Here is a 115,343-nt window from a genome sequence, read left to right on the forward strand (position 1 = left end):
TCGTGTCGACCAGCCCGTGCTCTTTGAGCTTGCGAATGATGAACGGCTGGAACAGCTCAAGAGCGATCTTCTTGGGAAGACCACACTGGTGCAGCTTGAGTTCGGGGCCGACAACGATCACCGATCGAGCCGAATAGTCAACACGCTTGCCGAGAAGGTTCTCGCGGAAACGCCCCTGCTTGCCCTTGATCATGTCCGTCAGCGACTTGAGCGGACGGTTCGACGAGCCCAGCACCGGGCGGCGGCATCGACCGTTGTCGAACAGTGCATCGACCGACTGCTGGAGCATCCGCTTCTCGTTACGGATGATGACCTCGGGTGCATTGAGGTCCATCAGCTTCTTGAGACGGTTGTTCCGATTGATGATCCGCCGATAAAGATCGTTGAGGTCCGAGGTCGCGAAGTTGCCCGAATCCAGCAGCACCAGCGGGCGCAGGTCCGGCGGGATCACAGGCGTCACGTCCATCACCATCCAGCTCGGATCGTTCTCCGAGTGCCGGATCTGCTCAACGATCTTGAGCCGCTTGGACAGGTCCTTGATCTTCTGCTTCGACTTGGTCGCGTCAAGGTCTTCACGCAGCTGCGCCGCCAGCGGGGCCAGCTCCAAACGAGCCAGCAGCTCCTTGACCGCCTCAGCACCCATCATCGCCGTGAAGCCACGGCCATACTCGGAGATCGCGTGCCGGTAATCGTCCTCGGTGAGGATCTGCTTGTCCTTCAGGGGCGTGTCGCCGGGATCGACAACCACATAGTCCTGAAAGTAGATGACCTTCTCGAGATCGGAGGTCTTCATGCCCAGCAGGTTGCCAAGATGCGAAGGGATCGCCTTGAAAAACCAGATGTGGACGATCGGAGCCGCGAGGTTGATGTGGCCCATCCGCTTGCGCCGAACGCGCGAGTGCGTCACCTTCACGCCGCAGCGATCACAGATGATGCCCTTGAACTTCGTGCCCTTGTACTTGCCGCAGGCACATTCGTAGTCACGCTCGGGTCCGAAGATCCGCTCGCAGAACAAGCCGTCCTTCTCAGGACGGTAGGTACGGTAGTTGATCGTCTCGGGCTTCTTCACCTCGCCGAAAGACCACGACCGGATGTCGTTGGGCGATGCGAGGGTGATCTTGACTTTGGTGAAGTCGTTGACGCGATCGAAGATCTGCTCAGCCATGGTGGTTGCTATTCCTGCTTGGCGTCGGTCGTTCGGGTTGAGGGGGCTGCCCGGCCTCGAAGCCGGGGCCCGCCGGGATCGTTACGGCGATCAGAGAATGGAACTGATGCCGTCGATGTCGCTCTTCTCAAGAGTAATGTTTAGGCCCAGGCCCTTGATCTCGTTACACAGCACATCGAAGGCAACGGGCATGCCCGCCTCGAGGGTGTTGGTCCCCTTGACCATCGACTCGTAGATCTTGGTCCGGCCCTCAACGTCATCACTCTTGACGGTGAGAAGTTCCTGGAGAATGTACGCAGCGCCATACGCCTCGAGCGCCCAGACCTCCATCTCACCGAATCGCTGCCCGCCGGTGCGAGCCTTACCGCCGAGAGGCTGCTGAGTAATGAGTGAGTAAGGCCCAGTCGCACGAGCGTGGATCTTGTCGTCCACCAGGTGATGGAGCTTGATCAGGTACATATAGCCCGCAGTCGTCCGCTGATCGAACGGATCACCCGTCCGACCGTCGTAGAGCTGAACCTTGTAGTTAGGCGGCATCTTGGCCAGAAGCTCACGGTCGCTCGGATGCTTCTTATCCACCTCCAGCGCCCGGGTCCGGTCATCAACGTGCTTATTGGCTTCCTCGATCGCCGCAGCGATCTCATCCTCGGTCGCACCGTCAAACACAGGCGTCACTGCTTGGAAACCCAGGACGGCACAAGCCCACCCAAGGTGCGTTTCCAGGATCTGCCCGACGTTCATGCGCTTGCCGACACCCAGCGGGTTCAGCAGCACATCCACAGGCGTGCCATCCTCAAGGAACGGCATGTCCTCGACCGGCACGATCCGCGAGATAACACCCTTGTTGCCGTGACGTCCAGCCATCTTGTCGCCAACGGACAACGCCCGCTTAGTCGCAAGATAAATCTTGACCATCTCCAGCACGCCGGACTGCAACTCATCGCCACGCTTCATGTGAGCGAGCCGACGCTGCTTCTCCTTTTCAATCGCCTGGATTCGCGGCCAGAAAGCCTCGTAAATCGCGACGCCTTCTTCACGAACTTCTTTCGCGCCCTTGATCCACTTGGTATCAAAGTCGTTGATCTGCTCAATAAGGACTTCCGTGATGTCCGAAGCGCCAACCTTCTGTCGAGTCGACGGATCGACCATTGCCGTGCCGATCGTCTCGTTGATCTGCTCGACCATCTGCCGGAAAAGCTCCGCCGCTCGGGCGTCCATCTCGGCCTCGTACTCACGCATGTCCCTGCGGAGCTGCTTCTTCTGATCCTCATTAAGGTGCATCCGCCGGCTAAACCGCTTAGCACCGATCACGATACCTTCGGTGCCCGCAGGCACTTCAAGCGAATCATTCTTCACGTCTTCACCAGCACGACCGAAGATCGCGTGCAGGAGCTTCTCTTCGGGGGTCAGCTCACTCTTGCTCTTAGGCGAGACCTTGCCGACAAGAATGTCGCCCGGCGTGACATACGCCCCAATACGAATCGCGCCGTTCTCATCGAGCTTGGCGAGCATCTTCTCAGAGACGTTGGGGATGTCACGAGTGAACTCTTCACGCCCAAGCTTGGTCTCACGAATCTCGACATCAAACTCCTCGATATGAATCGAGGTGAAGGTGTCCTCGGTCACCAGCCGCTCGGAGATGACAATCGCGTCCTCAAAGTTGTAGCCATCAAACGTGTTGAAGGCGACCAGGACATTTTTACCCAGAGCCAACTGGCCCTGCTGGGTCGCCGCACCGTCGGCGATGATCTGGTCCTTCTCCACACGCTGACCGATGCGAACGATCGGCTTCTGGTTCTGACAGGTCCGCTCGTTGAGACCAGCGAACTTGCGCAGCACATACTCATCAGCATTGTCTACAACAATCCGCTCGGCATCGACGTAGGTGATCGTCCCCGCGTTCTTCGCCCGGACCACCATGCCCGAGTACTTGGGAATCTCCATCTCCATGCCGGTCCCGACACAAGGCGGCTCCACCTTGATCAAAGGCACAGCCTGCCGCTGCATGTTCGAGCCCATCAACGCACGGTTCGCGTCGTCGTGCTCGAGGAACGGAATCATCGCCGCCGAGACACCGACGATCTGCTTGGGACTGATGTCGATGTAGTCAAGCTGCGACGAATCGACCTGAGCCAGGTCGCCATCCACACGAGCCAGCACCGCACCCTTCTTGACCTTGCCGTCCAGCCCAAGCGCGTCGGCCGGACCAAGGGTCAGCTTCATCTCCTCGTCTGCCCGGAGCGATACCACACCTTCGACCACATCACCCTTGACCACCTTCCGGTAAGGCGTCAGCAGGAAGCCATACTCATCGATCTGCGAGTAGATACCCAACGAGCAGATCAGGCCGATGTTCGTGCCTTCAGGCGTCTCGATCGGGCACACACGCCCATAGTGCGAAATATGTACGTCACGGACCTCAAAGCCCGCCCGCTTACGATTGAGACCGCCAGGCCCGAGCGCCGAAAGACGACGCTCGTGCGTGAGCTGCGACAACGGGTTCGTCTGGTCAACGACCTGAGACAGCTCACCACGACCAAAGAAGTGCTCGATCGCCGAGCTGATCGACTTGGTGTTGATTAGGTCCGCAACCTTCGCCAACTCATCCGGGTCCTTGACGCTCATACGCTCCTGGACAGTCCGGCGAAGCTTAAGGAACCCCTTGCGAAGCTCCTCGATCGCCAGCTCATCCAGGGTACGCAGACGACGATTACCCAGGTGGTCGATGTCGTCGATGTGAGCCTTGTTGCGGTTCGACCGCAGGTCCAGCATGTAACCGATGACCTTCAGGAAGTCCTCGGCACGCAGCGCCATCTCGGTCTCTGGCACATCCAGATCAAACTTACGATTAATGCGGAAACGCCCCACTTTGCCCAGCCGGTAACGGTTCTCGTCGAAGAACTTCTCCGCGAACAACTGGCGAGCCTTGTCCACCTGAGGCGGGTTACCAGGACGCAGACGCGCATAGAGCGCGAGCAACGAGGCCTCGTGCTCCGAGACCTTCATGCCTTCGAGATCAATCTGCTTCTCGTCAGCAATCGTATTAAGAATCAGCATGTCGCCGGGATTCGGGATCGCCAACACAACCTTCAAGGGCGAACCCATGATCCGATCGACGTTCTCGCCGATCTGGGCACCGATCGCCACCAACTCTTCACCGGTGTCGGTATCCACAATCGGAGCCGCAGCGTAATGCTCAGCCCGCAGATCAGTGACCTTTACCTCGTGCACGTCATAGAACAGCCGCAGCAGCGTCTCCGTCGCCGAGTAGTCCTCGTCAATAGCACGCAGGAACGTCGTCGCCGGAATCTTGGTCGACTGATCGATCCGCATCTGGAGAACGTCCTTCTTGGACACCTCCAGCTCGATCCACGAGCCCCGCTCGGGGATGATGCGGGCCGAGTGCAACGGCCTGTCGCCCTCCGCCGAGGCGATCGAGAAATCAACACCCGGCGAACGGTGAAGCTGGTTCACAATGACGCGCTCGGCACCATTGATAATGAACTCGCCCCCGCCCATCAGCACAGGCACCTCGCCCAGGTAGATCTCCTCCTCAGGGATCTCCGGGACGTCCTTGCGGACCAGCCGGACACCCACACGGAACGGCAGGCCGTAAGTCAGCCGGAGTTCCTTACATTCCTGCGGGGTGTACCGAGGCTCGTCGAGCTTGTAGTACAAGTACTCAAGTTGCATGTTCCCGTCGTACGAGACGATGGGGAACACCTCACGGAGCAGCGACTCGAGACCAATCTCGACATTCCGCTGATCGTAGACCTTCTCGAGCTGTATAAACCGCTCGTAAGCCTTGAGTTGCACCTCGACGAGGTGGGGGACGGGAAGCGCGTCACCGCGCTTGGCGAAGTTGCGCACAGAGTTCATCTGAAGCATCGAGGCCCTCGATCTTCGGGTATGGAGATATAGGATGGATAGGGTTGCAGCTGGCTCGCGATCATAGCCCTTCCACGCCGAACAAAACACTGTAGCGGACTTGAAGAAAGGTTGCAAGTCCACCAAGGTCCACTTCCCGAAATCTCCGAGAAGCGGTCAATCAGAGCCTATATTAAGACCATCAAGGCTATTGATTGGGCCGCACCCGATGACTCCGCCCTCCAACCCTAGGCCCCCAATCGACCAAGGCCCCAGCACAACCCGCTTGCAAAACCTATCCGCCTCTAACCCGCGCCCGCCCGGTCCACCACCCGATCACCAACCCACCCCTCGTCAACTTAGATACTCACCTACGACCAACCTCAGGAAACTGAGGCTTCAGACATCGACTTCGCTCATCTCAAACGAAAACTGTTAGCCCCGCGCACAGCAACGCAGACACAACACCCTCGGAGCGGTACGATACAGGCTTATCCATACACAGCATGGAAGCGAGCAACACCATGGAACGCAGACGGTTCCGTCTCAATAGACCGCAGACCCAAGCCCCCGAGCGACCGGACAGGCCCGCCCTGCCCCGATACCCCATGCTCCTCGGCGAGCCATCACCCTCACTAGCCAAAATCCGCAGGATGACCATCCCCGAACTGCAGAAGAAAATCTCCAGCCTCGGCGCCGATCAACCCCCCCTGCTCACCAAACTCGAAAAACTCCGCGCCAAGGACCCCATCCCCGCTGAGGACGTCAAAGAAACCGAGACACACCTCAAGCGATTGCAAGTCCTCGAATCACTGGCAAAAGAGCAACTCGAAAAACTCCTCGCCGACCGCGAAGTCAGACGCTAAGCGTCCCCAGTCTGATCTGTCCGCCTGACGCATTGAGCACCACCCAACTCAAGGCTGCGCGTCGTTTCACCTGCCGATACACACCGCATCAACCCCACGATGCCAAAACACCATCCTCACCGACGCCGAAGCACCAGCAGCCCCATCCCCACCATCACCCCCGTCGCCGGGCTCGGCACCGCAGCGGTCTGCCCAAAGTTCGTCGCCAATAGCGACAGATCAGCCAGGGTTACCTGACCCGATCCATCGAAGTCACCCTGTGACCAGCCGATTGACGGCCCAAACGCTCCGAAGTTACCCGCCAGCAGCGACAGATCGACCAATCCCACCGTGCCATCCAAATCAGCGTCGCCCATGAACGTCCCGATCAGGTCCTCAACCAGAACAGTGAGATCGCTCAGCCCCGCAACCCCTCCATCCCCAGCCACATCAAACTCCGCATCAGCCGACCCATAGTTCGCCACGAGCAGTTCAAGGTCTGCCAGATCGATCAGCGCATCAGCATTGAAATCACCAAGAATCGGCATCGTCCAGATCGCAACACCCGAGCCGCCTTCGAGCAGGTTGTAGTCAAAAATAAACTGTCCTCGATCATTCAGCTCAAGGGTGGATGAGAACAAATCGATCGTGCTTCCAAGGAAGCCCTGACCGTTGCGAACCGCCTCGATCAAGCCCAGTTGCGGGTCGTAGAAAAAGATACCCGGGCCTGAGTTCAGCCCATTGATGAAACTGGTAAACACAGCCTGACCGACATCGTTGATGGCCACACGCTCGATACTCCCGAATACACCGTCACCCCCGGGGATCGTCTCTCCCGCTCCGACGATCTTCTGGATCGGGTTGACACCGTCACCGATGTACAGCCCACCAATCCCATTAGGCACCTGCCCCAGCTCAACAACCTCCGCCGTAAAGGCCACCTGACCGCTATTGTTGAACGCAAGATCACTCTGAAAGACATTGAAGTTGAAGCCGGTGAACTGACCGCCACCCTCAGCGACCGTTCCATCCCGAACCACCTCGCGCAGCGTCCCATTCCCATCAATCGTAAAAATGCCACGCTGAAAACCGCCTCCATTGTTGACCAGTTGAATCTCGGCCAGAAAGACAAGCCCACCTGACTCATTCGCCGTTAACGGACTGATCGTGCCGTCTGGAACACGAATCGTTCCAATACCCGGAGGTGTTGGCGTCCCACTCTCAACCAAAACATTCAGTCCACCACCGCTACCTCTGAGAATCACGCCTGTGTTCGGATCAGAGTTCTCTGGATCAAACGCACGGTTCGCCAAAAAACTCACATCACCACCGCCGCTCAGCCCAAGCCCTGAAAAGTTGGGAAAGTCAGACAAAGGCTGGCCGCTCGAAAGTGCCTGCCCAGCCTCGGCGATGACAACAGAAGGCTGCCCAACCGCTCCACGCAACACCACCTCCCGGAGCAGAACGAACTCACCGAAGACCTGATTGCCTCTAAAGGCTACCTGACCCGAGTTGTTCAGCCGCATCCGACTGAACCCGACGTCCATCAGATTCAGCTCAAGCCCGCCAGCCACATCCCCGTCCACCGCGACCGTCCCCAGCGGGCCGCCATCACCCAGAAACACACCGTATCCAAACTCGGTGAAATCCTGGTTCTCAAAACTGGAACTAAAGGCCACCTGACCCAGATCATTCAGCAACGTGGGCCGAGTCCCCGCCGAACCAAAAAAGCCCGAAAGATTGAGCCCATTCGTCAGCGTCTGCCCGCCCACCGCGATCGTCACCGGCGACTGATCCAACTCCGTTCGATAAAGCCCACTACCGATCTCAAAATTCCCACTCGCAACATACGCCACCTGCCCCACGTTATTCAGCGCCACATCCGAGATAAACGAGAACGTATCACTCGTACCCGGAATCGGATCACCAGACGAAACCACCGCCCGCAACCGATCCGACGCCGGCTCAGGCAACACCCCCGCCAACACAGCCGAAGGCCCCACAAGACCCATCGCCCCTAGCGTCAAGCACAACAATCCTGTACGCCGACGAAAATGGCTCATCATCTCATCTCCAGACCTGGTGATTTGTACCTTAATCATCACATGCTACACGCACTCGGCTCAAGACCCAGCCCTGATCATCAAAATGGAACTCCAGGCAGTCTGGGCCGAACAGGCGGAAACACACCGATACAACAACTCAGCACGAAGAAAAATGCGAGCAGAATCGCACTATGACACCCGAATATGCGGGGCACACGATCCGTGCCTAAGTCTTCCACCTCTGCACGACAACCCAAGCAGCCCCAGACTCAGAACCGCAGCCGACACCGGCTCAGGAACAGCGACCCCAGGCGTCCAAACAGCAATGCCCTGATGTTCGGCGGTCGTGTAGGAGAAGGCGACTTGGCCTAGGTCATTGAGGTCGAGGCCTTCGGAGCCGAGAAAGATGGCGGGTCCCTGACCATCGAGATCGTTGTTGCTGTTGTAGATCTCGGTGAGGCCTGTGTCGGGGTCCCAGAGGAGGATGGCTTCGCGCTCGTTGGTGTAAGCCAACAGGTCATCGACAATGTAGGCACTAAAAATAACCTGACCGAGGTTATTCAGGCGTCCTTGAGAGAAGTAGCTGATAAGACCGCCATCGGGCGCAATGTCGCCTTCGGCGACGATGATCTCGGCAAGAAATCGGCCGTCCCCGATCAGCAGGCCACTCTGTAAGGTATGACCGTAGGTGTCGGTGAGGTTTGCCGAGAAGAGAGCCTGCCCGAGATCATTGAATGCTATTCTCTGAATGAACGGGTCCACACTCAACTCACGCACGTAGGTGTTCTCATGGAGCCAGAGATTCTCGCGAACCACTTCACGGAGATCGCCATCAGGCTCGACGATGAAGAGACCGCTGCTTTGGCTGTTCCCGACGATCCCGATCTCGCCGAACACCAGCACCTCGTCGAGATTGTTGAGTCGGATCGACAAGGACTCATCGGAGTCGTCCCCGAACATGATCGAGCCAATCTGCTTTGGCGTCGCTACCCCCTCGCGAAGCGTCTCGACGCTGGTGTAACTCGGACCGATCAGGACCGGCCCTGTCGGCGTCAGTTCCACCGGGTCCCCGGCCAGGTAGACCCTGCTCGCCTGGCGACCGGACCGGCCGCCACCGAACTCGATCGAGGTGGATGCGCTAGCGGCATCGAGATCGCTGGGTGGGGGCAGAAGGAATGCGGTGTAGGCGATGCGGCCGTTCTCGTTGATCAGAGCGGTGCGCTCGAAGGAAGTGACGGTGACGCCGGTGTTGTCGCCTGGCGCGGGCATGCCCTCGTAACCGACGACGCCCTTGTAGCCGTTGCGGTCCCCGATAAGAAGCAGGTCCTTGTTGTTGACGACAGCGGGGTAAATGACTTCGCCCCTGTCGTTGAGTGACAGGGGGTATTCCTGGAGGTTCGAGGCCATCCAGAGGTTAAGACCGAGGGGAAGGGCTCGGTTCTGGTCGACGATATCGACGGACTGGCCGTCAGCGAGGAGGATGGCGAAGGTGTCGTGCGCGACGACGAGTTGACCGGCGTTGTTGAAAATTCTGCTCAGGTCGGCGTCGTAGCTGTAGCTGGCGGGAAGGTTCTGGACGACGCCGAGGCCCGGGACCTGGGTGTTCTCGGTGAGCAGCGGGACGATGACACCATGGGCGTTGATGCGGTAGTAGCCGTTGGCGGCACCCGCAGGGGTGCTGGCGTAGAAGGCGAGCTGGCCAGCGTCGTTGAGAGCGAGGTTGGTGAAGAACTGATAGGTGTGGGAAGTATCGACAACAGAGCTGAGGGTACCTGACGCCGCAGAGGCTACGCCTGCGAGAAGCCCGCCGATGATGGCTGCTGCGTGATAAACCCGGAATCCTGACACGGCTCACTCCTCAGTTTTCCCTAGAGAGAAGTATAACCGCCAATCCTCCCCCCCAACTACTCCGATCCCTATTAGGATTAGCCCTCCCTAAATCACCGAATCCCGCTTCCCCAGCCCCAACGCCGGCCGCACATCGACCTGCACCAGCTTCTGCTCCTGCAACTGCTTCGCCGTCTCCGGGTCCACATAGTCCGAGTGACACGACGCCTTGCCCGAATCGTCCGCCGCCTCAACCACCTTCTTGGTCTTCGACGCCAGCTTGTGAATCTGCTCAGGCGACAACACCCCGCGCTGCTCAAGAATCGCCCGCTGCTCCTCCGTCAACGCCGCCGACTGCACAACCTTCTCGCGCTCAAATCCCTCCGCCTTGCCCGACGCCCAGTCCTGAATCTCCTTCGAGATCCGCACCGAACACCAGTCGTGACCGCACATCGCGCAGAAATCCGTATCAACATCCAGATCCTCATCGTGATACGCCCGCGCTGTATCCGGATCGAAGCTCAACTCAAAATGACGCTCCCAGTTCAGCGCCGCCCGCGCCTTGGTCAGCTCATCATCCGCCTGACGCGCACCCGGAATCCCCAGCGCCACGTCCGCCGCATGCGCCGCAATCTTGTACGCAATACAACCCTGCTTCACGTCATCCTTCTTCGGAAGCCCGAGGTGCTCCTTAGGCGTCACATAACACAACATGCTCGCACCATGGAACGCCGCCGCCGTCGCTCCAATACACGACGTGATGTGGTCATATCCCGGAAAAATATCCGTCACCAGCGGGCCCAGCACATAAAACGGCGCACCATGACACAGCCGCCGCTGCGCCTTCATGTTGAACTCAATCTGATCAAACGGCACATGCCCAGGACCCTCCACCATCACCTGCACACCCATCCGCCACGCCCGCTCTGTCAGCTTGCCGATCTCAACCAGCTCCGCCAGCTGCAACGCATCCGTCGCATCCGCCAGCCCCCCCGGCCGACAGCCGTCACCGATCGAGAACGTCACATCATGCTCACGCATGATCCCGCAGACCTTCTCCCACGCCGTGTTCATCGGGTTCTGCTGATTGTGAGTCAGCATCCACTTCGCCAGCAGCGAACCGCCCCGCGACACCAGCCCGATCAGCCGATCCTTCGCCAGCGGCAAATGCTCCTTGAGCACACCCGCGTGCACCGTGAAATAGTCCACCCCCTGCAACGCCTGATGTTCAATCGTCCGCAGAATATCCGACTCATTCAGGTCCTCGATCGTCCGACCAATGATCATCGAATAGATCGGCACCGTGCCAATAGGCGTCGTACTGTTACGAATCAGCGCCTCACGACACGCATCCAGATCCCCACCCGTAGACAAATCCATCACCGTGTCCGCGCCCCAGCGCTCCGCCCACTGCAACTTCTCCACCTCTTCATCTGTACCCGACGACACCGGCGACGCCCCCATGTTCGCGTTGATCTTCGTCTTGCTCGCACGACCAATCGCCATCGGATCAAGCCGATACTTTAAGTGCGTACGGTTTGCCGGGATCACCATCCGCCCCGCCGCCACCTCATCACGAACCTGCTCCGCCGTGAGATGCCCCTCACGCTCAGCCACCCGACGCATTTCCGCCGTGATCGTTCCCAACCGCGCAAACTCAAGCTGCGTGATCGGCTCAAAACCCTCCGGTGCCACACCACGGATGTGCTCGCCCACCGCCGTGTGCTGATGACCAGAGCATCCCGACTGATGATCCGACACCGCCTCGATCGTCCATCCCTCAGGCAGAAAATCCCACGCCGTCTTGTCCGACGGCACCGGCATCCCGACCGTGTCCTGCGATGTGAACGTCCAAGCCGTACCCACCCTCGGCGCCTGCGCGAACGACCCAGGCGTCGTCGCCCTCGGCTCCACGCCAGGGTCGTAACCCACAGGCGGAAGTACGCAATCAGTCCCCTCAAGTCCGGTCGGTTGCTGGGGAGTCGTAGGGTCGTTGCTCGAGCGGATCATGGCATACCTCCAAGAGGTGTTGGGGCCCGCCCAGGCGTCGTCGAGCATCACGATCAGGGCCGGATCAGATCAGAATCACAACGATCATCCGGCGACGTGCGCTTCCCTACGCCGGTACGAACCGGGTCAGGTTCCAAGGGTCTGTCTCAGCCCGCGTTGCTCCGCGAGCACCCCTAGCGTCTCCATAGTCTAGGTCACCCCGACCCCCGATTCAATCAGCACAACCGCGCCAACCCGCCTTCAAACCTCAGCTGCCAAGCCTCCAACTCAACTCCGTCAACCGCAGGACCGAATAACCCACTACGGAGGCAGCCTCGCTATGAGCTACAAAACCACCAACACCCGCGGATTCACCCTCGTCGAAATCCTCATCGTTGTGGTCATCCTCGGCATCCTCGCCGCCATGGTCATCCCACAGATGAGCTCCGCCACCGAGGAAGCCAAAGTCGGCGCCGCGATCGCCACACGAAACGCCATCCACACCGCACTCCTCAACTACTTCAAAGACCACGCCGAATACCCCGAAACCATCGATCAGGAATGGTTCGTCAGTAAAAAACTCCCCCAAAACCCCTTCGCCACCGACTGGACCGGCGACAGCGTTCAGGAGTTCTCCAGCAATGACCTGAGCCGCCGCATCCCCGAATACAAAAAAATCAACCCCAGCCTCAGCTACGGCAAACCCATCTGGTACCACCCCCGCACCGGCGACGTCTACCTCCGCGTCCCCGACCTCGGCGTCGATGCCGACACCCTAAACCTCTTCAACCGCGTCAACGGCCTCGACCTCACCAGTATCACTCAGGACATGCCATAACCGAAAGCCGCTCAGCCAGGCATCGCCTTGATGTTCTCAGCACACTGCTTTGCCGCCTCAAGCTCATCCAGCGTCTCGTGGCCTTCCTGCTCAACAATCAACCACGACGCCTTGGACACTTCCTTCGCCGCCTTGAGCACCGCAGCCCAGTCCGTCCCACCCTTGCCGACAACCGCCTTGCCAAGACCTTCCGGCCCGTTCTCGCCTGGCTTGCCGACATACTCCTTCAGGTGCAGCGTGTGACCGCGACCCGGAAACTGACTCAGCACCTTCACCGGATCCTGCCCGCCAGCCTGGCCATTGCCCGTGTCGTACTGCATGATGAAATCAGCAGGCGTACCCTCCCCGATCATCTGCCAGCACGTCTTGCCATTCGCAAAAGGCGTGAACTCGAACCAGTGGTTGTGGTACCCCGCCCGGCAACCATGCTTCTTCACCGCATCGGCCGCCGCCGCAAGCCGCTCCGCCGTCTTCTTGCACGCATCCTCCGAATCCCGCATCGGCTCATCAATCCAAGGCACCACCAGATTCGTGCAACCCACCGCCAGATGCTCCTCCACCGTCTTCTGAAGCTGATCACCCTCCAGCACATCCAGCCCGACATGACTCCCCGCAACACCAAGCCCTAGATCGTCCAGCAGCTTCTTTAGCTCCGCAGGCGACACGCCGTGGAACCCGGCGAACTCCACCCCCTGATAACCCCACGAAGCCGTCTTACGGATCGCCTCGCAGATGTCCTTCTTGGCCAGGTTTCGGATCGAATAAAGCTGCAGTGCAAAAGGAATCGCAGGCATCGTCAACAGACTCCAACATCAAAAATAGGGGGGAAACCGAATCAAGAGCCGAGGAACGTAACGCAGCACCCCAGCCAGTAAAATCAGGACCTCTCAGGACTCGCCGCAGGCTTAGGCGACCGCGGGATCGTGATCACCGACCAGTCCGCACCCGCCTGCCACCGACACAGCCAAACCAGTTGACCAATGTGGTAGCCGTAGTGCGCCATCTGACGGTAAATCACAGCGACCACCAGATCAGGCTCGTCACGAATCGTAATCGTCTTCGTCAGGTCCTCAGGCTTCAAGCTGTCCAGCGTCCGGAAGAGAATCGACCACCCCGCCTCCCAATCACGCATCAACTCACGCTCATCCTTGTACCGATCAATGAACTCGTCATCACGATCCCGCCAGGGCTTCTCACCGTCCGAGGTCAGAAAGTCCGTCCACCGCGACCGCATCGACCCCGCCAGATGCTTCATGATCACCGCAGCACTGTTGCTCTCGGCATCAGGTGACTGACGTAGCTGATCAAACGTCACCTGCTCGATCGCCCGATCCGCCATCCGCTTCTGCGACCGGAACATCTCGATCGCCGCGTCGATCATCACCCGTCCAAGTTCAGAGCTCGAACCCGCCATCGATGTCCTCCGTGCCGCTCATTCGGCTACGCACTGAGTGTACCGCTTCCTGCGAAACTCGCCTCACAGCCGCCCCGGAACATCCAGCCACGCCAAAAAACGACCCAGCATCCGATCCCAGTAAGGCCACCTATGGTCCTCTCCCTCGTGCTCCTCATACGTCAACCCCAGCCCAACCTCCCGGGCTGTATCCCGAAACCTCAGATTCTGCTGATACAGAAAATCCGCCGTCCCACACGCCTGAAACAACTCCGGCCGCACCCCATCCGACCCCGCCAGCCGCCGCGCCAACGCCTCAGTGTCGTCATCCCCACCCGCAAATCGCTCCAGATCACCGAAAATATGCCCCTGCTCCTGCATCCACTCCGTGGCCCGATCCCCATGGTCCATCTGGCCAGCACGCCCCAACGCACCGGAAAACGACCCCGCCGCCGCAAACCGCTCAGGCGACCGCAACGCCCACTTAAACGACCCGTAACCCCCCATCGACAGCCCCGCCACAAACGTATGCTCCCGCCGCTCCGTCACCGGCAACATCCGTCCCACCACACCCGGCAACTCCTCGCTCAGATGCGTCCAGTACCGATACCCCGCCGCCATATCCGTGTACCACGCCCGATCCGTCGATGGCATCACCACCACCAACGGCTGCTCCTGCACGTGAAACTCCGCCCGGCCATAACGCGTCCAATCCGAATCATCCCCATAGAGCCCATGCAGCAACCACAACACCGGAAAACCCCCCGCAGGCACCTCTCGATGCTCCGGCACCAACGCGTGCAGCGTCCGGCTCATCCCCAGAACCTCCGAGCTGTACCGAATCTCCAGCTTCGCCATTTATAGATCTCCTGATCGTCCCGGTAGAATAACCACGTGCCCGACACCACCGTCACTGCCCTCCGACCCGACCCCCGCAACGAGGACCGCGTCCGCGTCATGGTCGGACCCCGCCGCGTCGCCACCCTCTCACCACGCTCCATCATCGACCTGGGCGTCGCCGTCGGCCGCGAATGGACCGAGGCCATGGCCGACGGGGCCCAAGCCAGCGAGCAAGCCGACCGTGCCGTCCAGAAAGCCCGCGGATACCTCGCCCGCCGACCCCACACCCGCAAACAACTCGACCTCAAACTCGCCAAAGCAAAGTTCGAGCCCCCAGCACGCCGCGAAGCCCTCGACCGACTCGACCACGCCGGTCTCCTCGACGACCTTGCCTTCGCCACCCGCTACGTCGAAGAACTCCGCAGCCGCAAGGGCGCCGGACCACGCCTCATCCAGAACAAACTCCGCGCCGCTGGCGTATCCGACCAGACCATCGCCCAGGTCACCCAGCAGACCGAAGCCGACGAACTCAACGATGCCGCCCGCGCCCTCGAATACGCCCGCAAACAGATGGCCGGACTCGCTCGCCTAGCACCCCAAGTCCGCCAACGCCGCCTCTTCGGCCGCCTCGCCCGCCGCGGATACGACACCGACACCATCCGCGATGTCGTTGACCAACTCACCAAAGACGACAACCCCGACTGACCCCGCACCCAAGCACCGGTATCCTCTACCCATGCCCAAGACGACCCTCCCTCTGCTCCTCATCACCGCCCTGCTCCTCACCGGCTGCGCCCGCCGCACCCTCATCATCACCTCCGAACCCGCCGGGGCCCTAGTCCACCTCAACGACCAGGAAGTCGGCCGCACCCCCATCCAACTCCCCTTCACCTACTACGGCGTCTACGACGTCCGACTCGAAAACGATAACAGCAAACCCCTCTGGACCACCGGCAAAGCCGACCCGCCCTGGTGGGCCTACCCCGGACCCGACTTCTTCGCCGAGTTCATCCCCGGACTACACGACCGCGTCGAATGGCACTACACCCTTGACCCCGCTCCCAACCCCGCCGACGAGAACATCGACGCCGTCAACGACCGCGCCCGACAGATGCGCGCCAACCTCGACCGCCCCATGCCCTGACGATCCCAAGACCATGCCCGACATCACCCCCCGTAGCCTCGACCTCGACAAAGACAAAGGACTCACCATCCGCTGGTCCGATGGCCGCGTCTCCTTCTACCCCGTCAACCTCCTCCGCCGACTCTCGCCCTCCGCCGAAGCCCGCGAGATGCGCAAGGCAATCGCCGCCAACCCCCTCACCGTCCTCCCCTCATCAACCTCATCCTCCGAGCCCCTCCGCGCTGTCGATGCCGAACTCGTCGGCAACTACGCCGTCCGAATCCGCTTCTCCGACGGACACGACACCGGCCTCTACGCCTGGCCCTACCTCCGCTCCATCGACCCCAACCAGCCCCCCGCAGACGCCACCACCCAGCCCGATGAGCCCGATCGCTAACAGAATCGACACATTTCACCTTCGGATATCCTGATACGCATGCGGACCACCACCGCCAACAACCACGCGGAGTCAGGTATGCCCGACCCAAAAAACAGGCATCACCAGGAATCCTCCGACACCTCAATCCTCATCGTCGAAGACGAGCAGGACCTACTCGAACTCCTCGAATACAACCTCGAACGCGAAGGCTTCAACGTCCGTACCGCCGCCACAGGCGAAGCCGGACTCAAAGAAGCCCGCGCCCAACCACCCGACCTCCTCATCCTCGACCTCATGCTCCCAGGCATGGACGGACTCGAAGTCTGCCGAACCCTCAAGTCACGAGACAACACCGCCGACATCGCCATCATCATGCTCACCGCCAAAGGCGAAGAAACCGACATCGTCCGCGGACTCGAACTCGGCGCCGACGATTACGTCACCAAACCCTTCAGCCCCCGCATCCTCATGGCCCGCATCCAGGCCATCCTCCGCCGAGCCTCCGAAGCCGCTTCCAGCGAAGCCGCCAACCCCCGCACCATCGAAGCCGCCGACGTCACCATCGACCTCGACCGCCACGAAGTCCACGCCTCCGGAAACCTCATCGACCTCACCGCCACCGAGTTCAAGCTCCTCACCCTCCTCGCCTCCCGCCGCGGCCGCGTCTACACCAGACAGCAAATCATCGAATCCATCCACGAAGGATTCGCCGCCGTCACCGATCGCTCCGTCGATGTCCAGGTCGTCGCACTCCGAAGAAAACTCGGCGAAACCGGACAACGCATCGAGACCGTCCGTGGCGTCGGCTATCGTTTCCGAGACTAAGCCCCTCCAGGAGGCCGCCCAAGCCCAGGCGGCAGCGCCCCTGTGCTCTATCTATTGGCCCAGAACCTGACCCAAACCCTCTCCGCCACACTCCTTGGCCTCGCTATCGCCCTGCTCATCGCCGTCGCCATCATCCTCTACCAGATCCGACGCGCCCTCCGACAGTTCTGTCGCGCCGCCGTCCGACTCTCCCGCGGAGACCTCTCCCAACCCGTCCGCGCCTCCAAAACCCTACGACTCACAGGTCTCTCCGACACCCTCGACGAAATGGCCGTCCACCTCGAAGGACGACTCTCCGACGTCATCCAGCAACGAAACGAACTCGGCGCCGTCCTCTCCTCCATGCGCGAAGGCGTCCTCGCCATCGACCTCGACGAACGCGTCCTCAGCCTCAACCACGCCGCCGCCGAACTCCTCGGCATCTCGCCCCACACCACCATCGGACGACCCATCCAGGAAGTCATCCGCAACGCCACCCTTCAGGACTTCGTCACCCAGACCCTCAAACGCGCCACCAACGAACAAGCCGAGATGAGCCTCCGCCTCAGCGGGTCCTCCGCCGGACAACGCCGCGACTTCCAGATCCTCTCCGGAACACTCCGCGACGCCCGCAGCGAACACCTCGGCGCCGTCATCGTCCTCCACGACGTCACCCAGCTCCGCCGACTCGAACGCATCCGCCAGGAGTTCGTCGCCAACGTCTCACACGAAGTCAAAACCCCCGTCAGCGCCATCAAGGCCGCCACCGAAACCCTCCTCGACGACCCCGACATCGAACCCGCAGGACGCGACCGCTTCCTACGCATCGTCGCCCGGCAGGCCATCCGCCTCGAAGCCATCGTCGAAGACCTCCTCAGCCTCGCGCGCATCGAACAGGAACAAGGCGAAGTCACCACCAACCTCGAACCACAACCCGTCACCCCCGTCCTCACCGCAGCCCGCGAAACCGTCCAGGCCAAAGCCGATACACGCTCTACACACATCAACATCAACGCACCACTAGATCTCACCGCACAACTCAACCCCGCCCTCCTCGAACAGGCCGTAATCAACCTCCTCGACAACGCCGTCAAATACAGCCCCGAACACAGCACCATCACCATGACCGCCAGAGCCGATCACAACGAAGTCATCATCGAAGTCACCGATCAGGGCCGCGGCATCGAACCCGAACACCTCCCACGAATCTTCGAACGCTTCTACCGCACCGACCGCTCCCGCAGCCGCGATCGAGGCGGAACCGGACTCGGCCTCTCCATCGTCAAACACGTCGCCGAAGCCCATGGCGGAAGAGTCTCCGTCGACTCCAAACCCGGACAAGGCACCACCTTCAGAGTCCACCTACAAGCCTCGGGAAAACCCCTAATTCCCGCAGAATCACTCACTTAAATGCCGAGTCCTCCACAAACTCGCGTATAGTGAAGAGTTAGGCGCGAACGGACTCGCCCCAAATCACTCGGAGACGGACCATGGCCACCCACCTGCAACGACAACTCGACAAACTCAAAAAAAGCCTCCTCTCCCTCGGAACCCTCGTCGAGGAAGCCGTCGATGGCGGAATCCGCGCCGTCCAGACCCGCGACTACGCCATCGCCCAATCTGTCATCGAAGGCGACATCAAAATCGACCAGCTCGAAATCGACGTCGAAGAAGAGTGCCTCCAGACCCTCGCACTCCACCAGCCCGTCGCATTCGACCTCCGATTCGTCATCGCCGTCCTCAAAATCAACAACGACCTCGAACGCATTGGCGACCTCGCCGTCAACGTCGCCCAGCAAGCCCAGTTCCTCGCCTCCTGCGCCGCCGTCGACCGCATCCCCTTCGACCTCGGCCGCATGAGCGCACTCGTCCAGGAAATGCTCACCAAAAGCCTCGACGCCCTGGTCAACCTCGACCCCTCTCTCGCCCGCGAAGTCCGCGAACTCGATGACAACGTCGATGAAATCCACCGCGAAATGTACGACCGCATCACCGAGTCCATGAAAACCAACCCCGAGCAGATCACCCAGATGATCCACCTCACCAACGTCTCAAGACAACTCGAACGCATGGCCGACCACGCCGTCAACATCGCAAAAGACGTCATCTACATGGCCGAAGGCGACATCGTCCGCCACCGACGACTCACCCGGGAACGTGACTCCGCCTGACTCAGCCCGACGGCACGTCCACAACATCACCAGTTAACGTCATCAACAGCCGCCCCGTCACCGCCGCGCGATCAACCCCCAACAACGCCGCCGCCGCCTCGCAGTACCGCCCCACCTGCGCCGCGTGTCGCTCCAACGCCAACGCTCTACCCGCCTCATCATCCGCCACACGATCCGTCTTGTAATCCACCACCTCCGCCCGCTCTACCCCGCCATCAACCTCCCAAACCACCAGACGATCGATCCGCCCCACCACCAGCGTCCCCTCCGCCGGCGTCCGGGCAAACGGCACCTCCGCCATCACCCGCGCCGCCCCACGCCGACTCAGAACCTCACAAACCGAATCCATCCCCATCGCCCGCCGCGCCTCAGCAACCCATTCACTCACGTCATCACCCGACACATCCAACCCACTCGCCTCCAGCAACGCCCAAGCCGCCTCGTCATCACCCACCCACGCCGGCAACTCGTCATCAACAAACCCGACACCCTCCAGCAGCGCATGCACCGCCTCACCACGCGCCCGCGCCGCCACCCCTCGCCCCCGCTCAAACAACTCCATCAACCGCGCACGCCCATGACTCGAAGCCGCCGACACCGACGCCATTCGCCCCTCCTTCACCTTCGCCCGCAGCGCCCGCCGCAACACACGCTCACCAACGTCCCTCCGCTCAACCCGCTCCGCCCAACCCGCTTCACCGAACTCAACCAGCACCTCACCCTCCTCATCCGGCTCCTCCGGCTCCTCCGGCAGCGCCAGCACCTGACGAATCAGCGAAGCCGCCGAACGATCACCCACCCCAGCCTTGCTCACCCCACCCTTCGCCGTCTTCCGCAACGCCGGCAGCATCACATACAACCCGTGAATCGCCCGCGTCATCGCCACATACAACCCGCACAACCGCTCCCCCAGATCGTCCGCCTCACCATCCCGAATCGCCTGCGCAATCAACGGGTAATAATCACGCAGCTTCTTAGGCGGACGATGCGCAATCTGTACAACCTCACCCGTCTGCGCATCACGCCGAATCGCCGGCCCCGCCCGATGAATCCACTTCTGATCCAAATCCGGCAACACCACCGCATCAAACTCCATCCCCTTCGACCGATGCACCGTCATCACCCGCACCGCCGACTGACTCGGCTCCTCAACCCGCTGCCGACGCACCGACGCCACAAAACGCCCCGGCCGAAGCGCCGCCGGCTCCGGCTCCGCACCCATCTCCAGGTCATACCGCTGCGCCATCACCAGCAACTGCTCCAGCCGCCGCCAACGCCCCTCATCACAAGCCCCCACCAGCCCTCCGATCCACCGCTGCAGCACCGCCCCGAAGCCAGAAGCCAGCAGCGCCCCACGAACACCCGCCCCCCAGCCCGCCAACCCATCATCCGACCCGGGAACCTTCACCACCTCACCCAACGGACTGTTCCGAACATGAAACGCCGCCGCCAGATCACCCGGATGATCCGCAAGCGTCAACGCAGACAACACCGCCTCCACCGCCGGGTCACCCGCGATCGGAATCCCACCCTCACCCGACGCCTCCACACCCAACCCCCTCAGCAACAACAGCAACTCGCCCGCCGTCCGATTACGCGACACCAGCACCGCCACCGAACGCCCCGGCAGCCGATCATGCAAAGCCTTCACCCGCTCCGCCACCTGACGAAGATGATCCGCCCCATGCGCACCCAGCGGGGCGTCCACCTCCTCCTCATACTCACCCGCTCCCGCTCCCCATGACCGCTCCTCATCATCCGCTTCACCCCTCAACGGCTCCGTCCGCTCCACACACGCATAACCAACCCGATCCGAGTGCGCTGCCTCGTGCTCAGGAAACGACCCTTGCCAATCCCGCAGCATCCGCACCTGCTCATCGCTCTCCACACCACCCCACGAGGTCAGATTCATAAATACCGCATTCACCAAGTCCAACACCGCCGGCGAACACCGCCACACCTTCGAGAGCTCCCGATTCCCACCGCCCGCATCCTCAATCCGCTTCTCCATCTGATCGAACAACCGCACATCGCCCCCACGCCAACCATAAATCGCCTGCTTCGTATCCCCCACACAAAACACCGACCGACCCGACTCCGCCGCCGGCCCACTCGCCAACACCTCGTCCACAATCGGCGACAACACCGCCCACTGCTGACGACTCGTGTCCTGAAACTCATCCAGCAACAAATGATCCGTCGTCGCGTCCGTCCGAAACCGCAACTCCTCCAGCCAACGCTCATCACCACCCACCACACCCTGCGCGAGCAACCGCGTCATGTCCGAATACAACACCGCCCCCCGACGCGCCGCCATCACCTCCCAGGCCTTGTCGTAATCCGACAAGAACAACGCCGTCGCATGCGTCCGCCAGTCAATCGTCTCCGCGACCTCCGCGATCGCATGCTCCATCACAGGCCGAAGCGCCCCCGACAACGCCTCCGGAATCTCCTTCCGATCAAACGTCTCGCCCGCCCAAACCTTCGGCGAAAGCCCAGCCGTCAATAAAGACTCCCACTCACCCGACTCCGCACAAGCCACCGCCGAAGACAACGCCCTCAGATACGACTTCTGCGTCTCACCCTTCTGAGTCTTAGGCAGCACGTCCCTACACCCGCGCAACCGCTCAACCGCCGCCACAAACGCCTCATCCCCCAACCGCCGACCATGCTTCCCAAAGTGCCACAAACCAGCCACCGGCGTCTCAACCCACACCCCGTGCAACTCCTTCACAATCCGATCAATCTCCTCCGTCACAGACCGCGTCGCCTGGCCCGACGTCAACCGCCGCAACCACGCAATCAACGTCTCCAGCGTCTCCGCCCGCTCACGCTCACTAAGCAGCCGCTCAATACTCCGACCCCGCAAGTCCTCCGCCAACGACGACTGCTCATCCAGCAACGTCGGCCGCTCAGGCAACCCCAACTCAAACGCAAACGCACTCGCCATCCGATGAAACGTACTGTCAATCGTCCCGATCGGCAGCCGCGGCAAAGCCCCCAACACCCCGTCAAACAAAACCCCCACCCGCTCTCGACCAAGCCGCACCCCCACGTTCTCATTGAGCGCCGCCAACCCCGCCGCATCACTCGACCCCTTCACCAGCCAACCCAACACCCGATCTCGAATCTCACCCGCCGCCGCCCGCGTAAACGTCGTCGCCAACACCCGCCCAGGCTCCGCACCCGACTCCAGCAGCCGCAGATAACGCTGCGCCAACGAAAACGTCTTGCCCGACCCCGCCGATGCACGGATCAACTCATGCTCTGGAATCACACCCCGACTCACGCCCCACCCCCCATCAACGCCGTCGTCCGCGCAATCAACCCCGCACGATCCGCCGCACCATCACCACACAAACCCGCCAACCCATCCTCAAACACCGGCAAATCCCCAGGCGGCCAGAACAACCCACCCACAATCCTCCGCACCACCTCATCCCGAACCACCCGCGCCGACGCCAACTCCTCCCCATCCCACCCCGCCAGATGCACATGCCCCCCAACATCCGCCGACGACGCACCCGGCAAAATCCAGTACCCCGCATCCACCGCCTCATCCACACCCACCATCGAATGCCTGACCAGATCCAGATACAACGGCAGCTGCAAATCCGACCACACCAAATCCCGCGTGTGATGACGACCCCGCGCCTCATTCTTCCGCGTGATCTTCCCAAACGTCTTGTAATCCAGCACCTGCCAACCAAACTCCGGGTGACGATCAATCCGATCAATCCGCCCCGAAACCACCACCGCCTCCCCGTCCACCTCCAACGGCAACTCCAGCTTCCGCTCCGCCGCCACAATCTCCCAACCCGCCGCCCACCGCGACACCTGCACCCGCGCCACCGCCGACAGCCGAGCCCGCAGACTCTCCAACTGAATCCGCTGCGCCACCGACCGATCATCTCCAAACCGCTTCGCCGCCTCAGCCTCCAACGCCCCCTCAAGCAACCGCTCCACCCGCAACAAACTCCCCCGCTCCTTCGCATCCACCTCCGCTAACCACTTCAACACATCATGCGTCAGCGTCCCAAACCGCGCAGCCCCCAGCTCATCCCCCTCCTCCTCCACCGCCGTGAGCTTCTCCACATACTTCAGGTAAAACCGGTACGGACACATCAGATAATCTCGAAACGCCGTCACCCCCAACCGCCGCAACACCACCCCCTCACGCCCAGGCGGGATCATCAAAAACCGATGCGCCCCACCCGGCTCACCCAACCGCAACCGCTCCGCCGGATGCTCCCGCTCTTCTAGAAACCGCCGCAGCCGCACCACCCGCGTCTCCCGATCGCCACCCAGCAACACCAGACTCGGCAACAACGGCTCCCGATTCACCGAACGCCCCGCCGCAATCAGCGTCACCTCCCGACGACACCGCACCGCCACCTCCAACGCCCACCGATCCCGCGCCTCGCGCATCTCACCCGCATCCAAACTCAACCGCTTCCTTACCGACATAGGCAGCAACGGCTCCACCCCCGGCCGCGCCGGAAACGACCCCTCATTCAACCCCGCCACCACCAGCACACCCGCCCCATCAAACGCCATCTCCAACACACCCACAATCGGCACCGCCGCCTCATCACCCGCCAAACCCACCGCCGCACCTTCCGCTCCCCCCAGCACCCAATCCACCGCCTCTACAAACCCCACCTCAGGCACACCCTCCGCCAACTGACCCAGACTCGCCACCGCATCCAACTCGTCCAACAACCCCTCCACCTCCTCCGCCAACACCGACCCCACCTCAACCTCACGCGCCCCATACACAGCCCGCAACACCCCGCGCAACACCTCAACCCAACCCTCCAACCGCCTCTCCTCCCCCGCCTCAACCGACACCAACCCCATCACCGCCTCATACAACGCTTTCACCCGCGCAATCACCTCATCATCCCCCACCCACACCGACCCCAAACGCCTATGAAACGCCTCATCCGCATAGATATCCAGCAAACCCGCCCAATCCCCATCACCCCCCACCACCCCCCGCAGATACCCATCCAGATCAGGATGCCGCACCAGCACCGCCAGATCATCAACACCCCGCGTCTCCACAAACCGCGCTAGCTGCCCCAGCAAAACCGCCGGACCACTCGCCGCCAAACCCCGCGACCCCACGATCGCAGCCCGCACCCCCGCCAACGACAACCCCGCCCGGATCGGCTCACTCAAATCACCATCCGCCGCCACCACCGTCACATCATCCGCAGCAACCCCATCGCCCTCCGCCACGCCCTCAATCGCCTCCACCACCGCCAACACCTGATCCTCCGCATCCTCCACAAACCGCAGCCGGCCCTCCTCCACATCCAACCCTCGCTCCGCCCACGCCTCCGGCCGAACCGCACCCAACACATCAAAGGCCTCGCCATCCTCACCCTCATCACCCCACACCAGCGCCACCACCTCATCCTCCACATCACTCAACAACCCCGCCAGCACCGGCCTCGGATCAAGCACCCCCAGCAGCACCACCGTCCGCCACAGCCGCAGCGGACCACCCCGCGCCGCCTCCGCCAAACCATGCCAACCATCCACCAACCCCTCACCCGCCAGCCTCTCGAGATACCGCCCCTCCAACTCGGCCAACGCCTCATACCGCTCCGGCACCGGCACATCCACACCCACCGCCTCCAGCAGCCCCGGCAACGCCCGAAAACTCAAACCATCCAGCACCAGATCACCCGAAGCCTTCGCCAGCCGCCGCGCCAACCGCAAACACGTCACCTCCCGATCCTCACCCGCCCGCTCACGCACCAGCGTCCCCAGCAACCCCGCCTCAGCCCCCCGCAACACCGACCACCACGCCACCACCGACTGCCAAGCCGTCGCCTCACGACCCTCCACCACCGCCAGCTTCCGCAGCAACACCTGCGGCGCCACCAGCTCAGGCGGCATCACCACACAACCCCGCTCCCGCGCACGGCCCGCCAGACGACCCAGCAACTGCCGTCGCGCCCGATCACTCGGCACCACCACCACCAGCCCCGTCAGATCCCACGCCCTCAGCCCACCACCACCCACCGCAACCATCCCCTCCAGCGCATCCACCGCCCCGGCCAACAACGGCTGGTCACGGCCCAAAAAAACCCTGCGAATCGACATGCCCCGCATCCTCACCCCACACACCAAACCCCGCAACCCCCGCATCGACCCGAAGCCCACAAAGCGCTATGCTACCGGCATGAGCAACATCGACGAACGCATCGCCCAGTGGGAACGCATGGCCGCCGAAGCACCCGACGACATGGCCTACCTCAGCCTCGGCAACGCCTACAAAGAAGCCGAACGCCTCCAGGACGCCGTCGTCGCCTACCAGAAGGCCATCGACCTCAACGACGGCATGTCCCGCGCATACCAGCAGTTGGGACATTCCCTCATCAAACTCAACCAAAAAGACCAGGCCGCCACCATCCTCACCAAGGGCTACACCGTCGCCGCCGCCCGGGGCGACGTCATGCCCCAAAAAGCCATCGGCTCACTCCTCGAACAGATCGACGCACCCATCCCACAGGTCGAAGACGCCTCCGCCAAAAAAGCCCAGGTCGAGTCCTCCGGCAAAATGGTTCTCGACCGCCGCGCCGGCCAACCCCAGCCCCGACTCGCCGATCCACCCATGCGCGGGCCCATCGGCCGCTTCATCTTCGACCACTTCGGACAGATCACCTGGAACGAATGGATCGGCCAGGGCACCAAAGTCATCAACGAACTAAGACTCGACTTCTCCAACCCCGCCCACCAGGACCTCTACGAACAACACATGCTCGAATGGCTCCAGGTCTCCCGCGAAGAAATCGACGCCTACAACCAGGAAAACGCCACTTCTGACGCCTGATACCGCGTTTTTTCTTGGCCACCCCGACTTCCAGTGGTAACCTTCATAAGCCGCAAGGCTTATCCGGTTTAACACGCGCAAAAAACACCACTTCTGGAGAAGTCAGAGATGCAGACCGCAGCCCTCCCCACACGCCTCCTCCTGTCCGCCACCCTCACCCTCGGCATCACCTCGCTCGCCCACGCCGAGTTCGAGTCCGAGTTCAACGACGACTTCTTCAACGCACAAAACGTCTCCGAGAACACCATCTTCGGATTCCTTGGCGACGGCGGAGGCTTCTTCGACCCCGTCATGTTCGGCGCTGATGACTTCTACGAAATCGGCACCCTCTCCGGGTTCAACGTCGATACCTGGGCCTACGCAGGCTTCACACCCTTCCGCGACTTCGTCGTCATCATCGATAACGACCCCTACGGATTCAACGGCGAAGGCTACGCCTCACCACCAGCCTCCATCGCCTCCGACACCGACGGCATCGCCGGAACCGGATTCGGCTACGGCGGGTTCGGCCCCGACACCACACTCGGCATCTACGACGGAATCCTCATCGACACCGATGACAACTCCAGCCCCCTTGGCGACGGAAGCGCCTCCGCCATCGTCGGACAGGTCAACGGCGACGGCTCCATCTTCCTCCAGGTCTCCGGATACCCCGATGGACTCCCAGGCGACCCCACACCCTTCGACGGTTTCTTCGAAGACCAGTTCGGCTTCCTCTTCGATCACGACCAGTTCGGCGACTACTACATGTACGTCGTCTTCGACCAGACCAACCCCTTTGACGCCCTCGACGAGTTTATCCCCGCTGAAACCATCGGCGATACCGACTTCTACCGATGGGACCGATTCGACCCCGGCACCCTGCTCCGCGCAGGTACCCTCGCCGACTTCGACCCCATGCTCATCGCCCTCGATGAATCCGAATCCCTCATCACATTCGAAGACGACTTCTACAACCTCAACCCCATCGTCCAGTTCAACGTCCCAGCCTCCGGCGAGTTCACCCTAGGCGTAACCGGATACCCCGACTTCAGCTTCGTCGGTGACCACCCCGAAACCGGCAGCTACGACCTCCTCGTCTTCCTCGTCGGCGATCAGAACTACGACGACCTCATCACACCCACCGACATCGACCTCATCGTCGATAACTTCCAAAACTTCGAAGACCTCGTCTCCGACATCAACCTCGACGGCATCACCGACGCCGCCGACATCGCAGCCCTCCTCGACCTCCTCGGAACCACCTACGGCGACGCAAACCTCGACCTCGTCGTCGACCTCATCGACCTCTCACTCCTCGCTACAAACTTCGGCGAGGAAGAAATGGGCTGGATCGACGGCGACTTCAACCACGATCGCAACGTCGACCTCATCGACCTCTCCATCCTTGCAACAAACTTCGGCTTCAACGGCATCGTCATCCCCGAACCCGCCTCCGCCGCCCTCCTCACCCTCAGCCTCGCCAGCCTCCGAAGACGCTCCGCCTAACCCATAAAACCTCAGTCACACCAACGCACACCAGCGAGCCCGCCCCATGGCGGGCTCGCTTTTTCTTCCCACCTCCCCAGCGATAACATGAACCCATGACGCATCTCCTCTCATCAACAACCGCACTCCTCCTCATCTCACTCACTCTCACCGCCTGCGCGTCCAACAACACCACTCGCGCCCCCGCCAGCACCCGCATCACCTCCGGCTGGTTCTCCGATGTCCTCATCAACGCACCCTCCACCTTCGGCGGGCTCCTCGTCGACCCCAAAGCCCACCGCATCCAGATCATCATCTCAGAAGTTGTCGAACACCCCGACCGACCCGCCACCATCAACCGCCACCGCTTCCGCGTCGATGACGACTACATCTACCCCGCCAGCTCCATCAAGGTCGCCGCCGCCGTCGCCGCCCTCCTCGAAGTCCAACAAATCGCAGAGCAATCCGGCCTCAACATCACCGCCGACACACCCCTCGTCCTCCACCCACGCAAACCAGATAGCGCCGTCCGCACCCGCGACGACTCCAACGTCGCCAACGGCACCATCACCCTCCACCACGAAATCCGCAAAACACTCCTCGTCTCCTCCAACGAAGCCTACAACCGCCTCTACGACTTCGTCGGCCGCGATCAACTCAACCAACGCATGTGGGACGCCGGACTCACCTCCTTCCGCCTCCGCCACCGACTCTCCGACCCAGGCGACCAAACCTACCACCGCTTCACACCACGAACCGACATCATCCTCGACCAGCGCGCACACACAGTCCCACAGCGCACCGCCACCCTCCCGCTCACCGACAACTTCAAAAACCTCGACCTCCGCCTCGGCCAGGCCCACATCAACAACACCGGCGAACGCATCAACACCCCCTTCGACTTCTCCGACAAAAACCACGTCTCACTCGAAGACCTCCAAGACCTCATCATCATGATCGCCCGCCCCGATATCGACCTCGGCAAACCCGGATTCAAACTCTCCGACACCCACCGCGCCCTCATCCTCGACGCCATGTCCATCGACCCCATCGACTCTCCCAACCCCGTCTACCCCCGTTCACGCTACCAACCCGGCTTCGCCGACTCCCCCGTCCTCGACGGCGTCGCCCGCGTCGTCACCCGACCCGCCGTCATGGTCATCGACAAATCCGGCACCGCCTACGGCTTCAAAATCGAAAACGGCTACTTCTTCGACCGCTCCACAGGAACCTCATTCTTCCTCACCGCCACCACCTACACCAACCCCAACCAAACCCTCAACGACAACACCTACGGCTACCAGACCGCCAACGCCTTCATGACCGACCTCGGCGCCGCCATCGCAAAAAAACTCTGGATCGCCACCGAACGACAGTAAGACCCCGCACACAAACCACACATCGCCCTACCCCACCAACAACCCCGTGTGCCGCAAGAGCGCCTCAATCTCCGGCTCACGACCCCGAAACGACTTAAAAACCGCCATCGGATGCTCACCACCCCCGAGCGCCAGCACCGTATCCCGAAACCTTCGCCCCAACTCGGACACCGAATCATCATCCCCCAGACCCGCCTCCTCAAACGCCGCAAACGCATCCGCACTGAGCACCTCAGCCCACTTGTAACTGTAATACCCCGCCGAATAGCCGCCCGCAAAAATGTGACTAAACGAACACAAAAACCGATCATCATCCGTCGCCGGCATAGGCGAAACCGCCCGACTGATCTCACGATAAACCTCCAACGCACTCCGATCACCCACCCCCTCGTGATGCAACGCCAGATCCGTTAAAGCAAACTCCACCTGCCGAAGCGTCATCCACCCCGCCATATACACCCGCGCCGCCACCAGCTTCTCAAACAACTCATCCGGCAACCGCTCGCCCGTCTCCACATGCTCCGTCATCCCCATCAGCGTCGGCTTGTGATAACACCAGTTCTCCATGAACTGACTCGCCAACTCGACCGCATCCCACTCCACACCACTGATCCCCGAAACATCCGCAACGTCCACCGTGGTCAACATCCCCTGCAAACCATGGCCAAACTCATGAAACAACGTCTCAACCTCCCGGAAACTCATCAGCGAAGGCGTCCCGTCCACAGGCGGAGTCCCGTTACAAACGATATGCACCACCGGCAACTGCAACCCGCCCTCCCGCATCATCCTCGGCAGACAACCGCCCATCCACGCACCCCCACGCTTGTCAACAGGCCGCGCATAAGGATCAACATAAAAACCCGCCACTTCCACACCAGCCTCGTCCAGCACTCGGTAATACCGCACGTCCTCATGCCACACCGGCGCAACCCCCTCCGTCTCCTCAAACGTCACCCCAAACAACCGCTCACAAACCGAAAACAACCCCAACAGCACCTTCGGCAACGGGAAATAAGGCCGCAACTCCTCATCCGTAAAACCAAACCGCTCCTCACTCAACCGCTCACGCCAGAACGGCACATCCCAGTGCGCAAACTCACCCTCGTGCCCTCGCGCCACCGCAAAGCCTCGCAGTTCCTCAAGCTCCTTCGACGCCATAGGCTTCGACGCCTCCACCAGCCCCCCAAGCATCTCCCGCACCCCATCCACACTCGGAGCCATCTTCGCGTCCAGGCTGTACTCAGCGTGTGACTTAAATCCCAACAGACCCGCGTTCTCCGCCCTCAACGCCAGAATCCGATCGATCAACGGCGAGTTATCCAGCTTACCGCTCGACGCCTTCGTGCTCGACGCCCGATACACCAACTCACGCTGCGCCCGATTCCGACTGTGCTCCATGAACGGACCCAGAATCGGATAGTCCAGCGTCACCCGCCAAGGACCCGCCTCCGCCGTCGCCTCCGACCCCTCGTTCTTCTCCCGATACGAAGCCGCCGTCAACTGCCGCAGTCCTTTAGGCCATCCCTCCACATCCCCCGCGTCCGTCACGATCAACTCGTAAGCCTTCGTCGCGTCCAAAACATGATTCGAAAAATCTGTCGCCAGCTTCGATAGCTCCTGCGCAATCTCATCAAACCGCGCCTTCGCCTCACCCTCCAGACCCACGCCCGACCGCTCCGCCGCCCGAATCCGCAGCTCAACCGCCCGCTGCTGTGCCCGACTAAGCCCACCCCACTCCGCCCCATCCCGTAGCCCCACCAACGCTTCAAATATCGGCCGACTCTGACCCATCCGCAAACCAAACGCCACCACCTCCGGCTGCACCGCCTCATAAGCCTCTCGAAGCGCCTCCGAGTTCTTCACCGACATCAGATGCGCCACCGTCGACCAGAAATACGCAAACCGAATCTCCAGCCGCTCCAACGGCTCCATCACCCCCGCCCAACTCGCCGTCGCCGACTTCTCGATCGACTCAAACCCCGCCACCACCTCCGCCAACGCACCCCGTACCCCAGGCTCCACATGCCCCACCTCAATCCGATCAAACGCCGGAAGCCCCTCAGTCGCCAGCAACGGATTCTCAACAACCATCATCGTCATCTCAACCTCATATCGACGTGATCACGTCTAAATCAAAAGAACACCAGCAACTACGAGCCCCAGGCGCGAGCCTGGGGTGCCAACATCAAACCACCACCGTCAAGCAAAGTGTATCCCATCACCACCCCATCATGACGCCCCAACAAAAAACCCCCGCCGCTCACACGACGGGGGTTCATCAATCAACCTCAACTCAACCCTTCGCCGCCTTCAACCGCGACTCAAGATCATTCAACTCCGCCGCCAACGCCGCCGGCAGCTTGTCACCAAACGTCGCGAAGTGCTCACGCATCGAGTCCATCTCCGACAACCAGCCATCCACATCCACGCTCATCAGCTCCTCGTAATCCTCATCAGGAAGATCAAGACCACTCAGATCCAGCGATCCCTTAGCCGGCATCTTGCCCAGAGGCGTGTCAATCGCCTCCGCCTTCCCGTCACAACGCTCCGCCACCCACTTCAGCACACGACTGTTATCACCAAAACCGGGCCACAGCCACTTGCCCTCAGGACTCTTGCGGAACCAGTTCACATAGAAAATCCTCGGCATCCCGCCCTCAGGCAAAGACCCGCCTACCTTCGCACCAAGCTCCAGCCAGTGACGCCAGTAGTCCGCCATGTGGTATCCACAGAACGGCAGCATCGCCATCGGATCACGTCGCAGCACACCCACCTTCCCCGCCGCCGCCGCCGTCTTCTCACTGCTCATCACCGAACCAAGGAACGTCCCGTGCTGCCACGAAGATGCCTCCGTAATCAGCGGGACAACCGAAGCACGACGACCACCAAACAAAATCGCATCAATCGGCACACCCTTCGGGTCCTGCCACTCATCAGCGATCACCGGGCACTGCGCCGCCGGTGCCGTAAAACGCGCATTCGGATGCGACGCCGTCTGCTCCGAATATGGACGCCAGTCATTCCCGTGCCAGTCAATCAGATGCGCAGGCGGCTCATCCGTCATCTCTTCCCACCACACATCACCATCATCCGTCAATCCGCAGTTCGTAAACACCGAGTTCTTCTCGATCGAACGCATCGCGTTCGGGTTCGACTGATCCGATGTCCCAGGAGCCACCCCAAAGAAACCAGCCTCAGGATTGATCGCATACAAACGACCCTCCTCCTGACCCTTGCTCGCCTCACCAAACTTCATCCACGCAATGTCGTCGCCGATGCACTCAGCCTTCCAACCCGGAATCGTTGGCGTCAACATCGCCAGATTCGTCTTCCCACACGCCGACGGGAACGCCGCCGCAATGTACTTCTTGATCCCCTTCGGACCCGTCAGCTTCAGAATCAGCATGTGCTCCGCAAGCCATCCCTGCTCCTTCGCCATCACCGACGCAATCCGCAAGGCAAAACACTTCTTGCCCAGCAACGCATTCCCGCCGTAACCCGATCCGAACGACCAGATCTCCTTCGTCTCAGGGAAATGTGTGATGTACTTGTTGTCCGCATTGCACGGCCACGCCACATCATCAATCTTCTTCCCCGCATCATCCACCAAAGGCATCCCCACCGAATGCACGCAAGGCACATACTCACCATCGTCGCCCAGCACATCCAACACCTTCTTGCCCACCCGCGTCATGATGTGCATGTTCGCCACCACATACGCCGAGTCCGTCAACTCCACACCAACATGCGCAATCGGCGAACCCACCGGACCCATGCTAAACGGAATCACATACATCACACGACCACGCATGCAGCCCTCAAACAGCGGACGCAGCTTCTTCTTCATCTCATCCGGATCAGCCCAGTTGTTCGTCGGGCCCGCATCACCCTTGCTCTTCGAACAGATAAACGTCCGGTCCTCCACACGAGCAACATCCGCCGGGTCCGACCGAACCAGAATCGAGTTCGGCCGCTTATCCGGGTTCAGCCACTGAGCCGTCCCGCCCGCCACCATTAGATCCAGCATCCGCTGGTACTCCTCCGGCGACCCGTCACACCACACAACCTCATCAGGCTGTGTCAGTTCGGCAATATCGGCAACCCAGGCATTGAGCTTCGCGTGGCTGGTCATCGTGGTCCCTTCGGTCATCGAGGTAGAAGAAGTCATCAATCTGGCTCCCTGTTGAGGTAGTGGCGGCAGCGGCACCCGACGACACGCCAGGCGATCCCGACCAACGGCTCCCAAGCCTCTCGACTATGAAACCAAAGGTCATCTTCTAAAATACCAATCGGTCTTTTATTCCGCAACCGGGAGCACGAATAGTCCCTCAGATTCTTCAATCGGTCCGTCCCCGCCGCCTGAACCAATCACCCCCCCCAAACCCCCCTCACCCCCGGCATCAACCGACCCACCCGAACCCAACTCAGGCGCAACCCCCTGAAAATCCAAACCTTCCGACGCCCCCTCCCCCTCCTCCACCGGCAACACCCCCGCCAGCATCGCCGCACGCTCCAGCGTCTCAGGTCCCGTCCCGATCGCTGACAAAATCCCCCGCTCATCCACCACCACATAAGCCGGCACCCGCGCCACCCCAGCAGCCTCCAGCGACAACACCTCCTCACCCGACACCCAACCCTGAGCACCATCCCAACCCACCAACTCCGCCGGCCGCACCACGCCACCCACCACCACAACCCGAACCTCAATCGGCAACATCCCCCGCACTGCCCGCAACCGCTCGAGCGCCGCCAACGCCCCCGCATCCAACGCCCGCCCCCAAGGCCAGAACACCGCCGCGTGAACCCGTGACCCATCACTCGGCGTCCGCATCTCCAACGCCCGCCGCAACACCGGCGACGCCGCCTGGTCCAGCCGCGACCGAATCATCACCGCACCCGCCAACGTCGGGTCCGTCGCACCACGCGCAATCAAAGGCCCCGCCAACGCAGCCGCCGCGCGACCATTCCCCTGCTCAAGCTGCAACGCCACCGTGCGCACAAACACCTGCGTTTCAAAGCTGTTTAACACCTGGTTAACTGCGTTCGTGCGCGCCGTATCAACCGATTCCGACAGATAAAGCAGCAACGAGGCCAGCCGATCACCCCTCGGATCACCCGCAGCCTCCGACTCCCCCAACTCCGCCAGCAACCGCCAAACCGACGCCAGATGATCCGCCTCCGCCGTATCCAGCGTCTCCATCCGACCCGCCACACCACGCACCTGAGCCAACCTGAACCCCGCCACCGAAGCCAGATCACGCTCAACCGCCTGACGCGCCAAGCGATAATAGGCCGCCGCACGCAGCGTCTCCGCCATCAAACGATCCTCAGGCTCCCGCAGCACATCCGCCAGGCGCTCCGCACGCCCCGCCAACGCCAGCAGATCCCCAGGCGGGGTCCCCGCCTCACGAAGCCGCGGCAACGCCCCCGCCACCAGGTCACGCAACTCACCCACCCGATCCCGCTCCTCAACAACCTCTTGCGCCTCCTCCGCGACAGTAGGCTCCACAACCTCCAACACCTGCGCCCACACCACCCCGGACATCAATAAACCAAGCAAAACACCAGACAAAACACCACGCATCAGCTCGACCCTCCACCACAGTCCGCTTCCAGATCCAGACAAGCATCCGCCAGCAACAACGCAGGCACCAACGCCCCCGCACCACCCTCAATCGCCAGATGCGTCGTCACATCATGCAACTGCTGCTCACCAAACGTCACCGTCGCCGGCCACCGCAAAAACCACGCCAAACCCCAAGGCTGATACGTCGTGTAGTCCGGCTGCGTGTGACCAACGTGATAAACCGCCACCCGACCCGCCCGCTCCAGTATCCCCCGATCCCCCGTCACCCGACCCAGCGCCACCAACCCATGCAAGCCCAGCAACTCCCGATACGTCCACTCATCCGGCGAGTCATCTGCACCCTGCGCAAACATCGGCTCACCCACCCCGTCAAGGCGTAAATCACCAACCCGCCCAAACGCCCCATCCCGCCACTGCGCCCCCATCGTGCGCACCCACAACCCATGAATCTCCGCCTCCGCACCTGCGCGCACACCACCCGGCGCGCACACCTCGCCAGCCACCAACCCCGCCCGCCGCATCAGGTACCCCGCCAGATACCCATACGCCGGTCGATGATGCCCCAATCCATCCGTCCATCGCGTCACCCCCCCATCACCAACCTCAAACCCCGTCTCCCCCTCAAGACCCAACAACTTCCGCGCCACCGGCAGCAAATCCACCAGCGACCGTACCACTTCACCCGCCCGTGCCCGCGCCGCATGTGGCGAAGCATCAACCGCCATCCCGATCGCACGCTGCGCCAGCCCACGAACCACCGGCAGGTAGCGCGTACACTGCTCCCGCACACCGGGTTGATCAGTTGATGACGTTGTCAGCGGTCGGCTCACACCCTCGATCCTACGGAGGATGACCCCAATGGCCAACTGGACGCCACTCGGACCCGCCAACGACTTCCCCGAAGGCTGCCAGATCGCCGCCCACGCCGGCGACACCCCCGTCTGCGTCTTTCGCGTCGAAGGCAAGCTCATCGCCATCGAAAACACCTGCCCCCACGCCGGACTACCCCTCGACCAGGGCGAACGAAACGGACTCGTCCTCACCTGCCCTTACCACGCCTACACCTTCAACCTCCGTAACGGCGCCAACATCGACGACCCCAACGATGACCCCGTCCGCCTCCTCCAGGTCCGCGATAACAAAGGCGTCATCGAGGTTAATCCCGACCCCTCCAATCAAGACTAACTCAACCAATCTGCTTCCACCCCTCAACCCCTTCCAACCAAGGCAACGACCCAATGATCGACACCGTGCTGACTCAGGCGACTCAAAACCAGGACGACGCCCTTAACCGCCTGATGGACCTCCTCCGCATCCCCTCCGTAAGCACCGACCCTGCTCACGCCCCCGACTGCCGCCGCGCCGCCGACTGGGTCGCCGACCACCTCCGCGGCTCCGGCCTCACCGCCGAAGTCCTCGAAACCGGCGGACACCCCGCCGTCGTCGCCAAAGCCCCCGACGACCTCGTTGCCAAACCCACCGCCCCTCGCGTCATCTTCTACGGCCACTACGACGTCCAGCCACCCGATCCCCTCGACCTCTGGAAGAGCCCCGCCTTCGAACCCGTCATCCGCGATGGCCGCGACGGACCCGCCGTCTTCGCCCGAGGTGCATGCGACGACAAAGGCCAGGTCATGATGTTCCTAGAAGCCCTCCGCGCCTACCACGATGCCGGCCAGAAACTCCCCGGACCCATCACCGTCCTCATCGAAGGCGAAGAAGAGCACGGCAGCAAAAACCTCCCCGCCTTCCTCGAACGCGAAAAAAACCGCCTGGCCGGCGACGTCGTCCTCATCTCCGACACCAGCATGTGGAAGCCCGGACTCCCCGCCATCTGCACCGCCCTCCGCGGACTCGTCTACTTCGACCTCAAACTCCAGGGCCCCAAAGTCGATCTCCACTCCGGCGTCTACGGCGGAACCACCGCCAACCCCGCCAACATCCTCACCCGCGTCCTCGGCCAGCTCTTTGACGACGACAACCGCATCAACATCCCCGGCTTCTACGACGACGTCGCCGAGGTCACCCCCGAGGAAAAAGCCGCCTGGGCTAAGCTCGACTTCAAAGAAGACGACTACTTCGGAGCCATCGGCGGAGCCGCATACGGCGAAAAAGGCCTCGACACCCTCACCCGTCGCTGGGCTCGCCCCAGCTGCGACATCAACGGCCTCAAAAGCGGCTACATCGGCGAGGGCGCTAAGACCGTCCTCCCCGCCGTTGCTGGCGCCAAAGTCAGCTTCCGCATCCCCGCCGCCATGAACCCCGCCAAGGTCGCCCGCCAGTTCGAAGACTGGCTCCGCGCCCGCGATGTCGGCCCCTGCACCTGGGACATCCAGTGCCTGAGCAAAGCCGGCTCCGTCGCGACCCCCACCGACTCACCCTTCATCGAAGCCGCCTCCCGCGCCGTCATCAAAACCACCGGCAACCCACCCGCCCTCGTCCGCGAAGGCGCCACCATCCCCGTCGTCGCCGACTTCAAACGCCTCCTCGGACTCGACGCCGTCCTCCTGGGCTTCGGCCTCGAAACCGACGCCATCCACTCACCCAACGAACACTTCGGCATCAACCGCTTCCGCCTCGGCACCCAAACCCACGCCGCCCTCCTGGCAGAAGTCGCTGGCTGACTATGTGATCCTGATCACCGCCCCGCCGCAGCACGATCCAGAAACCACGTCAGATTCCCCGGCTCACCTTCCAGATGATCCGGCGCAAATCGCTCAGGATCGATCCCCGTGATCGGCAGGTTCCTCCGATCAGTCTCTCCCGTCGCCAGCAGGTCCGCGATCGCCCGCAGCTTCTCCGCCTTGCCCGCACCCACCAGCAGCGGCGCGATCTCCCGCGCCGCGTTGATCAGCGGAAACGTCATCGTCACCCGATCAGGCGGGGTCACCTTCGGCCCCGCATTCACCACGATCCACCGATCATCCGCATCGATCGCCTCGGTCTCCGGAAACAGCGACGCCGTATGCGCATCCCCGCCCATGCCCAGCAGCACAAAGTCCAGCCGCGGGATCGAGTTCGACGGGACGGACCCACCCTTGAGATCAAAAACCTCCGCGAGTTCAGCCTCATAAGCCCCCGCCGGGTCCTGATCCATCACCGGCATCGGGTGCTTCTGCCGCGCCTTCATCGGTACGTGATCCGCCAGCGCCTCGCGGATCATCTTCCAGTTGCTCTTCTCATCATGAAACGGCACCCGCCGCTCATCAACGATCCACAGATGCGTCCGCTCCCACGGCAGCCCGCGAAACAGCGGGTCCGTCATCAACCGCACATAAAACGGCTCAGGCGTCCCCCCGCCGGACAACGCCATGTGAAACACACCACGCTCCTCAACCGCCCGCGTCGCACTGCTCAGCACCGCACGGCCGAGTTGCTCGAACAGGTCTTCAACATCAGGGGCGACACAGATCGAACCGGGCAGAGTCAAGGCGGGGACAGTCACGGGCAACTCCGAACTCAAAGGGGTTATCAGGATTAAAGGTTGTGCCAGTAGCGGCCATCCTTGGCCATCATGATGTCCGCCGCCGACGGCCCCCATGTCCCCGCGTTGTAGTTCGGCAGGTCGTCCTGAGGGTTGTTCTGCCAGTAATCGATCACCGGCTGCACCGCATCCCAGGCACACTCGATCTCATCACGATGCTTAAACAAAGTCTGGTCGCCACGGATGCAGTCGTGCAGCAGCGTTGCATAACCATCAGGCGGGGACGCCTCCCACTGCTTCACGTAGTCGAAATCCATCACCACATCCTTGATCTGCAACCCCAAACCCGGCACTTTGCCCTCAAAACGCAGACGAATTCCCTCATTGGGCTGGATCGAGATCAGGATCTGATTCGCCTTCATCTTCCGCGCCTGCTCACGAAACAGAACATGAGGCGTCGGCTTCAGATAGATCGCGATCTCCGTCTGCTTCCGCGCCATCGCCTTGCCCGAACGCAGGTAGAACGGTACCCCGCCCCAACGCCATGTATCAACATTAAAACGCATCGCCGCGAACGTGTCCGTCTGCGAATCACCCGCGGTCCCCTCCTCGTCACGGTAAGCCGGGATCGGCTTGCCGTTCACAGCGCCCGCCCCGTACTGACCACGCACAGCGAGGTGGGGCACATCACTCTCCTTGGGAACCCGCAGCGCCTTGAAAATCTTGATCTTCTCCGTCCGGATGTCCTCAGCATCCAGCGACACAGGCGGCTCCATCGCCACCACCGACAGCACCTGCAGCAGGTGACTCTGAACCATATCCCGCATCGCCCCACCCGCCGGCGAGTCGTAGTACGACCCACGACCCTCCACGCCAACCGTCTCCGACGCGGTGATCTGCACATGATCGACATACTGCTGGTTCCAGATCGGCTCGAACAGCGAGTTGGCAAACCGCAGCACCAGCATGTTCTGCACCAGCTCTTTGCCCAGGTAATGATCGATCCGGTAGATCACCGACTCATCAAACACCTCCGCCAGCGCCTGATTCAGGCTCGCCGCCGTCTTCGGATCGGAGCCAAACGGCTTCTCGATCACAATCCGCTGCCACGGCTTGTCCGCCCCCAGCGAACAATACCGCCGACCCTCCGCAACAAGACCCGAACGCCCGATGTTCTTGATCACCGGCTCGAAAAACTGCGGGGCCAGCGAGAGATAAAACAGGATGTTGTCGCCTGTGCCGTGCTCCTGAGCCAGCCCGCACAACTGCTTCTCAATGTCAGGCCAGTCTTCACTGCGGGTCGAATCACCCGAGACATAGTGAACGCGCTGCGCAAACTCGTCGTACCTCGCGCGATCGCCGTCATACGCCTTCGGATCAAAGTCGTACAACTCGTCTCGGTAGTCCTGATCGCCGTACTTCGTCCGAGCAATGCCCACGACACCGAAGTTCTCAGGCAGCGTGCCGTTCTTCCACAGCGTGTACAGGGCCGGGATCAGCTTACGCTTCGTGAGGTCGCCAGAGGCACCGAAAATGACGACCAAACATTTCTGACTGGGGAGCTTTGGCATGGGGAAGACTATAGGGTTTCGTGGCCGTTCAGGGTTGCTCAGGACGCCTGACGAGGCGTAGCCCTGGCCAGCGCGACACGCACCAGCATCAGATCCGAAGGATTAACACCCTCGATCCGCGAGGCCTGACCAAGCGTCGCAGGCAGGAACTTATTGAGTGCAAGCGCCGCCTCGGTCCGAAGCCCCGAAACGCCCGTGTAATCAAGGTCCGTCGGCAACTCGCAATGCTCATCAGCACGCAGCCGCTCGACCTCCCGCTGCTGCCGGCTGATGTAACCGTCATACCGCGCCGCGGCCAGCGTGGCCGAGAGAATCGGCCCGTGGGTGAGCATCGGGTCACCATCAACCACCCCGACGCGCTCCGCCGCCTCGGCCTGCGTGACCTGCGGCCGCTTGAACCAGTGCCCAAGCATCACCTCGTCAACCTTCACCGTCGCCGTGAGCTGGTGGAGCCGATCAAGCGCCTCCCGCCGCAGACGCCACACCTCACGATGCGCCCTATCCAGCAGGCCCCACGCCTCCGCGTGCTGGGCCAGTCGATCCCACGCGTTGTCCGCCCGCAGCAGCAACCGGTGCTCCGCCCGCGACGTAAACATCCGGTACGGCTCCCGAGGCGTCTTCGTGACCAGGTCATCCATCAGCACCCCGATGTACGCCTGCTCACGCCCCAGCCGCACCAGGTCATCACCGCGACCAAATCGCACAGCGTTCAACCCCGCCAGCAAGCCCTGGCCCGCCGCCTCCTCGTAACCCGATGTCCCATTGATCTGGCCGGCCAGAAACAACCCCGGCAGACGCTTGGTCATCGTCGTCGCATCAATCTGATGCGGCGGAACCATGTCGTACTCCACCGCATAGCCGTGACGCAGAATCTCCGCCCGCTCACAACCCGGCAGCCCCCGAACCATCAGCTCCTGAACATCCGCCGGCAGCGAGGTCGAAATCCCGTTGCAGTAAATCTCGTCCGTCTCCAGCGACTCCGGCTCCAGAAACACATGATGCGACGACCGGTCAGCAAACCGAACCACCTTGTCCTCGATCGACGGACAGTACCGCGGGCCAGCCGTCTCGATCTGCCCGTTGTACATCGGCGCCCGATCAAGATTCGCACGGATCGCCTCATGAATCGCCGCCGTCGTGTGCGTGATCCAGCAGTCCCGCTGCTCGATCACCGGAAACCGCCCCGCCACTCGCTCATAAGCAGGCTCTCCCGCTAGCCCAAGCCGACCCGCCAGCGGATGCCCCGTCAGCTCCGAAAACGGCTCCGGCGACACATCCCCCGGCTGACGCTCAAGCCCCGAAAAATCAATCGTCGCCCCACGCAACCGAGGCGGGGTCCCCGTCTTCAATCGAGCCAACTCAAAACCCAGCCCCGCCAGCGTCGCCGAGATCCCCACCGCCGGCGCTTCCCCCACCCGTCCGCCCGCCGTCTGACTGTCACCCGTGTGCATCAGCCCCCGCATGAACGTCCCGGTCGTCAGCACCACCGCTTCGGCGCGAAGGTGCCTCGTCTCACCATCACCCGCCAGCCGAACACCAACACACCGCCCATCCTCAACCACCAGTTCCTCAACCGTCCCAACCACCGTCTCAAGATTCGCCCGCGTCCCCAGCAGCCGCTGAACCTCCCGCGCGTAAGCGTACTTGTCCGACTGACACCGCGGACCCCGAACCGCAGGCCCCTTGGACTGATTCAGAACCCGGAACTGGATCCCCGTCGCGTCCGCAGCCAACGGCATCAAGCCGCCCAACGCATCAATCTCCCGAACAATCTGCCCCTTAGCCAACCCACCAATCGCCGGGTTACACGACATCACCCCCGTCTTCGCCGGATCAATCGTCACCAGCGCCACCCGACCCCGCACCCCCGCCGAATCCTCAAACTCACCCCGCAACAGATTCGCCGCCGCCCACGCCGCCTCAGCCCCCGCATGACCACCCCCGATCACAACCACCGCGTAGCCATCAGCATGCTTCGTCATCGTTCAAACATCCTGAAGGCTGCAAACAAACCCCTCGGCCAATGCGGGGGGTGGGGGGGGGTTAGGGTTCGACGGTGAAGGTCTCGCCCGCGTGGAGCAGGTCCCTAAGCGTCGCGTTCGGCCGCTTCGCCTTCGCCATCTCGACTTGCTGCGTCACCAGGTCCTCGTACGTCGCGCACTCGGATTCAAAGAGCACACCCACCGCCTCCGGGAACTCCGGGTAGCTCATCCGCGCCAGCATGAAGGCCAGGTTCCGATCCGTCGGGTCGTGAACCAGCAGATCATCCTCGGTCACCCCATCAACCAGCTCAACGACCTCAAGTTTCGTCCCGCTCATCCGAATCCCACGATCCCGATTCTTGCCAAACACCATCGGCTTCCCCGCCTCGAGTCGCAGCAGGTTCTCTTCCTTCTCCAGTCCCTTGCGCCCCGTCGCATGCGCGAACGCCTCGTGATTAAACACGTTGCAGTCCTGGTAGATCTCCACAAACGACGTCCCGTGATGCTTCGCCGCAGCCGTCAGAACATCCGTGAGATTCTTGTCGATATCCACCGACCGAGCCACAAACGTCGCCTCCGCCGCCAACGCAATCGAAAGCGGGGCCAACGGCCGATCCAGCGAACCCAACGGCGTCGACGGCGTCTTCTTACCCGTCTCCGACGTCGGCGAATACTGACCCTTCGTCAACCCGTAAATCCGGTTGTTAAACAGCATGATGTTGAGATCAAGGTTCCGCCGCAGCACGTGCATCAGGTGATTCCCGCCAATCGACAAACCATCACCATCACCCGTCACCAGCCACACATCCAGTTCGGGGTTCGCGATCTTCACACCCGAAGCGATCGCCGGACCACGCCCATGAATGGTGTGGAACCCGTAGGTACTCATGTAATACGGAAACCGCGACGAGCATCCGATGCCCGCGACAAACACCGTGTTCTCACGACGTGCCGCCAGGTCAGCGAGCACCTTCTGTGTCTGCTTCAAAATGGCGTAGTCCCCGCAACCCGGGCACCAACGCACATCCTGATCGGACGCAAAATCCTTAGCCTTCAGCACAGCAAGCGGCGTGTCTTTGGTATTCGGTGAGATCATCGTAAAGTCGCTTTCAAGGCGTCGAAACTTGAGAGATTAGTCGTTCCAGGGCTCAGGCAGGATCAACTGGCCACCACGCGGCATGTACATCTCCGCGTCACCCCACGAACCATCGAGCATCTTCTCAATGGCCATCGAAACCTCCTGAACCAGGAACGGGCGACCCTGCACCTTGTTGATGCCACGGGCGTCGATCAGGAACTTCGCGCGGATCATCGACCGCAACTGACCCATGTTGATCTCGGGGATCAGCACCCGCGGGTACCGAGACAAAACCGTCGCCAGGTTCCGTGGCATCGGGCTGATATGACGCAGGTGAGCACCCGCCACCTTCCGCCCCTCCGCGCGAGCCCGCTCAACAGCCGTATAAATCGTCCCGCACGGCCCGCCCCAGCCGAGCACCAACAGCTCCGCGTCCGCGTCGCCATACGGCTCCAGTGGCGGAATGTGGTCCGCGATCTTATTGATCTTCTCGTGCCGCAGCAGCGTCATCAGCTGATGATTCTCGTAGTCATACGACACATTCCCCGTGATGTGCTGCTTCTCCAGCCCACCGATCCGATGCTCCGTTCCCGGCGTCCCAGGGATCGCCCACGGCCGAACACTGTCCTCGTTCCGCTCATAAGGCTGGTACGTCTCCGGGTCCGTAGCGTGCTTGACCTCGATCGGCTCGATCGCATCCACATCAGGGATCGGCCACGGCTCCGCACCGTTAGCCAGATAACCATCCGTCAGGATCACCACCGGCGTCATGTGCGTCAGAGCAATCCGCACTGCCTCAATCCCGATCTCAAAACAGTCACCGGGCGTCGAGGGCGCGAGAATCACCACCGGGCAGTCCGAGTTCCGCCCATACATCGCCTGCAGCAGGTCCGCCTGCTCGGTCTTGGTCGGCAACCCCGTCGACGGCCCGCCACGCTGGACGTTAATCACCACCAACGGCAACTCCGTAATCGCCGCCAACCCCATCGCCTCCGCCTTCAGCGCCAGACCGGGACCCGACGTGCCGGTCACTCCAATCCGCCCCGCAAACGAAACACCGATCGCCGCACAACACGCCGCGATCTCGTCCTCCGCCTGAAACGTCTTGATGCCGTAGTGCTTCTGCGCCGAAAGACTGTGCAGAATCGAACTCGCTGGCGTAATCGGATACGAGCAGTAAACAAGCTCCTTGCCCGAGAGCTGCGATGCCGCCACCAACCCCATCGCCAACGCATCGTTCCCCGTGATCTTCCGGTACGTTCCCGGCGCGATCTCCGCCCGAGAAATCTCATACCGCGTCGGGAAAATCTCCGCCGTCTCGCCAAAGTAATAACCAGACTTCAGCGCCGCAATGTTTGCCTGCGCCACCTCCGGCTTGTTCTTTTTCTTGATGAAATAGTTCTCAAGAAACTGAATCGTCGTATCCAGCGGACGACCGTAGAGCCAGTACACAATCCCGAGCGCGTACATGTTCTTGCAGCGGCCAATGTCCTTAGCACCCATCCCCGACTCAGTCAGTGCCTCGCTGTTGAGCCGCGTGATCGGCACACGCAGCAACTGATAACTGGTGTTGATCTGCTCATCGTCCAACGGGTTGTACCCCTCGGGGTACTTCGCCTTGCGCAGACCAACCTTGTCGAACTCCGACTCGTTGACCACCACAAGACCGCCTGGCTCCACATCACAAAGATGCGCCTTGAGCGCCGCCGGATTCATCGCGATCAGCGCGTTGACCGCATCCCCTGGCGTGTGAATGTCCTCAGACGCAAAGTTGATCTGGAAACCCGAGACACCCGCGACCGTCCCCGCAGGAGCACGAATCTCCGCCGGGAAGTCAGGCAGCGTCGCAACATCGTTGCCAAACAACGCGGACGTATCAGTGAACTGGGTTCCCGCAAGCTGCATCCCATCGCCGGAGTCACCGGCGAAGCGGATGACCGCAGAAGTCAGGCGTTCGGAAGGCTTGGCGGCGGGGGCGGCCGCCTGATCAGCGGAACTCATGTCTGGGGGTCTCCCGAGCAGGGCCGAGGCGTTAGGTCGAGGTCACACAATCTATAAGAGCAATATCCTAGTCTTCTGCAGCCGTTTGGGTAAGCCCAACCACGACGAAAATCCATGCAAAAGACGCTCGTGTCCTGACTTAAGCCTGAGACGACGCCAGCAACCGCGCCCCGAGCCACAGCCCGCCAGCCACGCCAGCGACCCCGAGCCCGACGTGAGCCGCAACATGAACCGCCGCCAGCAACGGCCGCTGGTTGACGCCAAGCCCCACCGCCTCGAACGCAAACGTCGAAAACGTCGTGAAAGAACCCAAAAAGCCCACCAGGACCGCATACCTGACCTCAACCGCCCCAGGCCATTTCCCCTCCGTCGCCGCCCAGACCACCCCGAACAACAAACACCCAAGCGTGTTCACCGCCAGCGTCCCCCACACCCAGCCATCAGGCGTCCACGGCCGCAAGACCCAACCCGTCGCGTGCGTCAACCCATACCGCGCCACCGCTCCCGCAGCGCCCGCGCCAGCAATCAGTGTCAGTTTAAGGAGCAGACTCATCTCGGTTCCCAAGGCTGCAAAGCCCGACGCATCCGGGCCGATCAGGGCTATAGTGTCCAACCCTACCTAACCCTCATCGGCCATCCCGGCCACCAGACGCCCGTGAGCCTGAAATACCAACGTGTCAAGCAGCATGATCTCACCCTGCCTACGCCGGTGAGATGGCTCACGCGTGCCTTCAGCTCCATCCGACTCGCCGTCTGCCTCCTCACCCTCGTCGCCCTCTACGGCACCATCGCCTCCGTCCCCGTCGGCTTCCTCGCCCTCGGGGCCGCCTACGCACTCATCGGCCTCGGCGTCTTCGGCGCACTCGGCCTCCCCTGGGCACTCATCCAGGGTCGCATGCCCAAATCAATCGCCGTCCTCGGCTGGATTCTCATCGCCATCGCAGGCACATGGATCACCTACCTCGGCTGCTTCCAGGCCTTCGACTGGGCCACCCATACCGACGCCTGGCGCTACTACGGCAAAGTCATCATCTACCAGCTACCCGGGCTCGAAATGACCGAGCTGCAGTTCTACAGCTGGTGGCCCATGCAGCTCATCCTCATGCTTTTCGTCGTCAACATGATCTGGGCGACCATCCGCAGGATCGAGTTCAAGTTCGAGAACATCGGCGTCCTCACCGTCCACACCGGCATCGTCACCCTCACCCTCGGATCCATCCTCTACAGCACCTTCAAAGTCGAAGGCGACCTCCTCCTGTTCAGGCAAGACATCGAAGACGGCTACGAGAACGTCTTCTACGACGCCGTAAACCCCGCCTTCTACGTCCTCCTCCCCAACCGCGGCCAAGCCATGGTCCCGCTCCCCGAGTTGCCCCGCTACAACGACTACCCCGCAGGCACACTCGACATCCCCATCAGCGATCGCACCAAACTCGAACCCCTCATCCCCGAGGGACTCAGCCTCCGCATCATCGGCTTCCTCCCCGATGCCGAAATCGAAGAAACCTGGGCGCTCGAACCCACCGACGCCCCCGGCGCCGAAATCCTCGCCACCAGCCCCGTCATGCGACTCGCCCTCGCCGGACGTGAGACCCCCAATCAGAACACCCTCCAGCCCGAGCAACTCCTCATGCTCGCAAGCGCAGTGCCCGGCGAACGCTACGTCGAAACCCACCACGCCGACATCGAACTGCTCACCGACCTCTCCGAACAACGTGCATCACAACTCCTCACCGAAGTCCCCGGCGAACACGGCCTGATTGTCGAAGTCCCCGCAACCGGATACCGCCAGGTCTTCCCCATCGAACCCGGCCAAACCATCACCGCAGGATCAACCGGATACCAACTGACCATCGAAGAGATCGGCCCCTACGGTCTGCCCTTCGTCACCCCCGGCTACGAGCAAGCCACCGACACCCGCGCCGTCGTCCGCGTCGAACAAGGCAACGAGATGTTCCGCCGCCTCGCGATGAGCCGCTTCCCCGAACGATCTCAGGACTTCGTCCCACAGCCCGATGACCCCAACGCTGGCCCTCTCGGACAACGCCGTGATCCCGACCCCGCCATCCGCCTGACCTACCTCGACCGCAGCAAACCCCAGTTCCACCTCGTCTGGTCACCCGATCAGCCCGACAAACCCGTCGAGCTGATCGCCAACCTCCCACGCTCCGCCCCCCTCCGCGCTGCCCTCGGCGAAGACCGATTCCCCATCAGCCGCCAACTCTGGGTCCACATGCTCGGAGCCAGCCAGACAGCCGCCAAGGTCCGCCAACCCGCCATCAAACCCCGACCACAACGCGATCCCAAAGACATCGGCGGCTACACCGCATCCCTCATGCTCGTCGAAGTCACCAAGCAAATCGAAGGCGAAGAACCTTGGGAACGCATCGTGATGCTCCATCACATGCGATACCCCCGACATCCCTCCGGCAAGAACCGCCCCGAAACCATCACGGTCCCAGGCATCGGCCCCATCACCATGATCTTCGCCCGCGAACGCCACCGCCTGCCCTTCATCATCGGACTCGCCGAGTTCCAGATGGACCCCTACCCCGACACCTACCCACCCGTCCCCCGCGACTTCTCCTCCGACCTGCTCATCAGCCGACTCCATCCCGAAGACGGCGTCCCCGCCGAAGTCCCCCGGGTCTACCGCCCCAGCCTCAATAACCCCGCCATCGTCCACAGCCCCGGTGCCGGTATCGTCAAAGGCAAACTCAAACTCAGCCAGGTCGGGTGGGACCCCGGCGACCAGACCGACCCCGCCATCGAAGCCCGTGACGAGAACGGACGATTCATCAACCAACAACGCTTCTCCATCATCGGCGTCGGCAACAACGTCGGCATCCAGATCGTCTTCGTCGGCGCCTGCCTCATCGTCGCCGGCGTGCCTTGGGCGTTTTACGTCAAACCTTGGCTGCTCCAGCGACGCAAACGCCAGATCCAACAGGAACTCGCACAGCAGCAAACAAAAAACGACCCCAAGACCGGGGATGTCACGAACCAAAACGAGCCCGAGCTGATCTCAGCGGGAAGCAGTGATCGATGAACCGTGCGCACATCTGGTTGACGATTTTGGTGTCTTGGACGCTTTTGATTGGCGAGTTAGGCGCGCAAGTGCGTCCAAACGTCGATGGAAACGCACTTCCCGACACCATGCCGACGGCCCCGCCAGCCATGCTCGACGCCGACGACCACACCGGCCACGGCCACGATCTAGAAGACTGGCTCGACATGGAACCCCGTTCACGCACCGCCGAAGAACGAAAAGCCTTCTCAGAGGCCCTCAACCTCGATGGCTTCCGCCGACTCGCCGTCTTCGATGGCGGACGCATGAAAATCATCGACACCCTCGCCCGCGAACAACTCGAACGAATCTACGGGAAAACCCGCTATAAACACCCCGAAACCGGCTACGAAGACGCCGTCTTCACGTATCTCGACCTTCTTTTCATGCGCACAACCTACCAGGCGCTCCCACTGGTCCACGTCGAGGTTCTCCCGCTCCGCCGGCAGATGGTCGCCCACCTCCCAGCAGACGACCAGGAATCCTGGCTCAGAAGGGCCCGCCTGTCGCCCGAGTTGATCACCAGCCCACCCGTCATCGCCATCCTCTCCGGCCGCGGCAGCGATCTACGCCTGCAAAAAGGCCTCAGCCAAGTCTGGGACGGACTCTCCGCTCTTGAAGACATCGACGATCGACTCAAGGTCATCAGCCCACTGCCCGCAGACAACAAATGGCACCGCCCCCTCGATGTCCTCGACGCCATGGTCCACGGCGAACAACTCGCCGATGACGCCACCACCGCACGCGCAATGCTCGTCGCCGATCTCTGGCGACAGCTCGGCGACAACTGGCGCATCGGCGACGTCGCGACCGTCAACGAGGTCATCGGCGCACTCACCTACCAGATCCCCCTGGTGCTCCCCGAAACCTACCCCGCCCAGTGGAAGCTCGACGTCGAGTACCTCTACAACGCCACCTCGCGCTTCACCATCGGCTACATCGGCTACCTCCTCGGCGCGGTGATGCTCCTCCTGGCCTTCGCCACCGGCCGCCCCTGGCTGATCGCAGGCGGAGCCGTGCTCGGCGGGATCGGGTTTGTCGTCCACACCCTCGGCATCCTCGCCCGCATCGCCCTGACCGGCCGCTGGCCGATCCACAACCAGTTCGAGTCGTTCATCGCCGTGACCTGGTTCGCCGTCCTCGTCGGCCTGCTGTTTATGTGGTTCAACCGCGCCTGGCTCTTCGGTGCCGCCGCTGCCGCCCTCGGGGCCGCAGCCCTGATGGTCGCCAACACCTTCGATATCCCCTCCGCTGAGCCCGGCAAGGTCGCCGGCATCCTCGCGACCAGTCGGATCCTCTACATCCACGTCAACATCGTCCTCATCAGCTACGGCCTGATCGCCCTGGGCTTCTTCGTCAGCCTCTTCTACCTGGCAGCACACTACCTCAAGGGCGAGGCCTCCCTGCGCATGGCCGCGGCCGGCATCGGCGCCGTCGACATGGCGGGCGGGTCATCCGGGAGCTCTGGCGACGGGACACCGAGCAAGGGCCGGCAAGGACTCCTGCGCGATCTCGATCGTGCCCAGTTGATGGTCCTCCAACTCGCCTTCTGGCTCCTGGGCGTCGGCATCCTCCTGGGGGCCTACTGGGCCGACCACGCTTGGGGCCGCTGGTGGGCGTGGGACCCCAAGGAAACCTGGGCGCTCATCACCTGGATCATCTATCTGATCGCCATCCACGCCCGCTTTGGCGTGAAGGATCGCGGACTGGTCACCGCATGGCTCAGCGTTCTGGGCTTCCTCGTGATGCTCTGGTGCTACTGGGGCGTCAACATGCTCCTCGCCGGCCTGCACAGCTATGCCTAAGCGACTCGGCCGACGGTTCTACCGACGACCCGCAGACGAACTCGCGCGGACCCTCTTGGGATGCCGGATGGTCCGACGCCTCAAAGATGGCACAAGGCTGAGCGGGGTCATCATCGAGGTCGAGGCCTATCTGGGCATTCAAGATCAGGCTGCGCACACCTTCGGCGGGCGCAGAACACCACGCAACGAAGCCATGTGGGGCGACGGCGGGCTGGGTTACGTCTACTTCACCTACGGCATGCACCACTGCTTCAACATCGTCGCCCAGCGAATCGATCAGCCCGAAGCCGTGCTCGTGCGGGCACTGGAACCGAGCAAGGGGTTGGAAGCTATGCGGGAGCGCCGCCCCAAAGCCAAGCGCGACACGGACCTCTGCTCGGGTCCGGCCAAGCTCTGCGCGGCGATGGCAATTGACCGCTCGCTCAACGCCGAAGACCTGGTCACCTCGGATCGTCTCTGGCTCGAAACGGCGCAGAAGGTCACCGACGATCAGGTCGTGCGGACGCCGCGGATCGGGATTGACTACGCTGGAGACTGGGTCGACCGGCCGCTGCGTTTTTGTGTCCGGGGTCACCCTCACCTGAGTCGATCGACGCCATGACCATCCAATGGACAACACGAGCCCTGGGCGAGACAGGCGTAGTGGTGGGCTGGTGCGCCTGGTCTGCTCAGACCCTGCGCCAAGACCCCAGGCTGGTGACGCGATGCCCGAGTCTGGTCGTCTTCGATGAACGGCGCGGCGAGACCCCCGAGTCGGCGGCTGCGCTGGCTGGCGTCATTCAGGATTCACCGGTATTGGTGATCGTGGAGGAGCCCTCCTTCGCGCGGTACCTCTCCGCCGGTCTCGATCGCTGGCGCGAAGCGCTCGGGCGTCAGCGGCTGGACCTGGTGGCCCTGTCCGTGGATGAGATTCGCGACCTCAAAGGCGGGGGGTTGCTCCAGCCGCTGGTTGATGGAAGGGCCGCGGGTAAGATCGGGGCGATCGGGTTTGTCGGCGACACGGCGAACGACACCGAATGGCTGGCGATGAACACCGCAGGCCGCTTTCTCATCACTCGGTTCACGCTGAAGGATCAATCCGCGTGGTATCGGGCCATCCCGACCGCGACGGAGTACGGGATGGCCGTGATCGGCGAGGTGGATGGCGACGAGGGGGAGGATGGGGGTCTGGGGGAAGTTGCATTTGCCTTGGGACGATCTCCCCAAGTTCTGCCAATGCGGGCGACCCCCCTGCCATCGGGTGTCGAACCGATGGACGAAGCCGGACTGGAGCGCGCCTGGGCTGGTTATTCCGCGACGCACGCGGAGCCCGAGAAGCTGCCACGCGGTCGCCCTCCAGCGGGGGGTGAGAGTTAGAAATCTGGATTTATCGTGTCTCGGCTAGCGAGTGTTGGCCGTGACGATTAATCTAGGCGTTTGGGCAACAGGTCCCGGAGACGGTTTGTCAGGAGTGTCTACCCCGTGAACGAGCAGCTCAGCGGCTCGACGCCGGAGAACCCCGAGGATTCCTCGGAGCCGGTGTCGAATCCCATCCCAGAATCCCCCGCAGCGGAGTCGGTCCCGACCGACGCGCCCGATGAGCTAGCGCCTGAGATGGCGGACAGCGACATCGACGCGATGCTCGAGGCCTCGCTGGCTGAGAGTGAAGCCGGCAGCGCGAAGCAGGAGCCGGAGGCGGTGCATCACGAGGTCCGGCGGGGTCGCATCGCCGCGATCCGCGGGGACGACGTGTTCGTCGAGTTGGTCGGCGAGATGGGCAAGATGCAGGGTCTAGTCCCGCTCACGCAGTTCGAGCGCGCCCCGCGACTCGGCTCGGTGATGGACTTCGTCGTGGACCGGGTGGATGAGGCCGAGGGGCTGATCTACCTGTCACGCGAGGGCGCGGTCAGCCGTGCGACTTGGGAGCAACTGGCCAGGGGCTCCGCGGTGGAGGCGCGGGTCACCTCGACCAACAAGGGCGGGCTCGAGCTGGAGATGGTGGGCGGGATCCGCGCATTCATGCCAGCGAGCCAGGTCGATCTTCACCATGTCGACGATCTCGAAACCTTCGTCGGCGAGAAGATCGAAGCGATCGTCCAGGAGATCGATCGCAAGTCGAAGAAGGTGCTGCTAAGCCGTCGGCAGTATCTCCAGCAGAAGCGCGAGGCGGCCAAGCAGAAGCTGCTGGCCGAGCTTGAAGTGGATCAGGTCCGCGAGGGCAAGGTCTCGAACATCGCGCAGTTCGGCGCGTTTGTTGATCTGGGCGGGGTTGATGGCTTGCTGCACGTCTCGGATATGACCTATGGCCATGTGGACAAGCCCAACGAGGTGGTCAAGGTTGGTGACACGGTCAAGGTTAAGGTTCTCAAGATCCAGGACGGCGAGAAGGGGCTGCGGATCAGCCTGGGGCTCAAGCAGATCCAGCCCGATCCGTGGGAGGGGCTCGGCGAGCGGTATCAGGTGGGTGAGCAGGTCACCGGCCGGGTCACGCGCACGGCGAACTTCGGGGCCTTTGTTGAGGTCGAGGAGGGCGTAGAGGCGCTGCTGCCGATCAGCGAGATGAGCTGGAAGCGGGTGCACAACGCGGACGAGGTCGTGCGTGTTGGCGACATGATCAAGCTCTCGGTCATCAGTATCGACCCGGCGCGGCAGCGGATGTCGCTGAGCCTGAAGGCGGCGGGCGGCGACCCGTGGGAAGGGGTGACCCTCAAGTACCCGCAGAACGCGGTCGTCGAGGGCACGGTGCTGAGCACAACCGACTTCGGTGCGTTCGTCGAGCTGGAAGAAGGTATCGAGGGCCTGGTGCACATCTCGGAGCTGTCGGACCGTCGGGTGGGCAGCGTCGAGGATGTGGTTAAGGTCGGCGACAAGCGCCAGTTCCGCGTGATCGAGCTGCACGAGGGCGAGCGTCGGATCAAGCTGTCGATCAAACAGGTCGAGAAGCTCTCGACCAAGGCAGAAGACCAGCACCAGCCTCGCAACCTGGGCAAGGTCAAGAAGCAGCACAGCGGGTCACTCAAGAGCGGGCTGGGTAAGTCAGCGGCGATGGGCATGGGCCTGGGCGACCTGAATCTGGACAAGTTCAAGTAGCCACACGATCGACGGGACTTTCTTGCAGCCGAGGCGCGACCATGATCTGGCGGTGATCGGTGCGGGTGCAGCGGGGCTGATGGCCGCGATCGCGGCGGGACGCACCGGGGACGGGAAGCTCCGCGTGGTTGCGTTGGATGGTGCGAGGAAGCTGGGGGCGAAGATCTTGGTCGCGGGTGGCGGGCGGTGCAATGTCACGCATGACGTGGTGACGACGAAGGACTACGCGGGGGATTCGGCGAACCGGATCGGGAAGGTGCTCAAGTCGTTCACCGTCGAGCAGACGGTTGATTTCTTTCGTGAGTTGGGGGTTGAACTCAAGCGAGAGGAGACCGGCAAGCTGTTCCCGGTCACGGACAAGGCGCAGACGGTGCTTGATGCGCTGCTGGGAGCTTGTTCCGCGTGCGGCGTGGAGATCGTGACCGGGGCGCGGGTCGAGTTGATCCGGCGAGAGGGCGATGTAATGGTGATCTCGACGTCAGAGGGTGAGTACCGGGCGCGGGAGGTCGTGTTGGCGACGGGTGGCAAGAGCCTGCCCAAGACCGGATCGGATGGGAAAGGGTATGAGTTGGTGAAGTCGCTGGGGCACAGCGTGACAGCGACGTGGCCGGCGCTGGTCCCGCTGGTGGTCGAGGAGGGGCACTGGCTGACCGAGTTGTCGGGGCTGACGGTCGATGCGGACGTGCGGATCGAGCGATCGACGGGCAAGATCGTTGAGCGCGAGCACGGGGCGGTGCTGCTGACACACTTCGGGCTCAGCGGGCCGATCCCGATGAACCTCAGCCGTCACCTGACGGCTCATCGGATGGAGGACCCGGCGGCGGTGCTGACGATCAACTTCATGGACGGGGCGGGGTTTGATGAGGCGGACCGGTGGCTGCTTGAGCAGGGGCAGCGGATGCGTTCGCTTAGGCTGACCGGGCTGCTCCGGGGCAGGCTGCCGGAGCGGCTGGCGCGGGCTCTTGTCGAGCGGATGGCGGACGTTCCGATGGCGACCGAGGTGCATCGGCTGACCCGGGAGCACCGGCACGCGCTGGCGCATGCGCTCACGCGGTTGGTGGTGCCGGTGGTGCGTGATCGCGGGTATCTGTTTGCTGAGGTGACGGCGGGCGGGGTTCCGCTGGAGGAAGTGGACCTCAAGTCGATGGCGTCGCGGCGGTGCGGCGGGCTGAGCCTGTGCGGGGAGATCCTGAACGTCGATGGGCGGATCGGGGGGTACAACTTCCAGTGGGCGTGGGCGTCCGGTCGGCTCGCGGGGATGAGCGCGGCGAAGCGTCTGCTGGCGTCGGCGGCGGGATAAGGCGAGGATCAACCGATGAAGCGAGCCGAGATCCCGAACCTGCTGACCGCGATGCGCCTGGTGATGACAGTGGGTGTGCTCGGTTGTCTGGAGCTGGCTGAGCGCCCCTCCCACTCTCTTTGGGTTTGGGTGGCGCTGGGTTTGTTTGTGGTGGCGGCGCTGACTGACGCGCTGGATGGGTATCTGGCGCGGCGGTGGGATGTGGTGAGTCGGTTTGGGCGGATCGTGGACCCGCTGGCGGATAAACTGCTGATCCTGGCGACGGCGGGGTATCTGGCGGCGAGTTCGAGCTATGACACCGGGGTGACGGCGTGGATGCTGGCGGTCCTGCTGATTCGCGAGTTGCTGGTCACGGGGTTGCGGGGTGTGGTGGAATCGAGTGGCGGAGACTTTTCAGCGCGGTGGTCAGGCAAGTGGAAGATGATCCTGCAGTCGGTGGCTATTCCGTGGGCGATGCTGGGGATGGGGCTGGATCCGGAGGGGGTGTCGCCGGGCTGGTTTTTTGTGGTGCGGGATGGCCTGCTGATCGCGATGGCGATCATCACGCTGGTCTCGGGATGGGCTTATGTGTCAGGGGCGGCGCGGATGCTGCGGGCGTCGGATCAGGCGGGCTGAGGCTGGTTGAGATTCACGAGTTGATCTGAGTCGATGAGGCCATCGAGGACGCGGACGATGCGTTGGCATCGCTCGGCGACGGCTTCATCGTGGGTGACCATGACGATGGTGAGGCCCTGGCGGTGGAGGTGATCGAACATGTCGAGGATGGCCTGGCCGGTGGAGGAGTCGAGATTGCCGGTGGGTTCGTCGGCGAGGAGAAGGCTGGGCTCGTTGACCAGGGCTCGAGCGATGGCGACGCGCTGCTGCTGCCCGCCAGAGAGTTCAGTGGGTCGGTGTCCGACGCGGTCGGCGAGGCCGACTCGTTCGAGGGCCTGTTCGGAGCGTTGGCGTCGGAGGGCGGGAGCTACGCCTGAGTAGAAGAGGGGGACCTGGACGTTGTCCTCGATGGTGAGCTGGGTGATGAGGTTGAAGTTCTGGAAGACGAAGCCGAGGCGTTCGCCGCGGACGCGGGAGAGGTCTTCATCGGTGAGACCGGCGACGTTGACGCCATCGATGAAGTAGTCGCCATGGGTGGGCCGGTCGAGGCAGCCGAGGATGTTCATCAGGGTGCTCTTGCCCGATCCCGAGGGGCCCATGATGGCGACGTACTGGCCGCGAGGGATCATGAGGTCGACGCCTCGGAGGGCGCGAACGATCGGGGCGGCGGTGCCCATGTTGTAGAGCTTCTCGACTTTGCGGAACTCGGCGACGGCGTTGTTGGATGGTTCGGCCACGCGGGACTCCTGGGCGTGGTTGAGGGGCAAAGGCTGATTCTAGACGGGTGAGGGGGTGGTCTCCACGATGCGTTGGATCAGTCCTTCGATGGACTCGCCGTCTTCCTCACGGAGTCGCCCGCGGACGACCACGCGGTGGGCGAGGACGGGGATGATGTTGCTGGTGACGTCATCGGGGAGGGCGTAGGTGCGGCCATCGAGGATGGCGGTGGCCTTGGCGGCGTGCATAAGGGCGAGGGCTCCGCGGGTGGAGAGGCCGATCTGGAGTCGGTTGTGCTCTCGGGTGGCGTGGGCGAGTTTGACGATGTAGCGGGCGAGTCGTTCGTCGAAGCGGACCTCATCGGTGAGGCGTTGGAGTCGGACGATCTCTTCGGCGGTCACGACGGGCTTGAGTCGAGCCAGCGCGGTGCGGGTGGGATCGTCGATCAGGACCTGGGTTTCGTCGTCGGCGTTGGGATAGCCGAGGCGGATGCGCATGAGAAAGCGGTCGAGCTGGGATTCGGGGAGGAAGTAGGTGCCCTCGAACTCGTAGGGATTCTGGGTGGCGACGACGAGGAAGGGTTCGAGGAGTTTTCGGGTGTAGCCGTCGACAGAGACCTGATACTCGCTCATGGCCTCGAGGAGGGCGGACTGGGTTCGCGGGGTGGTGCGGTTGATCTCGTCGGCGACGAGGATGTTGCAGAAGATGGGCCCGGGCTTGAAGGTGAACTCGCCTTTGTGCTGATCCCAGAGTGTGACGCCAAGGATGTCGGCGGGGACCATGTCGGGTGTCATCTGGAGGCGGACGATGGTGCCATCGATACTGCGGGCCAGTGCCGTGGCGAGGGTGGTCTTGCCGACGCCTGGGACATCCTCGATGAGGACGTGTCCGCGGGCGAGGAGGCAGACAAGGATGCTGTCGATGGCCTTTGAGTGTCCGAGAAAACACTCGCGGATGTTGCCGCGGAGGCGTTCGAGGGCTGGCATGACGTGATCGGGCAGGTCGGCCATGGGGTGGCGAGTATACCGCTGTGAGGATCGGGCCGGGGTGGCCGGGGTCTGTTCCCCGTCTTCCCCAAATGCCGATAGAATCTGAGGCTACACGATTTCTACCTCTTAGTGGCTGGACTCAAGATGGACCTGGATCTTGGTCTGGACAACCTGCTGCGACGGATCGTCGGCTATCTGGAGACGGAGCCGGTGCAGGTTGTTATTGAGCTGCTGGTGATCGCGTTCGTGGTGACGATGATCCTGCGGTTCCTGCGGGGGACTCGTGGGGCGCGGGTGGTCAAGGGTCTGGCGTTGGTGCTGGTGGTGGGGACGGTGCTGATTCAGTTGCTGGCTGGGGATGAGAACCTGAGTCGGTTGAAGTTGCTGTATGACAGTTTTCTGACGCTGGTGTCGGTGATGCTGGTGGTGGTGTTCGCGCCGGAGCTGAGACGAGCGTTTATGCGTCTGGGGGAGGCGAACTTTTTTACGCAGGGCGGGGTGCGGCGGGCACGGGTGGTGGAGGAGATTGTTGAGTCGATTCAGTACCTGTCTCGGAACAAGATTGGGGCGTTGATCGCGATCGAGCGTCAGGTAGGGTTGCGGGGGATTATCGAGGTCGGGACGCGGCTGGACGCGGAGATTTCGAGCGAGTTACTTAACACGATTTTCTGGCCCGGTTCGGCCTTGCATGATCTCGGAGTGGTGGTTCAGGGTGATCGGCTTGTGGCGGCGGGGGCTCAGTTCCCGCTGGCCGAGCGTGAAGACCTGCCCAAAGAGCTTGGGTCGCGGCACCGGGCGGCGATCGGTTTGTCGGAGGAGGCTGATGCATTGATCCTGGTGGTCTCCGAGGAGACGGGGATCATCTCGGTGGCGGAGCGGGGGGTGCTGAGGCGGAATCTGACGGTTGATGACCTGCGGCCGGAGTTGAATCGTGTGTTTGGTCAGTTGGCGCTAGGCGAGCGGGCTGACTCTGCGGCGGCGGAGGCGGGAGCGACGTCTGACACCACTAAACTGGCTGGTAAGGCTTAGGAGCGGACCGGATCGTGCGTGAGCGTATCGAGACCATTTTGACGGTGATCGTCGTGACGCTGCTCGTCTGGCTTTATGCCGAGGGCCGGGTGGCGACGAGCTACACGGATCAGCGGGTGCTGCTGAACTTCGAGACGCGCTCGGGTGCGCCGATTGATTACCGGGGTCCGGAGCGCGTGAGCGTGAGCTTCAAGGCGTCGCCTTCGATCAAGCGTGAGTTTGATCAGCTGGCGGCTGCGGGCGTGACGGTCGTGGTGGATGATCTGGTGCCGGGCATCCCGGATCAGCGCACGCTGGTGCTAAGTGATATTCTCAATGAGACAGACCTGGGGCGGCGGGGTGTGGCGGTGCTGAGCACGAGCCCGGCCACGGCGGAGGTCCAGATCATCCGGTTGCGGACGGTAACAGTACCAGTGCAGTACCGGACACAGGGTTTCGATCTGGTTCCGCCGCCGGTGATTGATCCTCGTGAGGTGAGCCTGACGTTGCCGGAATCGGTTGATGTGCCCGAAAGTGATCTGTTTGCGTTGCTGAGTCTGGACGCTTCGGACCTTGGCGGGCTGGTCGAGGGTGTTGAGCGGTCACAGTCGGTGCGCTTGCAGCCTTCGCCTGCGGCGGTGTCGAAGTGGACCGCTTTGAGTCCGTCGGATGCCCGGATCACGTACACGGTAAAGCAGACGCGGGATGTGCTGGAGCTGACGACGGTGCCGGTTCGCGTGAACCTGCCGGTGGGTTTGGCGGAGGAGTATGCGATTTCGGTTCCGGAGTCGGAGCGGTTTATTCCTACGCTGGCGATGAGCGGTCCGGTGGACGCGATCCAGCGGGTGCGGAGTGGGGAGCAGGCGGTGTGGGTAGAGTTGCGGCCCAGTCGGGAGCAGCTTGAGGCGGCGGCGGAGGCTATCCCGCCTGAGGTTGAGCTGATGCCGATCCTGGTGGCTCCTGCGGGGCTCACAGCTGAGGTGGGCTTGACCACGGTGACCGTCGAGGTGCAGCGTCGAGCGGCGACCGCCCGGTAAAGGATTTTTCCGGGCGATGGCCTAGAATCGGAGCTGACCCGTTTGTTGCCTGACAGGGGAGCGCCTGCGATGAGCCAGACGAGCACGACCATGACCGATCTCAAAGGCTACTGCGACGATATCTCACAGAGAGCGTTGCGGGCATCGCGAGCGCTGACTCGATTCTCGGGAGCCGATCGTGACCGTGCGTTGCTGGCGATGGCGGAGGCGTTGCTGGACCAGCGTCGGTTGCTACAGAGTGAGAACGCACTGGACCTGGAGGCGGGGCGTGAGGCGGGGTTGGCGGCGGCGATGATCGATCGACTCGCCCTGACGGACAATCGGGTGGAGCTGATCGCAGAGTCGCTTCGGCAGGTGGCGGCGCAGCCTGATCCCGTTGGGCGGATTGAGAGCGGGAAGGTGTTGCCCAACGGGATTCGGCTGCAGAAGCGGCGGGTACCCATCGGGGTGGTGCTGATTATTTTTGAGTCGCGGCCGAATGTGACGTCGGATGCCGCATCGCTGTGTCTCAAGGCTGGGAACGCGGCCATTTTGCGGGGTGGGAAAGAAGCGAAGCATTCGAACGCGGTGATCGCCTCGTGTGTACAGGCTGGTCTCGCGGCGGCGGGGCTGCCCGAGGATGCGGTCCAACTGGTGGAGACGACTGATCGGGCGGCGGTGGGGCATCTGCTGGCGCAGGAAGGCGTCATCGATGTGTGCATCCCCCGGGGCGGGGAGTCGCTGATCCGGGCGGTGGTTGAGCAGGCGAAGATCCCGGTGATCAAGCACTACACGGGCAACTGCCACGTCTATGTGGATGAGTTCGCGGATGCGGCGATGGCGGTCGAGATCTCCCGTAATGCGAAGACGCATCGCACCGGCGTGTGCAATGCCGCTGAGACGATCCTGGTGCATCAGGCTGCAGCGAAGGCGGGTGTGCTCAAGAAGATTGGCGACGCGTTGCTGGCTGAGGGTGTGGAGGTCCGGGGGGATGCTGCGACGCAAGAAGCGATCACCGGCAGCAAAGCTGCTAGCGATGCGGACTGGGGGACGGAGTATCTCGACAAGATTGTGGCGATCAGGGTGGTGGATTCGCTGGGCGAGGCGATCGAGCACATCAATCGTTACGGGTCGCGGCACACCGACGCGATCGTGACGAAGGACCTAGCGGCGGCGGAGCGGTTTACGAACGAGGTGGATACCGCGAACGCGTTTGTGAACTGCTCGACACGGTTTAGTGATGGGTTTCAGTATGGGCTGGGTGCCGAGATCGGCATCTCGACCGACAAGCTGCACGCGCGGGGGCCGATGGGGGCGGATGACCTGACGACGACCAAGTGGGTGGCTTATGGGGATGGACAGGTGCGGTCGTGACTGATGTTGTGGACCCGACGCTGGAGGATTCGGACCTCGATCGGTTCGTGCATGGTCGTTACCTGCTGCGGAAGAAGTTTTTCCGGGTCTTCGGGGACGATTTCTCGATCTTCGATGAGGAGGATCGGCTGGCGTTTTACTGCCGACTCAAGGCGCTGCGGCTGAGGGAGGACATCCGGGTGTTCGCTGATCGGGCGCAGACGCGGGAGCTGCTGGCGATCAAGGCTCGCACGGTGCTGGATTTCGGGACGACGTATGACGTGACGGATTCGGTGTCGGGGGAGCCGGTGGGATCGCTTCGCCGTAAGGGTTTCAAGAGCATGATGCGAGACGAATGGGCAATACTTGGTGCGGAAGGGCAGGAGATGGGGACGATCCGAGAGGACTCACTAGGGAAGGCGATTGCCCGACGGATCATTGGGGATATCAGCTTCTTCATGCCTCAGGCGTATCACGCGACGATCGGCGAAGTGGAGGTTGCGACGTTCCGGCAGCGTTTTAATCCGTTGATCGCCAAGATCGACTTTGATTTTTCGATGGATCATGGGTTGCTGCTGGACCGGCGGTTGGGGGTCGCGGCGGGCTTGCTGCTGGGGGCGATCGAGGGGCGGCAGGATTGAGCCGGGTGTGCGTGTTTCTTTCCTGTCACGGGTGATCGCCCTACGATCAGGGTATGAGTGATGATCGTTTGGATATTGAACTGGAAGCGCCGGCACCCCGAGGTTTGACGGCGGGGAAAGTGGCGGTGCTGGCGACGTTGTCGCTGTTTGTCATCGTCCCGTTGATCACGATCGGGAGTTACCGGTTGATGGAGGGGTCGTGGACGCCTACGGATCAGATGATGCGTGACCTTGAGACAGGCGTGGATGGGCATCCCGCGTTTCTTGAGAAGCTGGAAGTGTGGTACGAGGCGGCTGTGGATGTGAAAGAGACGACGCTCCGGCGAGGGGCGGTGTCGTCGGCGCGGAACGATCAGGTGTTCAAGGAGCTGCCGTTTGATATCTCAGCGGAGGAGGAGGCGCTGGTGCGGGTGACCGCGCGGATTGCGCAGCGGCCCTACCTTGAAGGCCGTGAGGTGATGGATGAGGATCGACAGGCGCTGCGTGCGTTGATGGAGGAGCGAGGCGAGCATTTTTACCCGCTGATGGTGCTGGCGATGTGGGAGCAGACACCAGAAGCGTCGATCAAGGCCCAGGCGGCGATTGATCGTGGAGAGGGATTTAGGGAGGCGTTCTGGGACTTGTACGAGCGTGCTTACGAGAGATCACCATCAGTGATCGCTTTGGCTCAGGGACCTTTGGCAAGGAGCTATCCACCTCAACAGTCCGTACAACCTAAGGCATTCGTGTTCGACCGAGTCCGGCGTGACGTGGTGGATTCGTCGCTGGTGCTGTGGTACCCAAAGGCCCCGCGGATACACTTGTTTGATGTGGCGTACCCGGTGTACAAATCGCTGTTTCGTCTGCGCGACCCGCGCGTTCCGGTGGCGGAGGCGGATGTTTTTGATCCGGAGCGTCCGCCGGCGTGGTTTGTTTATCCGGGGGATGTGGGGCGGATGCCGTATCGGGTGAGCGAGATGAGTCAGGGCTACGGTTGGGATGAGGATCGGTAGCTTGTTATCGAGACAGGCGTTGCTGGTATGTAGCTGATTACTCAACTGCAGTCGCGCGGGGCACGAATCGGACTACGCTGAATCAATCGAGTGACATCGTGATGAGGAACTCGGCGTTGGAGCTGACTTTCTTGAGGCGGCTCTTGAGCAGTTCCATGGCTTCGACGACGTTCATGTCGGCGAGGACTTTGCGGAGGCGGTAGACGAGTTTGAGTTCGTTTTCGTCCATCAGCAGTTCTTCGCGGCGGGTGCCAGATGCGGCGATGTCGATGGCGGGGTAGACGCGTTTTTCGACGAGGCGGCGGTCGAGGTGGAGTTCGGAGTTACCGGTGCCCTTGAACTCCTCGAAGATGATGTCGTCCATCTTCGATCCGGTATCGACCAGCGCGGTGGCGAGGATCGTCAGCGACCCGCCATTTTCGATGGCGCGGGCGGAGCCGAAGAACTTCTTGGGTCGTTGGAGGGCGTTGGAGTCGAGACCGCCGGTGAGGATCTTGCCGGAGTGGGGCATCTCGGCGTTGTAGGCGCGGGCCATGCGGGTGATCGAGTCCATGAGGATGACGACGTGCTCGCCGAACTCGACCATGCGGCGGGCTTTTTCCATCACCATCTCGCAGACCTGAACGTGGCGCGTGGTGTTCTCGTCGAAGGTGGAGGCGATGACCTCGACATCCTTCGGCGTGTTGTTCTTAAAGTCAGTGACTTCCTCGGGTCGCTCGTCGATGAGGAGAACGAAGACGTTGACCTCGGGGAAGTTTTTGATGACGGAGTTGGCCATCTTTTGCAGAAGTACCGTCTTGCCGGTGCGAGGCGGGGCGACGATGAGCCCGCGTTGTCCGCGGCCGACAGGAGCGACGAGATCGACGATTCGCATCTCGATGTTGTCGGGGTTGGAGGGGGTTTCCATCACGAGTCGGTCGAAGGGGTGGAGCGGGGTGAGGTCTTCGTAGGGGACGACATCGTTGAGCTTTTCGGGGGAGAGTCCGTTGATGGCATCGACGCGGAGCAGCGCGAAGTAGCGTTCGGATTCCTTGGGCGGGCGGATGGTGCCCTGAACGATGTGTCCGACCTTGAGTCCGAAGCGTCGGATCTGCGATGGGCTGACGTAGATGTCGTCGGGGCAGGCGAGGTAGGAGTACTCGGGGCTGCGGAGGAAGCCGAAGCCGTCGGGGAGGATTTCGAGGACACCTTCGCCGTACATCAGGCCCTGTCCGGAGATTTTTTTGCGGAGGATCTCGAAGATCAGTTGCTGGCGTGAGAGCTTGCTCTGGTTATCGATTTCTTCGGTTTTGGCGAGGTCATGGAGTTCTTCGGGGGAGAGCGCCTGGAGGTCGGCGATGGTGATGCCGGACTGCTTGGCGTCGTCGTAGCGAGCCTGGGTTTCGGCTTCGAGGATCTCGTCGGTTTTGTGGCCATCGGGGCCCTGGGGGTGTTCGCGTTTGCGGGGCTGGCGTGGCCCGCTGTTCTGTCCGCCGCCTCCGCCCTGCTGTCCACCGGATTTGTTCTTGTTCCTGCGGGCGGTGCGTTTTTTGCGCTGCCCGCCGGGCTGCCCTGAGGCTTTAGGTGCGGTCTGGTCTTCGCTGCTCTGTTTGTTCTGCGCTTTTTCGTCCACGGAAACTTCCTGGCTGGCCATCAGATGCGTCCTCAAGGGGCGTGTCGTGTACGCCTGGGGGTAATCAGTGAATGTCTGAGTTGGTCTTAGATGAAGGGGATAAAACCCGTCGTTGTGGAGGGGAGAGACCCTGCTGGGACCCGGAGACAAGGGGGTCGGAGGATCGTTGAATCCAGCCGAGGCGGGGCATGCTAGCGGCTGGGGGTCTGATGAAGGATCAGGGAAAGGACGCGGCTTGATTGGACCCGGAGTTGATCGGGATCCGCGTCGTTGTTGATGACATAATCGGCACGATCCCGCTTGATGTCAAGCGGCAACTGGCTGGATTCCCTGTCAGCGAGTTCCTCCGGGGACCAGCCGCGGGTCTCGGTGACACGGCGTTCGCGGTGCTCTTTGGGGCTATCGACGAAGACGAGGGTGTCACACTCGGTGTCGAGACCGACTTCGAGGAGCAGCGGGCAGTCTTCGACAATGGCTTTGATGTCGAGGTTGCGCATGTAGTCGGAGCGGAGTCGCCAGCGTTCGGCGTGGACACGTGGGTGGACCAGGGCTTCGAGGCGGGTGCGCTGTGCGGGGTCTTTGAAGACGATCCCGCCTACGGCTTTGCGGTTCACGGTACCGTCGGGATGGATGACGGACCCGCCCCACCAGTTGCGTAGTTGTTGGCGGACTTCGGGGTGTTCGATGGTGTCGCGTGCGATGTGATCGGCATCGACGATGCCGCAGCCTAGTTCGGCGAGGATGGATGCGACCAGACTCTTGCCGGAGCCGGGAGCACCCATGAGACCGATGACGGGTTTGGTGGTGGCTGGCTCTGGGCTGTTCAAGGTTGGAGTCCCTGGATGCCGAGGGAGTTACCCCAGGCCTCGACAAGTCGTACGGGGTCGATGCCGTAGCGTTGATCGAGGCTTTCCTGCCAGGTCAGGCCTTCTTTAATGCCTGCGATGAACGCGCGGTAGCGGGCGCGATCCTGCTCGATCATGAAGGCGGTGAAGCGGTGGGCGACGCCGTATTGCCAGCCGGTGATGGGGACGGCGTCCATCATCCGGCCCATGCTGCGGTAGCGGCGGAGGGTGGGGAAGGTGCTGCGTGCCCAGCGGAGGTCATCGAGTTGGCTGCCTTCGACCAGCTCGGAGGCGATCAGTTCGGCGAGGCCTTCGTTGATCCAGCTTGGGATCATCGCGGGTGACTCGTAGCGGTGGAGGAAGGCGTGGACGGTTTCGTGAACGAGGATGTAGGCGAAGTCGTGCTCGTTGGGTTGTCGGTAGAAGGAGACTTTGGCGAAGCCGTCGCCATAGGTCCTGCAGAGTCCGGCGGTGGGGGTGGCGTCGAAGCCGTAGAGTTGGGCGTGGTAGCGGAAGTAGGTTTGCGGATCGCGGAAGACGATGATGAGACACTTGCCGCGGAAGATGTTGGTGTTGCGATCAACCTCGAAGAGGGTGCAGAGTCGTCGGTACATGCGGTCGAGGAGGCTGGCCCAGCGGCGGGCTTCGGCGGCGGGTAGATCGGAGTAGAAGAGGAACGTGTCAGTTTCCTGGAGAGCGAGGGGGTTGTTGAGCTGGTGGGCGACATCCTGGGCGTAGGCCTTGAGTTCGTCGGTCGAGGCCTGCATGACTTGCAGGGTCTGCTTACCCCAGAACTGGGGCTGGACCCCGCCCAGGAAGACCGGACCCTGGAGGCCTTCTGAGCCAGGGGCTTGGGCGGCGGGGTTGTTGTTTGGGTTATCGGGTGACGGGGGCTGGTAGGGAGCGCCCTCGCGGATGGCTTGAGCGCGGTCGGCGAGGGTGTTGTCCAGTTGAACGGCCCTGCGGAGGGCCGTCTCCATGGCGGGCTCACCCTCGTCGAGTGTGCGGAGCAGAGCGGCGAGTCGGAGCCAGCGCTCGCCATCGGTGTCGCGGAGGAGTCCACGATGAAGGCTCAGGACCTTCTGGGCGGGCAGATCGGACCAGAGGAGGTCGCGGTCGTCGTCGGAGATTTTGATTCTAAAACCGTGCTCGTCGTAGCCGGAGAGACGCCCGCGGAGACGCTCGCCATCGTTGAGTTCGATTGCCAGGGCTCGATGTGGCGTAACCTCGACCCACTGGGCGTGAGACAGTGCCGGAGTCATCAAGAGTACGCCCATGGCGCAGAGGCCGAGTAAGCGGGTGGTTCGTGCGGGTGTCAACATGGCGAAAGTCTCCCGGCTAAACGGTTCCTGATTTTACCCGCACGAGGTGAGAACGGGTCCAATAACGCAGCGAGGTCCGGTCTGGTTGGGGCCATCAGCCTAGCGAGCGCTACAGCGAAGCGTTCGTCTTTATCAATAAATCGTGATGGCAACCGGCGATGAGTCTGTGGCGAAATCAGATGAACTGGCTAGCGCTCCCTAAGTTGGGGGAGATTCCCTCCGACCTTAAACGAACACGGTCTACCCAGATAAGGGTATGCCCTACTGCGGAGGATGCCATGTTTGATCTAGCTGTTGTTGGTGTTGGGTTCGGTGTTGCCTTTGCGATTCTGGCTGCCCTCTGGTGGCAGCAGAAGCGATTGACCATCCGGTTTCGGCTGGTGGTGCTCTGTCTGGTTATCGGCCTGCTCGGCACGAGCATGGTGGGTTATCTGAGCGTGAGCAAGAGCCGTGCGGCCCTGCTCGCGGCGAGCCAGGACAAGCTGGAGACGATCCGGCAGCTGGAGACCAAGAGCGTCACGAGCTACTTCGAGACCATCCGGGATCAGATGATCACCTTCTCGTCGAACGAGATGATCGAGGAAGCCGTCGTCAGTTTTTCAGAGGCGTTCTCGAAAGTCGCGAATGAGACGGGACAACCGGGTGGCGTTGGTAGCCCTGCTTACCAGGCGATCTCGGTCTATTTCGACAACGAGTTCCGGCCACGACTCGAGCAGGCTGGCGTGAAGTATCGGGGCGCTTCGGCATATGTGCCCGCGAGCCCCAATGCTGTGATGCTGCAGGCGATGTATCTGACGAACAATCCGAATCCTGTCGGGAGCAAGCACGGGCTGAATCGTGCACCGGAGCAGACGACCTACAATCAGGTGCACGAGCACTATCACCCAACGGTTCGGAAATATCTCGAATCCTTTGGTTACTACGACATTTTTCTGTTCGACCTGGAGGGGAATCTGGTGTATTCGGTCTTCAAGGAGACAGACTACGCAACCAATTTTCTTAATGGACCGTATAAGGACACGAACTTCGCCAAGGTCTACCGCCAGGCGCTGACGTTAGATGATCCGGATGCGTATGCGTTCGTGGACTTTGCTCCTTACAAGCCGAGCTATGGTGCCCCAGCGAGTTTTATCGCGAGCCCGATCTTCAAGGACGGGCAGAGGGTTGGCGTAGCTGTCTTCCAGATGCCGGTTGAGCGGATCAACTCGATCACTGCATCGGCGGCTGGCCTGGGCGAGACGGGTAAGTCTTATCTCGTCGGCGCGGACGGACTGCTGAGGACGCAGGATCGTCTGGTGGAAGAGAACACGATTCTTGTCGCAAAGGCATCGTGGTCGTTCCTCAGCAGCGCGATCAGCGGGACAATCGCTGCGGCGGTTGAAGAAGACGCTGAGGGCGTCACCAAGTTGATCAGTTATGGGCCCGTTGAGGTGCTCAGCGAGACATGGGTATTGGTGACCGAGATTGAACTCGACGAGGCGCTTGGGCCCGCAAAATCGCTTCAGACCGGGATTCTTCTGACCTCAGCGGGGATCGTCGTGGTGGTGGTGATCGCCGCCTTGGCGTTCGCGTTCCTGATGACGCGGCCGATCAAGCAGCTTGTGGCTCGGCTGCGTGATATCGCTGAGGGTGAGGGAGACCTGACGGTTCGTGTGGATGAATCGGGTGTCGATGAGCTGGCTGAGTTAGGCAAGTGGTTCAACAAGCTGTTTGGTCGGATTCATGGTGTGATCAGTGAGATCGCCGGTGCAAGCCAGGAGGTGGCGTCGTCGGCGACGCAGATCGCTGCGTCGAGTGAAGAGCTGGCGACGGGTTTCAAGAACCAGAACAACCAGGCTACTCAGATCAGTGCGGCAGCGGAGGAGATGTCGGCGTCGATTGACGAGGTGGCTCGCAAGGCGAACGATGCGAGCACCTCATCGAGTGAGGCGGGCAAAGTCGCTGAGAGTGGAGGGACGGTCGTCAATGAGATGGTGCAGGCAATGCGTGAGATCAGCGAGGTCGTTGCCGCGGGGTCGCAGCGTGTCGAGGCATTGGGCCAGCGAGGCCAGCAGATCGGCGAGGTGATCGCGGTGATTAATGACATCGCCGATCAGACCAACCTGCTGGCCCTGAATGCGGCGATCGAGGCGGCACGAGCCGGCGAGCACGGTCGAGGCTTCGCGGTGGTCGCGGACGAGGTGCGGAAACTGGCGGACCGGACCACGAAGGCGACCGAGGAGATCGCGGATTCGATCCGCGCGATCCAGAGCGAGACTCAGGAAGCCGTTCGTGGCATGAACGTCGGTAATGAGCGCGTCGGTCGGGGTGTTGATCAGGCGGAGCAGGCGGGCGACAGCCTCCGGCAGATCGTGGGCAACACATTGCAGGTTGGCACGATGATCCAGTCGATCGCGGCGTCGAGTCGTGAGCAGTCGATCGCCAGTCAGGAGGTCTCGAAGAACGTCGAGCAGATCACGGTGATCGGTCAGGAGTCGTCGGAGGCGGCACAGAGTGCCGCTGAGGTGGCGAGTGTGCTGTCTGGGCGTGCCGAGCAGCTTCAGAAGCTGGTGCGTCAGTTCAAGCTATAGGGTCGAAAAGGGACGAAGGAAGATCCAAGCCCATGCCTATTGCATGGGCTTTTTCTTTGGGCGCTGTGGCTGCTTAACCCGCTGCGGCCAGGGCGGTAACCATCTCGGGGATGGCGGTTCGAAGGGCCGTGGCGGCGGCCTCCTGCGGGGTGCCATCCCACGGGCCGTGCCCGTGACCATCGCGGAGGCGATCAAAGGTCTTGAGGATCTGCTGGATGCGAGCTGGCTCGGGGGCAGCGGTCTGCCAGATTCGGATGCTCGGGTGAGGCGTGGGGGTCATGGCCTCGGAGCGGTATGCGAGTTCTTCGAACAGTTTTTCGCCGGGCCGCGGGCCGGTGATCCTGACTTCGAGGTCCACATCGGGTTCGATCCCCTGCTGTCGGAGGTAGCGGTGGGCCAGGTCGAGGATGCGGATCGGCTGGCCCATATCGAGGAGGAAGACCTCTCCGCCACGGGCGTAGCCAGCGGCCTGGAGGACCAGACCGGCGGCTTCGGGGATGGTCATGAAATAACGGGTCATGTCCTGATGGGTCACGGTGAGCGGCCCGCCCTGGGCAAGCTGCTCGGACCAGATGGGGAGGACGGAGCAGGCCGAACCGAGCACGTTGCCGAAACGGACCATGGCGAGCGTGGTCTTGCTCTGGCGGGCGCGGTGCTGGATGTAGAGCTCAGCGAGTCGCTTGGAGGCACCCATGATCGAGGATGGGTTGACGGCTTTGTCGGTCGAGATCATGACGAGTTGTTTGACGCCTGATTCGATGGCTGCGTCAACCACCCAGCGTGTGCCGTAGAAGTTGTTTTCCAGCGCCGCGGTGGGATGGTCTTCCATGAGCGGGACGTGCTTGTGAGCGGCGGCGTGAAGGACGATCTCGGGGCGAAGGCGGTCAAAGAGTTCCTGGTTGGCGCGCTTTTGGGTGACGTCGTGGATCTGCGCCCTGCGGTTGAGTTCGGGGTGGGTGCGGGCGAGCTCACCGTCGATCTGAAAGAGTCCGTTCTCAGAGCGGTCGGCGAGGATCAGCAGTGCAGGGCGAAAACACGCGGCGATGCGGGCCAGCTCGGAGCCGATCGAGCCTGCGGCTCCGGTGATCAGCACGGTCCGACCGGTGATCGTCTCTGTGAGACCTGCTTCGTCGAGCGGTGTGGGGCTGCGGCCGATGAGTGCTTCGAGATCAATCCGGGGCGAGTTTGACGTGCCGGCCTGGCTGATGATGCCAGCGAGTTGATCGCTCATGGTGGACAGGTAGCGCCAGGTCAAGCCGAGTTGAGTGGCCTCAGCGATGAGGGTGTTGATCGCGGGTTTCATCGCTTGGGGCAGGCAGATGAGCAGACCATCGGGGTCGTGCTTACGCGTGGCGGAGGCGAGGTCGGCCAGCTCGCCAAGGATCGGCACGCTGAGGTCGCGGTGGAGGGCTTTGGGGGAGTCGGCGCGAGTCAGGAGCACGCCGAGGATGGTGGGTGATGCGTCTGGTTCCGATAATCGGAGCGCAGCGAGACTTTGTGCCACCGCCAGGCTTGAGCCAGCCAGGAGCCATCGGCGGGTCTTCATAGGGCTTTGAGGATGCTGGGGTTGGGTCACCGGGGACTTATCGGCACGTTTCGGGCGAACCCTGCACCCGGGGCATGGGGCGTTAAGCAGGTATGCCTGAGGCGTCGATAAGTCCCATGTCGAGATTCGATCCTTTCCACCAGGAGGTCTGCCCGTGTCAGAGCCCAACCAGCAGGAAACTCGCCGGGAACCGCGGTTCTCGATCCCTCCGATGTACACGCTGCTGCGAGCGCGTGAGCGGGGTCACAAGCGGTATCGCTGGACGGGTCATATTTATGACATCAGCCTCTCGGGTATGCGGTTTGAGTTGGATAGTCCGCTGCCGAATGGGCAGAAGGTGGAGATCCGGGGGATGCTTCCGGGCGAGCACCACACGACCTTCCGCGCGACAGGGCACGTCGTTCGGCAGCATGGGGCTGAGGACAACGATCCGGGCCCGTCTCGGATGGCGCTGAGCTTTGAGACATTCGAGAGTCAGATCGACCGGCGGCGGTTGTCTGAGTATCTCGAGCGGGTGGCTGGCTCAAGGGGCCTCAAGGTGGCGGCGTAAGGATTCGGTGAGCGAAAGATATACAGCGACCTGATCCGACAACGATCATCGATAGCGTTATGCTCTGGTCTGTAGGCCGCTTGTTTCTGATCTCTCTGATTGCACACACGACGCCATGGTTTTACTCCCGCCAAGCCACTTCACCGATGTGGAAGGGATGTTCCCCGAAGACGGTCCGAATGCGGCGATGCTGCACGCAACTCTTGAGGGTCGTGTGCCGGGCCGGGTGCTGGTGGATGATGCGCAGCGACCTTCGTGTGCGCTGGTGCAGGCCGACTACTACGGTTTTACTTTTCCCAGTCGTCCCATGCCACCCAGTTTTCTGAAAGAGGGCATCGAGCGTCTGCTGGAGGATGGCCCGGTGCTGCTGGTCTGGCCGAGTGAGAGTGATGTACCAGCCGCGTCTGTGGACCCACCGGTCGCGGGGCTGACGCTTGAACGCGTGATGCTACGCGGTTTTGATGTGTCTTCGATGCCGCTGCACGGGGTTCAAGTGCCAGAGGGCTGCATGCTGTCGCCTATGGACTCGGGTCTGGTGCCACGCTGTGTTTGGCATGACCAGCTAATGCGCGCGATGGGCTCGATTGACCGGTTTTTGACATATGGACTCGGCGTCTGCCTGCTTCGTGACGACACGATTCTTAGTGAGGCCTACATGTGTTTCTGGGGCTCGGGCGTGGCGGAGATCGGCGTTGTCACCCACCCCGACCACCGTCGGCAGGGTTTTGGTGTGCTGACCGCCCGTCATCTGATTGAGTTGTGTGAAGAACGTGGTTTAGATGTCTATACAACTTGTTACGCGGCGAATGAGCCGCTGCGCCGGGTTGCGGTTCAGGTCGGGCTTACCGAGGAAGTTCCCTACCTTCTCCACGTTTACGGCGCGGCCTCTGCGGAAGATTTCGAGACCATCATCGCATCAGAAAAAAGTCAGTCCCCAGACCGGGCATGAGCGTAGACCTGATGGGTCGTACGCCGTTATGATGCTCGCAAGAGGATGGGGACATGATGCAATCACTCAAGGGACAGCTTCTCGTTGCCGTCACGGATCTTCGTGATCCGAACTTTGCGCGCACGATCACGCTGATCGTCGAACACAATGACGAGGGCGCACTGGGACTGACACTCAATCGTCCGACGGACACGACGTTCCAGGAAGTCTGGGATGAGATCAGTGGGACGCCGAGTGTGATCGACGACGTGATCTACCGTGGCGGGCCGTGCGAAGGCCCGTTGATGGTGCTGCACACCGACCCGCGGCAGGCGGATCAGACCGTGATGGATGGCATCTACTTCACGACCGAAGAGGAAGAGGTGATGAGCATCGTTGCTGAGCCTGCGGGGCGTTGCCGCTTTTTTGTCGGTTACGCGGGGTGGAGCGCATCGCAGCTCGAACGCGAACTCGAGGCAGGGTCCTGGCTTTACGCGCCCGCGACAGCCGACCATATTTTTTTAGAGGATGAGCGGCACTGGTTGCGGCTGCATCACCAGATCAGCCTCTCACGCAGCGGGGTCACGCGCATCCCTGTGGCACACCTGCCAGCGGACCCGTCAGTCAACTGAAGCTAATCGTTCTTTGTGAGTCGGTAGAAGCGTCGGGCGTTGTCATCGACCTGCTGCACGAACGCCTCGAAGCTCATCTTCCGACGCTTGGCGAGGAACCTGGCGACGTGAGTCACATACCGTGGCTCATTGGGCCTGACCTTGCGGTGCGGCTCGGGTGTGAGATAGGGGCTGTCGGTTTCGACGAGGAGTCGGTCGATCGGCACCCGGTCAGAAGCCTCGGCAAGGGCCGCAGCGGACCGGAAGGTCACGATACCGGTGAAGCCGACGTAGACACCCAGGTCCAGGACCTTGTTGAGTTCATCTACGGTCCCGGTGAAGCAGTGGAAGACGAAGCGGCGAGGATCGAGCCCGCTCTCGCGGACCATCGCGATCGTGCGATCGGTCGCTTCTCGGTTGTGGATCACAATGGGTAACTTGTCGAGCCCTGATTCGGCAGCGAGTCCCAGTTGGAGCGCGAAGGCACGCTCCTGCGTGGTCAGCGGCGGGTCATCGTAGTGGCAGTCGAGTCCCATCTCGCCAAGGGAAACGACGCCTTGACGATGGGCAAGTCGGCGAAACTCATCGAGGAATGCCTGTTCGTCGCCCACCTGTGCAGCGTGGTGTGGGTGGACGCCGACGGTCGCATGAACGTGCGCGTGATGCTCTGCAACCTGTAGAGCCGAAGCGCTGTCAGTGAGGGTGGTGCCGATGCTGATCATCGTGTCGACGCCGTCCTGCTGAGCGCCAGCGAGCACCTCATCGAGGCGCTCGGCGAGCCCATCGTAGGTCAGGTGGCAATGGGTATCGATCACGCGCGAGTCTCCATGGGCAGGATCAAGCGGTGTTTTTCGGGTGCCTGACACTCGGAGCCCGAGCAGGCTTGATGACTCAGGACGATAACGGGTTCATCGGCGGATGCCGGACCTTGTAGGCGCAGAGGAACTCGGACAACGCCCTCATAAACAGATAAGGGCTCGGATGAGAGACGGTTGTCCTGCGGCGTCGGCGTGGGCCAATCCGCCATCAGATGCCATGACGAGTGGGCTTCGCTGAGTCGAACGGTGATGGGCTGAAGTTCGTTGGCTTCACCTCCTGGCGCATAGACGTGAAAACCCTCCTCAATCTCGACGATCAACACGGCATCGATACGGCCATGCTGCTGGTCGCGCTCAACACTTTCGAGTCTTGCAGTGACCGGGCCCTGACGATGAGCCTTGCGTGGAGCAGGGCGTGTCACGTTCGGCTCGTGAGCCAGGAAGCGATGGAGGGCGTGCTGCAGATGCACCATACCAATGCCCATTTGGTCGAGGGATTCGGCGTTTGCGCTGATGAGCGATCGTGCCGCATCGAGATGATTTTGGTCCTGTGTCAGCTCGTAGAGATCGATCAGGTTGTGGGCCATTTGGGCGTTGCCGGTGGGGAGTGCGCCGTCGTATCGGCTGCAGGTGCGGACAAACAGTTCGTTATGGCCCTCTGAGGTATCGAAGTACCCCCCTGCTGGTGCGGCAAAGTGACGGTTGACCCGATCCAGCAGTCGGAGGGCATGGGACAGGGTGTCATGCGATGGGTCGGCCCGCAGGAGTTCGATGAGCCCGCTGATCATGAAGGCGTAATCATCGAGGAAGGCAGGGATCTGCTTTTGGCCGGAGCGCATGGTTCGATAGAGCCCGCCATCATCTCGGGTCATGTGCTGAAGGATCGCTTCCGAAGCCACCTTGGCCATCTCGGTCAGGCTTGGGTCATTCAGGATGCGGCCGCTGCGGGCCAGACCGGCAATAGCCAGGCCGTTCCAGCAGACGAGCACCTTGTCATCAGTGCCGGGTTGCTTCCGTTGATCCCGGGTCTGTCGCATCGTCTCGCGGACTTGCTGGCGAAGCGTCAGGAATGACTCAAGCGAGAGGTCTTCACGCCGGGCGATCTCAGCGAACGGTTGAGGCATAAAGAGCACATTGGCGGGAGGGTCATCGTCGTGATGCGGGTCCTGGAAGTTGACGCCAAGGTCGAGGCCGAGCAATCGTTCAGCGAAACCGCGAAGCTCGGGGTCTGTGAATACGCCATCGAGCTCTTCAAGTCGCCAGAGGTAGTTGCCGCCTTCACGCGCATCAACCTCTGCGTCCTGAGCCGACCAGAAAGCGCCCGATTTGTCGAGCATCTCGCGCTTGAGGTACGCGGCCGTCTCGCGGATCACCAGCGTGTAGAGCCCGGCATTGGGGTGATCGGGTTCGGCTTCGAGGGCTGCTGCGTAGAGCCAGAGCAACTGGCCGTTGTCGTAGAGCATCTTCTCGAAGTGCGGGACCAGCCAACGCTCATCGACAGCGTAGCGGTGGAATCCGCCGCCGATCTGGTCGTAGATCCCGCCTCGGGCCATACGATCGAGCGTCTGATGCAGGTGTTCGCGTAGCCTGTCATCCTGCCGAGAGATAGCGAGTTGAAAGCCGAGCAAAGAGGCCTGAGGGAACTTAGGCGACCCGCCTGTCCCCCCATGCTGGTGATCGAGCATCCGCCGGAGCTGATCGGCGGAGGCTTCGAGACTCGCCAAGCCCATCTCTCCGGACTCATCACGTTGTTCGAGTTGTTGGGTGACCATGGCAGCGAGTTGGTCGGCTTGCTCAAGAACTTCATCCCTGCGCGAAGCCCAGGCGTTTGAGAGGCCATCGATAACCTGGGGGAAGCCGGGCATGCCATGTGCTGGACCAGGAGGGATGTAGGTTGCGCACCAGAACGGTCGCAGGCCACGATCATCACGGCCCTTGGCACCGGGCGGAGTGAGGAAAACACTCATCGGCCATCCGCCACGACGGGTCATCGCCTGCACAGCGGCCATGTAGACATCATCGACATCCGGGCGCTCCTCGCGGTCCACCTTGATGTTGATGAAGTGCCGGTTCATCAGCTCGGCCATGGCGGGTTTCTCGAAGACCTCGCGTTCCATGACGTGGCACCAGTAGCAGGTCGAGTAGCCGATCGACAGGAAGATCGGCCGCTCCTCGGCGCGGGAACGCTCGAAGGCTTCGGGCCCCCATGGGTACCAGTCCACCGGGTTGTGGGCGTGCTGGAGCAGGTAGGGGCTGGTCTCGCGGGCCAGTCGATTCGATGGGAACTGTTTCATTGAAACTCACTGGAATAGCAAACAGATTGTCTTGTCACAGAGCCATCCTAGAGCGAGGGTTACTCACGGACAGGGGCGGGCCGAAAAACACGATCCCAGAGAACCCCTCCAAGCAGTCCGCCGACGACCGGAGCCAGAAGATAGATCCAGAAGCCGCCGCGGGGACCGGGTAACGCTGTGGGTCCCCAGCCAGCGAAGTATGCGAAGACACGGGGGCCGAAATCGCGCGCAGGATTGAGTCCGGCTTGGGTCAGCGGTGCGATCAGGCAGATGATCGCGGCGAGGGCGAGGGCGATGGCCACAGGCACTCCTGCAGGACCCGGGGCCATCTTGTTTCTAGGATCGGTCAGCGTAAAGATCATCCCGACCAACAGGGCAGTACCCAGCATCTCCGCGAGAAAAGCGCCCCCTGTGCTCAGCTCATCCCATCGCTCGGTCCATGCCGGGTCACCGACTGGATTAGGGAAATATTCGCCGTAGAGCATGGCCGTCGCGGCCCCGCCAGCGGACTGCATGTCGATCGCGTGCTCTGCGTGATAGGCCTGAATCATGCCGCTGAACATGACATGAAGCAGAGCCGCCGCGACGAACGCCCCGGTCGTCTGAGCCACGATGTATGGGACCACGCGGCGCATCTGGAAATCGCGGAGTGATGCGAAAGCCAGCGTCACAGCGGGATTGAGGTGCGCGCCGGACATCGAAGCGCTGGCGTATATCGCAAGGCTAACGGCCAGGCCCCAGACGGCGGCGACCTGCCCGATCCCAACCAAGTCGCCGGTCAGGACCGCAACATGGACCGATCCCACACCGAAGAAAACGAGCAGGAACGTGCCGAGTAGCTCGCCCAACAGCGCACCACGTAGTGGTAAGGTTTTCTGAGTCATGCGGGAAGATTACCGTTGTGGCGATTGTTAGTTGGGCATGAGCACCGATCTCTCTATCATTCGCCCCATGACTCCTGATGCCTGGCGACAAAAAAATCCTGAGTTCCCGTGGCTTGACAGCGAAGATCTGGGGTTTCTCCAGCGGATTCTCGCCCGCCTCGACGTGATCGATTCTGATACCCCCGTCACCGCTGCTGAAAAGGCTGGCGAGGGCAACATGAATCTGACGCTACGGGTCACAACACCGAGCGACAGCGTGATCGTGAAACAGTCCCGCCCGTGGGTTGAGAAATATCCCCAGATCGAGGCACCTTGGGACCGTGCCATTTCAGAAAAACGCTTCTATCAGGCCGTGTCGAGGATTAAGGGTGTAGAAGAGCGGATGCCGGAGCTCCTGGCCTTTGACGATGACGCTCGCATCCTTGTCCTTGAGGATCTCGGGCCTGCGGCGGACTTCACGGACGTCTATCAGGGCATCCCGCTTGGTGACGATGAGCTCCGCGATCTGGGCACCTTTGCTGCAGCGCTACACACCGTCGAGCATCGGGCCACTGACGATCACCTCGCCAACCGAGCGATGCGAAAGCTCAATCACCAGCACATCTTCGTGATCCCGCTTCAGCCCGGTGGGGTCGCTGGGATGGGACTCGACCTCGATGACCTTGAGCCCGGCCTGGCCGATGCAGCCAGCCTCACTCAGACCGATGGCCGGTTCGTCGAAATCGCCCTGGAGACCGGCGACCGATACCTCAGTGACGGTACACGGCTGGTCCATGGCGACTACTTCCCGGGCAGCTTCCTCCGCACCGAAACGCGTGGCGTGTTCGTGATCGACCCCGAGTTTGGCTACCTCGGCGACCCCTCCTTCGACCTGGGCGTCTTCATCGCGCACCTGGCACTGGCTCGGCAAGAGCGGGCGCTCGCGGAGACGTTCCTCGATGCCTACCTGGCCAGTCCCGATGCTCCCGAAGTCGATCCCATCCTGCTTGCGCGCTACGCCGGCTGTGAAGTCGTCCGCCGGCTCATCGGCGTCGCCCAACTCCCCATCGAGCCCACGCACTATGGTTTCCGCGCCGACCTGCTCCAAGCGGCCCGCGCTACAGCGATCTCGGGGCGTTACGGGTTACTGTGGTCGTAATAAAAAAGCCTCGGGCCAATACCCGAGGCTTTGACAAACGCTTTATGCAACGAGGGCGGGTCACATCTTGTCGATATCGACTGGCTTGAGCCAGGGCATCATGGCCCGGAGTTCCTTGCCGACCTTCTCGACCGCGTGGCCCTTGTTTTCTTCGCGCTGCTTCTTAAACCACGGGAAGCCCTTGGCGTAGTCATCGCGGAAGGCCTTGGCGAACCCGCCGTCCTGGATGTGCTTGAGGGCGGCTTCCATTCGCTTCTTGGTTTCGTCGTCGCAGATCTTCGGGCCGGTGTAGTAGTCGCCGAACTCCGCGGTGTTCGAGATCGAGTACCGCATGTAGTCGAGCCCGCCGCGCTTGATCAGGTTGATGATCAGCTCCAACTCGTGGCAGACCTCAAAATACGCCAGCTCGGGCGGGTACCCGGCCTCAGTCAGAACCTCGAAGCCCTTCTTGATCGACTCGGAAAGACCGCCACAGAGGACGACCTGCTCGCCGAAGAGGTCGGTCTCGCACTCGTCCTTGAAGGTCGTGACGAGGATGCCGCCCTTTCCGCCGCCGACACCGATGGCCCAGGCCATCGCCATCTCACGGGCTTTGCCAGTGGCGTCCTGGTGGATCGCCATCAGGCTGGGCACGCCGCCGCCTCTCTCATACTCCCAACGGACCGTGTGACCCGGACCCTTCGGGGCGACCATCACGACGTCCACGTCCTTGGGCGGGGTGATCGTCTTGAAGTGGATGTTAAAACCGTGGGTGAAACCCAGCGTCATCCCGGCGGTCAGGTTCGGGGCGATAGACTTCTCGTAGACATCCGGCTGGACCTCATCAGGCAGGGTCAGGATGACCATATCCGCCGCCTTGACCGCCTGATCAACCGGCATCGGGTCGAACCCGTGCTCAGCGGCCAGCTTGCCATTGGCTGAATCCGGCCGGTTGGCCACGATGACCTTGAGCCCTGAATCCCGAAGGTTCTGGGCATGGGCATGGCCCTGCGAGCCGTAGCCCAGCACCGCGATGGTCTTGCCCTTGAGGCCGTCGAGCGACCCGTCCTTGTCGTAAAGCGTCTCGATCGCCATGGCGATCTCCCTGATCTGGGGGTGAAAAAGAGTGCCGGGGCCGAATCCCGACACAAAACCGAGCCCGGCAAGGTAGCCGGGGGGTCGTCAGAGGTCAAAGAAGCGAGAGTATGAGGGTCAGCCAGCTCAAAACACCCAGAATGTAGGCCTTGGGAACGACTTAACTCGTTCAGGACTCCGCCGGTGCCCTGCTTGTAATGAGTTCCGCACTTTCATCTGAGGATCGATCTTGCCACGGTTCCAGTTGACCTCAATCCCCGAGCATGACCTAGAAAAAAGGCACAACCACGGCCACCAGGAAGTACAGATAAATCAGCGACAGCACAACCAGCAGACCGGTGTGAAACCAGCAAGCCCGCCGGTCCTCCGGGAAGTACGCCGCGATCTGGCGGCCATAGCGGACAAAGGCGAATGGGGCGTAGAAGAGATAAGCAATGTGAAGCAGGTAGCCGAGGCAGAGCATGGGCAGGCCAAAGACGGTGACAAGACCCGCGATGGCGGCCACAGCACCTCCAGACTGAGACTGCTGGGTGATGTTGGGTCCCCCAGCGAGATAAATGCAGAACACCACGAAGTAGGTGAACAGGATGTAAAGAATCGGATAAAGGCCAACGATGAGGACGCTGGCGAAAGCCGGCGGGTCTGGGTGGTAGCGATACTGCTTCCTGGGCTGGAAGAGCCCCGAGGGCTGGAAGTACGTTCGCCCACACTCCGGGCACTCGCCGCGCTCGGGCAATCCCTGCAGCGAATAGCCGCAGGAGGGGCAGTCCGGAATCAGCGGTTCGTCCAAACTCACACAAGTATACTAAAGCCCTACACCATTCCGGGAAACCACCATGCACGACAAACTCAAGCTGCTGTTCCTCTGTACCGGCAACTCCTGTCGATCCCAGATGGCCGAGGGCTGGACCCGCCATCTCTGGTCGGACCAGATCGAAACCTTGTCGGCTGGCGTGGTCGCCAAGGGGCTCAACCCCAACGCCGTGGCGGTCATGCGTGAGGCTGGCGTCGATATCGCCTCACAGCAATCTCGCACCATGCAGGAGGTCATCGAACACGGTTTTGAGCCCGATGTCGTCATCACGGTCTGTCAGCACGCCCACGAGAACTGCCCGGTGTTCCCCGCGAAAGCAAGAATCATTCACCGTGGGTTTGATGACCCGCCCCACCTCGCGGAGTTTGAGTCCGACCCGGAAGTCGCGATGAATCACTACCGGCGGGTCCGCGATGAGATCCGAGCTTTCGTCGAGACGCTCCCGGATGCGCTCGATCACCCCGGCATGAAATAACCCCGGTGCCCTGAGGCACCGGGGTTAAAGTCAAAGCATTTTTGGTTTTGCGATCAGGCGCGACGACGGCCAAGCATCAAGCCGCCCAGACCGAGCAGGGCGACACTTGCTGGCTCAGGAATGATGGCCACCGCGAACCGGTCGATCAACAGCGTGTCATTCGAGAAATCCTCGTTGAGGACCATCCGCACCGACTCGATGCCACGGGTCGGGTCCAGCGTGCCGGTACCAGCAGAGGTGAACGTAGCGCCATCATTGAATGAGTAGAACAGTTCAAATACGTCGGCGTCGAGATCAACGTCGAGCAGCGTCAGGACCCGGGCGCCACCAGCGAGGATCACATCGGGCGTATCCGATGCCCCCGTGCCGACGCCGTTGCCGTACAGGGTCACCTCAGTCGCTGAGGTCCGCTGGAAGAAGATCTCCGCTGTCACAAAGGTTGACCGCGGATCATTGGTGATCAGCGTGAGCCGGAACTCCTCGTCCTGGGCGGAGTCGAAAATCTGATCATCAAAGCTGTAGGTCACGTCCATCAGGGCGATGACACGGCCTGAATCGATCGCGTCCAGGTCGACGTAGTTGCTGCCGAAAGCTGTATTCGCCTTCAGCGAAGCGTCGAGCTGGCCCGAGCCGTTGGTGACGACATCGGCGCTGTCCGCATCAACGTCGAAGGTGGCGAGTGGATTGGCTGAGTTGGCGGCACCGTCAATGGTGGTCCCGGCGACATCGTCGAACAGGAAGTCCGCGACAAGGATGCCGCTGTTGAAATCGTCCAGCACAGAAGCTGAAACGGACCCACAGAGCACGAAACCCGAGACCAGAGCCGCTGCCCGGTAGCTACCATCAGATAGGAACATGAAATCTCTCCTCTAAAGTTTTTAGTTATGTAACACCCATCAGGCCTACCGCTAAGTATATCACCGAAACTGAAAACACCCAGAAGAATCCGGTTAAATCCCCGATTCAGAGCTGTTATTCACGATTTCAGCTTCCAGGACCTGGCTATCGCAGCAATCCGCCAGCCGCCAAGCGACTGACTCAGGCATCCAGATTAAGAAAAACCCCTCCACCCATGAAGGTAGAGGGGCTGAGAAGGAAGAAGCTGGTGCGCTGCAATCAGGCCATGCGCCTGCGGATCAGGCCCAGCCCAAGCAGGCCCAACAGACCTGCGCTGGCGGGTTCCGGGACAATCGTGATCCGAGCAATGAGGTCACTGGCTCCGAAGGTGCTCTGAACGGTGTAGATCGGATTGCTGGTGCTAATGAAGCTGGTCAGGTGAGCGGGCAGTGTCGGATCATCGAAGGCATTGATGACTGCCACGTCTGTAATCAACCCCGCCGCCCCGTCCTGACCAGCGACGAAAGCCGGGCCGTTGGCCGCATCGTTCGCCTCAGTGCCCGCATCATTCACATCACGCCCGAAGATGAGGATCTCGACCGGACCATTGAAGTTACCCAACGCGTCGAACAACTCGATCCCAAATGGGTTGCCATTGGCCACGAACAGATCGTTGCTAGGAATCACCATCGAGGCGTAGCTGAAGTAGCGATTCGTGGTCGCGTCGCCGACGTTGAGCGTCAGGCTGCCAGAGTCACCGGGCGTAAGCACCGGCGGGGTTGTCGAAGGGCTGAGAACGGTGCCATCCACACCGCCTACCAGACCCGCTGCACTCGCCGCGAATGCATCGCTGATCGGACCGGTCTGACCCAACTCGGCCAACTCTTCGGTGCCCGGAAAGCCCGCAAGAGTTGACCCGCCGTCGTAGCTATCGAACCCGCCATTGTGCACGGCGACCCAGAAGGGCGTAAACGAGAAACCGCCCTGCTCCTGGAAATTCTCAACCTTGATCGTGATCTCCTGAGCCGATGTGGACAAGCCGCCAAGGCCCAAAACGGCACCAAACGCTATCATTTTCAATCTCTGCTGATCCATCGTAAAACTCCTCCGATACAAGCGCGGGATAAGATTCAGGCAGGATCGGCCGCGCACCCGATCGTCCCGTGACAGTTCAAACAACATTCAGCAGCCGATCATCCGGCTGATCAGCTCAACACAGCATCATCCATCACCCGCCTGGGCCTTGGGCTTATCCGTACAACCAAGCACCCGTGCCATCGCATGGGCGACCTCTTCGGCGTACAGCAGCGCTGGCCCCGTCAACGTCCCTTCATTGATCCGCCGAGGCACCCCGAGCATCAGGCCCGCCACCATGGCGAGGGCAATATCGACATCCAACTCACGACACGATCCACGCCGGATACCCGACACAAGAACAGCACGGAGCAGCCGACTCTGCGTCGTGTAAACCTCCCCCAGAGACTCGGCGTAACTGCTCGGCATCAGCAACACATAAGTAAACGCATCGCGGTTGCCGTCGTAGTAGGCGTAAGTGAGATCGACCCATCGCCTGAGCTTCTCAGCCAGCGGCAGGTCGGCGTCCACCAGTTCGGTCTTGTCGTGAATCATCTCACCAACAATCTTGGCGTAGATGTCCTTCCAGAGGTCCTCTTTGTTCGTGAAGTGCCGGTAGAGAACAGCTTCCGTCACACCAGCCTCCCGGGTGATCGACCGCACCGACGCCCCCTGCATACCCTCGGCTCCGGCGACTTTCAGAGCCGCCTGCCGGAGCGCCTCCTTGGTGCTCTGCACGGTTGGATCCCCATGAGAACCTTTCACGCGTTGTAAACGATCATTGACCATACTCAGTCAACGGTCGTTGACCGTGTCTGATTCCCGATAAACCCTAAAAATTCAGAAGTCTCAGCAAATCTCTCGAAATCTAATCTGTCTCAAGACAACGCCGCAACCCTACAAGCACTCTAGAGAAAACTGATTGGCTCCCGCCCGATTCCCGCAGATCCAGGCGGGATGCTCATCCTCATAAACCGGGAAAACCCCTAAGAAACCATATATTTTTGCCTGATCTCCACCCTCTGACTTGCATCAGATTTCCTGTCTAGTACAGTTCGATATGTATACACTAGGATCAGCATAGCCAGATTTTTGGCATAAACACTTGAATCACCTTGATTTAAGAATCACAAGGAGACGGAGATGTCCATCATGATCAATCGCGCACGCTGTAGCACCCTGGCCCTCGCTACGGCCTTCACGACTGCAGCTGGAACCATGCCTGTCCAAGGTGCCCTGCTTGCCTATGAAGGATGGGATGCCTATCCCAACGGCACCAGCCTCGACGGCCTGGCCATCGAAGGCGGGATCGGCTGGAGCACCGGTGATGCCTGGACACGCTCTGGTGGGAACAACGGAGTCTATCTCACCGATGCAGGCACCAGCCTCGAATACAACGACGGCACAACCAGCCTCCTGACCTCGTCAGGCTCGGTAGCTGACGCCGATGATGGCAAGCGAGGCGGGTTTGATCGCAACTTCGATGCGACCGCCCTAAACAACGGCGGAGATCGCTGGTTCAGCCTCCTCTTCCGACTGGACGCCGGACCGACCGCTGATCTGGCGGATAACTTTGCCTATTCCGGCATCAATCGCTCTGCCGGCAGCGCCACCAACTCCGGTGCCATTGATGGATTTCGTCTGAAAAACTGGTCCGCATGGGCCGGGACTTACGATCTGATCGCCAACGCCAACGGTGCTGAGTCAGCCACATCAACCTCGCTGACCCACGGCAATACCTACCTCATCGTGGGTCATCTCTTTGACACAAGCCCCAACAATCAGGACGTTGTGACGATCTACCTCAATCCCGATGTTGGCGTGGCAGCCCCAGCTAACTTCGACGCTTCCCTCTCTGTCAACTCCCAGATCTCCAACGGCGACGACCTGCTGCAGTTCGCGTTCTCATCAATTGGCAATGCGATCAACAGCCCGTTCCAGTACCACATCGATGAGATCCGAGTCGGCGATACATTGATCGATGTCGTTCCGGCTGTTCCTGAGCCCGCTGCTTTGGGGCTACTGGCTGCGGGCGTTGTCCTCCTGAGGCGTCGCTGATCGCAGTGTCAACTAGGAACCTAGCTGACAACCCGCGAGCCCTATCACAATGTTCATCATCCGCACTGGATTCACGCCGTGAATCCAGTGCGGATCGTCTATCTACAGAGACAACAAGCACATCTGGGGACTGATAGGCCGCGGTAGGACAGGCCCCAGGAGGCGGATCCTGGCAAGCCTGACGGTCTAAAAATGCGCCTGGAGGGACTCGAACCCCCAACCCTCGGTTCCGAAGACCGATGCTCTATCCAATTGAGCTACAGACGCGAGATAATAGATCGTAGCGACCAAGCCCTCCTTCTGCCATGGCTGGCCGAGTCCGGATAACGCTCGATCACGCCCCGGATCGCCACGTTGACCAATCGTCCGGGACGGAAAATTCGTCACTGGCGGTTCAGCCCGCTTAAGTCGGCCATATCACCCGTCGATGTCCGTCTTGCCTGATGTCACAAACGGCACAGGCCCGAGGACCGACGATGACGACCCACATCCTCCAACCACGCAAGTCGATGATCGAGCCTGCCGTCCCCATGGGACAGCTCCGCTCGCCCGGCTGGGGCTACGAGCTGGTCAAGCGATCCCTCGACATCACACTCGCCAGCGTGGGACTGCTCATCATCAGCCCCCTGCTCCTGGGATGCGCGGTCTGGATCAAGCTCGCCGATGGCGGGCCGGTCCTCTTCTGGCAGTGGCGTGCTGGTCGTGATGGCTGGCTCTTCCGACTGTGGAAGTTCCGCACCATGACCCTCGACGCCGAAGATCGCGGGGCCCAGCTAGCGTCCGTTGGCGACCGCCGCATCCTCCCCGGATGCAGTTGGATGCGCAAGAGCCACCTCGATGAGCTACCGCAGCTGTGGAACATCCTCATAGGTGAAATGAGCCTGGTCGGCCCTCGACCCGAACGTCCGGAAATCATCGAGGAACTGCGCCAGGAACTGCCCCGAGTCGAGTGGCGCCTTACCGGACCTCCAGGACTAACAGGACTTGCACAGGTCCGAAACGGTTACAGCAACGATGTGAAGGGCATGCGACGAAAGCTCGCCTTCGATCTCAAGTACCTCCGTCGACGATCCACCGTCGGCGATCTGCGTCTGCTCGTGCAGACCCTGCCCCGCTGCTGGGACCCCACCGCGTGCTGAGACGGCCACAGGAAGCCTTGACCATGAAGACACCAGCCCGAACACGCCAACTCGCCGCAGCCCTCGCCCTCGGACTCACCACCGCTGGCACCGTCGGCTGCCAGCCAACCTACACCGACTACAGCGCGTTTGTCCGTGTGCCGAGGCCTGCCGTCACGGCCACGGAGTACCGCATGGCTCCACCCGACAGCATCGCCATCAGCTCAAAGCGTGTCCGCGAGATCAATGGCGTGAATCAGCAGATCCGACCCGATGGCATGATCACACTGCCCCTGATCGGAGAGGTCTTCGTCGCCGAGAAAACACCTCTGGAACTCGGGGCTGAACTCGAAGAGCTCGCCAAGAGCTACTACAACGACGCGGACGTGACGGTCAGGGTAACCAGCTTCTCGAGTAAGAAGATCTACGTCTTTGGCGAGGTTGGCCGTTCAGGACCCTTTGCCTACAACGGCACCAACACCGTGTTCGATACCCTCGCGAGGGCACAGCCCAGCCGTCTGGCGAATCCCGAGAAGATTCAGATCCTTCGGCCTAATCCCGACGGCACGATGCGTCGGATGATGACCGTCAACTACAACAAAATGGTCCAAAAAGGTGACACGACCCTAGACGCCGTTCTAGAGGAGAACGACGTCATTTATGTCCCACCCAGCGCCCTCGCATCCATCGGGCTTGCCGCCCAGCAACTGCTGCTGCCGCTGCTACCGGCCGCTGCTGTCGTGAACGGACCCGCAGATATCTCTGACGCGGCCGGGCGCTACAACAGCACCGAAGAAACTAACTGATCAGGCCGAAGCGCAAGAGACAAAGGGTTGAGGAACAAGCCATGACACAAAGCCAGGAACAACAGACCGCCCTCTTCGAACTCTGGGCGATCCTCCGGCGTTACCGCTGGCGCTTCGTGCTGCCATGCTTCGCCGTCATGGTCGCCGTCCTCCTGGTGAGCCTCTCGCTTCCGCGGAAGTACCGCTCAGAGGCTGTCTTCGAGAAACGCACCGACCTGGTTCTCTCGGAGATGACCAACCGTGGCGCTACCGGAGCCTTCCAGGTCCCCCGCAACTCGGTCACCGAAGAGCTTGCTGGCGAGGTCGCCATCGACCGGCTCATCACTCGCCTCGAACCGGAACTGCGCCAGACAGGGATCATCGAAACCAGCTTTGATCGCCAGCAACTCCGTCTCGACCTTATCCGCAAGGTAACCGTCCGCTGGGACCTGGCCTCAGCACAGCTCGATCGCGTCCGCGTCGCCTATACAGGCTCCAACCCCGCCGTGACACGGATCGTCGTCAACGGACTCGTCGAACAATACCTCGAAGAAACCCGCGCTCAGATGGATAACAGGCTCAATGAGTCTGCCTCCTTCTTCCGTCAGGAACTCGCTCGCTGTCGTCAGAAGATCGAAGAAGTCGAGAACCGGATGCTCCGGTTCGAGATCGATAACGCCATCCTCCTCCCCGAGAACCCGCTCAACGTCCAGAACCAGCTCATCGAAGCCCGGCAGGAACTCGAAGAGCAGCTTGCTAAGCGAGAAGGTCTCGTTGCTCGCCTGGCGACACTCCGCGAAGGCCTGGAAACCGAGCCGCTGCGCGTTGAATCTCTCGTGATGGGCTCCAACCCATTACGGAATGACAACTACACCAAGCTCCGCCAGCTCAACGAGCAACTCGATACCTACCTCAACGTCAACAAGATGCGTGAGCAGCACCCCGATGTCATCGGAATCAAGCAGCAGATCGCCATGGCAGAGGAACGACTCGAAGCGATCGACTCCGAAGTCGTCACCGCACGCAATCTCATACCAAACCCCAAGCGCACCGAGATGGAGCTGTCGCTGGCTCGCTCCGAAGGCGAGTTACAGTCGATCGATGACACCATCGCTTCGGTCCGCGGTTCTCTCGAACATCTAGGCGCTACCTCAGCAGATATGTTCCCCGCTCGCAGCGAGTACCGAAAGCTCGAGCGTGAACTCACCGAGGCTCGTGGCGACTTGCTGTTCTGGGAGTCCAACCTGCGCCGGGTCGATCTCGCACTCGCAGCAGAAAATGGCAACCGCGGCATCCAACTCGCCTTCATCAAGCGCGCCGGGGCTGCCTGGAAACCCGTCTCTCCTGATCTGACTCAGGTCCTGATGGCCTGCGTGCTCCTCGGCGTGATAGCTGGCTCGCTAGGCGTTTTCTTTGCTTACCGCACCGAAGCCACCTACCACGACGGTAACGTCCTCGCCGCCGACCTCGGCCTTCCGCTCATCGGGTCCGTCGGCGAAGTCATCACCCGGGGCCAGCGACGCACGCGACGCTTCCGGCGACTGGTGCTCTACCCGACACAGGCCGTCGTGATGGTTGCCGTTCTCCTCGGCGTCGGTGCCCTGCTCTATCTGGACCTCGAAAAACCTCACGTCTTCGCCCTCCGCGGAACCGAGGCCATCGAAGAACCCCGCGTAACTCAAAAGAACACCGTGACGGCGACGCCGTCCAATCCAAGCGAGGTCGAGTAAGCCATGTACGAAGACTTCTTCCAGTTCAAACAACTACCCTTCGAGAATAACCCCGACCCGAGGTTCTTCTACGACAGCGAGCAGCACCGCGAGGCTCTTGCCGCCATCGAGTACACCATCCGCTTGCGCAAGGGCATCGTCCTGATCACCGGCGAGATCGGCTCGGGTAAGACCACGATCGGTCGCACCATGCTCTCACGCTGTGGCGACCAGACCACCATCGCTCAGATCGTGCACGCCCACGCCGACCGCGCCGACCTGATCGCCCATGTCCTTCGTGCCATTGGCGTCACACCACCCGAAGGCGCAAGCCACGCCCGCCTCCTTGAAACACTCCAAGACGTGCTCATCGAGCACGCCCGTCAGCGTCGCCCGGTTGTTCTGTTCGTCGATGAGGCCCAGAACCTCACCGATCAGTCTCTTGAAGAGCTCCGGCTCATCAGCAACTTCGACACCAACACCATCAAGCTGCTCCAACTTGTCCTCGTCGGCCAACCCGAACTCCGTGATCGCATCGCCAGCCCCAAGCTCTTGGCCCTACGGCAGCGGATCGTCCTGGCCAAGCAGCTCCGAGCTATGAACCGTCGCGATACCGGGGCCTACATCGATCACCGCATCCGCGCGGCCAGCCTGGATCCTGACCAGATTTTCGTTGAGTTCGACGATTCGGCCAAGGATGAGGTCTTCAGCTACGCCCGAGGGACCCCTCGGCTAATCAATGTAGTGTGCGATAACGCGCTACTCATGAGTTACGTTCGAGAAAGTACACGGGTCTCAGCCGATATCGTTAGGGCTGTCATCGACGACATGCTGCCGAGCTTCGGTGAACCGGTTGTGCGGCCGGTAAGCGCCCGGACTGAATGGACAGCACCCAGAGTAGGGACACGATCGTGGGATACATCTTTGACGCTCTAAAAAGGTCCGAGGGCAACGACGACCACGGTCAGCCTGACGCCCGCGAAGGCGTCGAGCGCCCCGCCGTGCCACCGCCTGCTCAGGACACCGCGCCCGCCAACGAACCCCGTGCCACCGGTCCGTTCTCAACCATCTTCGAGGACGCAGACCTCACCGATGGACTCGACGGTAAGACCCAGCAGGCCTACGCCTTCACCGAAACACCTCAGTCACAAACCACCGATCAAGAAACCGAAATCGAAGATGACTTCGCGCCACTGGGCGCGATCGGTGCCGACGACCACCAAGCCGTCACGCGCTTCGACGACCGCGTCGTCGTCGCCACCGAACCCAGCTCAAGGGCCTCCGAAGAGTACCGGCTCATTCGTACCTCCCTCCTGGCTCGTTGGGAGCAGCGAAGAAACCTCGTCCACACCATCACCAGCGCCACGCCCCAGGAAGGCAAGACCATCACCAGCCTGAACCTCGGGCTGAGCCTCGCTGAACTCCACGAGCGACGCACCATCGTGATCGAAGCCGATCTCCGCCTCCCCTCGTTCGAGGACATGCTGCACATCGGTTCCACCACCGGGCTGCTCGCCTATCTCCGCAATCAGGCCACCGCCGAACAGATCATCGAGACCGTCCCTGGCAGCAACCTATCGGTCATCACCGCTGGGGGGCGAGCCGGACGCAATGCCGTAAGCCTTCTCGGCTCGGGACGAATGAAGAGCCTCCTAAGCATGCTCCGCACCCGGTACGACCACATCATTATCGACACCCCGCCAGCACTCGACCTCGCCGACGCAGGCATCCTTGGCGGGTTCTCTGATGAAGTGCTCCTGGTCGCTCGCATGCGTCTCACCCCGCGTCCGCTCATCGAGCAGGCCGTCCGCGTGCTCCGGAGCTACCACACACCCATCGGCGGCGTGATCGCCACCGACCAGGAAGAGGTCACGGCCGCTTACAGCTACGCCTACAGCTACCGTTATCGATACGTCGATCAGCTACGCGAAGCCGCCTGAACACGCACCAGCAGGAACGGATGATGCCGACCCAGGACGACAACACGACCCGGACACAACTCCCGGTACCGGTCCGCCGCGCCGCCCAGAAGCGCCGCGTCCTGATGCTCGCCAACACCCTCCCCGATCCTCAGGGAAAACCAGCGGCACGGCGCGTCAGCGCGCTCATCGACACGCTCGCCGATATCTGCGACCTCCATCTCACCATCCTCGCGACCGGTAAACTCCACCTCCGCGCCTGGCAGCACGCCCAGCAGCGATGTGCCGCCATGACTGTCGAACCCATCGACGCCATGCACCGCCGCGACCTGACACTATCGAGAACCGTGCACCGCTGGCAACAGGAAGGCCACTTCCCCATCGTCCTGAGCTGCAGCGCTAAACTCTGGCCAGCCATCCGCTGGTTCCGCCAGAGTCTGGTCGTCTCGGACCTTGAACCCGAAGCCCAGGCCTGCCTCGATTCCGAGACCGGCGAACCACAGCCCAATGCCGGTGCCCGACGAATCTATAAAGACATCTGCCGGTCCGCCGAACGCTCTGGCATGGCCATTGTGGGCACCCGAGCCCAGACGACACCCCTCCTGACACGGGCCGGTCGCAGCATCATCCTCCCCTCCGAGCACCTTGCCCAGCTCCCCAGCATCCTCGAAGCCTTCGAGCCCGCCGAACACCGCCGGGCCTCGGCCCGACCGCTCGCACGAGCAGCCTGAGCCCCCACTCACGGTCAGACGCTGGCAGTCCACAGAGCACCCGCCTAGCATGAAGGCTATGGCGAACGCCTCAAAACAACACTTGTCAATGCGCCGCTCCGGAGCCCTTGCCGTCGTCATGGTCGGCATCTTCCTCGGCTCCCTGGGCATCGCATCGCTCCTCACCACCAACCGCGAGCATGACTTTGACTCGCTGCCTATCACGACACCACCATCCAGTAATCAGGCAGAACCCTTAGCCGAACCAACCAACACGTCAGGTCAACTCGCCCCCCGGTGGATCGGCCTGGGCGGACTGGATATCCCCACTCCAGCCACATGGAATACGGTCGATAAATCTCTGGACCCCTCCTGGGCTCAGCTCACCGAGCAGAGCGTGATTCTCGCTGATCCCAACCGGCCTACTCGACGCCTGCGCATCGGCTACATCAACACACCAGAAGGCACCAGCGCTGCGGAGGTCTACGACACGCTCCTTGGCGAAGACAAACCTTACTTCGAGCCCATCGAGAGCAACCTCCGACCGTTCCTCACATCCACTCACTCTGGCGGGGTCCTCGCCAAAGAGGTCCAGATCCGCATCCAGTCCGATGACGGCTCCATCGACCGCCTTGCCAACAGCCTCATCGCCATCTGTGTGATGAGCCGCAACAACGACGGCCGCCGCTTCTGGCTGATCTACTTCTCCGACCTGCTCCCCGATGGAGCGCAAGGCCAGAAGCTCGCCCGCGAAGGCTACGCCCTGGTCACGCTCGCTGGCCGCTATGCAAGACCCACCAACGATGCGACGACGGAGATTAGCACCCCGTGATTCACCTCCGCCTGCGTCACTTCGCCACCCTGATCCTCAGTCTGCTCGTGCTCATCACCCCCAGTGTCACAGCCACAACATGGTCCGAACCCATGTTTGGTATCAGCCTCGACCTGCCCGACAACGCTCACTACGTCGAGCAGACTGACGATGGCGCCCTCATCAAAGTCGTAGGCGAAGGCTCCGCAGCCGCCAGTCTCCATCTCGAACAACAGGATCAGGACACCATCCTCCCCGCTATCACCAACCGAGCCCTCGGTCAGATCGGCTTCGGTGCGAGTCAACCCACCATCCTCGAAGAATCCCCGCTGCGCACCACCATCGCTGGCCACCGAGCCCATTGGTGGACCGTCCGCGTCAGCTCGGAGAAACGCGGCGAGTTCTATCTCGCCCAGGCCTTCATCATGCTCACCCCCCGCCGCGTTGCCGTTATCCAATCCGAGGCCGACTGGCCCGACGCTGATCGCGGCCGCGAACTCTTCGACCAACTCGTCAACAGTTTCGCCGTCAGAGATCAGCAGGAACTCGCCCAGGAACACCGCCAGCGTCTCGAACGCGGACGCCAGTGGATCGACGCCGTCGTTCCCGCCATGAACCAGACCATCACCACACCCACCACCTCGTGGTTCCTCATCGAACTCCAGGGCGAAGCCATCGGATACGAACGACACGTCATCAAACCCGCCACCGAACTAGGTATCGAAGGCATTAGCGTCGAGCACCGCAGACGCGTGGACCACAAATCCACGATCCAAGACAGCGTTATCCGAGCCTTCGCCTCCGCCGACACCACCGTCGAAGTGTGGGAATCACGCTCAAGCATCAAACAGATCGACAACACCGCCGCACCCTACTACAGCAAAGCCATCACCGCCGTGCGCACCGGTGAAACGCTCGTCATTACCATCGAAGACCCCGACCGTACCGCCCAGACCCAACACGCCATCCCGCCCATCGCCTACCTCCCCATGGCCCACCAGCTCGCCATGACGACCGGCTGGCAGGACCTGCTCAGCGACCCCGTTGCCTACTACAGCTACTACCTACCCGTCGAATCCATGACCTTCGCCCTCGCCGAAGCTCATCAAGCCAGCAACGGATATCAGGTGATGCTCTACCCAGCCCCGCGCAGAGCCGCGCAGAATCTTCACTTCGACAACGCTGGCCAACTCCTCGAACACACGACACCCGATGGCCGCAGCCTACGCCACGTGCAGGCCTCGGAGATCGAGGCCGCCTTTGCTGGCAACCGCCGCATGGAGGGTGCCGGTGCACGCTGAGATCCAACTCGACAGCCAACCCGATGTTCGACTCGCTATCACGGGACCCGAGGAGCGCAATCTCAAACTCCTCCGCGAAGCCCTAGGCGTCACCATTATCGCGCGATCACACACCATCCGTATCTCCGGCGAACCCGGTCCTGTCCGCCGCGCCGCCGCCACCCTCAAAGAGCTCATCGAACGGGCCCGAACCGACAATCCCATGGACCGCCAGGCCCTGCTCGAACGCATCGCCTGGGCACCACCCACCAGCGACATGTCCGATGAAGCCCCGACCTTCGCCACCGACCACCTCGACGTCTACCTCGGCAGCAAACCCATCCGCGGCATCACCGAAGGCCAGCGAGGCTACCTCCACGCCATGAGCCAGCACGACCTCACCTTCTGCACCGGCCCCGCTGGCACCGGCAAGACCTACCTCGCCGTCGCAGCCGCCGTCGCCATGCTCAAGAAAGGGCTCGTTCGCAAACTCGTCCTCGCCCGACCCGCCGTCGAAGCCGGCGAACGACTCGGCTTTCTACCCGGCACCATGCAGGACAAGGTCAACCCCTACCTCCGCCCCCTCCTCGATGCCCTTCAGGACATGATGGCCTTCGAGCAAGTCCAACGCTTCATCGCCTCGGACCTCATCGAAGTAATCCCCCTCGCCTTCATGCGCGGACGCACCCTCAATCACTCATGGATCATCCTCGATGAAGCCCAGAACACCACCCGCGGTCAGATGATGATGTTCCTCACCCGTCTCGGCCACGGCTCCAAGATGGTCATCACCGGCGACACCTCCCAGATCGATCTCGATGACCCGCGCGACTCCGGCCTCATCGACGCTGTCCGACGGCTCAGACGCACCGATGGCGTCTCCATGGTCACCCTCGGCAAGACCGACATCGTCCGCCACGGTCTCGTCCAGCGGATTATCGACGCCTACGAGCCTCTCCAGCGTCAACACCCCGATCAAAACGGCATAAACGCCGATGATCACCCCCAATAGGCAACTTCTCACACCCCATTGCCCCCCCATCCCAAGGTCCGATAGACTAGGCATGTTCCCCGAAGCACGGAGCCCCTCTGGCCCATGGCCCGTCAGTCCACCGCACGAAGAAGAGAAGTCCGTAAGGCCGTCACGCGCGAGCGCATCGGTTTCGTAGGAGCCATGCGCGACAAACAGGTTACATGGGCCATCATCTTCGCCCTCGGCATGGGCATCTTCTCGGGCCTCATCGCCCTGTCGGCGCGCCAATACGTCGGCGTCTACATCGGAGCACGAACCGCCGAGCCCATCATCTCCCGCGTCGCGTTTCAGGTCCTTAACATCGACGCTACCGAACGCCGACGACTCAACGCAGCCAATGCCGTCCCCAGCGTCTACGCCCCCGACACCGACCTGCTCGAACAACTCCGTGAAGAACTCTCCGTCTTCCCCTCCCTCATCGAACCCGCCCAGCAGGACGCGCCACGCCCCTACAACCTCACCGATGAAGCCCTCGACCGACTGGCCGACTACGCCTCCAGACCCGATGGCCAGCAGCAGTGGGAAAACCTGATCCGTACCTTCCTCAGCCGCCTCTACACCCGAGCAATCGTTAGCGAAGAACGCTTCGCCACCGAACAGAACAACCAGGGCCGGCTGACCATCCTCCACCCCGACCCAGAAGCTTCCTCCATCGCCGAACAGCGTGGCTATTACTACGACCTGCTACCCGTGACCAACACCGAGCAGATCCAAGCAGCCATCCTCAGCGCCGCCCGCGACCTCGACCCCGCACTCCGACGCCCCGTGATGAATCTTGTCATCCAGAGACTCCGCCCCACCTACCTCCACGACGAGATACTCACCGCCGAACGACGCGAAGCCGCCCGAGACTCCGCCTCGCCCCAGATCGATCAGTACGCAGCCCAACAGGTTCTCGTTCCCGCAGGCAAAGAACTTAACGCCGAAAACCTCCACCTCATCCAGAGCGAGCGAGCCCGCTACCGGGAACTTGCGCCGATCTGGGCTGGCTGGCTTGTGACCCTCGGCACCCTCGGCATCACGACCTTCATCGCCACCTGCCTCTGGTTCTACGTCTTCTCCTTCAAAGAACGCGTCCGCCGCAACCCCCTCCGCGGACTCGGACTCGTCTCCCTTATCCTTGTCTGTCAGATCATCCCCGCCCTCGCCGTCTTCCTCAACGCCAACAGCTACGCCATCATCATCGTCACAGCACTGGCCAGCGGGACCTCCGCCATCATCCTCGCCCTTGTTTATGGACAGCGCTTCGCCCTCGCCGCCTCGATCGTTCAGATCGCCCTTATCGGCCTAAGCCTCAAGCTCTCCCTCGCCGAAGCCGCCGCCCTCCTCGCCGCCGCTGGCACCGCCATCGCCCTCCTCCGCGAAGTCCGCCACCGCTCCGCCATTGTCCGCGCCGGTCTCTACGGTGGGGTCGCCATGGCCGCCATGACCGCCCTCGTCGGATTCGCAGAAAACGACCTCGCTCTCCCCGAAGCCCTCAACACCATCGCCGGTCTCACCGTCTGTGGCGGGCTGGGCATCGCCCTCGCTGGCGTCGTCGCCCAGAGCTTCCTCCCCCAGATCGAAAAACTCTTCAGCGTCACCACCGCCATGACGCTCAAAGAACTCAACGACGCCTCCCATCCTCTCCTCCAGCGCCTCGCCCAGGAAGCGCCTGGCACCTACCAGCACTCCCTCCGCATCGCTGACATGGTCGAGTCCGCTGCCGAAGCCATCGGTGCCGACGGCCTGCTCTCCCGCGTCGGCGCGATGTACCACGACATCGGAAAAATCCACAAGCCCCAGTACTTCATCGAGAACCAGGCCAACGGACCCAACCGCCACGACAAACTCTCCCCCGCGATGAGCCTGCTCATCATCGTCGGGCACGTCAAAGACGGCATCGAGATGGCCAAGGAGTATCGACTACCCACCCCCGTCCGCCAGTTCATCGAATCCCACCACGGCACCACCCTCGTCGAATACTTCTTCCACGCCGCCAAGAAGAAATCCGAGATGTCAGGCGAAACAACCTCCGAGTTCGAGTTCCGCTACCCCGGTCCCAAACCCCAAACCCGAGAAGCCGCCATCATGCTCCTCTGCGACGGCATCGAAGGCGCCGCCCGAGCCATGACCGAACCCACCCCCGTCCGACTCGAGCAACTCGTCCACACCATGGCCTCCAAACGTCTCAACGATGGCCAGTTCGACGAGTGCTCCCTCACCCTCCAGGACCTCTCCACCATCGAGAAGTCCATCACCAAAACCCTCCAGGCCATGTACCACGGCCGCATCAAGTACCCCGAGAAAAACGCCACCGACCAGCAGGCCCCTGCCCCACGCCTCGCCACCGGCAAGGTCGAACGGGCTTAAGCGTCACAGCAATCTGAAAAAACAAAAACACCCCGCCATCACGGACGGGGTGCTCTAAGTTCAACTCCAATGGCTTCCGCTTCAGGCCTCAGCCTTCTCCTCTGCCACTTCCTCAGCCTTCTCCCCCGCACCCTGCTCCTGAGCCTCTTCGACCTCTTCGTCGAGGTCCATGGGCCGATCAGAAAGCACCTGCAGCGTCACCTCGGTCTTGAGGTCCTTGTTGAGCCAGATCGGGATGTGGTACGTGTCGATCCGCTTGATCTGCGTGCCAATCCGCACGTGCCGATCCTCGACAGCGTGGCCCGCATCCCGCAACGCCTGGGCGATCTCGTGCTGCGACACGCCGCCAAACAACACACCCTGATCATTCGCCGCACGCTCGATGCTGATCTCAAACTCGTTGAGCTTCTCGATCAGAGCTTCCTGCTCGCCACGGACACGCTCCTGCTCGGCCTGCGCCTGAGCACGCTTCTCCGCCAACGCGGCGATCTTCTCATCCGTAGGCGGCTCCGCATAACCGCGCGGCAGCAGGAAGTTCCGGGCAAAGCCCGCCTTCACCTTCACCACATCACCCACCAGACCAAGATTGTCCACACTCTCCAACAGCAGCAGTTGCACCTGCTTCATGGTGTCCTCCGTCCGCCGACAGGCGGTCGTTAGAGTTAGGCGTCGGTCATCAAACCATCGACCGGTACACCAGCACGCCGGGCCACATCAGCCCGAACACAAAAATCATCAAAACGGGATATCGTCCTCAGGGATCGGCTCGTGCCCACGCCCGTCGGGGTCATACGTCGATCCACCCCGCGACGAACTCGCTGGCTGGCTCGAACGACGACCCTCATAGCCACCGCCGCCTCCCCCGCCGCCCTGGCCACCACCCTGACCATCACGAGGACCAACAAACTCGAAGCTGTCGATCACGACCTTCACCTTCGATCGCTTGTTGCCTTCTTTATCTTCCCACGACTCCCACCGCAGCTTGCCCTCGATGAGAATCGGGCGACCCTTGCCGAAGAACTTGCTGATGTTCTCCGCCGTCCGGCCAAACGCCGTGCAGTCGATGAAGTTCGCCCGCTCTTTCCACTCCCCCGTGCTCCCCTCACGATACCGCTCGTTCACGGCCAGGCCGATATCAACAACCGGCGTATTGCTCGGCAGCATCCGCATCTCAGGGTCCCTGGTCAGGTTCCCCATCAGCACCACACGGTTAAAGCTGGCCATCATCGACCTCCTGTCATCAGCGCATCAGGAACATGCCCAAAAGGCATGACTCAGTTGCAGATTAGCTCTGCTCTTTAGTGTCTGTCGCGGGCACTTCTTCGGCAGACACTTCGACGGCAGGCGCTTCATCGGATGACACCGGCTTGGCCTGAACCGCCAACGCCTCAGCGGGCGACCGCGGGCCATCTTCATGACGATCACGCAACTTAGCCTCGGTCTCCGTCGCCCCCTCGGCTTCCTGCTTGGCGAGTTCGATCTCCGTCTCGCCCATGTAATCAGCCTTGAGCACCATCTGACGGATCACTAGCTCCGACAGCTTGCAGTCACGCTCAAAGCCAATCAGCTTGCTCGGGTGAGCACGGAACAACGCCAGGAAAAACGTCCCACGCTTCTGACCGTTAATCGTGTAAGCCAGACGACGCTCGTCCCACTTGCGCAGAACAATCACGTCCGCCTCGGCCCGGTCCAGCAGACCCTTAAGGTGATCCACCACCCCGCCAAAATCACTGGCGACAGCCCCCTGATCCGCGAGAATCAACGCTTCGTATAAAACCTGCGACGCATCCGACATCATTCGGCTCCTGAGTTAAGCGCGGTCCGGTCACCCCGGCGGAGTCGCTCCGGGGCTGGGTCCAAAAGCCGGACCACGCGGCGAACCGAGAAATGTACCCGAACACCCCTGACCCGGCAACGTCCCACACACCCAACAGCCCTACCAAGCCTCAACCCAACTGCAACGCCTGCTCCTCAGCATGGTAGCTCGATCGCACCAGCGGCCCGCTCTCGACGTGCCGCAACCCCGCCTCTTTCCCAAAACGGGCAAAATCGGCAAACTGCTCCGGCGTCACCCACCGCGAGATCGGCAGATGCCCCCTCGTCGGCTGCAAATACTGCCCGATCGTCAGCACATCACACGTCTCATGCACCCCCGGATAGGTCGCCGCCGGAAAAGACGCCTCACCAGCCCTCGGCTGAGCCGAAATCGCCGCCACAGGCCCCAAACGCCACTCATCTCCAGAAGCCAGTTCCCGCCACGGATCAGGAATCGCCATCGGGTCACGATCCGTTCCCTCAGTCGACCCCGACACTCCCGGCACCCGAACCGCATCAACCAAATCCTCGATGAGCTGATGAACCTCCACATCCTCCTCGCCAATCCCCACCATGATCCCCGTCTTGACCGTCAGACCCTGCTCCTTACCCCGCCTCAGCAACTCCAGGGACCTCCGATACTTCGCCTGCGGACGCACCGCCGGGTACAGCCGAGGCACCGTCTCCAGATTGTGATTCAAGATCTCCGGACGCTCATCCAGCACCAGCTGCAACGCGTCCCAATCCCCTTCAAAATCCGGGATCAGCACCTCCACCTGCGTCCCCGGCGACCGCCTCCGGATCTCCCGAATCGTCTCCGCCCAGATCGCCGCCCCGCCATCGGGCAACTCATCACGATTCACCGACGTCACCACGATGTGACGCAGCTTCAGAATCTCCGCCACCTCCCCCACCCGTCGGGGCTCATCGACGTCGTACTCAGGCGGCTTGCCCGTCTTGATGTGACAAAAGCCGCACGACCGCGTGCACACATCCCCCAGAATCATCAGCGTCGCCGTCCCCCGCGACCAGCACTCCCCAAGATTCGGGCACTTCGCCGACGAACACACCGTATGCAACCCGTGCTCCTCGACCAGTGCCCGCACCCGCTGAAAACCCGGCCCCCCGGGCAAACGAGCCCGCAGCCAGTCCGGCTTCTTCCGCCGCACATAGTCATCCGGAGAAGGGGCCTGGCTCAGGATCCGGTCAGAAAGATTCATACCCATGCCCATAGTGTAGAGAGCAAGGCCCGGCGTCATCACGCCGAGCCTTGAAGAAAATCAGTGATTAATGAAAAACAGACCCGCCGATCAGGCTGGTGTCACCTCGACAAAGCGCTCGACCGAAGCCAGATCACGCAGCACATCCACCGTCGCCAGAACCTTGCCGTGCTCGCCCGGCAGAGCCCGAACCTGCTGCTTCTTAGGAATGCGGATGATCCACGTCCGACCACCGCGGGCGTGCGGCTGGTTGTGCCGATCACGGGCCCGACGCTGACGCTTGGTGTGCTCCGCGATCTCCGGATCCTTGCTCAGGACACGGATCAGCGTCTTGCGAGCAGCATCATTCGTGGGCTGCTTGGTGATCTTGACCAGCACCTGTGTGCCGGGAGCGATGGTATTAGCCATGGTGATAAACCCTATCTTGGTGCGCTGGAGCGAGCTATGTATCATGACGCTCCATAGGCCCGCCGTCAAGGCTGCCCGGAAGAGCCCGAAAACGCGTCTTCCCGCCCATTGCCGACGAATCTCTTATCTGCCATACCCCGCTTACCGATAACTTAAGCTGGTTTCACAGGGGAAGAAGCCTAGGTAAACCATGGTCGGACTCATCCCTCTCAACATCGCGATCTACGGTGCCGGTGGCCATGGCGGGGTCGTCGCCGAAGCCGCGCAACTCCGCTGGCCACAGGCCGACATCGTCTACGTCGATGACAAAAAACAAGGTGTCGCCAGCGACGACCGCCCCATCCTCCCCTTCGACGGCCTTCCTGATAACTGCGCCATCGCTCTGGGTATCGGCCGCAACTGCAGCCGCGTAGCCGCCACCGAACGTGTCCTCCAACTCGGACACAACCTCCTCGTCGTCGCCCACCCCGAGGCCTCCATCAGCCCCACATCCAGCTTCGGCCCCGCCACCTACATCGGCCCAAGAGCCATCATCCACAGCCAGTCTGAAATCGGCACCGCTGTCATCATCAACTCCGGAGCCATCGTCGAGCACGACTGCACCATCGGCGATTTTGCCCACATCGGCCCCGGAGCCATCCTCGCTGGCGGAGTCCGCGTCGGCCCCAGGTCCCTCATCGGCATCGGTGCCCGAGTCCTCCCCGGCATCACCATCGGCACCGAGTCCGCCATCGGTGCCGGGGCCATCGTCACCTCCGATGTGCCCGATGGCGTCACCGTCGCCGGCATCCCCGCCAGGATCATCAAAGACGCCAGCGACCGCCCCACCACCGGCCTCATCGATCCGTCTTACTAAGCTTCGCTGGCGACCAACAACACCACCACATGACAGGCGATCGCCCGGTTCTCACCGACCGCATCAACCTCCTCGTGCGTCTTGCCCTTGAGATTCACATTCCCCAAGTCCGCTCCCAGCAGCCCTGCCAGATTCGCCCGGACTCCCGCCTTATGCGGAGACAGCTTCGGCCGCTGCAGCACCACCGTCACATCCAGATTCCCCACCCGGTACCCCGCCTCACGCATCCGCCGCGCCGCCTCCTCGACAAACACCCGCGAGTCCGCCCCCTTCCACGCCGCGTCCGTATCCGGGAACAACTGCCCAATATCCTCCTGCCCCAACGCCCCCAGCACCGCATCCGTCACCGCGTGATACACCACATCCCCATCCGAGTGCGCCGCACACCCCCGATCATGCTCAAGCCGCACACCCCCCACCACCAGTGGGAGCCCCGCTTCCAGCCGATGCAGATCAAAACCGTGACCGATGCGTGGATGCTTCACTTCAGCCCATACTCCTTCAACTTCCGATACAGCGTGCGCTCGCCGATCCCCAGCGCCTTCGCCGCCTGCTCGCGGTTCCCGCCCGTGACGCGTAGTGCCTCGCGGATCGCCCGCTTCTCGATCTGATCCAGGCTCATCCCGCTCGGGTCGATCGCCACCCCGCCCTCCTCACCCGCGCCCGCCGGCCGGATCTCACTCGGCAGATGCCGCGGCTCGATCCGATCGCCTTCCGTGATCACCAGCAGGTTCTGCACCACGTTAATTAGCTGCCGCACGTTGCCCGGCCAGCCGTACTGCGACAATGCCAGCATCACGTCCTCCGCCACTTCAGGCGTCTTGCGCTCGTACTCCTTGGAGAACCGCTCGACAAAATGCCGCACCAGCACCGGAACATCCTCCCGCCGCTCGCGCAGCGCCGGCAGCGTCACGTCCGCCCCCTTGATCCGGAAATACAGGTCCTCGCGGAACTCCCCCTTCTTGACCAGCTCCGCCAGGTCCCGGTTCGTCGCGGATACCAGCCGCACGTCAACATGCTTGGTCTCGTTCGACCCCAACCGAACCACCTCGCCCGATTCAAGCACCCGCAGCAGCTTCGCCTGCATCGCCAGCGGCATGTCCCCCACCTCGTCAAGGAATAGCGTCCCGCCATCGGCGTACTCAAACCGCCCCTGCCGCTCCTTATCCGCGCCCGTGAACGCGCCGCGAACGTGACCGAATAGCTCATCCTCAAGAATCGACTCGCTTAGCCCCGCGCAGTTCAGCGGGACAAACGTCTTACGCGCCCGCTTCGAGTTGTTGTGCACCGCCTGCGCCACCAGCTCCTTGCCCGTACCCGACTCGCCGAGAATCAGCACTGGGATCGTCGTCGGGGCCACCTGCCGGAGCCTCGTGATCACCTGACGGATCCCCGCGGACGACCCGACGATCCCCTCAAACCCGAACTTCTCGTCCAATCGCTGGTGCAGGTCTGTGTTCTGTGCTCGTAAGAAGACCGTCCGCAGCGCATTGGTACACAGCGTCCGGAAGACATCGAGGTCTAGCGGCTTTTCAATAAAATCAAACGCCCCGCCCCGGATCGCTCCCTTGGCGGTCGGCACGTCGCCATGCGCCGTCACCATGATGGTTTCGGCCTGCGGCTGACTCATCCGCGCGACCTCCAGCACCTTCATGCCGTCGTCGTCACGATCCATGACCAGGTCCGTGACGATTAGGTCAAACTGCCCGTGCTTCAGCTCGTCTTCCGCCGTCGCCCGGTCGTGCACCAGCGTGCAGACGTGCCCCATCCGCCGGAGCGCCTCGGCCATCACCTCAGCGTGGTCTTCCTCGTCATCCACCAGCAGGACCTGCGCCGTCGGCATCTCATTCGAATCTGTCTCAACCATCCCCGCATCTTACGAATCTAAGCCCATCGCCGCCGCGAACCCCATCAAGACGAGCGCGGCACGCCAGCAGCACCTCACCGGGTCTCCCAACCTAGTATTCAGCTAGCTATGCCCCATCCCACCCTCCACGTCGGCTGCGTCAGCTACCTCAACTCGGTCCCGCTCATCGCCGGTCTCGAGCGGCGTGACCCCGACACCCGTCTGCATCTCGATGTGCCTTCGGCCCTGCTCGCCGGGCTGGAGTCCGGCCGGTTCGACATCGCGCTGTGCCCGGTCGTTGATCTCTTCCGCTCCGACGCTGACCTGGTCCCGATCCCCGTGGGCGGAATCGCTTGCCACGGACCGACCCACACGGTCAAGCTCTTCGCCCGCAAGCCGCTGAAGGAATGCTCAGTTGTCGCCGCTGACACCGACTCCCACACCTCGGTCAACCTCCTGCGCGTCCTCTGGCCCGATCACTCCCCGCACCCGCTCAAACTCATCCCGGCTGATTTCCGCAACACCAACCTTGCTCAGCTGGAGGCAGACGCCGCACTCCTGATCGGCGACAAGGTCATCACCGCCCCGCCACCAGCGGACCTCTATCCGCACACCCTCGACCTAGGCGACGCCTGGCTCCGAAAGACCGGCCTGCCTTTCGTGTTCGCCATCTGGATGGCTCGACGGACCACTGACCTCCATGACCTACCCCAGACCCTCGCGTCGCTGCTCGATGCGAACCTTGCCGACATCGAGCCGCTGGCGACTCGGGCCGCGAGGGATAAAGGTTGGCAGCCTGACCTGGCGCTCCGCTATATGACCGAGGTCCTGCATTACCGGATTACTGCGGAAGACCTGACGGCGATTGAGCGGTTCCGCGATGAGTTGATTACGATCGATCGCGTAGCGGTTTGAGACGATGGCGGGGCGTTCACCTGTTCTAATAGGGCACGATGCCGCGCCGCTTGAATCAGACCTTTCGCTGCTCGCCGTTGCAGGACCTGCTGGGTCAGTTGGTGCGTGCGCCGGCCCCGCGGCGGCTGGTGCAGGTGCAGCGGCTGGAAGGCCTGCACGATTCGATCGAATCGGAGCGGGCGTACCCGCTGGATTTTCTGGTGTTCCAGATCACGGGTTACCGGCGGGAGGATGACAACCCGACGCTGCTGCTGGGCGATGCGATCCTGCCGGACCTGCGACTGATGATTGATGCGCTGTCGCGGATCACGCCGGTGCCGGGTTCGGATGAGCTGGTGCTGCGGCCCAAGGAGCTGGCGACGCGGTGGAGGGTGAGCCTGAAAACGCTGGATCGCTACCGGCGGCTGGGCCTGCGGTGGCGCTGGCAGGTGGCGCGTGAGGGGCAGGCGCTGACGGTGTACCCCCTGACGGCGGTCGAGCGTTTTGAGCAGGATCACGGGCATCGGCTCGATCTCGCGGGGACGCACGGGCGATGGGCGGAGGCGGATTTGGCCGAGGCGGTCGTGCGCGCGCTTAAAATTCGGAGTCGCGCGCGGGTGAGCGCGAACAGGCTAGCTCGTTTTGTGGCGGGCAAGATGGGTCGGCCGGCGGAGACGCTGCGGCGGCGGCTGGTGCGGGAGCTGGTGGAGACGCTACCTCCTCCGAGGCAGGATGCTGCCAGCAAGGCCAAGCGTGTCAAAGGGGTTGGGAAGCTGGATGCTCGGGGTCGGCGGCTGATGGCGCGGGCACATCGGATGGGGGTGAGTCCGGCGGTGCTGGCGGAGCGGTTCGGGCGGAGCCGGTCGTCGGTGTATCGGGTGGTGCAGGCGGAGCGGGTGCGGGAGGCGAAGGGGGTGTTGATTAAGCGATCGGAGGGGGCGCGGGCGTTTGATGGGGAGGTGGCGGTGCCGAAAGCTGTTTATGGCTCAGCCGTTAGGGCGTCGGCGGGAATGGTGGCGTGGCCGGATGGTCTGCAGCGGGTGTTTACGAGGGCCCCGCTGACGCGGGTGAGTGAGCAGGCGCTGATCGGTTATCTGCATCGGCTGCTGGCGACGGCGGCGGGGTTGCGGGATGAACTGGACCCGGCGCGGCCGAGAACCGGAGAGCTGGATCGGCTGGAGCGCATGCTTCGACAGGCTGACGAGTTGCGGGTGCTGGTCCTGCGGGCTCAGCCGGGGCGGCTGATGACGCTGGCGTCGCAGCACCTGGCGGTGAGTGATGACGCGGGTCCGCTTGGGTTGCTGGACCTGCTGGACCTGGGCCTGACGGACCTGTCTGAAGCATTTGATGCTTATGACCCGTTCCACCCGACGGCGGTCAACCCGGCCCCGTTCGAGCGCTACCTGCGTTTGCGACTCCAGCGGCACTTTGCGGTGATGGAGCCTGAGGCTGGTAAAGCGCGGCGGAAGTCGGCGTTAGAGGAGCAGCTTGCGGTGCTGGTGGAGCACTGCAAGTCTTTGAATCTGATGGATTAAGGGTCAGGAGCCGGCGTACTCGGCGGAGCTGGTGCAGGTCTCACGGACACGGACGCGATCGAGTTCGGGCAGGTCATCCTTGAGCCGGTCGTAGACCCATTTGGCGAGCATCTCGGCGGTGGGGTTGTCGAGGCCTTCGATTTCGTTGAGGACGCGGTGATCAAGGGCCGTTTTGATGGGTTCGAGGAGGGCTTTGACCTCGCCGAAGTCCCGGAGGTAGCCGAGTTTGGGGTCGACTTGACCGGAGAGCAGGACATCGACCTTAAAGGAGTGGCCGTGCATTCGGCGGCACTTGTGGCCTACGGGGAAGGTTGGCAGCCAGTGTGCGGACTCGAAGTCGATGGTTTTGGTGAGGGTGATGTGCATGGCGCAAAGACCTTATCAGATGGCATTTACAGAGTCAGACCCCGCGGGCCATCGGGTCCCAGATCTGTTTGTGCATCTGCATCTGCATGCGGACGGGGAGGTGGTCTTCGAGGATCCAGGCGGCGAGGTGGTCGGGGTTGAGCCCGGGGCAGCCGACGATTTCGAGGCCGGGTTTCATGGGGGCGACGGGGCTCATAAGGATGGCTGCGACCCGGGTGGCGAGGTGGTGCTCGGCGATGGCGGCGCGGGCCCATTCGTAGTCTTCGCGCGAGGTGAGGACGAACTTGATCTCGTCTTGGGATGTGAGTAAATCGAGGTTTGACCAGAGGTTGCGGTCGGCTTCACCGGAGCCGGGGGTTTTGAGGTCCATGATTTTGATGACGCGGGGGTCGACATTCTGGAGGGAGCAGGCGCCGGAGGTTTCGAGGAGGACGGTCTTGCCGAGGTCGGCGAGTCGGGTCATGAGCGGATTGCAGCCGGGCTGGAGGAGGGGTTCCCCACCCGTGAGCTCGACGAGGTTGTAAGAGCTGCCTGATACTTGATTTGCGCGGTCGAGGACCTGGTCGAAGGTCATTTTTCCGCCTTCGTGGAAGGCGTATTCGGTGTCGCAGTAGGTGCAACGGAGGTGGCAGCCCATGAGGCGGATGAAGAGGCAGGGGAGGCCAGCGCGGGTGGACTCGCCCTGGATGGACCAGAAAATCTCATTGACGACCACCCGCCCCACCCCCCCTGCCTTGGCCGCGGGTGCCGCTGGTGGGTTGCTGGCGGTCACGGCCGCTTCTCCGTAAGCGCTTGCTGGTGCTCGTCTTGGGGGAAGATAGCGATGATGCCTTCGTTGCCGACGGCGGCGTGGAGGTCGGCGATGGAGCGTTTGAGGATAGGGTGGATGAGGTCGGGGGCGAGTTCAGCGAGGGGGGCGAGGACGAAGGGTCGCTCGTGGAGGCGTGGGTGGGGGAGGGTGAGGTCGGGGTCGTGGTGGATGAGGTCGTTGTAGAGCAGGAGGTCGATATCGAGGGTCCTGGGGCCCCATTTTTCGGCCTCGTTTGGGGGCAAAAGCGGCCGTCCGTTGGTCTCCTGCGTCAACCAAACGTGACGGATGAGGCCTGAAATGCGGAGCTCTGTGCGCACGTGCAGGGCCTGATTGAGATAGGGGCCCTGGCCGGGGGGGCCGACTGGAGAGGTCTCGAAGACGCGGCTGGTGCGCACGAGGGCGGTCATCGGCCAGCGGCCGATGGCGGCGCGGGCTGCGGCGAGGTGGGCGGAGCGGTCGCCGAGGTTGGAGCCGAGGGCGATGTAGAGGTCGGCGGTCACGAGGGGGTTGGTCCTGCTTTCGGTGTGACGGCTGGTGTGATCTGGAATGTTACGCCTTGTGATGCCGTTGGCCTATTATGTCCCCGGCGCGTTCCGTCCTGACCTGAGTTGATGAGATGATAGAGAGCAGCACGTTGGATCCTGAGACTGGCCGTGAACTTGATCTGGATGTCGCGAACGCGGGTCTGGAGGGCAAGTCGGCGGAGGCGATCGTACGTTGGGCGGGTGAGCGGTTCGGGGTGGGGCTGGTGCTGAGTTCGAGTTTCGGGGCGCAGTCGGCGGTGATGCTGCATCTGGTGACGCGGGTGCTGCCGGAGATCCCGGTGGTGTGGGTGGATACGGGGTATCTGTTTCCGGAGACGTACCGTTTTGCGGCGGAGCTGACGGAGCGCTTGGGGCTGAATCTGAAGGTGTTTAGCCCGGCGATGACGCCTGCGCGGTATGAGGCGGTGCATGGGAAGACGTGGGAGGAGGGGGTTGAGGGGCTGGACGCTTACCACGAGGTGTTCAAGGTGGAGCCGATGCGGCGGGCGCTTCGGGAGCTTGGGGCGACGGCGTGGTTCGCGGGGTTGCGGGCGAAGCAGTCGGACACGCGGGCGTCGCTGAGGGCGCTGGGTGCGCAGGACGGGGTGGTGAAGGTTCACCCGATTCTGTCGTGGACGACCAAGCAGGTGCATGACTACCTGACGGATCACGATCTGCCTTATCACCCGTTGGTCGAGCAGGGTTACGCGTCGATCGGTGATGTGCACTCGACGCGGCCGATCACGGCGGGAGAGGATGAGCGGGCGGGTCGGTTCGGGGGGTTGAAGCAGGAGTGCGGGATTCACCTGCCGACGACGCGGGAGGAATCGGAGTCGCGGGACGCGTCGGGGTTGTAGTTTTGATCGGGGGATGAAATGACTGATCGTCTGAATTGGAGTTTGGGGCGGGTCGCTCTTGAGCGTTGATGGTGGTCTTGAGTTGAAGCACAGGGCATTCGGAAGACCGAACTGCCCTGTGGCACCCGAGCGAGTTATTTTGGTTGTTCAGCGGCGGCGGGCGGTGAGGAGGGCGAGGAGGGTGAGTCCGGAGACGGCGGCGGCTGGGGTGGGGACGGTCTGGATGAAGATGGAGGCGAGGGCGGTGTCGGCGTTGTTGGGGTCGAGGGTGAAGGTGTCGGAGGCGGAGAGGGTGTCTTCGAGGGTGAGGGTGACGAGGGCGTTATTGGTTGAGAGGGCGGAGCCGTCGATGGGGCTGCCGTAGCCGTCGATGTCGATGCCGAAGGCGAGGGTGTCGCCGACGGCGAAGGAGCCGGGGGCGAAGGTGAGGGTGAGGGAAGAGGTGCTTGTCGCGGAGCCGAGGGTGGGTGAGAAGGTGATGTCGGTGGACAACAGGCCGGAGAGAGTGCCGAGGTAGGGTGCGGCAAAGCCGTCGAGGTCGAAGGTTCCGCCTGGGAGGGTGTAGACGATCTGAGCGATGAAGTCGGAGGGGTTGCCGGTGGTGAAGTTGATCTGAAAGAAGTCGTCGTTGGCGGCGTCGTTGACGCCTGTGGCGGCGAAGTCGACGGTGGCCCCCCCCGCGGTGGCAACGGGTGTGATGAGTAGTGCGAGGTAGGCGGCGGTGGTGAGGGGTTTCATCTCTTGCTCCTGAAGGGTTCAGGTTAGCAGGTGGGGTGGGTGAGGGGAAGGGTTTGGGTGGAGGCGAGAACTGACACGGCCCGGTGATGGTTCCGGGGTCAGACGCCTTGGGCGTCATGACCCCGGCCACCCCAGGTTGAGGGTGACTCAGCGGCGGCGGGTGAGAGCGAGGAGGCCGAGGAGGGCGAGGGAGGCGGGTTCGGGGATGGAAGGCGGGGTTTGGCCGAAGTTGGTGGCGAGGATGGAGAGGTCGATGAGATCGACGTTGGTGTCGGCGTTGAAGTTGCCGCCTGCCCAGCCGGCGGTGGAGCCGAAGTTGGAGGCGAGGGCGGAGAGGTCGATGAGGTCGACTTCGAAGTCGAGGTTGGTGTCGCCTGGGAGGGTGCCGTAGAGGGAGGTGATCCAGAAGGTGAGGTCGGCGGGGTCGAGTGTGCCGGAGTTGTCGAGATCGAAGTCGGGGTCGGGAGTGGCGGGTTGGTTGATGATTTCGTTGGCGAGGAGGTCGAGGTCTGCCGCGTCGAGGATGCCGGAGTTGTCGAAGTCGCCAGGGAGGGAGGGTCCTTCGACAAGAACCCACCCGCCGAAGGCGCCGCCAAGGGCTCCGTTGGCGGACAAGGCGGGGCTGTCGATGAGGTAGTTATCGTTAATGGTGCCCTGATTGGCGACCATGCGGAGGCGTGTGTCGTCGGTGTTATTGATGACGTTGAAGCCGCCGGAGACGATGGTGCTGAGGTCGTCGGCGATGGTGGGGCCGTTGAAGTTGGCGGTGAGGATGTCGCCGTTGTCGATGTTGAAGCTGACGAAGTTAGTGCCATCGAAGGAGTGGGTGAAGTCGAAGGCGATGATGTCGGCGGTCGAGGCGGTGTCGCCGGCGCCGATGCTTTCGGCGAAGGTGATGGTGCCGGAGGAGGGGCCGACGGCGTCGAAGAAGAAGCTGCGGCCGATGAACTCGTAGGTTAGGTTGGCTTGGGCGGAGGTGGTGAGGGTGAGGAGGGCGAGCGTGGTGGTGATGGCGCGGGCGGGCATGGCGGGCTTTCTCCAAGCGGTTGTTTGCGTGAGTGGTTGAGTCTAACAGGCGGGGTGATAGAAGCGAGGTTTTCTTGAATCAGGGCTGGAGGGTCGCTTCGAGGCGGGTGAGGGCTTCGGCGAGTTGGGTTTCGGTGAGGGCTGGGATGCCGGTGGGTGGGATGGTTTCGTGTTCGGGTCGGAGGGGGACCCAAGAGCGGCAGCCGCGGTATTCGGGGTGGTTGGTGACGCCCTCCACAGGGGACGGCAATCGCACGACGCGGAGGAGGACGGCGTAGACGGGGCGGTCGGGTTTGTAGTCGAAGCGCATGTTGATCATGGCGTCGGACCAGGGGAGGAGGTCGCGGAGGGGATCGAGGAGGGCTCGGTCGGGGACGGGGTGGATGGCGGCGGCCTGTGCCCAGGCGGTGAGGGTGATCTGTTGTGGTTCAGGGATTGGGGTGGCGTCGACGAGGTGGCGGAGGTCTTCGCGGAGGCCTTCGGGTTTCTGGTGTTCGAAGGCGGGGTAGAGGAGGAACTGTGAGTGTTCGAGTTCGAAGACGCCTGGGCCTGAGGGTTCGTGGATCCCGCCTTTGCGGAGGGTGAGGCAGACGTGGCCCTGGGCGAGGAGGGTGGTGATGGCGGACCAGTCTTTTAGGGCGGTGGTTAACATGCTGCGCATGTTAGAGAGGAGAGAGGGGAAAGTAGAGAGGAGAAGCGATCAGTTGGAGCTTTCTGAGAATAGAACGCCGATTGCCAAGAGGAGGAGGAGGAGGAGCGTAAAGTGGAGTCCGAGGTAGAAGCGTGAGGTGAGGCGGTCGAAGGGGCGTGGGATCCAGGTGAAGGCGAGGAAGGCGAGGTTCATCGCCAGAAACCACTCGACATCGCTTCCGTGAGGGAATAGGCCGGGGATGACGATCAGGGTGACCGTGAGGAAGGCGAAAAACGTGATGACATCGACGAAATGGTGATGCCTGACGTTGCGCATGGTTTGATTGTCGTGCGTGAGGCGTCTGAGGCCAAGTAAAAATCCGGGCCGACACGACCAGGCTCACTGGTGAGGTATTGGTTCTGTGGCCCCGGAACTTCCGTTCCGGGCTCGTCGTCGATTGACTCACATCTGTTCGACGGTGTTGATGCCGAGGAGGTTGAGGGTGGTTTTGAGGGTGTGGGCGGTGAGGTGGCAGAGGGCGAGGCGGGAGGTTTTTGTTTGTTCGTCGGGGGCTTTGAGGACGGGGCAGTGTTCGAAGAAGCGGTGGAAGCGGGCGGCGAGTTCGTAGGCGTAGGTGCAGAGGCGGTGGGGTTCGAGGGCGTCGAGGCTGCCGTCGAAGGTCTCGGGGAAGCGGAGGAGGTGGAGGGCGAGGCTTTTTTCATCTGCTTCGGTGATGGTGATGGGTGCGTCTTTGAGAGACACGGGGTTGATGTTGCCTTTGCGGAAGATGGATTGGATGCGGACGTAGGAGTAGATGAGGTAGGGGGCGGTGTTGCCTTCGAGGGCGAGCATGCGGTCCCAGTCGAAGACGTAGTCTTTGATGCGGTCGTTTGAGAGGTCGGCGTATTTGAGGGCGCCGACGCCTACGACGGTGGCGACTTCGTTGCGTTGTTCGGGGGTGAGGTCTGGGTTTTTGGTGGCGACGGCGTCGGCGGCGCGTTGCTGGGCTTCGTCGATGAGGTCGATGAGTTTGATGGTTTCGCCGGAGCGGGACTTGAAGGGTTTGCGGTCGGGTCCGAGGACGGTGCCGAAGGAGACGTGGTCGAGTTGGGTGTGGTCGGGGATGAGGTTGGCCTGTTTGAGTGCCTGGAAGAGCATGGCGAAGTGAGCGGACTGGCGGGAGTCGGTGACGTAGACGATTTGTTTTGCGCGGATATTTTCGATGCGGTAGAGGGCGGCGGCGAGGTCGGTGGTGGCGTAGAGGAACCCGCCATCGGACTTGCGGACGATCATGGGCATGGGGTTGTCGTCGCGGTCGGTAAAGCCATCGGGGTAGATGACGGTGGCGCCCTGGGATTCTTTGAGTTGGCCAGCCTGGTCGAAGCGGTCGAGGGTGTTTGCGAGCTGGTCGTTGTAGAAGGATTCGGCGTGGATGTCGTCTTCGGTGAGGAGGACATCAAGTCGGTCGTAGACGTTGGCGAAGTAGGTTTTGGAGAGGTCGATGAGTTGTTGCCAGCGGTCGAGGGTGTCGGGGTCGCCGGCCTGGAGGGCGACGACGCGTTGGCGGGCTCGGTTGGCGAAATCGGGTTCGGCGTCGAAGCGTTCTTTGGCTTGTTTGTAGAAGGTGTTGAGTTCGGCGACTCCGGCTGCAGTGGCGTTGGGGTTGTCTGAAGTTTTTTCGGCGTCGATGAGGTTTTCGATGAGCATGCCGAACTGAGTGCCCCAGTCGCCGAGGTGGTTTTGTCGGATGACGTTGCGGCCGGCGAAGGTGAGCATGCGGGCGAGGGCGTCGCCTATGACGGTGGAACGGAGGTGGCCGACGTGCATTTCCTTGGCGACGTTGGGGGCGGAGTAGTCGATGACGACGGGGTCGTGGGGTCGCTGGGTGACGGCGAGGTGGGGGTCATCGCGGAGGGTGGTGAGGGCGGCGGCGACGGCGTCGGGTGTGAGGGTGATGTTGATGAAGCCAGGGCCGGCGATGTCGATGGCCTGGGCCCAGGGGGCGTTGAGGTTGGCGGTGAGTTGTTCGGCGACTTTGTGTGGGGGCTGGTTGAGTTGTTTGGCGAGGGCCATGGCGAGGTTGGCCTGGAGGTCGCCGAACTTGGGGTTGGATGAGGGTTTGAGGATGGGGTCGATGTTGGCGTGGGCGTCGCCAAAGGCGGTGGCGGCGGCATGTTGGATGTCGGCGGTAATGGTTTTGGTGAGGTTCATGGTTTGGGGATGGTAATGGGTGGGGGTGAGGGTGTGGGCCGGTGGGGTATGTGGCCGGGGGCCAGCTGCGCTGGACCCCGGCCACCCATGTCTGCTGTTGGCCTAGCACAGAGCATCCCGATGTGCATCGGGACTGCCCTGTGGCACCCAGGAATCTAGACAACCGAGTGCGCATAAAAAGGCCGGGCTGGACAACCTTGCGGTCGGCATCAGCCCGGCTGCGGGGGGGGCACTTATGTGAATGACATTATAGCGAGTTCAGGTGACTTCGGCCTGGAGGTCGGTGGCGCGGTGCTGGAGTTGGGCTTTGAGCCTTGCGAGAATGGAGGAGTGCATCTGGGAGACGCGGGATTCGGAGAGGTCGAGGGTCATGCCGATCTCTTTCATGGTCATCTCCTCGTAGTAGTAGAGGATGATGATGAGTCGTTCAGCGCGGGAGAGGCCTTTGGTGATGAGGCCTTTGAGGTCGCGTTTCTGGACGGCTTTGAAGGGGTTGACCTGTCGGACATCTTCGAGGACGTCGATTTCGCGGACGTCTTTGTTGGAGTCGGTCTCGAAGTATTTGCGTGAGAGTGAGACCATGGTGGTGGCGCCTGCGTCTTTCTGGATTTTGTCGAACTCTTCATCGTCGACGCCGAGGCGCTCAGCGACTTCGGGTTTGGTGGCGGGTCTACCGGTTTCTTTCTGGATTTGTCTTGCGGCGCGTTCGTACTGGGAGGTGCGTTGTCGGACGAGGCGGGGGACCCAGTCCATGGAGCGGAGTTCGTCGAGGATAGCTCCGCGGATGCGGGGTGCGCAGTAGGTTTCAAACTTGACGCCTCGGTCGAGATCGAAGGCGTCGATGGCGTCCATGAGGCCGAAGACGCCTACGGACATGAGGTCCTCGACATCAACTTCGTCGGGGAGTTTGGCATGGATGCGTTCTGCGTTGTACTTGACGAGGTGGAGGTAGGTTTCGACGAGTTGATTTCGCATCAGCTCGGTCGGTCCTGCCTTGTACTCGATCCAGAGTTCGCGGATTTCTTCATCGCGCGCGGCGCGGTTGTTGGTCGTTGCTCTTTTCATCGCGGCCATTCGGTCTGCTCCTTGACCTGTTTGTCGCTTCGCTGGGTCCCTCCAGCGAGAGCCACCCCTAAAAGTGAGTCATGATTTACAACGCGGGCCTGGCTGTCTGTTCTTCGTCTTGATTCGGTGTGATGTCTTCGAGATCGATGTCGGAAGGAATTGGGTTGTTTTGGTTGTGTTGATCGAGGTATTCTCGGACGCCGATCATGGAGATCGCGCCGCAGGCTCTGCCGATGAACCAGCAGGCGAACATGACGATGAGTGCGCGGGTGATGATGGTGATGGGATCGTTGCCAGCGATCATGCCGATAGCGGCTGCGGCTGCGAAGCCGACAAGTCCGAAACAAGCTGCCAAGATGCGGTCTGGCACGAGATGTCATCCTTAACGTACGCGGTCGCGATCCTTCGCGATCATTTCAGAGGATACCAAGATAGGCTGGCTTGGCAAGGGGGGAAATCGTTCAAAATGCCAGTTGTCTTTCGGGGGTAGCCGGTGAATCGGAGTCACCACAAGGTGTTGTGGTCATCGAAACAGTTATTCGGCGCGCGTTGTGCCTGCTGTTGGCGTCCACCAGTTCGCGATTCTGCCGAAGAATCCGGCGTCGGTCATGGTGGCGCCGAAGCGGTCGAGTCGGTGTGCGAGTTGGTTGAGGCAGGCGGAGGGACCGGAGCCGGGTCGATCGAGCATGAAGGGTGTGCGGCGCATGACGGAGAGAGCGACTTTGGGGTCGTAGACGAGGTGACCGGCGTAGCTGGGTGTTACGCCAACGAATCGTTGAGCGACCTGGCTGATGCGGTCGTAGACTTTTTTGGCTTCGGCTTCGGAGCGGCACATGTTGACGGCGACGCGGAGGGCGTGGTTTGGGTTTTCGCGTGAGAGTGTTTTGACGAGTGCGTAGGCGTCGGTGATGGCGGTGGGTTCGGGTGTTGTGACGACGAGGACCTGATCGGCGGCGAGGGCGAAGCTCAGGACGTTGGGCGAGACGCCTGCGCCGAGGTCGATGAGGAGGAGGTCAGCGTCGGCTTCGACGGCTTTGAGTTGGGCGATGATTCGTTGGCGCTGGGCTTCGGTGAGGCTGGCCATGGAGGCGAGCCCGGAGGCGCCGGGGATGAGCCAGAACCCGCCTGGGGCTTCGACGAGGACATCGTCGAGGTCGCATCGTCCTGCAACGACGTGGGCGAGAGAGGGTCCGGGTCGGACTTGGCAGAGGACATCAGCGTTGGCGGTGCCGAGGTCGGCGTCGAGGAGGATGACGCGGCGACCGAGTCTGGAGAGGGCTACGGCGAGGTTGACGGAGAGTGTGGTTTTCCCGACGCCGCCTTTGCCGGAAGCGATGGCGATGGCGCGGGTGAGTCCCGTGGCGGGCTGGGGTACGGGTTCCTGATGAGCCCCGTTGACGAGTTGTCGGAGAGCCTGGGCCTGGTCGGTCAACATCCGGTCTTCCCGCCCTGTCCGATGAGCATGAGGTCGGCGAGGCGTTCTGGGGTTGCTGCCTCGATGTCGTGTGGGACTTCCTGTCCCGTGGTGATGTAGCTCAAGCGGTGTTTGGTTGTGGTTAAAACATTGATCAGAGTGCCGAAGCTTACTGCTTCATCGATTTTTGTAAAGATGACGTGGGTGGGGCTGAGCGGCGAAAAGCGTTCATTGGTGTCGAGCATGGAGCGTTGGTTGGCGGTGCAGGCGAGGACAAGGTGGGTCTGGTGGGGCTTGGCGGCGTGGACGAATCGGGCGAGTTCGGCGATGCGGTTGGCGTCGCGGGGGGAGCGTCCTGCGGTGTCGATGAGGATGACATCGGCGTCCTGGTTGCGCTGGACGGCCTCCGTCATGTGTTCGGGCTTCTGGACGACTTCGAGTTTGAGGCCGAGTATATCGGCGTAGGTGCGGAGCTGATCGACGGCGGCGATGCGATAGGTGTCGATGGTGATGAGGGTGACTTTTTTGTTTTGCTGGACGGCGAACTGGGTGGCGAGTTTGGCGAGTGTGGTGGTTTTCCCTACGCCGGTGGGGCCAACGAGAGCGATGATTTTGGGGGAAGTGGTTGGCGTGTTTTCGTCTGCGGTTTCGATTTCGCCTACGGGGAGGAGTTGCGCGAGAGCCTGGCGGATGGCGCGGTTGGCGGCCTCGTCGTCATCGGCGGTGGCGTTGGCCTGATGGGCTTTGTTGATGAGTGTGGTGGCGAGTTCTTCAGCGACCTCGTGCTCGATGAGTTGCATGTAGCGGCCGGCGAGCGAGGGGGTTACGCCTTGGGGAGCGTTGGCAGCCTGTTTCTGGACGAGTCGTGCGAGGACGGCTTTGACCTGGCGCATCTCTTCGGTGAGGGCTGAGGGTTCGGCGGGGAGCGGGGTGATGGTGGGCTGGGGGTTTGCGATCTGGAGATCATGTTTGACGGCGTGGTAGGCGTGTTTGATGAGGTCTGCGGTGGGTCCCGGGGATTGCCAATCATCCTGTTTGATGGCTGGTCGTTGTCGTTGTGCGGAGCGTGCGATGGGGGGTGCTTTGTGGGTGTGGTCGGGTCGTTTGGGGGCTTGCTTTATCTTTTTGGCGCGAGCGAGGGCGACATCGCGGCCATTGGCGGCGGTGACTTCGACGGCTTGTACGCCGAGCCAGCCGAGGAGTCCCCGGCGAGGAGCGTGTCTTGTGTGGAGGACGACGGCATCGGGGCCGACCTCCTGGCGGACGAGGTTGAGCGCCTTTTGGAGGCTGGGTGCTCGCACGGTCTTGAGCTTCATCATCCGACGGGCTCCGCTTCACGTCTTGGCGTGTTGGCTGTTTCGGGGAGGGCGACGAGTCCGATGGATTCGACCTCGACGCCTTTGGAGACCTCGTTGTAGCCGAGGATGGCTGCGTTGGGGACGTGGGGCTCGACGATGCGTCGGACCTGAGCACGAACCTGTGGGGAGGCGAGGATGACGGGGTGTCGTCCGAGTTGAACGAGTCGTTCGAGTTCGGTGACGATGGCCCCGGCGATGCGGTTGCCGAGCGCGGGGGGCATGGACATCGAGGTGCCTTCGGCGGAGCGTTCGATAAAGCCGTTGATCTGGTCTTCGAGGGCGGGGTCGAGGCTGACGCAGTAGAGGCGCGTGACCGAGCGTGGTGTTGAGGAGAAGCCAGCGGCTTCGGGCTCTTCGAGTTCGGAGGAGGCGTATTGGTGGCAGATGGTTCTGCGGAGTGCGTTGCGGACGTATTCGGTGAGGACGTCGAGGTCTTTGGTTCGCCCGGCGATATCGCCGAAGGTTTCGACGATGGTTTCGAGGTCTCGGATGGGGACACGCTCGGCGAGGAGGTTCTGGAGGACTTTCTGGAGTTCGCCGGGTTTGACGAGGGGTGTTTCTCCGCCGAGGACTTCTTCGGTGAGCTTGGGTGCTTTTTCTTTGAGTTGGGTGATGAGGCTGTTGGTTTCTTCGCGGGTGAGAAGTTCTGCGGCGTGAGTTTTGACGAGTTCGGTGAGGTGTGTGGCGAGGACGGAGGTGGCGTCGACGACGGTGTAGTTGTTGGCTTCGGCGTGTTGTTTCTGCCCGGCTTCGATCCAGACGGCGTCGAGACCGAAGGCGGGTTCGCGGGTGGGTGTGCCGGCGAGTTTTTCGGTGGTGAGTCCGCCATCCATGGCGAGGAACTGCCCTGGGTAGACCTGTCCTTCGGCAACGGCGTTTCCACGGATTTTGAGTTTGTAGTCGTTGGGCTGGAGCTGCATGTTGTCGCGGATGCGGACGGGGGGCATGACGATGCCCATTTCGGAGGCGAGTTGTCGTCGGATAGCGGTGATGCGGTCGAGCAGGTCCCCGCCTTGGGAGGTATCGACGAGTCGAACGAGTCCGTAGCCGACTTCGAGTTCGAGCATATCGACCTGGATGGCCTGTTCGACGGGCTGGGGTTCGGGTGTGGCGGCTTTGCGTCTGTCTTCGGAGGCTTTTTCGGTGGCGGTGTTGATTCTGGAGCGGTTGATGAGGAAGGCGGTGAGTCCGAAGGTGATGGCGAGGACAAGGAGGGGGAGCATGGGCAGGCCGGTGAAGGCCATGACGGCGAGGAAGCCGGCGGTGATGCCGATGGCGGGGACTTTGGAGGTGAGCTGCGAGCCGAGTTCGGAGCCGAGGTCCTGGCGTCCAGATGATCTGGTGACGATGAGGCCTGCAGCGACGGCGATGACGAAGGCGGGGAGCTGGGAAACGATGCCGTCGCCGATGGTGAGTCGCGTGAAG

The 115,343-nt window shown here is 62.0% G+C and carries 100 protein-coding genes, 1 tRNA gene and 1 riboswitch (2 of these 102 running past the window's edge); of the genes, 46 read left to right on the forward strand and 55 right to left on the reverse strand.

Annotated elements, in window-relative coordinates:
• Together rpoC and rpoB are read right to left on the reverse strand one after the other, a co-directional pair.
• Positions 1-1,153: the start of a DNA-directed RNA polymerase subunit beta' gene (gene rpoC / locus RIG82_00740; GenBank protein MEQ9459463.1), read on the reverse strand. The gene continues 3,299 nt to the left of window position 1, outside the view; 1,153 of the gene's 4,452 nt are visible here — the first part of the coding sequence; the start codon lies at positions 1,151-1,153; its stop codon lies beyond the left edge, outside the window.
• Between the two features lie 102 nt (positions 1,154-1,255).
• Positions 1,256-5,053 (reverse strand): DNA-directed RNA polymerase subunit beta, encoded by a 3,798-nt coding sequence (rpoB, locus tag RIG82_00745; GenBank protein ID MEQ9459464.1) that lies wholly within the window; start codon positions 5,051-5,053, stop codon positions 1,256-1,258.
• Positions 5,054-5,538: 485 nt separating this feature from the next.
• Here rpoB and RIG82_00750 point away from each other — a divergent pair, with 485 nt between their 5' ends.
• Positions 5,539-5,898, forward strand: a complete 360-nt coding sequence (locus RIG82_00750; GenBank protein ID MEQ9459465.1) for a hypothetical protein — start codon at positions 5,539-5,541, stop codon at positions 5,896-5,898.
• A 116-nt stretch (positions 5,899-6,014) separates the two neighbouring features.
• Here the strand turns inward: RIG82_00750 and RIG82_00755 are convergent, their stop codons facing one another.
• The 3 genes from RIG82_00755 to thiC all read right to left on the reverse strand — a co-directional run bounded on the left by RIG82_00755 (position 6,015) and on the right by thiC (position 11,759).
• Positions 6,015-7,940, reverse strand: a complete 1,926-nt coding sequence (locus RIG82_00755) for a hypothetical protein (GenBank protein MEQ9459466.1) — start codon at positions 7,938-7,940, stop codon at positions 6,015-6,017.
• Positions 7,941-8,111: 171 nt separating this feature from the next.
• Complete coding sequence (locus RIG82_00760) at positions 8,112-9,770, reverse strand: hypothetical protein (protein MEQ9459467.1); 1,659 nt, start codon at positions 9,768-9,770, stop codon at positions 8,112-8,114.
• 87 nt (positions 9,771-9,857) lie between these two features.
• Positions 9,858-11,759 (reverse strand): phosphomethylpyrimidine synthase ThiC, encoded by a 1,902-nt coding sequence (gene thiC, locus RIG82_00765; protein MEQ9459468.1) that lies wholly within the window; start codon positions 11,757-11,759, stop codon positions 9,858-9,860.
• 86 nt (positions 11,760-11,845) lie between these two features.
• Positions 11,846-11,944, reverse strand: a riboswitch (TPP riboswitch).
• Between the two features lie 134 nt (positions 11,945-12,078).
• Here thiC and RIG82_00770 point away from each other — a divergent pair.
• Positions 12,079-12,576 (forward strand): type II secretion system protein, encoded by a 498-nt coding sequence (locus tag RIG82_00770; GenBank protein MEQ9459469.1) that lies wholly within the window; start codon positions 12,079-12,081, stop codon positions 12,574-12,576.
• 11 nt (positions 12,577-12,587) lie between these two features.
• Here the strand turns inward: RIG82_00770 and RIG82_00775 are convergent, their stop codons facing one another.
• From RIG82_00775 to RIG82_00785, 3 genes are all read right to left on the reverse strand, one after another.
• Complete coding sequence (locus RIG82_00775) at positions 12,588-13,370, reverse strand: sugar phosphate isomerase/epimerase (protein MEQ9459470.1); 783 nt, start codon at positions 13,368-13,370, stop codon at positions 12,588-12,590.
• Between the two features lie 83 nt (positions 13,371-13,453).
• Entirely contained in the window at positions 13,454-13,990 is a 537-nt protein-coding gene (locus tag RIG82_00780; GenBank protein MEQ9459471.1) for a DUF1572 family protein, read from the reverse strand.
• A gap of 63 nt (positions 13,991-14,053) precedes the next feature.
• Positions 14,054-14,827 (reverse strand): alpha/beta hydrolase family protein, encoded by a 774-nt coding sequence (locus RIG82_00785; GenBank protein MEQ9459472.1) that lies wholly within the window; start codon positions 14,825-14,827, stop codon positions 14,054-14,056.
• Between the two features lie 36 nt (positions 14,828-14,863).
• On the opposite strand from RIG82_00785, the gene RIG82_00790 reads away from it, so the two are divergent.
• The 6 genes from RIG82_00790 (at position 14,864) to phoU (ending at position 19,286) form a co-directional block, all read left to right on the forward strand.
• A complete protein-coding gene (locus tag RIG82_00790; GenBank protein MEQ9459473.1) occupies positions 14,864-15,514 on the forward strand; it encodes a regulatory protein RecX in 651 nt (216 codons plus the stop codon).
• 31 nt (positions 15,515-15,545) lie between these two features.
• Positions 15,546-15,953: a PEGA domain-containing protein gene (locus RIG82_00795; GenBank protein MEQ9459474.1), complete on the forward strand. Its 408-nt coding sequence runs from the start codon at positions 15,546-15,548 to the stop codon at positions 15,951-15,953.
• 13 nt (positions 15,954-15,966) lie between these two features.
• Positions 15,967-16,329 carry a DUF971 domain-containing protein gene (locus RIG82_00800; protein MEQ9459475.1) on the forward strand — a complete coding sequence of 121 codons (363 nt, stop codon included), beginning with the start codon at positions 15,967-15,969 and terminating at the stop codon, positions 16,327-16,329.
• A gap of 39 nt (positions 16,330-16,368) precedes the next feature.
• Positions 16,369-17,136 carry a response regulator transcription factor gene (locus tag RIG82_00805; protein ID MEQ9459476.1) on the forward strand — a complete coding sequence of 256 codons (768 nt, stop codon included), beginning with the start codon at positions 16,369-16,371 and terminating at the stop codon, positions 17,134-17,136.
• A 42-nt stretch (positions 17,137-17,178) separates the two neighbouring features.
• On the forward strand, positions 17,179-18,525 hold the full coding sequence (locus RIG82_00810) for an ATP-binding protein (GenBank protein ID MEQ9459477.1): 1,347 nt from the start codon (positions 17,179-17,181) through the stop codon (positions 18,523-18,525).
• Positions 18,526-18,605: 80 nt separating this feature from the next.
• Positions 18,606-19,286: a phosphate signaling complex protein PhoU gene (gene phoU, locus RIG82_00815; GenBank protein MEQ9459478.1), complete on the forward strand. Its 681-nt coding sequence runs from the start codon at positions 18,606-18,608 to the stop codon at positions 19,284-19,286.
• 1 nt (position 19,287) lies between these two features.
• Here the strand turns inward: phoU and RIG82_00820 are convergent, their stop codons facing one another.
• Together RIG82_00820 and RIG82_00825 are read right to left on the reverse strand one after the other, a co-directional pair.
• Complete coding sequence (locus RIG82_00820) at positions 19,288-22,575, reverse strand: UvrD-helicase domain-containing protein (protein MEQ9459479.1); 3,288 nt, start codon at positions 22,573-22,575, stop codon at positions 19,288-19,290.
• Positions 22,572-25,403, reverse strand: coding sequence for a PD-(D/E)XK nuclease family protein (locus RIG82_00825; protein ID MEQ9459480.1), 2,832 nt, complete (start codon positions 25,401-25,403; stop codon positions 22,572-22,574). The genes RIG82_00820 and RIG82_00825 overlap by 4 nt, the downstream gene beginning before the upstream one ends.
• 79 nt (positions 25,404-25,482) lie before the next feature.
• Between RIG82_00825 and RIG82_00830 the strand changes: the two genes are divergently transcribed.
• From RIG82_00830 to RIG82_00840, 3 genes are all read left to right on the forward strand, one after another.
• Positions 25,483-26,133 (forward strand): Fe(2+)-trafficking protein, encoded by a 651-nt coding sequence (locus tag RIG82_00830; protein MEQ9459481.1) that lies wholly within the window; start codon positions 25,483-25,485, stop codon positions 26,131-26,133.
• Between the two features lie 108 nt (positions 26,134-26,241).
• On the forward strand, positions 26,242-27,621 hold the full coding sequence (locus RIG82_00835; GenBank protein MEQ9459482.1) for a hypothetical protein: 1,380 nt from the start codon (positions 26,242-26,244) through the stop codon (positions 27,619-27,621).
• Positions 27,622-27,716: 95 nt separating this feature from the next.
• Positions 27,717-28,979 (forward strand): serine hydrolase, encoded by a 1,263-nt coding sequence (locus RIG82_00840; GenBank protein ID MEQ9459483.1) that lies wholly within the window; start codon positions 27,717-27,719, stop codon positions 28,977-28,979.
• A 27-nt stretch (positions 28,980-29,006) separates the two neighbouring features.
• Here the strand turns inward: RIG82_00840 and RIG82_00845 are convergent, their stop codons facing one another.
• The 4 genes from RIG82_00845 to RIG82_00860 form a co-directional block, all read right to left on the reverse strand.
• Positions 29,007-31,082, reverse strand: a complete 2,076-nt coding sequence (locus RIG82_00845) for a M3 family metallopeptidase (GenBank protein MEQ9459484.1) — start codon at positions 31,080-31,082, stop codon at positions 29,007-29,009.
• A 193-nt stretch (positions 31,083-31,275) separates the two neighbouring features.
• Positions 31,276-33,150 carry a phosphoenolpyruvate carboxykinase (GTP) gene (locus tag RIG82_00850; GenBank protein MEQ9459485.1) on the reverse strand — a complete coding sequence of 625 codons (1,875 nt, stop codon included), beginning with the start codon at positions 33,148-33,150 and terminating at the stop codon, positions 31,276-31,278.
• A gap of 129 nt (positions 33,151-33,279) precedes the next feature.
• Positions 33,280-34,566: a hypothetical protein gene (locus tag RIG82_00855; GenBank protein ID MEQ9459486.1), complete on the reverse strand. Its 1,287-nt coding sequence runs from the start codon at positions 34,564-34,566 to the stop codon at positions 33,280-33,282.
• A complete protein-coding gene (locus tag RIG82_00860; GenBank protein MEQ9459487.1) occupies positions 34,566-35,357 on the reverse strand; it encodes a hypothetical protein in 792 nt (263 codons plus the stop codon). The genes RIG82_00855 and RIG82_00860 overlap by 1 nt, the downstream gene beginning before the upstream one ends.
• Positions 35,358-35,418: 61 nt before the next feature.
• Between RIG82_00860 and RIG82_00865 the strand changes: the two genes are divergently transcribed.
• Positions 35,419-35,754: a Rieske (2Fe-2S) protein gene (locus RIG82_00865; GenBank protein ID MEQ9459488.1), complete on the forward strand. Its 336-nt coding sequence runs from the start codon at positions 35,419-35,421 to the stop codon at positions 35,752-35,754.
• 53 nt (positions 35,755-35,807) lie between these two features.
• Positions 35,808-37,193: a M20/M25/M40 family metallo-hydrolase gene (locus RIG82_00870; GenBank protein ID MEQ9459489.1), complete on the forward strand. Its 1,386-nt coding sequence runs from the start codon at positions 35,808-35,810 to the stop codon at positions 37,191-37,193.
• A gap of 14 nt (positions 37,194-37,207) precedes the next feature.
• Here RIG82_00870 and pgl read toward each other — a convergent pair whose 3' ends face one another.
• From pgl to RIG82_00900, 6 genes are all read right to left on the reverse strand, one after another.
• Complete coding sequence (gene pgl, locus RIG82_00875) at positions 37,208-38,014, reverse strand: 6-phosphogluconolactonase (GenBank protein ID MEQ9459490.1); 807 nt, start codon at positions 38,012-38,014, stop codon at positions 37,208-37,210.
• A gap of 32 nt (positions 38,015-38,046) precedes the next feature.
• A complete protein-coding gene (gene zwf, locus RIG82_00880) occupies positions 38,047-39,564 on the reverse strand; it encodes a glucose-6-phosphate dehydrogenase (protein ID MEQ9459491.1) in 1,518 nt (505 codons plus the stop codon).
• Between the two features lie 38 nt (positions 39,565-39,602).
• A complete protein-coding gene (mnmG, locus tag RIG82_00885) occupies positions 39,603-41,546 on the reverse strand; it encodes a tRNA uridine-5-carboxymethylaminomethyl(34) synthesis enzyme MnmG (protein MEQ9459492.1) in 1,944 nt (647 codons plus the stop codon).
• Positions 41,547-41,607: 61 nt separating this feature from the next.
• Positions 41,608-42,642, reverse strand: coding sequence for a 2-oxoacid:ferredoxin oxidoreductase subunit beta (locus RIG82_00890; GenBank protein MEQ9459493.1), 1,035 nt, complete (start codon positions 42,640-42,642; stop codon positions 41,608-41,610).
• Positions 42,643-42,678: 36 nt separating this feature from the next.
• The gene (locus tag RIG82_00895; GenBank protein ID MEQ9459494.1) at positions 42,679-44,625 is read right to left on the reverse strand and encodes a 2-oxoacid:acceptor oxidoreductase subunit alpha; all 1,947 of its coding nucleotides are present in this window, start codon (positions 44,623-44,625) and stop codon (positions 42,679-42,681) included.
• 139 nt (positions 44,626-44,764) lie between these two features.
• Entirely contained in the window at positions 44,765-45,178 is a 414-nt protein-coding gene (locus RIG82_00900) for a CrcB family protein (GenBank protein MEQ9459495.1), read from the reverse strand.
• A gap of 102 nt (positions 45,179-45,280) precedes the next feature.
• Here RIG82_00900 and RIG82_00905 point away from each other — a divergent pair, with 102 nt between their 5' ends.
• The 7 genes from RIG82_00905 to pgsA all read left to right on the forward strand — a co-directional run bounded on the left by RIG82_00905 (position 45,281) and on the right by pgsA (position 54,481).
• On the forward strand, positions 45,281-47,674 hold the full coding sequence (locus tag RIG82_00905) for a hypothetical protein (protein MEQ9459496.1): 2,394 nt from the start codon (positions 45,281-45,283) through the stop codon (positions 47,672-47,674).
• The gene (gene ccsA / locus RIG82_00910) at positions 47,671-49,497 is read left to right on the forward strand and encodes a cytochrome c biogenesis protein CcsA (protein ID MEQ9459497.1); all 1,827 of its coding nucleotides are present in this window, start codon (positions 47,671-47,673) and stop codon (positions 49,495-49,497) included. Before RIG82_00905 ends, ccsA begins: the two co-directional genes overlap by 4 nt.
• Positions 49,490-50,098: a DNA-3-methyladenine glycosylase gene (locus RIG82_00915; GenBank protein MEQ9459498.1), complete on the forward strand. Its 609-nt coding sequence runs from the start codon at positions 49,490-49,492 to the stop codon at positions 50,096-50,098. Before ccsA ends, RIG82_00915 begins: the two co-directional genes overlap by 8 nt.
• A complete protein-coding gene (locus RIG82_00920) occupies positions 50,095-50,853 on the forward strand; it encodes a hypothetical protein (GenBank protein MEQ9459499.1) in 759 nt (252 codons plus the stop codon). Before RIG82_00915 ends, RIG82_00920 begins: the two co-directional genes overlap by 4 nt.
• Before the next feature lie 105 nt (positions 50,854-50,958).
• Entirely contained in the window at positions 50,959-52,566 is a 1,608-nt protein-coding gene (locus RIG82_00925; protein MEQ9459500.1) for a S1 RNA-binding domain-containing protein, read from the forward strand.
• Positions 52,567-52,588: 22 nt separating this feature from the next.
• Positions 52,589-53,866 (forward strand): aminoacetone oxidase family FAD-binding enzyme, encoded by a 1,278-nt coding sequence (locus RIG82_00930; protein ID MEQ9459501.1) that lies wholly within the window; start codon positions 52,589-52,591, stop codon positions 53,864-53,866.
• A gap of 15 nt (positions 53,867-53,881) precedes the next feature.
• Positions 53,882-54,481 carry a CDP-diacylglycerol--glycerol-3-phosphate 3-phosphatidyltransferase gene (gene pgsA / locus RIG82_00935; GenBank protein ID MEQ9459502.1) on the forward strand — a complete coding sequence of 200 codons (600 nt, stop codon included), beginning with the start codon at positions 53,882-53,884 and terminating at the stop codon, positions 54,479-54,481.
• Here the strand turns inward: pgsA and RIG82_00940 are convergent.
• A complete protein-coding gene (locus RIG82_00940; protein ID MEQ9459503.1) occupies positions 54,469-55,197 on the reverse strand; it encodes an ABC transporter ATP-binding protein in 729 nt (242 codons plus the stop codon). The genes pgsA and RIG82_00940 overlap by 13 nt on opposite strands.
• A gap of 39 nt (positions 55,198-55,236) precedes the next feature.
• On the reverse strand, positions 55,237-56,187 hold the full coding sequence (locus RIG82_00945; protein MEQ9459504.1) for a MoxR family ATPase: 951 nt from the start codon (positions 56,185-56,187) through the stop codon (positions 55,237-55,239).
• Between the two features lie 123 nt (positions 56,188-56,310).
• On the opposite strand from RIG82_00945, the gene cdaA reads away from it, so the two are divergent.
• The 5 genes from cdaA to RIG82_00970 all read left to right on the forward strand — a co-directional run bounded on the left by cdaA (position 56,311) and on the right by RIG82_00970 (position 61,176).
• Positions 56,311-57,195 (forward strand): diadenylate cyclase CdaA, encoded by an 885-nt coding sequence (cdaA, locus tag RIG82_00950; GenBank protein ID MEQ9459505.1) that lies wholly within the window; start codon positions 56,311-56,313, stop codon positions 57,193-57,195.
• A gap of 14 nt (positions 57,196-57,209) precedes the next feature.
• The gene (locus RIG82_00955) at positions 57,210-58,211 is read left to right on the forward strand and encodes a hypothetical protein (protein MEQ9459506.1); all 1,002 of its coding nucleotides are present in this window, start codon (positions 57,210-57,212) and stop codon (positions 58,209-58,211) included.
• Between the two features lie 69 nt (positions 58,212-58,280).
• On the forward strand, positions 58,281-59,564 hold the full coding sequence (locus tag RIG82_00960; protein MEQ9459507.1) for a glutamate-5-semialdehyde dehydrogenase: 1,284 nt from the start codon (positions 58,281-58,283) through the stop codon (positions 59,562-59,564).
• Complete coding sequence (locus tag RIG82_00965; GenBank protein MEQ9459508.1) at positions 59,561-60,184, forward strand: hypothetical protein; 624 nt, start codon at positions 59,561-59,563, stop codon at positions 60,182-60,184. Before RIG82_00960 ends, RIG82_00965 begins: the two co-directional genes overlap by 4 nt.
• A gap of 53 nt (positions 60,185-60,237) precedes the next feature.
• Positions 60,238-61,176 (forward strand): hypothetical protein, encoded by a 939-nt coding sequence (locus RIG82_00970; protein ID MEQ9459509.1) that lies wholly within the window; start codon positions 60,238-60,240, stop codon positions 61,174-61,176.
• An 82-nt stretch (positions 61,177-61,258) separates the two neighbouring features.
• Here RIG82_00970 and rho read toward each other — a convergent pair whose 3' ends face one another.
• From rho to RIG82_00985, 3 genes are all read right to left on the reverse strand, one after another.
• On the reverse strand, positions 61,259-62,809 hold the full coding sequence (rho, locus tag RIG82_00975; protein MEQ9459510.1) for a transcription termination factor Rho: 1,551 nt from the start codon (positions 62,807-62,809) through the stop codon (positions 61,259-61,261).
• A gap of 170 nt (positions 62,810-62,979) precedes the next feature.
• Positions 62,980-63,615, reverse strand: coding sequence for a dephospho-CoA kinase (gene coaE / locus RIG82_00980; protein MEQ9459511.1), 636 nt, complete (start codon positions 63,613-63,615; stop codon positions 62,980-62,982).
• Complete coding sequence (locus RIG82_00985; GenBank protein MEQ9459512.1) at positions 63,612-64,955, reverse strand: hypothetical protein; 1,344 nt, start codon at positions 64,953-64,955, stop codon at positions 63,612-63,614. The genes coaE and RIG82_00985 overlap by 4 nt, the downstream gene beginning before the upstream one ends.
• A 278-nt stretch (positions 64,956-65,233) precedes the next feature.
• Between RIG82_00985 and RIG82_00990 the strand changes: the two genes are divergently transcribed.
• Positions 65,234-67,525, forward strand: coding sequence for a methyl-accepting chemotaxis protein (locus RIG82_00990; protein ID MEQ9459513.1), 2,292 nt, complete (start codon positions 65,234-65,236; stop codon positions 67,523-67,525).
• A 73-nt stretch (positions 67,526-67,598) separates the two neighbouring features.
• Here RIG82_00990 and RIG82_00995 read toward each other — a convergent pair whose 3' ends face one another.
• Positions 67,599-69,071: a polysaccharide biosynthesis protein gene (locus tag RIG82_00995; protein MEQ9459514.1), complete on the reverse strand. Its 1,473-nt coding sequence runs from the start codon at positions 69,069-69,071 to the stop codon at positions 67,599-67,601.
• 154 nt (positions 69,072-69,225) lie between these two features.
• Here RIG82_00995 and RIG82_01000 point away from each other — a divergent pair, with 154 nt between their 5' ends.
• The 3 genes from RIG82_01000 (at position 69,226) to RIG82_01010 (ending at position 71,181) form a co-directional block, all read left to right on the forward strand.
• A complete protein-coding gene (locus RIG82_01000; GenBank protein ID MEQ9459515.1) occupies positions 69,226-69,621 on the forward strand; it encodes a PilZ domain-containing protein in 396 nt (131 codons plus the stop codon).
• Between the two features lie 115 nt (positions 69,622-69,736).
• Positions 69,737-70,570 carry a GNAT family N-acetyltransferase gene (locus tag RIG82_01005; GenBank protein MEQ9459516.1) on the forward strand — a complete coding sequence of 278 codons (834 nt, stop codon included), beginning with the start codon at positions 69,737-69,739 and terminating at the stop codon, positions 70,568-70,570.
• Between the two features lie 53 nt (positions 70,571-70,623).
• Positions 70,624-71,181 (forward strand): YqgE/AlgH family protein, encoded by a 558-nt coding sequence (locus tag RIG82_01010; GenBank protein MEQ9459517.1) that lies wholly within the window; start codon positions 70,624-70,626, stop codon positions 71,179-71,181.
• Between the two features lie 2 nt (positions 71,182-71,183).
• Here the strand turns inward: RIG82_01010 and RIG82_01015 are convergent, their stop codons facing one another.
• Genes RIG82_01015 through RIG82_01025 form a run of 3 tightly spaced genes read right to left on the reverse strand, consistent with a single transcriptional unit; the run spans position 71,184 to position 75,156 of the window.
• Positions 71,184-71,975, reverse strand: coding sequence for a TatD family hydrolase (locus tag RIG82_01015; protein ID MEQ9459518.1), 792 nt, complete (start codon positions 71,973-71,975; stop codon positions 71,184-71,186).
• Positions 71,972-74,272, reverse strand: a complete 2,301-nt coding sequence (locus RIG82_01020; protein ID MEQ9459519.1) for a DUF255 domain-containing protein — start codon at positions 74,270-74,272, stop codon at positions 71,972-71,974. The genes RIG82_01015 and RIG82_01020 overlap by 4 nt, the downstream gene beginning before the upstream one ends.
• A 59-nt stretch (positions 74,273-74,331) precedes the next feature.
• On the reverse strand, positions 74,332-75,156 hold the full coding sequence (locus tag RIG82_01025; GenBank protein ID MEQ9459520.1) for an MIP family channel protein: 825 nt from the start codon (positions 75,154-75,156) through the stop codon (positions 74,332-74,334).
• A gap of 67 nt (positions 75,157-75,223) precedes the next feature.
• On the opposite strand from RIG82_01025, the gene RIG82_01030 reads away from it, so the two are divergent.
• Positions 75,224-76,294: a phosphotransferase gene (locus RIG82_01030; protein ID MEQ9459521.1), complete on the forward strand. Its 1,071-nt coding sequence runs from the start codon at positions 75,224-75,226 to the stop codon at positions 76,292-76,294.
• Positions 76,295-76,354: 60 nt separating this feature from the next.
• On the opposite strand, the gene ilvC is transcribed toward RIG82_01030, so the two are convergent.
• Both ilvC and RIG82_01040 read right to left on the reverse strand, forming a co-directional pair.
• A complete protein-coding gene (gene ilvC / locus RIG82_01035; GenBank protein MEQ9459522.1) occupies positions 76,355-77,368 on the reverse strand; it encodes a ketol-acid reductoisomerase in 1,014 nt (337 codons plus the stop codon).
• Positions 77,369-77,636: 268 nt separating this feature from the next.
• Entirely contained in the window at positions 77,637-78,158 is a 522-nt protein-coding gene (locus RIG82_01040) for a hypothetical protein (protein ID MEQ9459523.1), read from the reverse strand.
• 46 nt (positions 78,159-78,204) lie between these two features.
• Between RIG82_01040 and RIG82_01045 the strand changes: the two genes are divergently transcribed.
• The gene (locus RIG82_01045) at positions 78,205-78,657 is read left to right on the forward strand and encodes an arsenate reductase ArsC (GenBank protein ID MEQ9459524.1); all 453 of its coding nucleotides are present in this window, start codon (positions 78,205-78,207) and stop codon (positions 78,655-78,657) included.
• Positions 78,658-78,710: 53 nt separating this feature from the next.
• Here RIG82_01045 and RIG82_01050 read toward each other — a convergent pair whose 3' ends face one another.
• From RIG82_01050 to RIG82_01060, 3 genes are all read right to left on the reverse strand, one after another.
• Complete coding sequence (locus RIG82_01050; protein MEQ9459525.1) at positions 78,711-79,514, reverse strand: PEP-CTERM sorting domain-containing protein; 804 nt, start codon at positions 79,512-79,514, stop codon at positions 78,711-78,713.
• 259 nt (positions 79,515-79,773) lie between these two features.
• Entirely contained in the window at positions 79,774-80,532 is a 759-nt protein-coding gene (locus RIG82_01055) for a spondin domain-containing protein (GenBank protein MEQ9459526.1), read from the reverse strand.
• Positions 80,533-80,715: 183 nt separating this feature from the next.
• The gene (locus RIG82_01060; protein ID MEQ9459527.1) at positions 80,716-81,306 is read right to left on the reverse strand and encodes a TetR/AcrR family transcriptional regulator; all 591 of its coding nucleotides are present in this window, start codon (positions 81,304-81,306) and stop codon (positions 80,716-80,718) included.
• A 405-nt stretch (positions 81,307-81,711) separates the two neighbouring features.
• On the opposite strand from RIG82_01060, the gene RIG82_01065 reads away from it, so the two are divergent.
• Positions 81,712-82,626, forward strand: a complete 915-nt coding sequence (locus RIG82_01065; protein MEQ9459528.1) for a PEP-CTERM sorting domain-containing protein — start codon at positions 81,712-81,714, stop codon at positions 82,624-82,626.
• A gap of 193 nt (positions 82,627-82,819) precedes the next feature.
• Here RIG82_01065 and RIG82_01070 read toward each other — a convergent pair.
• Positions 82,820-82,893 (reverse strand) — tRNA-Arg (locus tag RIG82_01070).
• A 209-nt stretch (positions 82,894-83,102) separates the two neighbouring features.
• Here RIG82_01070 and RIG82_01075 point away from each other — a divergent pair.
• The 10 genes from RIG82_01075 to RIG82_01120 all read left to right on the forward strand — a co-directional run bounded on the left by RIG82_01075 (position 83,103) and on the right by RIG82_01120 (position 94,343).
• On the forward strand, positions 83,103-83,765 hold the full coding sequence (locus RIG82_01075; protein ID MEQ9459529.1) for a sugar transferase: 663 nt from the start codon (positions 83,103-83,105) through the stop codon (positions 83,763-83,765).
• Positions 83,766-83,788: 23 nt separating this feature from the next.
• On the forward strand, positions 83,789-84,550 hold the full coding sequence (locus RIG82_01080) for a polysaccharide biosynthesis/export family protein (GenBank protein MEQ9459530.1): 762 nt from the start codon (positions 83,789-83,791) through the stop codon (positions 84,548-84,550).
• Between the two features lie 41 nt (positions 84,551-84,591).
• A complete protein-coding gene (locus RIG82_01085; protein MEQ9459531.1) occupies positions 84,592-86,259 on the forward strand; it encodes a hypothetical protein in 1,668 nt (555 codons plus the stop codon).
• Between the two features lie 3 nt (positions 86,260-86,262).
• The gene (locus RIG82_01090) at positions 86,263-87,174 is read left to right on the forward strand and encodes an AAA family ATPase (GenBank protein ID MEQ9459532.1); all 912 of its coding nucleotides are present in this window, start codon (positions 86,263-86,265) and stop codon (positions 87,172-87,174) included.
• Positions 87,150-88,178 carry an AAA family ATPase gene (locus tag RIG82_01095; GenBank protein MEQ9459533.1) on the forward strand — a complete coding sequence of 343 codons (1,029 nt, stop codon included), beginning with the start codon at positions 87,150-87,152 and terminating at the stop codon, positions 88,176-88,178. The genes RIG82_01090 and RIG82_01095 overlap by 25 nt, the downstream gene beginning before the upstream one ends.
• A gap of 23 nt (positions 88,179-88,201) precedes the next feature.
• The gene (locus tag RIG82_01100) at positions 88,202-88,888 is read left to right on the forward strand and encodes a hypothetical protein (protein MEQ9459534.1); all 687 of its coding nucleotides are present in this window, start codon (positions 88,202-88,204) and stop codon (positions 88,886-88,888) included.
• Positions 88,889-88,946: 58 nt separating this feature from the next.
• Positions 88,947-89,699, forward strand: coding sequence for a hypothetical protein (locus RIG82_01105; GenBank protein ID MEQ9459535.1), 753 nt, complete (start codon positions 88,947-88,949; stop codon positions 89,697-89,699).
• Complete coding sequence (locus RIG82_01110) at positions 89,696-90,979, forward strand: hypothetical protein (GenBank protein ID MEQ9459536.1); 1,284 nt, start codon at positions 89,696-89,698, stop codon at positions 90,977-90,979. The genes RIG82_01105 and RIG82_01110 overlap by 4 nt, the downstream gene beginning before the upstream one ends.
• Positions 90,969-91,970: a PhoH family protein gene (locus RIG82_01115; GenBank protein ID MEQ9459537.1), complete on the forward strand. Its 1,002-nt coding sequence runs from the start codon at positions 90,969-90,971 to the stop codon at positions 91,968-91,970. Before RIG82_01110 ends, RIG82_01115 begins: the two co-directional genes overlap by 11 nt.
• An 84-nt stretch (positions 91,971-92,054) precedes the next feature.
• The gene (locus RIG82_01120) at positions 92,055-94,343 is read left to right on the forward strand and encodes an HDIG domain-containing protein (protein ID MEQ9459538.1); all 2,289 of its coding nucleotides are present in this window, start codon (positions 92,055-92,057) and stop codon (positions 94,341-94,343) included.
• A gap of 81 nt (positions 94,344-94,424) precedes the next feature.
• Here RIG82_01120 and rplI read toward each other — a convergent pair whose 3' ends face one another.
• The 5 genes from rplI to RIG82_01145 all read right to left on the reverse strand — a co-directional run bounded on the left by rplI (position 94,425) and on the right by RIG82_01145 (position 97,786).
• Complete coding sequence (gene rplI / locus RIG82_01125; protein MEQ9459539.1) at positions 94,425-94,970, reverse strand: 50S ribosomal protein L9; 546 nt, start codon at positions 94,968-94,970, stop codon at positions 94,425-94,427.
• Positions 94,971-95,078: 108 nt separating this feature from the next.
• Positions 95,079-95,567 carry a single-stranded DNA-binding protein gene (ssb, locus tag RIG82_01130; GenBank protein MEQ9459540.1) on the reverse strand — a complete coding sequence of 163 codons (489 nt, stop codon included), beginning with the start codon at positions 95,565-95,567 and terminating at the stop codon, positions 95,079-95,081.
• Positions 95,568-95,628: 61 nt separating this feature from the next.
• On the reverse strand, positions 95,629-96,138 hold the full coding sequence (gene rpsF, locus RIG82_01135) for a 30S ribosomal protein S6 (GenBank protein ID MEQ9459541.1): 510 nt from the start codon (positions 96,136-96,138) through the stop codon (positions 95,629-95,631).
• 151 nt (positions 96,139-96,289) lie between these two features.
• On the reverse strand, positions 96,290-97,384 hold the full coding sequence (locus tag RIG82_01140; protein MEQ9459542.1) for a lipoyl synthase: 1,095 nt from the start codon (positions 97,382-97,384) through the stop codon (positions 96,290-96,292).
• 84 nt (positions 97,385-97,468) lie between these two features.
• Positions 97,469-97,786, reverse strand: coding sequence for a hypothetical protein (locus RIG82_01145; GenBank protein ID MEQ9459543.1), 318 nt, complete (start codon positions 97,784-97,786; stop codon positions 97,469-97,471).
• Between the two features lie 190 nt (positions 97,787-97,976).
• Between RIG82_01145 and RIG82_01150 the strand changes: the two genes are divergently transcribed.
• Entirely contained in the window at positions 97,977-98,642 is a 666-nt protein-coding gene (locus RIG82_01150; GenBank protein ID MEQ9459544.1) for a NeuD/PglB/VioB family sugar acetyltransferase, read from the forward strand.
• Here the strand turns inward: RIG82_01150 and ispF are convergent.
• Entirely contained in the window at positions 98,639-99,127 is a 489-nt protein-coding gene (gene ispF, locus RIG82_01155) for a 2-C-methyl-D-erythritol 2,4-cyclodiphosphate synthase (protein MEQ9459545.1), read from the reverse strand. The two genes, RIG82_01150 and ispF, sit on opposite strands and share 4 nt — an antisense overlap.
• Entirely contained in the window at positions 99,124-100,509 is a 1,386-nt protein-coding gene (locus RIG82_01160) for a sigma-54 dependent transcriptional regulator (GenBank protein ID MEQ9459546.1), read from the reverse strand. The genes ispF and RIG82_01160 overlap by 4 nt, the downstream gene beginning before the upstream one ends.
• 108 nt (positions 100,510-100,617) lie before the next feature.
• Here RIG82_01160 and RIG82_01165 point away from each other — a divergent pair, with 108 nt between their 5' ends.
• Positions 100,618-101,403, forward strand: coding sequence for a menaquinone biosynthesis protein (locus tag RIG82_01165; protein MEQ9459547.1), 786 nt, complete (start codon positions 100,618-100,620; stop codon positions 101,401-101,403).
• A gap of 50 nt (positions 101,404-101,453) precedes the next feature.
• A complete protein-coding gene (locus RIG82_01170) occupies positions 101,454-102,917 on the forward strand; it encodes a hypothetical protein (GenBank protein ID MEQ9459548.1) in 1,464 nt (487 codons plus the stop codon).
• Between the two features lie 3 nt (positions 102,918-102,920).
• Here RIG82_01170 and queD read toward each other — a convergent pair whose 3' ends face one another.
• Genes queD through folK form a run of 3 tightly spaced genes read right to left on the reverse strand, consistent with a single transcriptional unit; the run spans position 102,921 to position 104,594 of the window.
• Positions 102,921-103,283, reverse strand: coding sequence for a 6-carboxytetrahydropterin synthase QueD (gene queD / locus RIG82_01175; protein ID MEQ9459549.1), 363 nt, complete (start codon positions 103,281-103,283; stop codon positions 102,921-102,923).
• Positions 103,284-103,317: 34 nt separating this feature from the next.
• Entirely contained in the window at positions 103,318-104,055 is a 738-nt protein-coding gene (locus RIG82_01180; GenBank protein ID MEQ9459550.1) for a radical SAM protein, read from the reverse strand.
• Positions 104,052-104,594 (reverse strand): 2-amino-4-hydroxy-6-hydroxymethyldihydropteridine diphosphokinase, encoded by a 543-nt coding sequence (gene folK, locus RIG82_01185; GenBank protein ID MEQ9459551.1) that lies wholly within the window; start codon positions 104,592-104,594, stop codon positions 104,052-104,054. Before folK ends, RIG82_01180 begins: the two co-directional genes overlap by 4 nt.
• 116 nt (positions 104,595-104,710) lie before the next feature.
• On the opposite strand from folK, the gene RIG82_01190 reads away from it, so the two are divergent.
• Positions 104,711-105,475, forward strand: a complete 765-nt coding sequence (locus RIG82_01190) for a phosphoadenylyl-sulfate reductase (GenBank protein MEQ9459552.1) — start codon at positions 104,711-104,713, stop codon at positions 105,473-105,475.
• A 147-nt stretch (positions 105,476-105,622) separates the two neighbouring features.
• Here RIG82_01190 and RIG82_01195 read toward each other — a convergent pair whose 3' ends face one another.
• From RIG82_01195 to flhA, 10 genes are all read right to left on the reverse strand, one after another.
• Entirely contained in the window at positions 105,623-106,213 is a 591-nt protein-coding gene (locus tag RIG82_01195) for a hypothetical protein (protein ID MEQ9459553.1), read from the reverse strand.
• A gap of 147 nt (positions 106,214-106,360) precedes the next feature.
• Positions 106,361-107,239, reverse strand: coding sequence for a hypothetical protein (locus RIG82_01200; protein ID MEQ9459554.1), 879 nt, complete (start codon positions 107,237-107,239; stop codon positions 106,361-106,363).
• A 79-nt stretch (positions 107,240-107,318) separates the two neighbouring features.
• Positions 107,319-107,891, reverse strand: a complete 573-nt coding sequence (locus RIG82_01205; GenBank protein MEQ9459555.1) for a DUF1802 family protein — start codon at positions 107,889-107,891, stop codon at positions 107,319-107,321.
• Between the two features lie 48 nt (positions 107,892-107,939).
• Positions 107,940-108,206, reverse strand: coding sequence for a hypothetical protein (locus RIG82_01210; protein ID MEQ9459556.1), 267 nt, complete (start codon positions 108,204-108,206; stop codon positions 107,940-107,942).
• A gap of 126 nt (positions 108,207-108,332) precedes the next feature.
• On the reverse strand, positions 108,333-110,081 hold the full coding sequence (gene argS, locus RIG82_01215; GenBank protein ID MEQ9459557.1) for an arginine--tRNA ligase: 1,749 nt from the start codon (positions 110,079-110,081) through the stop codon (positions 108,333-108,335).
• Positions 110,082-110,339: 258 nt separating this feature from the next.
• Positions 110,340-111,155 carry a FliA/WhiG family RNA polymerase sigma factor gene (locus RIG82_01220; GenBank protein ID MEQ9459558.1) on the reverse strand — a complete coding sequence of 272 codons (816 nt, stop codon included), beginning with the start codon at positions 111,153-111,155 and terminating at the stop codon, positions 110,340-110,342.
• Between the two features lie 76 nt (positions 111,156-111,231).
• Positions 111,232-111,516 carry a hypothetical protein gene (locus RIG82_01225; GenBank protein ID MEQ9459559.1) on the reverse strand — a complete coding sequence of 95 codons (285 nt, stop codon included), beginning with the start codon at positions 111,514-111,516 and terminating at the stop codon, positions 111,232-111,234.
• Positions 111,517-111,681: 165 nt separating this feature from the next.
• Positions 111,682-112,581: a MinD/ParA family protein gene (locus RIG82_01230; protein MEQ9459560.1), complete on the reverse strand. Its 900-nt coding sequence runs from the start codon at positions 112,579-112,581 to the stop codon at positions 111,682-111,684.
• Entirely contained in the window at positions 112,575-113,879 is a 1,305-nt protein-coding gene (gene flhF / locus RIG82_01235) for a flagellar biosynthesis protein FlhF (GenBank protein MEQ9459561.1), read from the reverse strand. Before flhF ends, RIG82_01230 begins: the two co-directional genes overlap by 7 nt.
• Positions 113,876-115,343, reverse strand: partial view of a flagellar biosynthesis protein FlhA gene (flhA, locus tag RIG82_01240; protein MEQ9459562.1) — the 3' portion only. Its footprint extends 740 nt past the window's final position; the window shows 1,468 of its 2,208 coding nt (coding positions 741-2,208); its start codon lies off the right edge, out of view — the gene reads right to left on this strand; the stop codon is at positions 113,876-113,878. Before flhA ends, flhF begins: the two co-directional genes overlap by 4 nt.

Source organism: Phycisphaeraceae bacterium (genome assembly GCA_040222855.1).
Classification (GTDB): domain Bacteria; phylum Planctomycetota; class Phycisphaerae; order Phycisphaerales; family Phycisphaeraceae; genus Mucisphaera.

Bases quoted from the DNA above. Each gene is read 5' to 3' on its own strand.
- RIG82_00775 (MEQ9459470.1), bottom strand. From the start codon at position 13,370: ATGCCTGCGATTCCTTTTGCACTGCAGCTTTATTCGATCCGAAACCTG.
- rpsF (MEQ9459541.1), bottom strand. From the start codon at position 96,138: ATGTCGGATGCGTCGCAGGTTTTATACGAAGCGTTGATTCTCGCGGAT.
- RIG82_00920 (MEQ9459499.1), top strand. From the start codon at position 50,095: ATGACCATCCAATGGACAACACGAGCCCTGGGCGAGACAGGCGTAGTG.
- flhF (MEQ9459561.1), bottom strand. From the start codon at position 113,879: ATGATGAAGCTCAAGACCGTGCGAGCACCCAGCCTCCAAAAGGCGCTC.
- phoU (MEQ9459478.1), top strand. From the start codon at position 18,606: ATGGCCACCCACCTGCAACGACAACTCGACAAACTCAAAAAAAGCCTC.
- RIG82_00805 (MEQ9459476.1), top strand. From the start codon at position 16,369: ATGCGGACCACCACCGCCAACAACCACGCGGAGTCAGGTATGCCCGAC.
- RIG82_01160 (MEQ9459546.1), bottom strand. From the start codon at position 100,509: ATGGTTGAGACAGATTCGAATGAGATGCCGACGGCGCAGGTCCTGCTG.
- RIG82_00845 (MEQ9459484.1), bottom strand. From the start codon at position 31,082: ATGACGATGATGGTTGTTGAGAATCCGTTGCTGGCGACTGAGGGGCTT.
- RIG82_01020 (MEQ9459519.1), bottom strand. From the start codon at position 74,272: ATGAAACAGTTCCCATCGAATCGACTGGCCCGCGAGACCAGCCCCTAC.
- thiC (MEQ9459468.1), bottom strand. From the start codon at position 11,759: ATGATCCGCTCGAGCAACGACCCTACGACTCCCCAGCAACCGACCGGA.
- RIG82_01075 (MEQ9459529.1), top strand. From the start codon at position 83,103: ATGACGACCCACATCCTCCAACCACGCAAGTCGATGATCGAGCCTGCC.
- mnmG (MEQ9459492.1), bottom strand. From the start codon at position 41,546: ATGACGAAGCATGCTGATGGCTACGCGGTGGTTGTGATCGGGGGTGGT.
- RIG82_00750 (MEQ9459465.1), top strand. From the start codon at position 5,539: ATGGAAGCGAGCAACACCATGGAACGCAGACGGTTCCGTCTCAATAGA.
- RIG82_00895 (MEQ9459494.1), bottom strand. From the start codon at position 44,625: ATGAGTTCCGCTGATCAGGCGGCCGCCCCCGCCGCCAAGCCTTCCGAA.
- RIG82_01145 (MEQ9459543.1), bottom strand. From the start codon at position 97,786: ATGGCTAATACCATCGCTCCCGGCACACAGGTGCTGGTCAAGATCACC.
- RIG82_00995 (MEQ9459514.1), bottom strand. From the start codon at position 69,071: ATGAAGACCCGCCGATGGCTCCTGGCTGGCTCAAGCCTGGCGGTGGCA.
- RIG82_00915 (MEQ9459498.1), top strand. From the start codon at position 49,490: ATGCCTAAGCGACTCGGCCGACGGTTCTACCGACGACCCGCAGACGAA.
- rho (MEQ9459510.1), bottom strand. From the start codon at position 62,809: ATGGCCAGCCAGGAAGTTTCCGTGGACGAAAAAGCGCAGAACAAACAG.
- RIG82_00855 (MEQ9459486.1), bottom strand. From the start codon at position 34,566: ATGCGTGGTGTTTTGTCTGGTGTTTTGCTTGGTTTATTGATGTCCGGG.
- zwf (MEQ9459491.1), bottom strand. From the start codon at position 39,564: ATGCCAAAGCTCCCCAGTCAGAAATGTTTGGTCGTCATTTTCGGTGCC.
- RIG82_01045 (MEQ9459524.1), top strand. From the start codon at position 78,205: ATGCACGACAAACTCAAGCTGCTGTTCCTCTGTACCGGCAACTCCTGT.
- RIG82_00900 (MEQ9459495.1), bottom strand. From the start codon at position 45,178: ATGAGTCTGCTCCTTAAACTGACACTGATTGCTGGCGCGGGCGCTGCG.
- RIG82_01190 (MEQ9459552.1), top strand. From the start codon at position 104,711: ATGATAGAGAGCAGCACGTTGGATCCTGAGACTGGCCGTGAACTTGAT.
- RIG82_01085 (MEQ9459531.1), top strand. From the start codon at position 84,592: ATGACACAAAGCCAGGAACAACAGACCGCCCTCTTCGAACTCTGGGCG.
- RIG82_00870 (MEQ9459489.1), top strand. From the start codon at position 35,808: ATGATCGACACCGTGCTGACTCAGGCGACTCAAAACCAGGACGACGCC.
- RIG82_00865 (MEQ9459488.1), top strand. From the start codon at position 35,419: ATGACCCCAATGGCCAACTGGACGCCACTCGGACCCGCCAACGACTTC.
- RIG82_00770 (MEQ9459469.1), top strand. From the start codon at position 12,079: ATGAGCTACAAAACCACCAACACCCGCGGATTCACCCTCGTCGAAATC.
- RIG82_01090 (MEQ9459532.1), top strand. From the start codon at position 86,263: ATGTACGAAGACTTCTTCCAGTTCAAACAACTACCCTTCGAGAATAAC.
- RIG82_01005 (MEQ9459516.1), top strand. From the start codon at position 69,737: ATGGTTTTACTCCCGCCAAGCCACTTCACCGATGTGGAAGGGATGTTC.
- argS (MEQ9459557.1), bottom strand. From the start codon at position 110,081: ATGAACCTCACCAAAACCATTACCGCCGACATCCAACATGCCGCCGCC.
- RIG82_00945 (MEQ9459504.1), bottom strand. From the start codon at position 56,187: ATGGCCGACCTGCCCGATCACGTCATGCCAGCCCTCGAACGCCTCCGC.
- RIG82_01210 (MEQ9459556.1), bottom strand. From the start codon at position 108,206: ATGCGCAACGTCAGGCATCACCATTTCGTCGATGTCATCACGTTTTTC.
- RIG82_01010 (MEQ9459517.1), top strand. From the start codon at position 70,624: ATGATGCAATCACTCAAGGGACAGCTTCTCGTTGCCGTCACGGATCTT.
- RIG82_00970 (MEQ9459509.1), top strand. From the start codon at position 60,238: ATGAGTGATGATCGTTTGGATATTGAACTGGAAGCGCCGGCACCCCGA.
- queD (MEQ9459549.1), bottom strand. From the start codon at position 103,283: ATGCACATCACCCTCACCAAAACCATCGACTTCGAGTCCGCACACTGG.
- RIG82_00890 (MEQ9459493.1), bottom strand. From the start codon at position 42,642: ATGATCTCACCGAATACCAAAGACACGCCGCTTGCTGTGCTGAAGGCT.
- RIG82_00800 (MEQ9459475.1), top strand. From the start codon at position 15,967: ATGCCCGACATCACCCCCCGTAGCCTCGACCTCGACAAAGACAAAGGA.
- RIG82_01195 (MEQ9459553.1), bottom strand. From the start codon at position 106,213: ATGAAACCCCTCACCACCGCCGCCTACCTCGCACTACTCATCACACCC.
- RIG82_01205 (MEQ9459555.1), bottom strand. From the start codon at position 107,891: ATGTTAACCACCGCCCTAAAAGACTGGTCCGCCATCACCACCCTCCTC.
- RIG82_00960 (MEQ9459507.1), top strand. From the start codon at position 58,281: ATGAGCCAGACGAGCACGACCATGACCGATCTCAAAGGCTACTGCGAC.
- RIG82_01100 (MEQ9459534.1), top strand. From the start codon at position 88,202: ATGCCGACCCAGGACGACAACACGACCCGGACACAACTCCCGGTACCG.
- RIG82_01025 (MEQ9459520.1), bottom strand. From the start codon at position 75,156: ATGACTCAGAAAACCTTACCACTACGTGGTGCGCTGTTGGGCGAGCTA.
- RIG82_01220 (MEQ9459558.1), bottom strand. From the start codon at position 111,155: ATGGCCGCGATGAAAAGAGCAACGACCAACAACCGCGCCGCGCGCGAT.
- RIG82_00990 (MEQ9459513.1), top strand. From the start codon at position 65,234: ATGTTTGATCTAGCTGTTGTTGGTGTTGGGTTCGGTGTTGCCTTTGCG.
- RIG82_01120 (MEQ9459538.1), top strand. From the start codon at position 92,055: ATGGCCCGTCAGTCCACCGCACGAAGAAGAGAAGTCCGTAAGGCCGTC.
- ccsA (MEQ9459497.1), top strand. From the start codon at position 47,671: ATGAACCGTGCGCACATCTGGTTGACGATTTTGGTGTCTTGGACGCTT.
- RIG82_01030 (MEQ9459521.1), top strand. From the start codon at position 75,224: ATGACTCCTGATGCCTGGCGACAAAAAAATCCTGAGTTCCCGTGGCTT.
- RIG82_01080 (MEQ9459530.1), top strand. From the start codon at position 83,789: ATGAAGACACCAGCCCGAACACGCCAACTCGCCGCAGCCCTCGCCCTC.
- RIG82_01230 (MEQ9459560.1), bottom strand. From the start codon at position 112,581: ATGTTGACCGACCAGGCCCAGGCTCTCCGACAACTCGTCAACGGGGCT.
- RIG82_01200 (MEQ9459554.1), bottom strand. From the start codon at position 107,239: ATGCCCGCCCGCGCCATCACCACCACGCTCGCCCTCCTCACCCTCACC.
- RIG82_01165 (MEQ9459547.1), top strand. From the start codon at position 100,618: ATGCCCCATCCCACCCTCCACGTCGGCTGCGTCAGCTACCTCAACTCG.
- ilvC (MEQ9459522.1), bottom strand. From the start codon at position 77,368: ATGGCGATCGAGACGCTTTACGACAAGGACGGGTCGCTCGACGGCCTC.
- rpoB (MEQ9459464.1), bottom strand. From the start codon at position 5,053: ATGCTTCAGATGAACTCTGTGCGCAACTTCGCCAAGCGCGGTGACGCG.
- RIG82_00780 (MEQ9459471.1), bottom strand. From the start codon at position 13,990: ATGGCGGGTTCGAGCTCTGAACTTGGACGGGTGATGATCGACGCGGCG.
- RIG82_01105 (MEQ9459535.1), top strand. From the start codon at position 88,947: ATGGCGAACGCCTCAAAACAACACTTGTCAATGCGCCGCTCCGGAGCC.
- rplI (MEQ9459539.1), bottom strand. From the start codon at position 94,970: ATGAAGCAGGTGCAACTGCTGCTGTTGGAGAGTGTGGACAATCTTGGT.
- RIG82_00985 (MEQ9459512.1), bottom strand. From the start codon at position 64,955: ATGTTGACACCCGCACGAACCACCCGCTTACTCGGCCTCTGCGCCATG.
- cdaA (MEQ9459505.1), top strand. From the start codon at position 56,311: ATGGACCTGGATCTTGGTCTGGACAACCTGCTGCGACGGATCGTCGGC.
- RIG82_00795 (MEQ9459474.1), top strand. From the start codon at position 15,546: ATGCCCAAGACGACCCTCCCTCTGCTCCTCATCACCGCCCTGCTCCTC.
- ssb (MEQ9459540.1), bottom strand. From the start codon at position 95,567: ATGGCCAGCTTTAACCGTGTGGTGCTGATGGGGAACCTGACCAGGGAC.
- RIG82_01065 (MEQ9459528.1), top strand. From the start codon at position 81,712: ATGTCCATCATGATCAATCGCGCACGCTGTAGCACCCTGGCCCTCGCT.
- RIG82_01050 (MEQ9459525.1), bottom strand. From the start codon at position 79,514: ATGTTCCTATCTGATGGTAGCTACCGGGCAGCGGCTCTGGTCTCGGGT.
- RIG82_00755 (MEQ9459466.1), bottom strand. From the start codon at position 7,940: ATGAGCCATTTTCGTCGGCGTACAGGATTGTTGTGCTTGACGCTAGGG.
- RIG82_00785 (MEQ9459472.1), bottom strand. From the start codon at position 14,827: ATGGCGAAGCTGGAGATTCGGTACAGCTCGGAGGTTCTGGGGATGAGC.
- pgsA (MEQ9459502.1), top strand. From the start codon at position 53,882: ATGAAGCGAGCCGAGATCCCGAACCTGCTGACCGCGATGCGCCTGGTG.
- RIG82_00850 (MEQ9459485.1), bottom strand. From the start codon at position 33,150: ATGACTTCTTCTACCTCGATGACCGAAGGGACCACGATGACCAGCCAC.
- RIG82_00830 (MEQ9459481.1), top strand. From the start codon at position 25,483: ATGAGCAACATCGACGAACGCATCGCCCAGTGGGAACGCATGGCCGCC.
- RIG82_00840 (MEQ9459483.1), top strand. From the start codon at position 27,717: ATGACGCATCTCCTCTCATCAACAACCGCACTCCTCCTCATCTCACTC.
- RIG82_01150 (MEQ9459544.1), top strand. From the start codon at position 97,977: ATGGTCGGACTCATCCCTCTCAACATCGCGATCTACGGTGCCGGTGGC.
- RIG82_00825 (MEQ9459480.1), bottom strand. From the start codon at position 25,403: ATGTCGATTCGCAGGGTTTTTTTGGGCCGTGACCAGCCGTTGTTGGCC.
- RIG82_01140 (MEQ9459542.1), bottom strand. From the start codon at position 97,384: ATGGGTATGAATCTTTCTGACCGGATCCTGAGCCAGGCCCCTTCTCCG.
- RIG82_00835 (MEQ9459482.1), top strand. From the start codon at position 26,242: ATGCAGACCGCAGCCCTCCCCACACGCCTCCTCCTGTCCGCCACCCTC.